The 115,343-nt window shown below is 34.3% G+C and carries 132 protein-coding genes, 4 tRNA genes and 1 pseudogene (2 of these 137 cut by a window edge); 63 read left to right on the top strand and 74 right to left on the bottom strand.

Features of this window, described 5'->3' with window-relative positions; genetic code table 11:
* On the bottom strand, window positions 1-1,102 hold the 5' portion of the coding sequence (locus BHU68_RS16030; protein WP_069472291.1) for a serine/threonine-protein kinase. 272 nt of this gene lie to the left of the window's left edge; only the first 1,102 of its 1,374 coding nucleotides appear in the window; it begins with the start codon at window positions 1,100-1,102; the stop codon falls past the left edge of the window.
* A gap of 122 nt (window positions 1,103-1,224) precedes the next feature.
* Here BHU68_RS16030 and BHU68_RS16025 point away from each other — a divergent pair, with 122 nt between their 5' ends.
* The 8 genes from BHU68_RS16025 (at window position 1,225) to BHU68_RS15990 (ending at window position 9,162) form a co-directional block, all read left to right on the top strand.
* Complete coding sequence (locus BHU68_RS16025) at window positions 1,225-1,545, top strand: PAAR domain-containing protein (RefSeq protein ID WP_069472290.1); 321 nt, start codon at window positions 1,225-1,227, stop codon at window positions 1,543-1,545.
* Window positions 1,542-2,471, top strand: a complete 930-nt coding sequence (locus BHU68_RS16020; RefSeq protein WP_069472289.1) for a class I SAM-dependent methyltransferase — start codon at window positions 1,542-1,544, stop codon at window positions 2,469-2,471. The genes BHU68_RS16025 and BHU68_RS16020 overlap by 4 nt, the downstream gene beginning before the upstream one ends.
* 8 nt (window positions 2,472-2,479) lie before the next feature.
* Window positions 2,480-3,241: a hypothetical protein gene (locus BHU68_RS16015; RefSeq protein WP_069472288.1), complete on the top strand. Its 762-nt coding sequence runs from the start codon at window positions 2,480-2,482 to the stop codon at window positions 3,239-3,241.
* 11 nt (window positions 3,242-3,252) lie between these two features.
* Entirely contained in the window at window positions 3,253-4,134 is an 882-nt protein-coding gene (locus tag BHU68_RS16010; RefSeq protein ID WP_069472287.1) for a DUF2169 family type VI secretion system accessory protein, read from the top strand.
* Entirely contained in the window at window positions 4,134-4,502 is a 369-nt protein-coding gene (locus tag BHU68_RS16005; RefSeq protein ID WP_069472286.1) for a hypothetical protein, read from the top strand. The genes BHU68_RS16010 and BHU68_RS16005 overlap by 1 nt, the downstream gene beginning before the upstream one ends.
* Window positions 4,489-5,622, top strand: coding sequence for a hypothetical protein (locus BHU68_RS16000; RefSeq protein WP_069472285.1), 1,134 nt, complete (start codon window positions 4,489-4,491; stop codon window positions 5,620-5,622). Before BHU68_RS16005 ends, BHU68_RS16000 begins: the two co-directional genes overlap by 14 nt.
* Window positions 5,623-5,649: 27 nt before the next feature.
* Entirely contained in the window at window positions 5,650-6,681 is a 1,032-nt protein-coding gene (locus tag BHU68_RS15995; RefSeq protein ID WP_069472284.1) for a hypothetical protein, read from the top strand.
* 1,041 nt (window positions 6,682-7,722) lie between these two features.
* Window positions 7,723-9,162, top strand: coding sequence for a serine/threonine-protein kinase (locus tag BHU68_RS15990; RefSeq protein ID WP_069472283.1), 1,440 nt, complete (start codon window positions 7,723-7,725; stop codon window positions 9,160-9,162).
* Window positions 9,163-9,194: 32 nt separating this feature from the next.
* On the opposite strand, the gene BHU68_RS15985 is transcribed toward BHU68_RS15990, so the two are convergent.
* From BHU68_RS15985 to BHU68_RS15955, 7 genes are all read right to left on the bottom strand, one after another.
* Window positions 9,195-9,785: an OmpA family protein gene (locus BHU68_RS15985; protein WP_069472282.1), complete on the bottom strand. Its 591-nt coding sequence runs from the start codon at window positions 9,783-9,785 to the stop codon at window positions 9,195-9,197.
* Entirely contained in the window at window positions 9,786-10,337 is a 552-nt protein-coding gene (locus tag BHU68_RS15980) for an OmpA family protein (RefSeq protein ID WP_069472281.1), read from the bottom strand. It abuts the gene before it with no gap.
* A gap of 157 nt (window positions 10,338-10,494) precedes the next feature.
* Window positions 10,495-13,074: a glycoside hydrolase family 9 protein gene (locus BHU68_RS15975; protein WP_141698922.1), complete on the bottom strand. Its 2,580-nt coding sequence runs from the start codon at window positions 13,072-13,074 to the stop codon at window positions 10,495-10,497.
* Window positions 13,075-13,422: 348 nt separating this feature from the next.
* Complete coding sequence (locus BHU68_RS15970) at window positions 13,423-14,535, bottom strand: NAD(P)H-binding protein (protein WP_069472279.1); 1,113 nt, start codon at window positions 14,533-14,535, stop codon at window positions 13,423-13,425.
* A 192-nt stretch (window positions 14,536-14,727) separates the two neighbouring features.
* Window positions 14,728-14,907: a hypothetical protein gene (locus tag BHU68_RS15965; RefSeq protein ID WP_069472278.1), complete on the bottom strand. Its 180-nt coding sequence runs from the start codon at window positions 14,905-14,907 to the stop codon at window positions 14,728-14,730.
* A gap of 265 nt (window positions 14,908-15,172) precedes the next feature.
* Window positions 15,173-17,122, bottom strand: coding sequence for a DNA sulfur modification protein DndD (dndD, locus tag BHU68_RS15960; RefSeq protein WP_069472277.1), 1,950 nt, complete (start codon window positions 17,120-17,122; stop codon window positions 15,173-15,175).
* On the bottom strand, window positions 17,119-17,868 hold the full coding sequence (locus tag BHU68_RS15955; RefSeq protein ID WP_069472276.1) for a ribonuclease T2 family protein: 750 nt from the start codon (window positions 17,866-17,868) through the stop codon (window positions 17,119-17,121). The genes dndD and BHU68_RS15955 overlap by 4 nt, the downstream gene beginning before the upstream one ends.
* 105 nt (window positions 17,869-17,973) lie before the next feature.
* Here BHU68_RS15955 and BHU68_RS15950 point away from each other — a divergent pair, with 105 nt between their 5' ends.
* On the top strand, window positions 17,974-18,639 hold the full coding sequence (locus tag BHU68_RS15950) for an OmpA family protein (protein WP_171899668.1): 666 nt from the start codon (window positions 17,974-17,976) through the stop codon (window positions 18,637-18,639).
* A gap of 45 nt (window positions 18,640-18,684) precedes the next feature.
* Here BHU68_RS15950 and rplQ read toward each other — a convergent pair whose 3' ends face one another.
* The 33 genes from rplQ to BHU68_RS15790 all read right to left on the bottom strand — a co-directional run bounded on the left by rplQ (window position 18,685) and on the right by BHU68_RS15790 (window position 35,288).
* Window positions 18,685-19,071, bottom strand: coding sequence for a 50S ribosomal protein L17 (gene rplQ, locus BHU68_RS15945; protein WP_069472274.1), 387 nt, complete (start codon window positions 19,069-19,071; stop codon window positions 18,685-18,687).
* A 21-nt stretch (window positions 19,072-19,092) separates the two neighbouring features.
* Complete coding sequence (locus BHU68_RS15940) at window positions 19,093-20,082, bottom strand: DNA-directed RNA polymerase subunit alpha (RefSeq protein ID WP_069472273.1); 990 nt, start codon at window positions 20,080-20,082, stop codon at window positions 19,093-19,095.
* A 13-nt stretch (window positions 20,083-20,095) separates the two neighbouring features.
* Window positions 20,096-20,716 carry a 30S ribosomal protein S4 gene (rpsD, locus tag BHU68_RS15935; RefSeq protein ID WP_069472272.1) on the bottom strand — a complete coding sequence of 207 codons (621 nt, stop codon included), beginning with the start codon at window positions 20,714-20,716 and terminating at the stop codon, window positions 20,096-20,098.
* 2 nt (window positions 20,717-20,718) lie between these two features.
* Complete coding sequence (rpsK, locus tag BHU68_RS15930; protein WP_069472271.1) at window positions 20,719-21,108, bottom strand: 30S ribosomal protein S11; 390 nt, start codon at window positions 21,106-21,108, stop codon at window positions 20,719-20,721.
* A 29-nt stretch (window positions 21,109-21,137) separates the two neighbouring features.
* Window positions 21,138-21,494 (bottom strand): 30S ribosomal protein S13, encoded by a 357-nt coding sequence (rpsM, locus tag BHU68_RS15925; RefSeq protein ID WP_069472270.1) that lies wholly within the window; start codon window positions 21,492-21,494, stop codon window positions 21,138-21,140.
* A 36-nt stretch (window positions 21,495-21,530) separates the two neighbouring features.
* Window positions 21,531-21,644 carry a 50S ribosomal protein L36 gene (rpmJ, locus tag BHU68_RS16680; protein WP_083234128.1) on the bottom strand — a complete coding sequence of 38 codons (114 nt, stop codon included), beginning with the start codon at window positions 21,642-21,644 and terminating at the stop codon, window positions 21,531-21,533.
* Window positions 21,645-21,699: 55 nt separating this feature from the next.
* Window positions 21,700-23,028, bottom strand: a complete 1,329-nt coding sequence (gene secY, locus BHU68_RS15920; RefSeq protein ID WP_445082187.1) for a preprotein translocase subunit SecY — start codon at window positions 23,026-23,028, stop codon at window positions 21,700-21,702.
* A gap of 32 nt (window positions 23,029-23,060) precedes the next feature.
* Window positions 23,061-23,495, bottom strand: a complete 435-nt coding sequence (rplO, locus tag BHU68_RS15915) for a 50S ribosomal protein L15 (protein ID WP_069472268.1) — start codon at window positions 23,493-23,495, stop codon at window positions 23,061-23,063.
* Between the two features lie 2 nt (window positions 23,496-23,497).
* A complete protein-coding gene (gene rpmD, locus BHU68_RS15910; protein ID WP_171899518.1) occupies window positions 23,498-23,680 on the bottom strand; it encodes a 50S ribosomal protein L30 in 183 nt (60 codons plus the stop codon).
* Window positions 23,677-24,180, bottom strand: coding sequence for a 30S ribosomal protein S5 (gene rpsE / locus BHU68_RS15905; RefSeq protein ID WP_069472266.1), 504 nt, complete (start codon window positions 24,178-24,180; stop codon window positions 23,677-23,679). The genes rpmD and rpsE overlap by 4 nt, the downstream gene beginning before the upstream one ends.
* 1 nt (window position 24,181) lies before the next feature.
* A complete protein-coding gene (gene rplR / locus BHU68_RS15900; protein WP_069472265.1) occupies window positions 24,182-24,535 on the bottom strand; it encodes a 50S ribosomal protein L18 in 354 nt (117 codons plus the stop codon).
* Window positions 24,532-25,065, bottom strand: coding sequence for a 50S ribosomal protein L6 (rplF, locus tag BHU68_RS15895; protein ID WP_069472264.1), 534 nt, complete (start codon window positions 25,063-25,065; stop codon window positions 24,532-24,534). Before rplF ends, rplR begins: the two co-directional genes overlap by 4 nt.
* 18 nt (window positions 25,066-25,083) lie before the next feature.
* On the bottom strand, window positions 25,084-25,476 hold the full coding sequence (rpsH, locus tag BHU68_RS15890; RefSeq protein ID WP_069472263.1) for a 30S ribosomal protein S8: 393 nt from the start codon (window positions 25,474-25,476) through the stop codon (window positions 25,084-25,086).
* A gap of 12 nt (window positions 25,477-25,488) precedes the next feature.
* The gene (rpsN, locus tag BHU68_RS15885; RefSeq protein WP_069472262.1) at window positions 25,489-25,794 is read right to left on the bottom strand and encodes a 30S ribosomal protein S14; all 306 of its coding nucleotides are present in this window, start codon (window positions 25,792-25,794) and stop codon (window positions 25,489-25,491) included.
* 11 nt (window positions 25,795-25,805) lie between these two features.
* Entirely contained in the window at window positions 25,806-26,345 is a 540-nt protein-coding gene (gene rplE, locus BHU68_RS15880; RefSeq protein ID WP_069472261.1) for a 50S ribosomal protein L5, read from the bottom strand.
* 7 nt (window positions 26,346-26,352) lie between these two features.
* On the bottom strand, window positions 26,353-26,670 hold the full coding sequence (rplX, locus tag BHU68_RS15875; protein WP_069472260.1) for a 50S ribosomal protein L24: 318 nt from the start codon (window positions 26,668-26,670) through the stop codon (window positions 26,353-26,355).
* A 14-nt stretch (window positions 26,671-26,684) separates the two neighbouring features.
* Window positions 26,685-27,053: a 50S ribosomal protein L14 gene (rplN, locus tag BHU68_RS15870; protein ID WP_069472259.1), complete on the bottom strand. Its 369-nt coding sequence runs from the start codon at window positions 27,051-27,053 to the stop codon at window positions 26,685-26,687.
* A 21-nt stretch (window positions 27,054-27,074) separates the two neighbouring features.
* Window positions 27,075-27,338, bottom strand: coding sequence for a 30S ribosomal protein S17 (gene rpsQ / locus BHU68_RS15865; RefSeq protein WP_069472258.1), 264 nt, complete (start codon window positions 27,336-27,338; stop codon window positions 27,075-27,077).
* Window positions 27,335-27,535 carry a 50S ribosomal protein L29 gene (rpmC, locus tag BHU68_RS15860; protein WP_069472257.1) on the bottom strand — a complete coding sequence of 67 codons (201 nt, stop codon included), beginning with the start codon at window positions 27,533-27,535 and terminating at the stop codon, window positions 27,335-27,337. Before rpmC ends, rpsQ begins: the two co-directional genes overlap by 4 nt.
* The gene (rplP, locus tag BHU68_RS15855) at window positions 27,535-27,948 is read right to left on the bottom strand and encodes a 50S ribosomal protein L16 (protein WP_069472256.1); all 414 of its coding nucleotides are present in this window, start codon (window positions 27,946-27,948) and stop codon (window positions 27,535-27,537) included. The genes rpmC and rplP overlap by 1 nt, the downstream gene beginning before the upstream one ends.
* A 6-nt stretch (window positions 27,949-27,954) precedes the next feature.
* Window positions 27,955-28,593 carry a 30S ribosomal protein S3 gene (gene rpsC / locus BHU68_RS15850; protein ID WP_069472255.1) on the bottom strand — a complete coding sequence of 213 codons (639 nt, stop codon included), beginning with the start codon at window positions 28,591-28,593 and terminating at the stop codon, window positions 27,955-27,957.
* A gap of 10 nt (window positions 28,594-28,603) precedes the next feature.
* Window positions 28,604-28,936, bottom strand: a complete 333-nt coding sequence (gene rplV, locus BHU68_RS15845) for a 50S ribosomal protein L22 (protein ID WP_069472254.1) — start codon at window positions 28,934-28,936, stop codon at window positions 28,604-28,606.
* 19 nt (window positions 28,937-28,955) lie between these two features.
* A complete protein-coding gene (gene rpsS / locus BHU68_RS15840; protein ID WP_069472253.1) occupies window positions 28,956-29,231 on the bottom strand; it encodes a 30S ribosomal protein S19 in 276 nt (91 codons plus the stop codon).
* 15 nt (window positions 29,232-29,246) lie between these two features.
* A complete protein-coding gene (rplB, locus tag BHU68_RS15835) occupies window positions 29,247-30,077 on the bottom strand; it encodes a 50S ribosomal protein L2 (RefSeq protein ID WP_069472252.1) in 831 nt (276 codons plus the stop codon).
* Between the two features lie 17 nt (window positions 30,078-30,094).
* Complete coding sequence (rplW, locus tag BHU68_RS15830; RefSeq protein ID WP_069472251.1) at window positions 30,095-30,391, bottom strand: 50S ribosomal protein L23; 297 nt, start codon at window positions 30,389-30,391, stop codon at window positions 30,095-30,097.
* Window positions 30,388-30,996, bottom strand: a complete 609-nt coding sequence (rplD, locus tag BHU68_RS15825; RefSeq protein ID WP_069472250.1) for a 50S ribosomal protein L4 — start codon at window positions 30,994-30,996, stop codon at window positions 30,388-30,390. Before rplD ends, rplW begins: the two co-directional genes overlap by 4 nt.
* The gene (rplC, locus tag BHU68_RS15820) at window positions 30,996-31,637 is read right to left on the bottom strand and encodes a 50S ribosomal protein L3 (RefSeq protein ID WP_069472249.1); all 642 of its coding nucleotides are present in this window, start codon (window positions 31,635-31,637) and stop codon (window positions 30,996-30,998) included. The genes rplD and rplC overlap by 1 nt, the downstream gene beginning before the upstream one ends.
* A 12-nt stretch (window positions 31,638-31,649) precedes the next feature.
* On the bottom strand, window positions 31,650-31,961 hold the full coding sequence (gene rpsJ, locus BHU68_RS15815) for a 30S ribosomal protein S10 (protein ID WP_069472248.1): 312 nt from the start codon (window positions 31,959-31,961) through the stop codon (window positions 31,650-31,652).
* 4 nt (window positions 31,962-31,965) lie between these two features.
* Complete coding sequence (fusA, locus tag BHU68_RS15810) at window positions 31,966-34,065, bottom strand: elongation factor G (protein WP_069472247.1); 2,100 nt, start codon at window positions 34,063-34,065, stop codon at window positions 31,966-31,968.
* A gap of 29 nt (window positions 34,066-34,094) precedes the next feature.
* Window positions 34,095-34,565, bottom strand: coding sequence for a 30S ribosomal protein S7 (rpsG, locus tag BHU68_RS15805; RefSeq protein ID WP_069472246.1), 471 nt, complete (start codon window positions 34,563-34,565; stop codon window positions 34,095-34,097).
* A 23-nt stretch (window positions 34,566-34,588) separates the two neighbouring features.
* Window positions 34,589-34,963 carry a 30S ribosomal protein S12 gene (gene rpsL / locus BHU68_RS15800; RefSeq protein ID WP_069472245.1) on the bottom strand — a complete coding sequence of 125 codons (375 nt, stop codon included), beginning with the start codon at window positions 34,961-34,963 and terminating at the stop codon, window positions 34,589-34,591.
* A gap of 146 nt (window positions 34,964-35,109) precedes the next feature.
* Window positions 35,110-35,186: transfer RNA gene (locus BHU68_RS15795), tRNA-Arg, on the bottom strand.
* An 11-nt stretch (window positions 35,187-35,197) separates the two neighbouring features.
* Window positions 35,198-35,288 (bottom strand) — tRNA-Ser (locus BHU68_RS15790).
* A gap of 102 nt (window positions 35,289-35,390) precedes the next feature.
* On the opposite strand from BHU68_RS15790, the gene leuC reads away from it, so the two are divergent.
* Both leuC and hemH read left to right on the top strand, forming a co-directional pair.
* The gene (leuC, locus tag BHU68_RS15785) at window positions 35,391-36,749 is read left to right on the top strand and encodes a 3-isopropylmalate dehydratase large subunit (RefSeq protein ID WP_069472244.1); all 1,359 of its coding nucleotides are present in this window, start codon (window positions 35,391-35,393) and stop codon (window positions 36,747-36,749) included.
* Window positions 36,743-37,678, top strand: coding sequence for a ferrochelatase (hemH, locus tag BHU68_RS15780; protein WP_069472243.1), 936 nt, complete (start codon window positions 36,743-36,745; stop codon window positions 37,676-37,678). Before leuC ends, hemH begins: the two co-directional genes overlap by 7 nt.
* 45 nt (window positions 37,679-37,723) lie before the next feature.
* On the opposite strand, the gene BHU68_RS15775 is transcribed toward hemH, so the two are convergent.
* The 4 genes from BHU68_RS15775 to BHU68_RS15760 all read right to left on the bottom strand — a co-directional run bounded on the left by BHU68_RS15775 (window position 37,724) and on the right by BHU68_RS15760 (window position 42,530).
* Entirely contained in the window at window positions 37,724-38,890 is a 1,167-nt protein-coding gene (locus BHU68_RS15775; protein ID WP_069472242.1) for a porin, read from the bottom strand.
* Window positions 38,891-39,077: 187 nt separating this feature from the next.
* On the bottom strand, window positions 39,078-39,596 hold the full coding sequence (locus BHU68_RS15770) for a YdbL family protein (protein WP_069472241.1): 519 nt from the start codon (window positions 39,594-39,596) through the stop codon (window positions 39,078-39,080).
* Window positions 39,597-39,615: 19 nt separating this feature from the next.
* The gene (locus tag BHU68_RS15765; RefSeq protein ID WP_069472240.1) at window positions 39,616-41,451 is read right to left on the bottom strand and encodes a hypothetical protein; all 1,836 of its coding nucleotides are present in this window, start codon (window positions 41,449-41,451) and stop codon (window positions 39,616-39,618) included.
* A 71-nt stretch (window positions 41,452-41,522) separates the two neighbouring features.
* Window positions 41,523-42,530: an NAD-dependent epimerase gene (locus BHU68_RS15760; RefSeq protein ID WP_069472239.1), complete on the bottom strand. Its 1,008-nt coding sequence runs from the start codon at window positions 42,528-42,530 to the stop codon at window positions 41,523-41,525.
* Between the two features lie 74 nt (window positions 42,531-42,604).
* Here BHU68_RS15760 and BHU68_RS15755 point away from each other — a divergent pair, with 74 nt between their 5' ends.
* The 9 genes from BHU68_RS15755 to BHU68_RS15720 all read left to right on the top strand — a co-directional run bounded on the left by BHU68_RS15755 (window position 42,605) and on the right by BHU68_RS15720 (window position 50,701).
* Window positions 42,605-43,249, top strand: a complete 645-nt coding sequence (locus tag BHU68_RS15755) for a tetratricopeptide repeat protein (protein WP_069472238.1) — start codon at window positions 42,605-42,607, stop codon at window positions 43,247-43,249.
* Entirely contained in the window at window positions 43,236-44,414 is a 1,179-nt protein-coding gene (locus BHU68_RS15750) for a BatD family protein (protein WP_069472237.1), read from the top strand. The genes BHU68_RS15755 and BHU68_RS15750 overlap by 14 nt, the downstream gene beginning before the upstream one ends.
* Before the next feature lie 9 nt (window positions 44,415-44,423).
* Window positions 44,424-45,389 (top strand): AAA family ATPase, encoded by a 966-nt coding sequence (locus tag BHU68_RS15745; protein WP_069472236.1) that lies wholly within the window; start codon window positions 44,424-44,426, stop codon window positions 45,387-45,389.
* Window positions 45,383-45,856, top strand: a complete 474-nt coding sequence (locus BHU68_RS15740; RefSeq protein ID WP_069472235.1) for a hypothetical protein — start codon at window positions 45,383-45,385, stop codon at window positions 45,854-45,856. Before BHU68_RS15745 ends, BHU68_RS15740 begins: the two co-directional genes overlap by 7 nt.
* A gap of 97 nt (window positions 45,857-45,953) precedes the next feature.
* Window positions 45,954-46,226 carry a hypothetical protein gene (locus BHU68_RS17975; protein ID WP_253181164.1) on the top strand — a complete coding sequence of 91 codons (273 nt, stop codon included), beginning with the start codon at window positions 45,954-45,956 and terminating at the stop codon, window positions 46,224-46,226.
* Window positions 46,172-47,497, top strand: coding sequence for an MBOAT family O-acyltransferase (locus tag BHU68_RS15735; protein ID WP_320409042.1), 1,326 nt, complete (start codon window positions 46,172-46,174; stop codon window positions 47,495-47,497). Before BHU68_RS17975 ends, BHU68_RS15735 begins: the two co-directional genes overlap by 55 nt.
* Before the next feature lie 11 nt (window positions 47,498-47,508).
* Complete coding sequence (locus tag BHU68_RS15730; protein WP_069472234.1) at window positions 47,509-48,627, top strand: hypothetical protein; 1,119 nt, start codon at window positions 47,509-47,511, stop codon at window positions 48,625-48,627.
* Between the two features lie 337 nt (window positions 48,628-48,964).
* Entirely contained in the window at window positions 48,965-50,101 is a 1,137-nt protein-coding gene (locus BHU68_RS15725) for an AAA family ATPase (RefSeq protein ID WP_069472233.1), read from the top strand.
* 6 nt (window positions 50,102-50,107) lie between these two features.
* The gene (locus BHU68_RS15720; RefSeq protein ID WP_069473000.1) at window positions 50,108-50,701 is read left to right on the top strand and encodes a hypothetical protein; all 594 of its coding nucleotides are present in this window, start codon (window positions 50,108-50,110) and stop codon (window positions 50,699-50,701) included.
* Window positions 50,702-50,740: 39 nt separating this feature from the next.
* Here the strand turns inward: BHU68_RS15720 and BHU68_RS15715 are convergent, their stop codons facing one another.
* Together BHU68_RS15715 and BHU68_RS15710 are read right to left on the bottom strand one after the other, a co-directional pair.
* Window positions 50,741-51,097: a polysaccharide deacetylase family protein gene (locus tag BHU68_RS15715; RefSeq protein WP_069472231.1), complete on the bottom strand. Its 357-nt coding sequence runs from the start codon at window positions 51,095-51,097 to the stop codon at window positions 50,741-50,743.
* Between the two features lie 69 nt (window positions 51,098-51,166).
* Window positions 51,167-51,418 (bottom strand): hypothetical protein, encoded by a 252-nt coding sequence (locus BHU68_RS15710; protein ID WP_141698826.1) that lies wholly within the window; start codon window positions 51,416-51,418, stop codon window positions 51,167-51,169.
* A 362-nt stretch (window positions 51,419-51,780) separates the two neighbouring features.
* On the opposite strand from BHU68_RS15710, the gene murJ reads away from it, so the two are divergent.
* From murJ to BHU68_RS15685, 5 genes are all read left to right on the top strand, one after another.
* On the top strand, window positions 51,781-53,313 hold the full coding sequence (murJ, locus tag BHU68_RS15705) for a murein biosynthesis integral membrane protein MurJ (protein WP_069472229.1): 1,533 nt from the start codon (window positions 51,781-51,783) through the stop codon (window positions 53,311-53,313).
* Entirely contained in the window at window positions 53,310-54,539 is a 1,230-nt protein-coding gene (gene clpX, locus BHU68_RS15700; protein ID WP_069472228.1) for an ATP-dependent Clp protease ATP-binding subunit ClpX, read from the top strand. The genes murJ and clpX overlap by 4 nt, the downstream gene beginning before the upstream one ends.
* Window positions 54,540-54,592: 53 nt before the next feature.
* Complete coding sequence (gene sat / locus BHU68_RS15695) at window positions 54,593-55,777, top strand: sulfate adenylyltransferase (RefSeq protein ID WP_069472227.1); 1,185 nt, start codon at window positions 54,593-54,595, stop codon at window positions 55,775-55,777.
* Between the two features lie 70 nt (window positions 55,778-55,847).
* Window positions 55,848-56,123 carry a UPF0175 family protein gene (locus BHU68_RS15690; protein ID WP_069472226.1) on the top strand — a complete coding sequence of 92 codons (276 nt, stop codon included), beginning with the start codon at window positions 55,848-55,850 and terminating at the stop codon, window positions 56,121-56,123.
* A gap of 72 nt (window positions 56,124-56,195) precedes the next feature.
* Window positions 56,196-56,432, top strand: coding sequence for a DUF3368 domain-containing protein (locus BHU68_RS15685; protein ID WP_069472225.1), 237 nt, complete (start codon window positions 56,196-56,198; stop codon window positions 56,430-56,432).
* A gap of 41 nt (window positions 56,433-56,473) precedes the next feature.
* On the opposite strand, the gene BHU68_RS15680 is transcribed toward BHU68_RS15685, so the two are convergent.
* The 3 genes from BHU68_RS15680 to BHU68_RS15670 all read right to left on the bottom strand — a co-directional run bounded on the left by BHU68_RS15680 (window position 56,474) and on the right by BHU68_RS15670 (window position 60,275).
* Window positions 56,474-56,809 carry a hypothetical protein gene (locus tag BHU68_RS15680; protein ID WP_069472224.1) on the bottom strand — a complete coding sequence of 112 codons (336 nt, stop codon included), beginning with the start codon at window positions 56,807-56,809 and terminating at the stop codon, window positions 56,474-56,476.
* Window positions 56,810-57,162: 353 nt separating this feature from the next.
* Window positions 57,163-57,996, bottom strand: coding sequence for an outer membrane lipoprotein-sorting protein (locus BHU68_RS15675; protein ID WP_069472223.1), 834 nt, complete (start codon window positions 57,994-57,996; stop codon window positions 57,163-57,165).
* A complete protein-coding gene (locus BHU68_RS15670) occupies window positions 57,993-60,275 on the bottom strand; it encodes an efflux RND transporter permease subunit (RefSeq protein WP_069472222.1) in 2,283 nt (760 codons plus the stop codon). Before BHU68_RS15670 ends, BHU68_RS15675 begins: the two co-directional genes overlap by 4 nt.
* 104 nt (window positions 60,276-60,379) lie before the next feature.
* Here BHU68_RS15670 and BHU68_RS15665 point away from each other — a divergent pair, with 104 nt between their 5' ends.
* The 4 genes from BHU68_RS15665 to BHU68_RS15650 are packed head-to-tail and all read left to right on the top strand — an operon-like array spanning window position 60,380 to window position 63,917.
* Complete coding sequence (locus BHU68_RS15665; RefSeq protein ID WP_069472221.1) at window positions 60,380-61,564, top strand: ATP-binding response regulator; 1,185 nt, start codon at window positions 60,380-60,382, stop codon at window positions 61,562-61,564.
* On the top strand, window positions 61,545-62,168 hold the full coding sequence (locus BHU68_RS15660) for an epoxyqueuosine reductase QueH (RefSeq protein WP_069472220.1): 624 nt from the start codon (window positions 61,545-61,547) through the stop codon (window positions 62,166-62,168). Before BHU68_RS15665 ends, BHU68_RS15660 begins: the two co-directional genes overlap by 20 nt.
* Window positions 62,161-62,400, top strand: a complete 240-nt coding sequence (locus BHU68_RS15655) for an accessory factor UbiK family protein (protein WP_069472219.1) — start codon at window positions 62,161-62,163, stop codon at window positions 62,398-62,400. The genes BHU68_RS15660 and BHU68_RS15655 overlap by 8 nt, the downstream gene beginning before the upstream one ends.
* Window positions 62,400-63,917 carry a YifB family Mg chelatase-like AAA ATPase gene (locus tag BHU68_RS15650; protein WP_069472218.1) on the top strand — a complete coding sequence of 506 codons (1,518 nt, stop codon included), beginning with the start codon at window positions 62,400-62,402 and terminating at the stop codon, window positions 63,915-63,917. Before BHU68_RS15655 ends, BHU68_RS15650 begins: the two co-directional genes overlap by 1 nt.
* A gap of 385 nt (window positions 63,918-64,302) precedes the next feature.
* Here the strand turns inward: BHU68_RS15650 and BHU68_RS15645 are convergent, their stop codons facing one another.
* Window positions 64,303-65,427 (bottom strand): fatty acid desaturase family protein, encoded by a 1,125-nt coding sequence (locus BHU68_RS15645; protein WP_069472217.1) that lies wholly within the window; start codon window positions 65,425-65,427, stop codon window positions 64,303-64,305.
* Between the two features lie 73 nt (window positions 65,428-65,500).
* On the opposite strand from BHU68_RS15645, the gene BHU68_RS15640 reads away from it, so the two are divergent.
* Window positions 65,501-66,046 carry a Tll0287-like domain-containing protein gene (locus BHU68_RS15640; RefSeq protein WP_069472216.1) on the top strand — a complete coding sequence of 182 codons (546 nt, stop codon included), beginning with the start codon at window positions 65,501-65,503 and terminating at the stop codon, window positions 66,044-66,046.
* Here BHU68_RS15640 and map read toward each other — a convergent pair whose 3' ends face one another.
* On the bottom strand, window positions 66,047-66,817 hold the full coding sequence (gene map, locus BHU68_RS15635) for a type I methionyl aminopeptidase (RefSeq protein WP_069472215.1): 771 nt from the start codon (window positions 66,815-66,817) through the stop codon (window positions 66,047-66,049).
* A gap of 96 nt (window positions 66,818-66,913) precedes the next feature.
* On the opposite strand from map, the gene rpsB reads away from it, so the two are divergent.
* The 15 genes from rpsB to BHU68_RS15560 all read left to right on the top strand — a co-directional run bounded on the left by rpsB (window position 66,914) and on the right by BHU68_RS15560 (window position 81,291).
* Window positions 66,914-67,663 carry a 30S ribosomal protein S2 gene (gene rpsB, locus BHU68_RS15630; protein WP_069472214.1) on the top strand — a complete coding sequence of 250 codons (750 nt, stop codon included), beginning with the start codon at window positions 66,914-66,916 and terminating at the stop codon, window positions 67,661-67,663.
* Between the two features lie 12 nt (window positions 67,664-67,675).
* Window positions 67,676-68,527, top strand: coding sequence for a translation elongation factor Ts (tsf, locus tag BHU68_RS15625; RefSeq protein WP_069472213.1), 852 nt, complete (start codon window positions 67,676-67,678; stop codon window positions 68,525-68,527).
* A gap of 63 nt (window positions 68,528-68,590) precedes the next feature.
* Window positions 68,591-69,316 carry a UMP kinase gene (gene pyrH / locus BHU68_RS15620; RefSeq protein ID WP_069472212.1) on the top strand — a complete coding sequence of 242 codons (726 nt, stop codon included), beginning with the start codon at window positions 68,591-68,593 and terminating at the stop codon, window positions 69,314-69,316.
* Between the two features lies 1 nt (window position 69,317).
* A complete protein-coding gene (frr, locus tag BHU68_RS15615; RefSeq protein WP_069472319.1) occupies window positions 69,318-69,863 on the top strand; it encodes a ribosome recycling factor in 546 nt (181 codons plus the stop codon).
* A gap of 57 nt (window positions 69,864-69,920) precedes the next feature.
* Window positions 69,921-70,649 carry a polyprenyl diphosphate synthase gene (gene uppS, locus BHU68_RS15610; protein ID WP_069472211.1) on the top strand — a complete coding sequence of 243 codons (729 nt, stop codon included), beginning with the start codon at window positions 69,921-69,923 and terminating at the stop codon, window positions 70,647-70,649.
* The gene (locus tag BHU68_RS15605) at window positions 70,642-71,433 is read left to right on the top strand and encodes a phosphatidate cytidylyltransferase (RefSeq protein WP_069472210.1); all 792 of its coding nucleotides are present in this window, start codon (window positions 70,642-70,644) and stop codon (window positions 71,431-71,433) included. The genes uppS and BHU68_RS15605 overlap by 8 nt, the downstream gene beginning before the upstream one ends.
* Entirely contained in the window at window positions 71,430-72,593 is a 1,164-nt protein-coding gene (ispC, locus tag BHU68_RS15600; RefSeq protein WP_069472209.1) for a 1-deoxy-D-xylulose-5-phosphate reductoisomerase, read from the top strand. Before BHU68_RS15605 ends, ispC begins: the two co-directional genes overlap by 4 nt.
* A gap of 2 nt (window positions 72,594-72,595) precedes the next feature.
* A complete protein-coding gene (gene rseP, locus BHU68_RS15595; RefSeq protein ID WP_069472208.1) occupies window positions 72,596-73,924 on the top strand; it encodes an RIP metalloprotease RseP in 1,329 nt (442 codons plus the stop codon).
* Window positions 73,921-76,206, top strand: coding sequence for an outer membrane protein assembly factor BamA (bamA, locus tag BHU68_RS15590; protein WP_069472207.1), 2,286 nt, complete (start codon window positions 73,921-73,923; stop codon window positions 76,204-76,206). The genes rseP and bamA overlap by 4 nt, the downstream gene beginning before the upstream one ends.
* A 6-nt stretch (window positions 76,207-76,212) precedes the next feature.
* Window positions 76,213-76,716: an OmpH family outer membrane protein gene (locus tag BHU68_RS15585; RefSeq protein ID WP_069472206.1), complete on the top strand. Its 504-nt coding sequence runs from the start codon at window positions 76,213-76,215 to the stop codon at window positions 76,714-76,716.
* A complete protein-coding gene (gene lpxD / locus BHU68_RS15580) occupies window positions 76,713-77,663 on the top strand; it encodes a UDP-3-O-(3-hydroxymyristoyl)glucosamine N-acyltransferase (protein ID WP_069472205.1) in 951 nt (316 codons plus the stop codon). Before BHU68_RS15585 ends, lpxD begins: the two co-directional genes overlap by 4 nt.
* On the top strand, window positions 77,660-78,109 hold the full coding sequence (fabZ, locus tag BHU68_RS15575) for a 3-hydroxyacyl-ACP dehydratase FabZ (RefSeq protein WP_069472204.1): 450 nt from the start codon (window positions 77,660-77,662) through the stop codon (window positions 78,107-78,109). The genes lpxD and fabZ overlap by 4 nt, the downstream gene beginning before the upstream one ends.
* The gene (gene lpxA, locus BHU68_RS15570; RefSeq protein ID WP_069472203.1) at window positions 78,106-78,879 is read left to right on the top strand and encodes an acyl-ACP--UDP-N-acetylglucosamine O-acyltransferase; all 774 of its coding nucleotides are present in this window, start codon (window positions 78,106-78,108) and stop codon (window positions 78,877-78,879) included. Before fabZ ends, lpxA begins: the two co-directional genes overlap by 4 nt.
* Before the next feature lie 4 nt (window positions 78,880-78,883).
* Entirely contained in the window at window positions 78,884-80,008 is a 1,125-nt protein-coding gene (lpxB, locus tag BHU68_RS15565) for a lipid-A-disaccharide synthase (protein ID WP_069472202.1), read from the top strand.
* Window positions 80,005-81,291, top strand: coding sequence for a hypothetical protein (locus tag BHU68_RS15560; protein WP_069472201.1), 1,287 nt, complete (start codon window positions 80,005-80,007; stop codon window positions 81,289-81,291). The genes lpxB and BHU68_RS15560 overlap by 4 nt, the downstream gene beginning before the upstream one ends.
* Here BHU68_RS15560 and murA read toward each other — a convergent pair.
* The 4 genes from murA to pdxA form a co-directional block, all read right to left on the bottom strand.
* Window positions 81,278-82,540 (bottom strand): UDP-N-acetylglucosamine 1-carboxyvinyltransferase, encoded by a 1,263-nt coding sequence (murA, locus tag BHU68_RS15555; RefSeq protein WP_069472200.1) that lies wholly within the window; start codon window positions 82,538-82,540, stop codon window positions 81,278-81,280. The two genes, BHU68_RS15560 and murA, sit on opposite strands and share 14 nt — an antisense overlap.
* A 74-nt stretch (window positions 82,541-82,614) precedes the next feature.
* Window positions 82,615-82,688: transfer RNA gene (locus BHU68_RS15550), tRNA-Pro, on the bottom strand.
* A gap of 54 nt (window positions 82,689-82,742) precedes the next feature.
* Window positions 82,743-82,819: transfer RNA gene (locus BHU68_RS15545), tRNA-Asn, on the bottom strand.
* A 78-nt stretch (window positions 82,820-82,897) separates the two neighbouring features.
* Window positions 82,898-83,806, bottom strand: a complete 909-nt coding sequence (pdxA, locus tag BHU68_RS15540; protein WP_069472199.1) for a 4-hydroxythreonine-4-phosphate dehydrogenase PdxA — start codon at window positions 83,804-83,806, stop codon at window positions 82,898-82,900.
* Window positions 83,807-83,899: 93 nt separating this feature from the next.
* Here pdxA and msrA point away from each other — a divergent pair.
* Window positions 83,900-84,358: pseudogene (gene msrA / locus BHU68_RS18145) on the top strand (peptide-methionine (S)-S-oxide reductase MsrA); the annotation flags it as partial.
* The gene (msrB, locus tag BHU68_RS18140; RefSeq protein WP_445082186.1) at window positions 84,359-84,847 is read left to right on the top strand and encodes a peptide-methionine (R)-S-oxide reductase MsrB; all 489 of its coding nucleotides are present in this window, start codon (window positions 84,359-84,361) and stop codon (window positions 84,845-84,847) included.
* A gap of 2 nt (window positions 84,848-84,849) precedes the next feature.
* Here the strand turns inward: msrB and ispB are convergent, their stop codons facing one another.
* Window positions 84,850-85,818 (bottom strand): octaprenyl diphosphate synthase, encoded by a 969-nt coding sequence (gene ispB, locus BHU68_RS15530; protein WP_069472197.1) that lies wholly within the window; start codon window positions 85,816-85,818, stop codon window positions 84,850-84,852.
* Between the two features lie 426 nt (window positions 85,819-86,244).
* Here ispB and BHU68_RS15520 point away from each other — a divergent pair, with 426 nt between their 5' ends.
* Window positions 86,245-86,880 carry a lectin-like protein gene (locus tag BHU68_RS15520; RefSeq protein WP_083234079.1) on the top strand — a complete coding sequence of 212 codons (636 nt, stop codon included), beginning with the start codon at window positions 86,245-86,247 and terminating at the stop codon, window positions 86,878-86,880.
* A 280-nt stretch (window positions 86,881-87,160) separates the two neighbouring features.
* Here the strand turns inward: BHU68_RS15520 and BHU68_RS15515 are convergent, their stop codons facing one another.
* Window positions 87,161-88,282 (bottom strand): DUF4115 domain-containing protein, encoded by a 1,122-nt coding sequence (locus BHU68_RS15515; RefSeq protein WP_069472194.1) that lies wholly within the window; start codon window positions 88,280-88,282, stop codon window positions 87,161-87,163.
* A 21-nt stretch (window positions 88,283-88,303) separates the two neighbouring features.
* On the opposite strand from BHU68_RS15515, the gene aceE reads away from it, so the two are divergent.
* From aceE to BHU68_RS15500, 3 genes are all read left to right on the top strand, one after another.
* Window positions 88,304-90,952, top strand: coding sequence for a pyruvate dehydrogenase (acetyl-transferring), homodimeric type (gene aceE, locus BHU68_RS15510; protein ID WP_069472193.1), 2,649 nt, complete (start codon window positions 88,304-88,306; stop codon window positions 90,950-90,952).
* Window positions 90,953-90,963: 11 nt separating this feature from the next.
* The gene (locus tag BHU68_RS15505; protein WP_069472192.1) at window positions 90,964-92,160 is read left to right on the top strand and encodes a dihydrolipoyllysine-residue acetyltransferase; all 1,197 of its coding nucleotides are present in this window, start codon (window positions 90,964-90,966) and stop codon (window positions 92,158-92,160) included.
* Window positions 92,161-92,437: 277 nt separating this feature from the next.
* The gene (locus tag BHU68_RS15500) at window positions 92,438-92,650 is read left to right on the top strand and encodes a hypothetical protein (protein WP_069472191.1); all 213 of its coding nucleotides are present in this window, start codon (window positions 92,438-92,440) and stop codon (window positions 92,648-92,650) included.
* Window positions 92,651-92,739: 89 nt separating this feature from the next.
* On the opposite strand, the gene BHU68_RS15495 is transcribed toward BHU68_RS15500, so the two are convergent.
* The 6 genes from BHU68_RS15495 to thiD all read right to left on the bottom strand — a co-directional run bounded on the left by BHU68_RS15495 (window position 92,740) and on the right by thiD (window position 97,823).
* On the bottom strand, window positions 92,740-93,999 hold the full coding sequence (locus BHU68_RS15495) for an OmpP1/FadL family transporter (RefSeq protein ID WP_253180907.1): 1,260 nt from the start codon (window positions 93,997-93,999) through the stop codon (window positions 92,740-92,742).
* Window positions 94,000-94,116: 117 nt separating this feature from the next.
* Window positions 94,117-94,557, bottom strand: coding sequence for a hypothetical protein (locus BHU68_RS15490; RefSeq protein ID WP_069472189.1), 441 nt, complete (start codon window positions 94,555-94,557; stop codon window positions 94,117-94,119).
* Between the two features lie 125 nt (window positions 94,558-94,682).
* The gene (locus tag BHU68_RS15485; protein ID WP_069472188.1) at window positions 94,683-95,162 is read right to left on the bottom strand and encodes a Panacea domain-containing protein; all 480 of its coding nucleotides are present in this window, start codon (window positions 95,160-95,162) and stop codon (window positions 94,683-94,685) included.
* Between the two features lie 30 nt (window positions 95,163-95,192).
* Window positions 95,193-96,473: a glutamate-1-semialdehyde 2,1-aminomutase gene (gene hemL, locus BHU68_RS15480; protein WP_069472187.1), complete on the bottom strand. Its 1,281-nt coding sequence runs from the start codon at window positions 96,471-96,473 to the stop codon at window positions 95,193-95,195.
* Entirely contained in the window at window positions 96,470-97,069 is a 600-nt protein-coding gene (gene thiE / locus BHU68_RS15475) for a thiamine phosphate synthase (protein ID WP_069472186.1), read from the bottom strand. The genes hemL and thiE overlap by 4 nt, the downstream gene beginning before the upstream one ends.
* On the bottom strand, window positions 97,032-97,823 hold the full coding sequence (gene thiD / locus BHU68_RS15470; protein WP_069472185.1) for a bifunctional hydroxymethylpyrimidine kinase/phosphomethylpyrimidine kinase: 792 nt from the start codon (window positions 97,821-97,823) through the stop codon (window positions 97,032-97,034). Before thiD ends, thiE begins: the two co-directional genes overlap by 38 nt.
* A 43-nt stretch (window positions 97,824-97,866) precedes the next feature.
* Between thiD and BHU68_RS15465 the strand changes: the two genes are divergently transcribed.
* The gene (locus BHU68_RS15465; protein WP_069472184.1) at window positions 97,867-98,274 is read left to right on the top strand and encodes a hypothetical protein; all 408 of its coding nucleotides are present in this window, start codon (window positions 97,867-97,869) and stop codon (window positions 98,272-98,274) included.
* Window positions 98,275-98,301: 27 nt separating this feature from the next.
* Here BHU68_RS15465 and BHU68_RS15460 read toward each other — a convergent pair whose 3' ends face one another.
* Genes BHU68_RS15460 through mlaD form a run of 5 tightly spaced genes read right to left on the bottom strand, consistent with a single transcriptional unit; the run spans window position 98,302 to window position 101,348 of the window.
* Complete coding sequence (locus BHU68_RS15460; RefSeq protein ID WP_069472183.1) at window positions 98,302-99,063, bottom strand: ABC transporter permease; 762 nt, start codon at window positions 99,061-99,063, stop codon at window positions 98,302-98,304.
* Window positions 99,060-99,974 (bottom strand): ABC transporter ATP-binding protein, encoded by a 915-nt coding sequence (locus BHU68_RS15455; RefSeq protein ID WP_069472182.1) that lies wholly within the window; start codon window positions 99,972-99,974, stop codon window positions 99,060-99,062. Before BHU68_RS15455 ends, BHU68_RS15460 begins: the two co-directional genes overlap by 4 nt.
* Complete coding sequence (locus tag BHU68_RS15450) at window positions 99,958-100,254, bottom strand: STAS domain-containing protein (protein ID WP_069472181.1); 297 nt, start codon at window positions 100,252-100,254, stop codon at window positions 99,958-99,960. Before BHU68_RS15450 ends, BHU68_RS15455 begins: the two co-directional genes overlap by 17 nt.
* Complete coding sequence (locus BHU68_RS15445; protein WP_069472180.1) at window positions 100,254-100,835, bottom strand: MlaC/ttg2D family ABC transporter substrate-binding protein; 582 nt, start codon at window positions 100,833-100,835, stop codon at window positions 100,254-100,256. The genes BHU68_RS15450 and BHU68_RS15445 overlap by 1 nt, the downstream gene beginning before the upstream one ends.
* 24 nt (window positions 100,836-100,859) lie before the next feature.
* The gene (gene mlaD, locus BHU68_RS15440) at window positions 100,860-101,348 is read right to left on the bottom strand and encodes an outer membrane lipid asymmetry maintenance protein MlaD (RefSeq protein ID WP_069472179.1); all 489 of its coding nucleotides are present in this window, start codon (window positions 101,346-101,348) and stop codon (window positions 100,860-100,862) included.
* A gap of 91 nt (window positions 101,349-101,439) precedes the next feature.
* Here mlaD and dksA point away from each other — a divergent pair, with 91 nt between their 5' ends.
* Genes dksA through nifA form a run of 4 tightly spaced genes read left to right on the top strand, consistent with a single transcriptional unit; the run spans window position 101,440 to window position 104,641 of the window.
* Complete coding sequence (dksA, locus tag BHU68_RS15435; protein ID WP_069472178.1) at window positions 101,440-101,862, top strand: RNA polymerase-binding protein DksA; 423 nt, start codon at window positions 101,440-101,442, stop codon at window positions 101,860-101,862.
* Window positions 101,862-102,344, top strand: coding sequence for a dihydrofolate reductase (locus BHU68_RS15430; RefSeq protein ID WP_216092555.1), 483 nt, complete (start codon window positions 101,862-101,864; stop codon window positions 102,342-102,344). The genes dksA and BHU68_RS15430 overlap by 1 nt, the downstream gene beginning before the upstream one ends.
* Window positions 102,341-103,132: a hypothetical protein gene (locus BHU68_RS15425; RefSeq protein ID WP_069472176.1), complete on the top strand. Its 792-nt coding sequence runs from the start codon at window positions 102,341-102,343 to the stop codon at window positions 103,130-103,132. Before BHU68_RS15430 ends, BHU68_RS15425 begins: the two co-directional genes overlap by 4 nt.
* Window positions 103,133-104,641: a nif-specific transcriptional activator NifA gene (gene nifA / locus BHU68_RS15420; RefSeq protein ID WP_069472175.1), complete on the top strand. Its 1,509-nt coding sequence runs from the start codon at window positions 103,133-103,135 to the stop codon at window positions 104,639-104,641. It begins immediately after the preceding gene.
* A 7-nt stretch (window positions 104,642-104,648) separates the two neighbouring features.
* Here the strand turns inward: nifA and BHU68_RS15415 are convergent, their stop codons facing one another.
* From BHU68_RS15415 to can, 3 genes are all read right to left on the bottom strand, one after another.
* Window positions 104,649-107,408: a hypothetical protein gene (locus BHU68_RS15415; RefSeq protein WP_069472174.1), complete on the bottom strand. Its 2,760-nt coding sequence runs from the start codon at window positions 107,406-107,408 to the stop codon at window positions 104,649-104,651.
* A gap of 63 nt (window positions 107,409-107,471) precedes the next feature.
* The gene (locus tag BHU68_RS15410; RefSeq protein WP_083234080.1) at window positions 107,472-108,581 is read right to left on the bottom strand and encodes a tetratricopeptide repeat protein; all 1,110 of its coding nucleotides are present in this window, start codon (window positions 108,579-108,581) and stop codon (window positions 107,472-107,474) included.
* Between the two features lie 60 nt (window positions 108,582-108,641).
* Complete coding sequence (can, locus tag BHU68_RS15405; protein ID WP_069472172.1) at window positions 108,642-109,286, bottom strand: carbonate dehydratase; 645 nt, start codon at window positions 109,284-109,286, stop codon at window positions 108,642-108,644.
* 50 nt (window positions 109,287-109,336) lie between these two features.
* Here can and BHU68_RS15400 point away from each other — a divergent pair, with 50 nt between their 5' ends.
* Both BHU68_RS15400 and BHU68_RS15395 read left to right on the top strand, forming a co-directional pair.
* The gene (locus BHU68_RS15400; RefSeq protein ID WP_069472171.1) at window positions 109,337-109,585 is read left to right on the top strand and encodes a hypothetical protein; all 249 of its coding nucleotides are present in this window, start codon (window positions 109,337-109,339) and stop codon (window positions 109,583-109,585) included.
* A 15-nt stretch (window positions 109,586-109,600) separates the two neighbouring features.
* A complete protein-coding gene (locus BHU68_RS15395) occupies window positions 109,601-109,882 on the top strand; it encodes a hypothetical protein (protein WP_069472170.1) in 282 nt (93 codons plus the stop codon).
* Window positions 109,883-109,884: 2 nt separating this feature from the next.
* On the opposite strand, the gene BHU68_RS15390 is transcribed toward BHU68_RS15395, so the two are convergent.
* Both BHU68_RS15390 and nadC read right to left on the bottom strand, forming a co-directional pair.
* Window positions 109,885-110,304 carry a DUF29 domain-containing protein gene (locus BHU68_RS15390; RefSeq protein ID WP_069472169.1) on the bottom strand — a complete coding sequence of 140 codons (420 nt, stop codon included), beginning with the start codon at window positions 110,302-110,304 and terminating at the stop codon, window positions 109,885-109,887.
* The gene (nadC, locus tag BHU68_RS15385) at window positions 110,301-111,107 is read right to left on the bottom strand and encodes a carboxylating nicotinate-nucleotide diphosphorylase (protein ID WP_253180908.1); all 807 of its coding nucleotides are present in this window, start codon (window positions 111,105-111,107) and stop codon (window positions 110,301-110,303) included. Before nadC ends, BHU68_RS15390 begins: the two co-directional genes overlap by 4 nt.
* 121 nt (window positions 111,108-111,228) lie before the next feature.
* Here nadC and BHU68_RS15380 point away from each other — a divergent pair, with 121 nt between their 5' ends.
* From BHU68_RS15380 to BHU68_RS15360, 5 genes are all read left to right on the top strand, one after another.
* On the top strand, window positions 111,229-111,960 hold the full coding sequence (locus BHU68_RS15380) for a DUF1538 domain-containing protein (RefSeq protein WP_069472167.1): 732 nt from the start codon (window positions 111,229-111,231) through the stop codon (window positions 111,958-111,960).
* Window positions 111,957-112,724: a DUF1538 domain-containing protein gene (locus BHU68_RS15375; protein WP_069472166.1), complete on the top strand. Its 768-nt coding sequence runs from the start codon at window positions 111,957-111,959 to the stop codon at window positions 112,722-112,724. The genes BHU68_RS15380 and BHU68_RS15375 overlap by 4 nt, the downstream gene beginning before the upstream one ends.
* Before the next feature lie 85 nt (window positions 112,725-112,809).
* Window positions 112,810-114,267: a lipopolysaccharide biosynthesis protein gene (locus BHU68_RS15370; RefSeq protein WP_069472165.1), complete on the top strand. Its 1,458-nt coding sequence runs from the start codon at window positions 112,810-112,812 to the stop codon at window positions 114,265-114,267.
* A 5-nt stretch (window positions 114,268-114,272) separates the two neighbouring features.
* Window positions 114,273-115,337, top strand: a complete 1,065-nt coding sequence (locus BHU68_RS15365; RefSeq protein ID WP_069472164.1) for a GNAT family N-acetyltransferase — start codon at window positions 114,273-114,275, stop codon at window positions 115,335-115,337.
* Window positions 115,334-115,343: the 5' portion of a glycosyltransferase family 4 protein gene (locus BHU68_RS15360; protein WP_069472163.1), read on the top strand. It continues 1,148 nt past the right edge of the window; the window shows 10 of its 1,158 coding nt (coding positions 1-10); its start codon is at window positions 115,334-115,336; its stop codon lies beyond the right edge, outside the window. Before BHU68_RS15365 ends, BHU68_RS15360 begins: the two co-directional genes overlap by 4 nt.

The raw sequence follows: 115,343 nt of genomic DNA, 5'->3' as shown, positions 1-115,343 counted from the left end.
AGCGCGTTATTTTTGCTTTATTTGCAGGTTTTATTGGTTCTATTTTGGATATTTTTTCTGGTTTTGCTACTACAGCTTGGGAGATTTTTAATGGTTTTGGATCATTAGAAGAAGCTTCTATATGATTCATATCCATTTCTCCAAAGATAGAAAGTAGTATCAAAATTATACTTGCAATAACAGTATATTTCTTAGAAGACTTCTTTTTTGCTGGAAACAGTTCCAGCAAAAATTTATCCGCAGTTGGTGTTCTATCTTGCCTTTTAAAGGCTAAAGCATGTAACACTGCTTTGTTTTTATTTAATTTTTTAATTGGTTTGGCAAGCATTTGTTTTGCTTCAGCTTTGAGAGCTGTTTCTTTATTAAAAGGATGTTTTCCTGATAATAATTCATAAGTTACACAAGCTAAAGCATAAATATCATCACTTGGTGCTGGATCGAAATCCAAAAACATTTCACGACTTGCATAAGCTTTTGTATATGCACTTAAATTGCCGGGATCATATAGAGTTTTCTCGCGTTCTGATTTATTGATTAGCCGTGCAATTCCAAAGTCAATTATTTTAATGGTTTTTTGTTTTGGATCATAAATGATATTATCTGGCTTAAAGTCTAAATGGGCAATTCCCTCTTTATGAATGTATGAAAGTGCATTGCCTAGATTTTGAATAATCGGTTTTGCATCTTCAAGCGGAATTCCATGCTGATTAGCTTTAATAAACTGTTTTAATGAAATGCCATCAAGGTATTCCATTACCATAAAAATGGTATTGCCCATACGATTTAACTCATAAGCACGAACAATATTAGGATGATTTAGCTTTTGATAACGAGCCAATTCACGTACTAATGCTTTAAGCGCGTCTGGATGTTGTTTGAAATTTCTACTTAAAAACTTGATTGCCACATAAGGATTACGTGATTCACCTTGTTCCTGAATTAAGCTAATGGCTTTCCATACCACACCCATACTACCTTTACCAATAGGTTCTATCAAGCGATAATTATCTTTTATAAGCATACCGGCTTTGATATTATTAATTGGTCGTTTAGGCTGATATGTTTTTATTAAAGTAGTGTCTGTGTGATTTACTTGGTCCATAAATTATTATTTCCTCATGAATAATACTATACATGATAATTCAATTGTTATGCAATTGTCAATATGAAATTAAATCTATTGTCTGGTAGAATTATGTTAATTTTTAAAAGAGGAAAAAAAATATGCCACCACAAGGTCGTTTAGGCGATAAATCATTCGCCCCGGCAGATGGACATGGTTGCCCAGCTTGTCCACATCCTGTTATTGGACCCGCTGTTCAAGGTTCGCCTAATGTGTTAGTTAATTATCGCCCTGCTGTGCGTGTGGGTGATAAGGGTATTCATTTTGCTTGTTGCGGTTCTAATACATGGACTGCGGCTAAGGGTAGTGGTACTGTGTTGATTAATAATAAACCCGCGCATCGTATGGGTGATAAGGATCAACACTGCGGCGGAAGCGGCAATTTGATTGAAGGTAGTCCTGATGTGATTGTAGGCGGATGAATCCACAAGTTCTTGATAGTTTTACACTTATATGCCCTGCATGTCGTAATGCCTTGCGGATAGCTAATTGTATTAAAGAAGATTCTGGTTATTTTATTGAGGGTTTCTTAGATTGTACTGCTTGTCATAGCCGCTATCCTGTTATTGCTGGTGTTCCAGTTATTCTCAAGGATATGGCTGCATGGTGGCGTTCTATTGGTTCTGATATTAGCGCAAACTTATCATGTGAGATTTTGGAATATTTTGCAGAATGTGATTCTTTGTTAAGTACTTATCTGCAATCTCATTATGATGGTTCTGCTGCTTATTGGAATTCTTTGAAAGAATGTTTGGATACTCGGTTGAATTTTTCCTTAGATATGGGTTGTGCCACTGGTGCTTATACTTTTGAATTGGCTAGTCACAGTAAATTGGCTGTGGGTATGGATTTAAATTTTAGCTTGGTTTCCGCAGCGGCTCGAATTCAACGTGAACAAAGTATCCGCTTTTTACGTAAACGCAGTTGTCGTCATGCTCAAGTCACAGAATATGATTTCGATTTACCAACAAATGTTTTTTTTATTGTAGCTGATGTTTTAGAACCTCCATTTTCAGCAGGTATTTTTGATTTTGTTAGTGGCTTAAATCTGCTTGATAATGTCCGCTTTCCGCTGATTATGATAGGGCAAATGGATGCTTTATTGAAAACTACTGGTTTGATGTTGCTTACCTCGCCGTTTGCATGGAGTAGTGAATTATCTGAACCTGTTGAATGGTTGGAAAATGAGGAAGTTTTAAAATCCGTTATTGTTGGAGAATCTTTTCCGCAAATGGAACTTGATTATCGGATAATTCGCGAAATTGAACACTTAGAATGGGTGCTGCCTCAAGATGATCGGCTAAAAAGCGTCTATTCTGTTTACCTTTTACTTGCACAAAAAGGATAATATGTATTATGCCTGCACCACAGAATGCAATGCTAATTCAATTAGCAAAAGTTAATTTTGCCTCAAACGCCATTAATCTGCCAACAAATTGGCGCGATTTGGGCAAGCAATATCCAGATGCTTTTTCGTCTAGCGAAAGAATGTCGTCGCCTAATCCGCCAATGACTTTATTTCGAGAAGCTACCTTAAATAAATATCATGTAGATACTGCTAATCAAATTGGTAGAATGTTTGAAAACTATATTGAGGGTATTTGTAAGGCAATATCGAATGGTATTGGTAATTGGATGACAACTGCTTCTATTGTTGGCGTAGTTACTGGTAGCCCAGTAGGAATGGTTGTACCGGGAAATGTTATTGGTCCACCTTTAATGCCTTTAATTTTTAAGGATGCACCTACAAATACTCCACAAGAAGTTAAATATTCAAAGGCTATTTCTACTGCTTTAGGCACTGCTTGGCAAGCTTGGCATATGGGAATTACTGGAACATTGGCTTTTCCTAGTCTGCCATATGTTCCTTGTCCTAATGTTCCTATGCCATTGATTGCTTTACCTTCTACAGGTGAAGTTATGCTTTCTCCTATGTCTTTAAGGGCTTCAATGAATGCTAATTTAGGAGACCCATCGGCTTTGCACGCTGATCCTTTATTTGATGCCATATCTAAATCATTTTCTACTGTATTTCAGACATTTAAGGCAAGTACTATTGTTGTGAATGTCCTTGGTACCGCAGCAGTTGCCAATGGCGCCCCGGGTTGCATTAAATAGAGACTTATATTATGGAAATAATTAATCACACCCCTTTTGTTGTAGAAGCCTTACCATTTAACAACATCATGTTACTTATAGTCAAGGGAACCTTTGAAATGTTACAAGGACAAAAGGCAGCGGCTGAACAAATTCCCATTGCCTTTGCTGATGAATTTAATGATGGTGGCAGTATCAAATTTGAGTCTGATATTGTACCTTTTAAGCCCAGAGCAGATATTGTTTTGAATGGTAAAGCATATGCTCCACATGGAAAACAAGTCAAAAGACTAAAAACCTCATTAACAGTGGGTAAAGTATCCAAGACACTGATTGTTACTGGTGATCGGTATTGGCAAACTAGAGCTGGATTTGTAACAGCCTCAGAACCAGAACCATTTAGCGAAATGGAAATTGTGTATGAACGAGGATATATAGACTCAAAAAAATCAATTAAAGATTGCCCCTTACCAAATATAGAAGATCCCAATTTTCTGATTCAAAGCTGGAAAGACAAAGCAAAACCTGCTGGATATGGATTTATTAGCAAAAGCTCAGCAAGCAGAGTAAAATATTTAGGTACTTATGATGAAAAATGGCAAAAGGAAATTGCTCCAAATCCACCTAATGATTTTAAAATGGACTTTTATAATGCAGCACCAGAAGAATTGCAAATGCAGGGCTATCTTAAAGGTAATGAAAATGTAGAATTAGTGAACCTGATGCCAGAAGGAGTAGTTAATTTTAAATTACCCACTTATAAGCTAAATATACAATTGGAAAAAGAACAAGTAACTACAATGAATTTAGATACTCTGTGCCTATTGCCCGATGAAAAGAGGTTTTATCTGGTTTGGCGCGGTAATATTCCAATTGATATACAAAGGATTATTGTTTCGGGAGTAGTATTATAATGCAAATTCGCCAAGAGCAGATGGATACATTTTCACAAGCAGAATTAACAAAATTTGAAGCGCGAATTGCGGATTTTTTGTATAGTGAATTTCCTGATGCTCCAGAAGTACCACGAGAACAATTAATACCAGCGATTCATGAACAAGTAACTAAAGCGCGTTCTTATGGTTTAGAGACAGAACGCCAAATAGCCAATTATGTAACAACAGCTTGGCTATTAGGGCAACAATTTGACACTGAATTTCCTGCTGCTCAAGAAATGCTAAAATCATCAGAATATATGCCTGATGATAAATCAGAATGGATGGCTCAGTGGACTGAAGAAATGTTTGCTGCTTTAGAAGGAGATAAAAATGTCTTGGGGTGACGCTTTTAAAGCGGCTTGGAATAAAGCGACTGATGTTGCTTGTGATGCCGCTGGTGCTTTAGCTACAGGTGCTAAAAAAGCTACTGGTTGGGTAAAAGAAAAAGCCTCAGATGTTGCCGATTGGAGTAAGCAAAAATACACTGAAATAAAAGATAAAGCGACAAAAACGGCAAACTGGGTTAAGAAAAAAACTGATGAGGTAAAAGAATGGACTAAGAAAAAAGCCTCACAAGCGGAAACTTGGGTTAAGGATAAAGCCATAAAATTCAGTAAAATGGCAAATAAAGCATACCAAAATGTTAAGAAAAAATTTGGAGACATAGTTGCGGGGGCAACTAAAATTATATGTAAAACAGCAAATGCCATAGACAATGCCATACAAAAAGGTCTTGATAGAGCCGCCAAGGAAAGGGCTAAGCAAAAGCCTAAAGGAGACTTGTTAAGTCAAGCTTTTGATGTAGTTAAACCCTCAATCAAATATGAATGGAGTAAGCCCTACCCACAGAAGAAAGGATGGGGAAGCTATAAAGACGCTGATGACAAACCAGAATCAGGTGTAAAAGTAGGAGGAACCACTGAATGGGCAAAGCATGAAGACCGTTTGCTGTATTATGGGGATGAAAGCAATAATCTTCAGATAGGATCTTACAGTTCAGAATTAAAAAGTGGTGCTGCCTATGATCCCAAAAAGCAGGAATTTACCGCAGATGTTATTGACATGAGTGCTCATGTTACTATAACAAGTTGGCAAACAAAAAATATAAAGGTGGATGTTGGTTCACTGGAAGGAAAAGGAAAGATTGGCATAACATGGGGACCTGACAAAAAGGAAGCGATTGCTGAAGCTAATCTCTCAGCAGATTTAATTAAAGGTAAAGCTTCTGGTACCTTGAATATCACTCCAAAAAGTATCTGGGATAATACGGTTGGACGTTTACCTTGGTTTGGAAAAGCACCAAAATGGCTTGATCATGGTATCAGTATAGGGGCAGAAGGAGAAGCGGGCATTGGTATTGGTATTGGCGGGAAAATTGGGGTTAAAGATAGTAAATTTGTATTAGGAGGAAAACTTGGGTTTGGACCGAAGTTAAGCTTCAGTTTGGGAATTGGATTTAAATAATTTTTATACTAACGGAGAAATTCAAACATGGTCAATACAAAACTGCCTCTTGGGGAAAATATTAGTGACGAAAAAATCAAGCTAGACTACAACATGGTACAAGATGTACCATTTGAGAATGAAAGTATATCTTATCGTGTCCTTGTGCCAAAAAACTGGAACCCCATGACCATTCACTTAAAGTCACGTCCAGTTATTAATGCCGAAAAAATGACCGGAATAGGTATGTTTGTTGGCCCTCAGATGCAAAATACAAAACCTTTTATTTTGCTTCAAGTAATGGAACTACATCAAGAAATGGCAGCAGCTGATGTTTTAAGAGGCTATGTGTTAGCGAATGACTATAAATTAAAAACCATCCAAGAAGATTCTCCAAAACGTGTTGATAGCCTTGTTGAATTTGAAATAGAAGGTGCTACATTTTTTGGGAGAGCTATGATGGGAATTACCGGAAATCGTGTTGGATTTCTTTTAGCAGCTGGGCCATATTCGGATTATGATGGCTTGAAAGATACATTTGCTTTAGCTTCTGCTTCCTTTAATATGACTAAAGCACCTCAAGGCGATATAGAACCGTGGCGAGAATGTAAAATTGGAACTGATTGGCTTAGCTTTAGTTATCCTATTTCTTGGAATTTCAGCCGCCCTTCTTCATTTGAACCCAACAGTCGTGCTGGTGTAGAACTTTACCATACAGATATTGATGAAAATATCATAGGAATAATTCGTATTAAAGTTGTTTTAAAAGCAAATATCATCAATATAGAAACAGAATTGATAAAATTTATGGATGAACTTGAAGAAATGGGTGTTGAATTCGGTGAAATTATGGCTCGCGATAATTTATCTGTAAATGGACGCTTTATTGAGGGACATCAAGTAGTATATCAAGCTCTTGATAAAAATACCGGATTAGTAAGAGAAGTTTGGTGTACGCTATTGGAAGATGATGAATATTTGTCATTTTTTGCGCTTCTCACTACAAGAAGAGAAGATGCTTTTTCTATTTGGGCAGTTAATAAAAGAGCATGGCAAATAATTATGAATACATTAGAATAATATGTATGAATGCATTAGCACGTAGGGTGTATGATGCTTTGCTTATACACAAGCTAGCTTGACTTTCTCAACAAAATCCGTTTATTCCGTAAATCCGTTGTACTTAATAACTAATGTTACACACTGTAGGTTGGGTTGACGATAGGATACGCAGTCACGTAGCAAAGCGGAGTAAGCCCAACAAATTCACAATTTGTACCTAGTACTTAGTCAACTTTCAAGTGGCGGGTTTTAGACCTGACAGGTTTTAAAAACCTGTCAGGTCTTTGGGCTTGTGACCAGCGGTTTAGCTTATTGACAGCAGACTTAATCCTGTAAGGATCTTGAATTTATTCCTAGGCTGTGTTTGAGAATGTTAAAATGTTTTTTTACATCATATTGCGGTCATACCAGTTTTGTTAGTACAACGAATTAAGAAATAAACGAAACGATACAAATTAGTTTATTTCTTAATTCGTTGTACTATAGACCAGCATGTAGGGTGTATCCTGCGATAGGTTTCGAGTGCCAAATTACACCAAAACCGAATAAGTGTATGACACTTTGCTTGACTTTCTCAACAAAATCCGTTTATTCCGTAAATCCGTTGTATTTAATAACTCATGTTACACACCTACAGAATTTTAAAGCCCTGAAGGGGCGATATATTATAGCCTAGGGCAACGCCCTAGGTGAGGATATTAATTTATGTTAGCCCTGAAGGGGCGAAATATTATAGCCTAGGGCAACGCCCTAGGAACGGATATTATTTGATGTTAGCCCTGAAGGGGTGTTTTAAAACATCAATCTATTTCGCCCCTTCAGGGCTAAAAAATTAAATTCCGTACCTAGGGCGTTGCCCTAGGCTATATTATTTCGCCCCTTCAGGGCTAAAAAATTAAATTCCGTACCTAGGGCGTTGCCCTAGGCTATATTATTTCGCCCCTTCAGGGCTAAAAAAATTAAATTCCGTACCTAGGGCGTTGCCCTAGGCTATATTATTTCGCCCCTTCAGGGCTTAAATTATTATCGTCAAGAATTTTTGGATATATATAAATAACTATGGCTGAGTATAAAACTAGAGTTGCCAGCACTTCAAGGCGCGATCAACAATCAAATAATTCAATCAATAAATCTTGGTCTCATCCTTCTCAATGGGATAGTGGTGAGGAATTTGTCTTAGAACCCGGGGTTATTATTCGAGAAAATTATCGTTTAACAGAAAAGCTTGGTGAAGGTGGCATGGGCGTGGTTTGGAAAGCGGTTGATTTGATTCAAGAAGCTGGTGATTCGCGTAATCCTTATGTTGCTATTAAGTTTTTAAGTCGAGATTTTAAGGATCATCCTGATGCGCTTAAAGCATTGGTTCGTGAGTTTAGTCGCTATAAAAAATTAACTCATACTAATATACTTAAAGCTTATGGCTTAGATCGCATTGGCGATAGGTTTTTTATGGTAATGGAATTTTTAGAAGGAATTCCATTAAATAAATTTATCAGAAATAATCCTAATGGTATTAGCCTAAGTGAAGCTGAATATATCATTAATGATATGGCTAAAGCATTAGAACACGCTCATCAAAATGGTGTTGCGCATTTGGACTTTAAGCCTGCTAATGTGCTTTATGATGATGAATTGAATATTGCCAAAGTCATTGATTTTGGGATTGCGCGACGAATAGAAGAAATTGATGAAGATGACACGACTCGATTTGATCCCGGAAGTTTAGGAGCATTAACAGATTCTTATGCTAGTTCTGAAATGTTCTTAGGTTTAAAACCTGATCCTCGTGATGATATTTATGGTTTCGCTTGTGTAACTTATGAATTACTTTCAGGAAAACATCCCTATCAAAGAAAAAAAGCTAATCAAGCTGAAAATGAGAAGCTTTCTCCTCAACCGATTAAGAGTTTAAATAGTCAACAAAATAAGGCTCTATTACATGCTTTGGCTTTTAATAGAAATGATAGAACACCAACAGCAGCTCAATTTTTAGATGAGTTTTTTTCAAGGAAAAAGAAGAAAGTGGGTTTCGTAGGAAAAAGTATTATTATTTTTCTAGTGCTTGTGGTAGCAAGTATTTCTGCACTAACATTCTTTAAGAAACCTCAAAATACAGAGATAGAAACAGAAATCATTAAAGAACAAGTTCAACAACCAAAGGAGCCTCAACCTGTAGTAGTAGTAGAAGAACCTCCAGCTTTAGCATGTGAACAATTTTCAACTAAGATACTCTTAAGAGATGCCCATAAATACATGCAAGAATATAGTATAATCTATCCAGTTGGAGATAATGCTCTGGAAAAATATCAACAAGTTTTGGAGCTTTGCCCTACTAATCAAGAAGCGAAGAATGGATTAACTAATATTGCTGAATCTTATAAAAATAAAGCAAAGAGCAGTTTGATAATAGGACATATTAAACGATGTCAAAAACATATAGACAACGCATTACGCGCTGCACCCAATGATCCAGATTTAATAGATTTTTGTAAAAAATAATAAAACCGCATAAACGCGGTTTTATTATTTATCTATCTTTTAAACTTACCAACATTTCTAACTTGTACACGTCGATGTTTAGGGTGCCAAGAAGGATAAGCTTCTAATAACTTCTCTTCTCCATAGCCTATAGCTTTGAGACGTGATCTACTAATCTTGTGCTTCCAAATCAAATAATTTGTAACTCTTTGAGCACGTTTTCTGGATAGCCTTTTATTAGCAGCCCAAGAACCCGAAGCATCAGTATGACCCTCAATTTCAAAATCACAATCAAGTAATTGATCTGTGGAAAGAACTTGAGCCAAAAGATCAGCATATTGACGACCTTGCCTTGTTAACCAAGACGAACCGCGTTTAAACTGAATGAGTATTCCCACACTTTTTGCTTTGAAATTAGGCGTACTACAAATTGAACTAGGTTTTGGATCACGCACTGATTGTACAGGCTTAGTAGGAATCTTAGATATAGGCGGTGTAGGCTCAGAGTGCATAGGTTGGGGTGGCATTAAATCCCTAAGCAAATCTGCCTTGCTAGGCATTCCATCATACATTTTTACATCATCAGCAAAACTATTAAATGTATAACATAATGCCAAAAACAGGATAGATTGATAAATCTTCATTTAAAACTTTCCTACATTTCTGATTTGCACACGTCGATTTATAGGATTGGTAGAATACTTTTTGCCATTTAACAATCTATATTCTCCATAGCCCTTAGCTTTGAGACGCGCTGGATTAATACTATGTGCATTAATTAAATAAGATACAACAGTATTGGCACGTTGCTTGGAAAGCCGTGTATTATGATAGGCACGACCAGAGCTATCTGTATGACCCTCAATTTCAAAATCGCAAGCTAATAACTGATCAGCGGCAAGAACATCACCCAAAAGATCAGCAAATTCACGAGCTTTAGGTGTCAAGTTAAATTGATTGACTTTAAATCTAATAGTTATTCCAACGATTTTGTCTTGGAAATTAGGCATATTGCATGGTGAAGGAGATATTGAACGAGTTCTACCAAAACTTCTGGTCATAACCGGTTGGTATGGCATTAAATCTCTAAGTAATTGCGCCTTAGTCGGCACTTGGTCATAAATAATGACATTATCTCCAGCAAAACTATTGAATGTGTAACATAATGTTAAAATTCCTATGGATTTATATTTCATAGCTCAATTCCTCTTATCTTATATTAAAAGTATGCTTATTATACTAAAATAAAAATTGTTTGTAAAGAATATTTTGGACTAGTGTTTGCATAAATACCAATATAAATTTATGAATTATGATAAATAATCATAAAAGATGGAATAACAGTTGCATCTATTATGATAAATAAGGTTGAATTATAGTTTGCAAAGAGCTTAAAGCAATATCGCGATAACTGCCATTATCGCTTATCGCCCAAGCCTGTAGCAAAGTAAAAGTTTTATCAAACTCAGTTTCGATACTAGTTTGTTCCTGAGAATGCGCAAGAAATTCGTCTGCCTCTTGTAAAATATGCTCAGAAATAGCAACTTGTATTTGAAAATTAACATTCTCCCAATTGCTTTGATAATAAGCCCAAATGGCGCGTTTATAAAATTGAGTCTGCGGAACAACATTCTGATTCCATTGCTGCTCAAAATATTGCTGATAAGATTTATCACCAGTTACACGATACAATTCAGCGGCTGCCCATAACTTTATATCCTCACCCTCTGACTGACTCTGTAACCAAGCCTGTTCAGCGCGATTTAAATAATCAGCGGCTAAATTCACATCATACATAGCTGATAAGCGTGTAGCATTAGCAAATAAAGCTGCTGCCACAGCCTTATTATACTCTTCACTTTGCTCAAAAGTTTCCAATTGCTTCTGTAACCAAAATAAGTCATCCTGATTACTAGCCAAATTTAACGGCTTAATATCATAAGCCGTGAAAGAATACGACAACACCGATGATGTTGTAAGTTTTGTAAACTCATGAGTATTTTTTACAGAAGAACTAGAAACAGGAGCTAAAGATTTGAATTTATTAAATGATTGCGGTTGAAGAATAGATTTACGACTTTCTCCTATAAACTTTAATAAAGCTTCATACTTAGGAGTAGTAACTTGATCCATATATTCCAATGTACCCCAGCTACCCCATTTACTAGAACTACGACAATTAGTATAATGAACAAATAAATTACCACCTTTTGCTTTCCACATATTCAAATATTCTGTATATAATTTTCCCATACGTGGATCACGATTAGCATTTATAAATAATTCAGTTATAGCTTCATTATTAATAACATTTTGTACACCAACTAAATGCTGCCCTCCTTCATAAGCTATCAGATCTAAACCCATTTTCTTTGTAACATTAGCTGTATCTTCTATATGATTCGCAGAATCTTGTAATGCGCCACCAGATGTTTCATGGTTTAAAATCCCACCATATTGTAATTCTTGAAATAATTTATTTAAACCACCATCAGCCTCTTTAGTCCATGCTGTAACTTCTTGTTCATGTTGAGGAAGTCCAAGGTAATAACCAAAGTAAGGTGCAATTGCAACAGCATTGATACCATGACGATAACATGGAGCTTCTTGTTTCCATAATGGACAATTTAAAATTTCTGTAATACTCCATTCATTACTTGCTTGGGTTGCCATTACACATATTACTCGTTCTGAATTTTCCGCCCAAACTTTTTTCCAAATATCACAAATTTGCGCAGTGCGTTTACCAAACCAATTCAAACGTTTGGTATAAGAATCTACATCAGGATATGCTTGATCCCATTCCTTTGAAGCTTGTTCTTCTACCCAAGAAGCTTGCTCAAACATTGAATTCCAAACTTCATTAGAATATTCAACATAAACTTTCAAATTAGGAGATAAATTAGTTTTAACTAAGCTCGCAAAATTCTGTATATATTCATCATCTACCTGATGTGGCATATTAAACCAAGGATCAGAATTATTTAAGTTGGATAATTTTACCATAACTTCTAAAGGTGCCGATTCATCATCTCCACTCCAACGTGCATCAGCTATTGTAGTTCGTTGTTGCCATTTTTCTTCAGTAGAACCATTAGTATTCATCCAATTCATAAATCTTAACACTTTAAAGTGTTTAATTTGTTCCAAAAAATTTGGATAAAATACTTGATTTTGATGATACATAGATTCATGATTCGGCAAAATAACGCGAATGTTACGAATATAATTTCCATTTTTATTAGGATCAGTTGCAGTTATTTTAATATAAATACCATCATCATTAGGAGTAACATTAATTACATCACGACCGGGACGAGAAGCTTTATCATTTTTCTGAGCGGAAAAATCATATTCAATTGTACCCTCACCATCATACAATACAATATATTGTCCGGCTGGATAATGCCCATCAAGACTACTGAATAATAAAGTACCAACAAACCAATAAGTTGGTTTATCAGTTGGAGCTGGTAAAGAACGTACCCAACCATGTTGATCTAAATCTAATTGATCAGCTTCCTCAGTATTCCAAGATTTTTCAGAAGAACAATCAGCTTGTTCGCCCTCCACGCATTGAGTAATCCATGGTCTGGAAGTTTTAAAAGCGTCAATAAAACTTAATTCTGAAGACCAATCATTAATGTTATTGAGATTAGTACCAACGGCTGACTGGATATTATTAACATGCTTAATATCACGAGTTTGAAGAAATGTTTTGCTAGTAGAAGATTGTTTCTGATCTACTAACTCATTTGATAAGGGTTTCGAGAAAAATTGATTATTATGAAGTTTATTTTCAAATTTATTTTCTTGGCTCATAGTTGCCACAGGATTATCATTCTCTTCCTGTTTGTCAACATTCAATACCATTATGCAAGAAGAAATGGTAATTAAAAAGCCTAGTAAATAGATAAAAGGTATGTGGAACATAATATGATTTACCTATATTAGTTAAGTAATTAATTAGTCCGCAATCATTCATAAATTGTTCCAATTATTTTACTATGCAAAATAGTATTTTAAAAAACAATAATATATATTATATCACTATATAGTTATTATTAAGAATGATAACTATATAGTGATGTTAAAATGACATAGTTGTCAAAATATTGGCAGTTTTTTTTAATATTTTGAATATGCTAAAATATTATTTTTTATAAACAAATTATATTTTATATTGCATAATAGTCATTTAAAAATATAATATATGTAATATAAGCTAATAATATATTTTATATAAAATACATTATGATTGTTAATATGCAATTCGTATTCCTATTTATCTTTCAACACTAACATAATAAGTGTCGCAACAATTAACAACAAATAGATTGGACTAAAAAATTCTAGCCATAATACTGGCATTATCCACATCATTATTTCTGTATAAGTTATTATCAATAACAAATGTAAGGCTACTACTATCCATGCTAAAGCAATACTTATTCTTAATAATGGCTGCAAGAAAATTAAGCGGGCGTGCCAAATATCGGCACTGGTGACAGGTGTTTGTTGTAAACTTTCTTCTATGCTCTTAGGTTTTATACCGGTTACTTCGCTTATTGGAGTTGGATTACCGCAATTACCGGCTAGCAGCATTTTTAAATTATCAGTAGTAAGTGGACCAAAATTTAAACGATCATTCAGAGCGGCAGAAAATTTCATTAATATTATGGGAATAAAGAAAGCCAATGTTGGCTTCATTTGTAACCATTTTCTTAGTAAGGCAAATAAGTTGAGTAAACTTATTGGTTTCGCGCCTACTAATTCAAAACTCTTAGCCTCAGTAGGCCAATTTTTTAATAATTCTAATAGGTTAGCTTTTAAGTGATCAATGTGAATTGGCTGTAATTGTTGATCTCCTTTGCCTATGATTGGCATAATTGGTAGGCTTGCCATTGCAGAAAACAATGTTGTACTATCACCACCGCGCCCAATTACCATAGATGGATAAAAGATGACGCTATTTAGTTTCAAACTTTTTAATGCATCATCAGCGGCACGTTTAGTAATATGATAAGGAGTTTCGGCATTGTCATCAGCACCTAATGCTGAGATTTGTAAGATTTTATTAATACCAACTTGTTTTGCCGCTGTGAATAAAGCCACTGGAGCTTTTGTATGTATATTCTCAAAACTTTGAGAGCGGGTTTCAACAATAATTCCAACAGCATTAATAACAAGATCAATATTTTTTAAACGTGGAACCCAAACATCAGGAGAATGATCCTTAGTGAAATCACATGCTAAACACTCAATTTCAGGAAAACGCGCTTGCCATTTTTTAGTATCTCGAACACAAGCAACTACTTTATGCCCATCACTAACTAAGGCTGATAATAAATTTTGACCAACAAAACCACTGGCACCGGTTAATAATATATTCATAATCGTATTAATTTATATTATAAAGTGCCTAGTTTAAAGTAAAATCTATGATCAATCAACTAATCATGAACTTTTTTATCAATCAGGAGTTCAAAGCAAAGCTTTGATTTTACAAAGCTGCGCTTTGAACTCCAAACTTCCTACAATTTATAGTACAACGGATTTACGGAATAAACGAAAATAAACGAATTATTATTCTAAAATAATAGAAATCCGTTTATTCCGTAAATCCGTTGTACTAAATCCAAAACAAAAAACAACTACAGGGATTGCATGTAAGCAGCTATTATAATTTGCCTTAGTCGCAAAAGTAACCGGATAAATCCCCATAGCAAATTTATCAACTGATACTTCATGCTTCTTATCTCCCATATTAAACTTCCCAGCAGGAATCTACAGGATTTGATTCTGGCAATACAAATTTATTAACTTGCCATGTTGATAATGTCTCACAACCCAATTGTTGGTTTAATTTAAATAATTTGTTTGTCCACGTAATTCGCTGTACTTAATACTATTATACTTAACTACAAATTATCAAGTGCATCTAAACACTTATAAAAGCCAATTAAAAACTGGGAAGCAGTCGGAAAACGAGAATTAGTTGAAGAACAAGGAAAGACTATTGAAGTTATTTTCAAAACAAATAATCAGTCTTAAAAACAGAAGATTGTAATTCCTCATCATAACAAATATGATAAGTGCGCCCAATAGCAGGTTTTAATTCTTTATAATATTTCTTATTAATCTCTTCATCAGTAGATAACAAAATAACTTGATGACTCGCTTGAGGAAAATAATTTTCAACTAAATTCTGACGATGTTGACCATCTAAGCGGCTTAAAGGCGTATCAATAATAGCTGGCAATGGTCTGCCAGACGCTCTACTTAAACCCCATAAAATAGAAACAGCTAACAACTGCCTTTCACCAGCAGATAAATTCTCAGTAGCTAAAGATTCCTTATTGCCTGTATAAAGTTTAAAGCTATAATCCATAGGATTAATTTCTATACCGCTAATAAAATTCTCTTTTCTAATTAAATTTTGAAAACTATCTAAAATTAAACTTTCTAATTTATTAATATGTTTTTTTAACATAGCAATACGAAATTTTTCTAAAGTCTCACGTACTGTTTCAGAATGCTTTAATATTCGGCGTTTAGTTTCATTTATAAATTGTTCCCGTGCATTATCTTCATAAGTTTTATTTAAAACATTTTTTTTACGTACAATATCATTTTGAAGACGTTCTGATTCTTGTATTAATTGTTCTAATTTAAACTCTTTTTGCTCAATCTCTGCTTTTATATTCTTTAATTTTTCATTAATACCATCTAAACTAGAAGGATCAGGAATACTATCTAATTTCCGTTCATAAGCTTCTATTTGATCAGTTAATATTTGAGCTTGTTTAATTAATTTTTTTGTTGATTTTTTAATATCTCCTAAACTCTCTAAACGCACTAATGCCGAACTATTAAGATTCAAATAACATTCTGTTTTTAACTTTTCCTCACGCTCAGTTTTATCTTTTGTTATAAATGTTTTCAATACAGATAAAGCAGAACCAGCAACTTGTTGTTGTTTTAACAATTTCAATATTGCATTATCACGCTTAATAAGAGTTTGATTTAACATACCAATATGTTCAACTTCTTGTTCTAAAGATACCTGCTCATCAACTTGATTTAACAAATCAGATACCAACAACAACGGAGTATCACCAGTGGCAATCTCACGTAACTCTTTATTCTTTTCCAATAATTGTTGTTTACGATTTATTAAATCATTTTCAATTAACTGTCTTTGCTCAAATAATTCCCCACCTTCACGACGATATTCTTTTTTGAATTTATCTTGTGTAATTTTTAAATCTTTTAAACTTAATTTAATTTCAGTTTTTTCTTGTTTAATATTTTTATTTTCAATTGTCAACTGTTTAAGTTCTTTTTCTAAGCCCATAATTTCATCAATCGTTTGCTGTGATTGAAGTTGAGCTTTACGTTTACGTTCGATAGTTAATAAATCAGTATCTAAACGATCAACTAAATCCAAACCCAACAAGGCTTGAATACCAATCCTAAGCAACAGTGCCGCTTTATCTTGATTAGCAAAAGCCTCAATTTTTTCCCCATCGAAAAAAAACAAACTAGCAATTTGCGCCGGTATAAATTCCTCAACATATTCATACCAACGCTCAGTAATCACAGGATCTAAAACTCCATCGCGTTGAACTTCAACACTTTCCTTAATATTCTTACCATTCAAGCTCCATGAACGACGAATACGAATCGCTTCTTCTTTACCTTCTCTAAAATGTCTAAATTGTAACTCCAAATTAGCTCCATCTACAGGATCCACATTACGATTAATCATTTTCGCCAAATAATCTAAATAATTAACCGTAGTCTTTGCAAACTTACCATAAAGTACCAATTGCAAAGCCTCTAACAAAGTCGTTTTACCACTACCATTCAAACCACCAAATAAAATAATAACTTTTTTCGATGAAGCTGGTAGCAAATTAACAATATGACGACCCTTATAAATACCAACATTTTCTAATACAAATTCTTCAAAAATCATAAAGCATCAATCTTAAAACGAGATGGACAATTACCACGCATAGTTTTAAACCTTCGTGTTGGTAACACATCTTTGAAATTATCAATCTTAGATAAATCCTTTTGTAACCGTATTCTAATTTCAGTTAACAATTTTTTACCTCTAACTCTTTTACATTTTAAGCCCAAATAAGCGCGACTACCTTTACCAAATTCTTGATCAAACGCCCTCAATAATTTAGAACGTCGAATATAATTACCAGCATTATTAGCAACTAATTTATTAAAACTAGTTTTTGAAAACAAATCCACCAAACGATTAGATACTTCATAATACTTATTCTCTGACAAACCAGAACAACTACCATGTTTATACCACTCATGACGTTGTAAACATGACATAGTACCCGGCATAAATTTATTTAAATCCGTTCTGACACTGTTAGATAAATTCAAAGATGGCATCTTACACCAACGTCTTTTTTTATCCTTCCATTTGATAGACTTAGACACATTACAATAACCATAACGATGACCATTACGTCCCTTCTTATTTGGCCAAAGTCCATGTAAAACAAAGTTATAGGCACTAAAATCACTTTTCTTTTGAGAACGACAGGCTGGTTTACCACGCCGATATTCACAAAAAGCCGATTGCCAACTAAGAGCTAAAACATAATAATCAAAAGAACCTGCCTTACTATAGGCTTGTGAATACGAACTTGTACTCAATAATACTATAAACATAAACTTAACTAAATATTTCATATTAAAATTACTCATAATGAAGAAAAGACTTGACAGAAATAAAAAAATTATTTCTAATACTAATGCGATATTATATATGTTTTTTAAAACTTGTAGGATAAAATGATGAAAAAATTTGTAGGAACGACAATATTAATCACAAGCCTGAGTTATTTAACTGCTTGCGGTACTAGTAATGCCATAAAAGGAACTGGAATTGGCGCAGTAGCTGGCGCTGCAATTGGAGCTGCAATTGGAGATAAACCCGGACGTGAAAAAGAAGGCGCAATTATTGGCAGCGTCATAGGTGCAGGAATCGGAGGGTTTATTGGTAATCGGATAGATAAACAAGCTCAGGAACTAAATACAATACCCGGTGTTAGTCAGGTAAAAGTGGAAAAAGAAGAAGGCAATGAAAAAATTGACTTTCAAATGAAAGTACTTTTTGATTTTGATGATGCTAGTATAAAACCTTCTGAACATACTAAATTAGATAAATTCGCTGATGTACTATCTAAATATCCTGAAAATATAGTTCTTATTGAAGGTCATACTGATGATAGGGGTGAAGATGACTATAATCAGACACTATCTGAACAACGGGCTGAATCTATTAAAAATTACCTCAATGCAAAAAATCCATCAATTAAATTGAGTTCAGTTGGTTATGGTGAAAGTAAACCAATTGTTCCTAATGATACAGAAGATGGTAGAGCATTAAATCGTCGCGTTGTAATTAAAATTACAATTGATCAACAACGTGCCGCCGAATTATATCAAAATTCACAATAAATGATAAAACCTTGAAATCAATTGATTTCAAGGTTTCACAAGTTTTTAAACTTCGGTTTCTTCTTCTTCTATTATTGGTCTATCCACTAATTCAACAATAGCCATTGGTGCTTTATCACCCGTTCTAAAGCCACATTTAAGAATTCTTAAATATCCACCCGGACGTTCCTTATAACGTGGACCCAATTCATTAAATAATTTTGTGACAATTTCTCTATCTCTTAATCTAGCAAAAGCTAAACGACGTTTAGAAACGCTATCTTCTTTAGATAAAGTAATTAAAGGTTCTACTACTCTACGTAGTTCTTTAGCTTTAGGTAAAGTTGTTTTAATTATTTCGTGGCGAAAAAGTGACACAGCCATATTTTTAAACATTGCTTTTCTATGACTACTGGTCCTATTTAAGTGCCGACCTTTCTTTCTATGGCGCATAATTTTCCTTTATTCGTTTCATTAAGAATCTTTTGAATTATCCTCCAATCCGGGAGGAGGCCAACTTTCTAAACGTGCCCCTAAAGAAAGTCCCCGTGAGGCTAATACATCCTTAATTTCTGTTAAAGATTTCTTACCAAGGTTTGGTGTCTTTAATAATTCTGTTTCTGATTTTTGAATCAAATCACCAATATATAAAATTCTTTCTGCTTTCAAACAATTAGCAGAACGTACTGTTAATTCTAACTCATCAACAGGTCGTAATAAAATTGGATCAATTTCATTCTTTTCTGTTGTGGTATTTTCTGCCTCAACATCACCTTTTAAATCAACAATAACAGACAATTGATCTTGTAAAATACCAGCCGCTGTTTTTACAGCAGTTTCTGGATCAATTGTCATGTTAGTTTCTATGTCAATAATTAGCTTATCAAGATCAGTACGTTGTTTAACTCGTGCCCTTTCAACTTGGTAAGATACGCGCAAAATTGGACTAAAAGAAGCGTCTAACTTTAAAGTACCGATAGGAGTTTCATTATCATCATCTTGAATTCTTTGACTAGCGGGCTGATAACCGCGCCCCATCATTATTTTCAAATTCATATTGAAATCAATGGCTTTTGTCAAATTAGCAATAACATGATCAGGATTTGCTACTTCTACATTACTATCTACAATAATATCAGAACCACATACTGGACCCGGTCCTTGTTTAGTTAGTCGCAAATTTACCTCTTCACAACCTTCCATGCGAATGGCTAAACCCTTCAAATTTAATAATATATCAATGACATCTTCTTGTACACCCTCAATTGGGGTATATTCATGTAATACACCATCAATTACAACTTCTACTACCGCAGCTCCCGGCATAGAAGATAATAATACTCGTCTTAAAGCATTACCTAATGTATAGCCAAAACCACGATCCAAAGGCTCTAATGTAATTAATGCTGTTGTTTCATTGATATGTTGAACATCAACTATACGTGGTTTTAATAATTCCATCATGATAGGCTTGCCCCTATTTGGAATACAATTCCACTACCAGTTGTTCATTGATATCACTTGGTAATTCACCACGTTCTGGTGTAGATTTAAATATCCCTTGCATTTTATCGACATCAACATCAACCCATTCAGGGAAACCATATTCCTTAGCACTATTTAATGCTGCTTGAATACGCAATTGTTTACGACTTTTTTCACGGATAGATATAACATCGCCCGCTTTCACTTGGTAAGAAGCAATATTTACTACACTATCATTTACTAAAATAGCTTTATGACTTACTAATTGTCTAGTTTCAGCACGAGTCACACCAAATCCCATGCGATATACAATATTGTCTAAACGACATTCTAGTAATGTCAATAAATTTTCGCCTGTTGAACCTTTTAAGCTACTTGCTTTCACATAATAATTATGAAATTGCTTTTCTAAAACACCATAAAGTCGGCGTATTTTTTGTTTTTCACGTAATTGCAATGCATAGTCAGACATACGAGGACGCTTATCACCATGCTGTCCCGGTAATTTCTCTAACTTGCATTTAGAATCTAAACTGCGTGTACGACTTTTTAAAAATAGATCCACACCCTCACGGCGGCTTAATTTACATTTAGGACCAAGATATCTTGCCATATTTAAACTCTACGTCTTTTAGGAGGACGACAACCATTATGCGGAATTGGTGTCACATCTGTAATACTAATAATCTTAAATCCATTAGCATTTAAAGACCGAACGGCTGATTCTCGTCCTGGACCCGGTCCTTTTATTCTGACATCCAAATTTTTAACACCAAATTCTTTAACTATATTACCAACCTTTTCAGCCGCTATTTGAGCAGCAAAAGGTGTACTTTTACGTGAACCACGAAAACCACTACCACCAGCAGTCGCCCAACCTAAAGCGTTGCCCTGACGATCTGTGATGGTAATGATGGTATTATTAAAAGAAGCATGTACATGGGCAATGCCATCAGTTACATTCTTTTTTACTTTCTTACGTGAACGCTGTGCTGCCTTCGCCATATTTTTAATTATAAATTATTAATTTAAAGTTATTTCTTAATAGCTCTACGAGGACCTTTACGAGTCCGAGCATTAGTACTGGTACGTTGACCATGTACAGGTAAACCACGTCTATGTCTCATACCACGATAACAGCCTAAGTCCATTAAACGCTTAATATTCATTGAAACTTCACGACGTAAATCACCTTCAACATTATATTTGGCAACTTCAGCACGTAAATTCTCTAATTCTTCATCTTTTAAATCTTTTACTTTAAGCTTATGTGGAATACCTAGGGTATCACAAATATTTTGTGCTGTAGTATTACCAATACCATAAATTGAGGTCAATGCAATGACTGTATGTTTATGTACTGGGATATTTATACCAGCAATACGGGCCATAAATTACTCTCTTTTAATTATTAATGATTTCTATTATTAACCTTGTCGCTGCTTATGTCGTTTTTCTTTACAAATAACTCTGACTGAGCCATTACGACGAATAACCTTACAATTTCTACAAATCTTTTTTACTGAAGCTCTGACTTTCATATTTAACTAAATTTTAATTATCGGTTATCTGATGATTGATAACCGATGAATAGTATTAACGCAATAGTGGATTCCGACTATCACCACCACCTAAATTAGTATTTTTCATCAAACTTTCATATTGATGTGACATTAAATGCGCTTGTACTTGCGACATAAAGTCCATTGTCACCACAACAATAATTAACAATGAAGTACCACCAAAATAAAATGGAACATTCCATTTTAATGTTAAAAATTCTGGTAACAAACAAATTGCTGTTATATAAATAGCAGCCGCTAATGTTAAATGCGACATTACTGTATCAATATATGCTGCTGTTTGTTTCCCGGGTCTGACACCGGGGATAAAAGCACCTGATTTTTTTAAATTATCTGCTATTTCTTTTGGATTAAATATTAAAGCTGTATAAAAAAAACAGAAAAATATAATCGCAACTGCATATGCAAACACATATAATGGTTGTCCCGGTGACAAGGTTTGAGATAAATCTTTTAACCATGTCATACCTTCAGCACTACCTAACCAACCACCTAAAGTAGCTGGAAATAAAATAATACTAGAAGCAAAAATAGGTGGAATCACACCAGCCATATTTAACTTTAATGGTAAATGACTGCTTTGTCCAGCATACATTTTATTACCAATCTGACGTTTGGCATAATTTACTGTTAAACGACGCTGACCACGTTCTACAAATACCACAAAAGCTATTACAAATAAAATTATCGCAAATAATAACAATAATGTTAATACATGTAATTGACCAGTACGTGCCAATTCTAAGGTACCACCTACTGCTGAAGGTAAACCTGCCACAATACCAGCGAAAATAATGATGGAAATACCATTGCCAATTCCACGTTCAGTAACTTGTTCACCTAACCACATTAAAAATAATGTACCGGTTACCAAAGTCATGACAGCTGTTACTTTAAAAGCCATACCTGATTCAATGACAACATTTTGACTTTCTAAAGCAATAGCCACACCTGTAGCTTGGAAAAGTGCTAATACTAATGTTCCATAACGAGTATATTGAGTAATTTTACGTCGCCCTGCATCTCCTTCTTTTTTCAATTGCTCTAACTTTGGTGATACCACAGTCAACAATTGCATAATAATAGATGCAGAAATATAAGGCATAATTCCTATCGCAAAGACAGAAAAACGCTCTAAAGCACCACCTGAAAACATGTTAAACATGTCTAAGATCGTACCGCGTTGCGATTCAAACATATTCGCTAATGCTACCGGATCAATTCCGGGAACAGGAATAAAAGTACCTATGCGAAAAACAATTATTGCACCTAGCACAAACAACAAACGTTGTTTTAGCTCGGTTAAACGACCCAATTTTCCTAATTCACTCGCTGTATTAATAGCCACTTAAGTCCTCTTTTTAAAATTGAAAATCAATCTTCAATCGTTCCACCAGCAGCCTCTATTGCAGAGCGTGCGCCTTTTGTGACCGCTAATCCTTTAATGGTTATAGCTTTTGTTAATTTCCCTGAAACAATTACTTTAGCGCGTTTACTAGTTTGTGGAATAATATTGGCGGCTTTTAAATTCACTAAAGTTACTACATCCTCTTTTACTGCTTCAAGTTCATGTAAACACACTTGAGCAGTAAATTTGGCTTTTAATGAAACAAAACCAACTTTTGGCAAACGCCTTTGTAATGGCATTTGTCCGCCTTCAAAACCGACTTTATGATAACCACCAGAACGTGAGCGTTGACCTTTATGACCACGTCCACAGGTTTTTCCAAAACCACAGCCAATACCACGTCCAACACGTTTTGCTACTGTTTTAGTACCGGGTGCTGGTTTTAACGTATTCAGATACATGATTAAACTTTTTCCACTTTCAACAAATAGACCACTTTTTGGATCATACCACGTATAGCTGGAGTATCTTCTACTTCAACAGTATGGTGCATTCTTCTTAATCCTAAGCCTGCTACACATGCCTTATGATCTGGTTTGCGTCTATTCACACTGCCTACTTGCGTTACTCTTAGCATCTTTTTCATAATTCTTCAATACTTTTACCACGTTTAGCAGCTATAGACTCAGGACTAGCCATATTCTTTAAGCCATTAAACATCGCAAGTACAACATTTTTATGATTGGAACTACCAATAGTTTTTGCTAATACATCACGTACACCTAAAACATCAAAAACTGCACGCATTGCACCACCAGCAATGATTCCTGTACCTTCAGAAGCTGGTTGCATATAAACCTTAGCCGCCCCATGTTCAGCTACAATAGGATATTGTAACGTTGTTCCTTTTAAAGGAACATTAAGCATATTCTTACGCGCACTATCCATTGCTTTTTGAATTGCTATTGGCACTTCACGAGCTTTACCATAACCAAAGCCAACTTTTCCTTTGCCATCTCCAACAACTGTTAAAGCAGTAAAGCTAAAGATACGTCCACCTTTTACCACTTTAGCAACACGATTGACAGAAACTAATTTTTCTAATAAATCATCACTTTTATTACGTGAATTATCGTAATTTGCCATATTAAAAATTTAATCCTTGTTTACGTGCAGCATCTGCTAATGCTTTGATACGACCATGATATTGAAATCCAGAACGATCAAAAGCTACTTTAGTAATATTCAGTGATTTAGCACGTTGACCAATCATAGAGCCAATTAAAGTAGCTGCTTCTACATTACCACCATTATTATGATCTTTTTTAAATTCTTTATCTAAGCTAGATGCACTAGCTAGAACTTCAGAACCATTTGGTGCAATTAGTTGTGCATAAATATGACGTGGAGTCTTATTTATACATAAACGTGTTTCACCTAATCTTTTAATAGTAGCTCTAGTACGTTTGCTACGACGTAAACGACTTATTTTTTTAATCATTTTTTCTTAGCTTCTTTTCTTACTATGACTTCATCAGCATATTTCACACCTTTGCCCTTATAAGGTTCTGGTGGACGAAAAGCACGAATATTAGCAGCAATTTGTCCAACTTGTTGCTTACTAATACCTTTTACAACGAGTTCTGTTTGGCTTGGTGCTTCAATAGTAATACCTTCAGGTATATTAAAATTGATTGGATGAGAAAAACCTAAATTCAGATTTAATACTTTTCCCTGTATTTGAGCGCGATAACCCACACCAACTAATTTTAATTTTTTTTCAAAACCTGCTGTGACTCCCAGCACCATATTATTGACTAATGCTCGTATTGTGCCTGCTAAAGCTTTTGCTGTTTTTACATTATTACGAGCTGCAAATGTCAATACATTATCTACTTGCTTAATTTCAACTTCTTTAGGTAATTGCTGCTCTAAACTGCCTTTTTTACCTTTTACTATAATTACTTGTTCGTCAAGCTTAACTTCAAGACCATTAGGAATTTCAACTGGACTATTAGCAATTCTGGACATTATTTTATATACCTTATCTTAAGAGACCGTACATATAATTTCACCACCATGACCTGCATGACGCGCATTACGATCTGTCATAAGTCCTTTAGAAGTAGAAATAATTGCAATACCTAAACCAGCTAATACTTTAGGTAAATCATCTTTATTTTTGTAAATACGTAAACCCGGTGTACTAACACGTTGAATATTACTTATTACAGGTTTATCTTCATAATACTTTAAGATAATTGTTAAAATAGCTTTTAAATCATTAGAAACACTATAATCTATTATGTAACCTTCTTCTTTTAAAATTTTAGCAATTTCTATTTTGATTTTTGCATTTGGTATTGCTACTTCTTTTTTTGTCACCGCTTGAGCATTACGAATGCGCGTAAGCATATCGGCAATAGGGTCTGACATACTCATAAATCTATATCCTTACCAACTTGATTTTACCAATCCGGGAATAAACCCTTGCATAGCCGATTCACGCAACTTATTTCTACCTAAACCAAATTTTCTATAAAAGCCATGCGGACGACCAGTGATTCTACAACGATTACGAATACGAGATGGACTAGAATCTCTAGGCAAAGATTGAAACTTTTTTCTTGCCTTTTCATATTCTTCGTCACTAGTATTAACATCCGCTAATATTTTTTTTAATTCAGCACGTTTTTCAGCATATTTTTTTACTAATCGTATGCGTTTAGCTTCTCGATTAATCATGCACATTTTTGCCATTGATTAAAACCTCATTTCTTTAATGGAAAACTAAATGCAGTTAATAATGCACGAGCTTCTTCATTTGTCGGTGCGCTAGTACAAATTGTTATATCCATACCCCTAAGAACATCAATTTTATCATAATCAATTTCAGGGAAAATAATTTGTTCCTTAATACCTAAACTATAGTTACCACGGCCATCAAAAGACTTTGTATTAAAACCACGAAAGTCTCTAATACGCGGAATAGCTATATTAATGAGTCTATCAAGAAACTCATACATACGATCACTACGTAAATTTACCTTACAACCAATCGGCCAATCTTCACGAATTTTAAAATTAGCAATAGATTTACGTGCTTTAGTAACTACAGGTTTTTGACCCGCAATAGCTGTCATATCTGCTACAGCTCGTTCAATTATTTTCTTATCGCCAACTGCTTCACCTAAACCCATGTTTAAGACAATTTGTACAATCTTTGGCACTTGCATAATGCTTTTATAGCCAAATTGTTCCTTTAATTCTGAAACAATTGTCTCACGGTAATATGTTTGTAACCTTGCCATTTATATCTTAATCCGCTATTACTTCGCCATTTGACTTAAAGTAACGCACCTTAGTGCCATCTTCAAGAAATTTAAAACCGACTTTGTCAGCCTTATCGGTAGTTGAGTTAATAAGCGCTACATTGGAAATGTGTATCGGCATTTCTTTATCAAGAATACCACCTTGGGTACCCTTCATAGGATTGCCTTTAGTATGACGCTTAACTAAATTAATATTTTCTACTAAAACGCGATCATTACGACTAAATTGAACTACTTTACCGCGCTTACCTTTGTCTTTGCCCGTGATGATTATAACATCATCACCTTTTCTAATTCTACGCATATTAATATTTAAATCTAAAGAACTTCTGGGGCTAAAGATATAATTCTCATAAAACGCTCACCCCTTAATTCACGGGTTACTGGTCCAAAAATACGAGTACCAATGGGTTGTAACTGAGCATTTAATAATACCGCAGCATTACCATCAAAACGAATTAAGGAACCATCAGAACGTCTAACACCTTTTCTGGTTCTAACTACTACGGCGTTATAAACTTCACCTTTTTTTACTTTACTACGTGGCATAGCATCAGAGATACTGACTTTAATTATATCACCAATCCCTGCATAACGACGATGCGATCCACCTAATACTTTGATACATTTAATCCGACGTGCCCCACTATTATCGGCAGCGTCTAACATTGATTGCATTTGTATCATATTTTTTAAACTCCATCTATTTTAAGCAACAGACCCTGTTACAATTTTATGCAAACGCCAAGATTTTGTTTTAGATAAAGGGCGGCATTGTAAAATTTCTACTAGATCGCCTTCCTTACATAATTGCTCTTCATCATGGGCATGTAATTTAGTTGAACGTTTTATATATTTACCATACATACTATGCTTTACTTTTCGTTCAATTAATACAGTAATAGTTTTTTCCATTTTATTACTGACTACACGTCCAGTAAGGGTCCGTATTACTTTTGCTTGATCAGTCATGCAAGGCTACCCTTCTTTTTTTCATTTAATATCGTTTTTACTCTAGCAATATTACGTCGGACGCTTCTTAATTGGGTATGCCTATTTAATTGCTCATTAGCTTTTTGCATACGTAAATTAAATTGCTCTTTCAATAAATCAAGCAGTTCTTTGTTTAAGTCATCACTGCTTTTTTCTCTAAGCTCTTTAGCTGTCATCACATCACCGTCCGACTTACAAAAGTAGTTGATACCGATAATTTTGCTGATGCTAAACGAAATGCTTCACGAGCAATATCTTCAGAAACACCTTCAATTTCATAAAGCATACTACCGGGCTGTACCAAAGCTACCCAATATTCAACACTACCTTTACCTTTACCCATACGGACTTCTAGTGGTTTTTTGCTAATTGGTTTATCTGGGAATAACCGAATCCATAATTTACCACCACGTTTTACATGACGAGTAATAGTACGTCGTGCTGCTTCAATTTGACGTGAAGTAATACGTCCGCGTCCAGTTGCTTTTAACCCAAATTCACCAAAACTAACTTTATTACCACGTTGAGCAAGTCCTCGATTCCGACCTTTTTGCTGTTTTCTAAATTTGGTACGTTTCGGTTGTAACATAATTAACTATTCCTGTTTACCAAGAATTTCACCTTTAAATATCCATACTTTAACACCTATAATGCCATAGGTTGTCTTTGCTTCTGCAACACCATAATCAATATCAGCACGTAAAGTATGTAAAGGTACCCGTCCTTCGCGATACCATTCAGTACGCGCAATTTCAGCACCATTTAAACGACCGCCAACATTAATACGAATGCCTTGAGCACCTAAACGCATGGCGTTACCAACGGCTCTTTTCATAGCACGTCTAAACATTATGCGTCGCTCTAATTGTTGAGCAACATTAACTGCTACTAAATAGGCATCAATTTCAGGTTTACGAATTTCTTCTACACTGATATGTACTGGAATACCCATAAGTTTTGAAACTTGGGTCCGTAACTTATCAATATCTTCACCTTTTTTACCAATCACAATACCCGGGCGAGCAGTATGAATAATAATTTTAGCATTACGTGCTGGTCGTTCAATACGAACTTCACTTACAGAGGCTCGTGCTAATTTCTTTTTGATGAAAGTGCGTACTTGTAAATCTGTATTAAGATAATCAGCATAATCCTTGCTATCAGCATACCATTTAGATGACCAATCTTTAACTATACCTAAACGGATACCAATAGGATGTACTTTTTGTCCCATAATTTTTCTCTTAAGCGTCAGAAACTGTCACTAAAATGTGACTAGTACGTTTTAAAATTCGACTACCCCGTCCTTTAGCACGGGCACGCATACGTTTCATAGTTGGTCCTTCATCAACACAGACACTAGAAACACGCAATTCATCAATATCTGCACCTTCATTATTTTCTGCATTTGCAATCGCAGTATCTAATGTTTTTTTCAATAATACTGCTGCGCGTTTATTACTAAATTTTAAAATATTTAGTGCTCGTTCAACCGGTAATCCGCGAATTTGGTCAGCAACTAACCGACACTTTTGCGGAGAAATACGCACATATTTATGTTTACTTAATACTTCCATATCAATTATTAATTATAATTTAGCGTTTAGATTTTTTATCCGCTTGATGGCCTTTAAAGGTTCGCGTTACTGCAAATTCACCTAATTTATGTCCAACCATATTTTCACTGATAAACACAGGAACATGTAGACGACCATTATGAATAGCGATTGTTAATCCAACCATTTCGGGGAGTACCATTGAACGACGCGACCATGTTTTTATGGGGCGTTTGTTTTTAGTTGCAATAGCTTTCTCCACTTTTTTCAATAAGTGAAGATCAATAAAAGGCCCTTTTTTAATGGAACGTGGCATATTATTTTTTAATCCTTATCGTGAAGACGATCTACGTCTAACAATCATCTTATTAGTACGTTTATTAGTACGAGTTTTTGCACCCTTAGTTGGAAAGCCCCAAGGAGTTACAGGGTGACGACCACCAGAAGTACGTCCTTCACCACCACCATGAGGGTGATCAACCGGGTTCATAGCAACACCACGTACAGTAGGTCTAATACCTCTCCATCTGGAAGCACCAGCTTTACCTAAAGAAATTAGATTATGTTCAGAATTTCCAACTTCACCAATTGTAGCACGACAATCACTTAGAACTTTACGAGTTTCACCAGAACGTAAACGTAATGTTACATATTGACCTTCACGAGCTACTAATTGAGCGTATGTGCCAGCACTTCTAGCTAATTGTGCACCTTTACTAGGTTTTAATTCAATACAATGTACTGTACTACCCATTTGAATATGACGTAAGGGCATACAATTACCAGCTTTTATTGGTACATGAGTACCAGAAATAATTGTATCACCAACATTCAAACCTTTTGGATATATAATATATTTACGTTCACCATCAGCATATAACATTAACGCAATATGAGCACTACGGTTAGGATCATATTCAATATGTTCCACCTTAGCTTCAATTCCATCTTTATTACGTTTAAAATCTATAATTCTATAATGCTGCTTATGTCCACCACCATGATGACGAACAGTGATACGTCCATTATTATTACGTCCACCTGTCTTGGACTTCTTTTCTAACAGAGCTTTATGAGGCTTACCTTTATGTAATAAAGCATTATTTTGCTTTACTACAAAACGTCTGCCTGCTGATGTAGGTTTAGCTTTTACAAGTGCCATAATATTATTTTATCCTTTTAATCACTAACCCTAAAGTTAATATCAAAACCTTCTTGTAAACCTACATAGGCTTTTTTCCAATTAGAACGTTTACCATTAATTTTGCCAAAGACTTTTTTCTTGCCTTTAACACAACTAATTTGTACTTTATTAACTTTAACTTTAAATAATAATTCAACAGCTTGCTTTACTTCATCTTTATTTGCACTTGGTAATACTTTAAATACAAACTGTCTATTACGATCTGCTACCCTTAGAGCTTTTTCAGAAACATGTGGTGCAATTAATACTTGCATTAACCTAGCTTGATTCATGATGCCAATCTTTCCTCTAATTGCTTTAAGGCTGGCACAGTAATTATAATTTTTTCTGAACCCACTAAACTCACGGGATTAACACCTTTTGCATCATTTAAATTTACTTGATGTAGGTTACGTGCCGCTAAAGCAAGATTATCTTCTATATTTTCTGTAATAATTAATAAATTCTTAACATCAAAAGGCTTTAATTTTTCAAGCAGTTTCTTAGTTTTAGGTGTATCAACTGAAAAATTTTCAACAACTATTAAACGAGTCGAACGCGCCAATTCAGATAATATTGAACATAATGCGCTACGATACATTTTTTTATTTAATTTTTGTGCATAATTTTGAGGCTTAGCAGCAAAAGTAACACCACCACTACGCCATAAAGGACTTTTAACAGTACCAGCACGTGCGCGTCCAGTTCCTTTTTGTCGCCAAGGTTTTGCGCCTGTGCCTTGTACATCAGATCTACTTTTCTGGGCGCGTGTACCAGAACGAGCTGCTGCTAAATAAGCAGTGACTGATTGATGAACTAAAGTCTCATTAAATTTCACATCAAACACTGCATCAGACACATTAATAACCCCTGCGTCACTGTGTAGGCTCAATTCCATTATTTCACCTTCTTAACTGCTGGGCGTACAATAACATCTTCACCCGGTGCGCCGGGAACAGCACCCTTAATTAAAATTAAATTTTTCTCAGAATCAACACGCACAACTTCAAGATTCTGGATTGTGCGACGTACATTACCCATATGCCCAGCCATCTTCTTACCTTTAAAAACACGTCCCGGTGTTTGGTTTTGACCAATAGAACCGGCGGCACGATGTGCTAAAGAATTACCGTGAGTTGCATCTTGCATACTAAAGTTATGACGTTTGATTACCCCAGCAAAGCCTTTACCTTTACTAGTACCAGTCACATCTACAAACTGCCCATCGTTGAAAATATCAACTTTAATTTCACTACCCAACTGAAGATCTAAATCTTCATTCTCAATACGAAATTCCCAGAAACCACGTCCAGCTTCAACACCAGCCTTTTTAAATTGTCCACTTGCCGGTTTATTTACACGCTTAGCACGACGACTTCCACAAGTTACTTGAACAGCTTCATAACCATCAGTTTCTTTGGTTTTCAATTGAGTCACACGATTAGGCTGCGCTTCGATAACGGTCACTGGAATAGATAACCCGTCTTCTGTAAATATGCGAGTCATACCACATTTACGACCGATAACTCCAAGAGCCATTTTATAACCTCTTTAATTTAATTTAATTTGTACGTTCACACCTGCTGCTAGATCTAATTTCATTAAAGAATCAACTGTTTTATCAGTTGGATCAATTATATCTAATAAGCGTTTATGAGTGCGAATTTCATATTGATCTCTAGCATCCTTATTAACATGCGGAGAAATCAAAACCGTAAACTTTTCTTTCTTGATAGGCAAAGGTATGGGACCACGAATTTGTGCCCCAGTACGTTTTGCTGTTTCTACAATTTCACGCGCTGATTGATCAATTAACTTATGATCAAAAGCTTTTAAACGTATGCGAATTCTTTGATTTGCCATAATATTACTGATTCTTTTTAATTACTTCATCTGCAATATTTGCAGGAGCTTCGCCATATTTTTCAAACTGCATAGTGTAACTAGCGCGTCCTTGTGAAATAGAACGTACATCAGTTGCATAACCAAACATTTCAGCAAGTGGTACTTCGGCAGTAATTACTTTACCAGTTGGAATATCATCCATACCTTGTAAAATACCGCGACGACGATTAAGATCACCCATAATGTCACCCATATAATCTTCAGGCGTAACAACTTCAACCTTCATTATTGGTTCCATTAAAACTGGCTTAGCTCGCTTAGCACCTTCTTTGAAACATTGTGAACCAGCAATTTTAAAAGCCATTTCACTAGAATCAACTTCATGATATGAACCATCAAAAAGGGTAACTTTGACATCAACTACCGGATAACCAGCAATGACACCATTTTTCATTTGTGCCTGTATGCCTTTATCAACTGCTGGAATATATTCTTTAGGAACTACACCACCAACAATTTCATTGACAAATTCATAACCAGTACCCAAGGTTTGTGGTTCAATTTTTAACCAAACATGACCATATTGACCACGACCACCTGATTGACGTACAAATTTACCTTCTTGTTCAATAGTTGCTTTAATGGTTTCGCGATAGGCAACTTGTGGTGATCCAATATTGGCTTCGACATTAAACTCACGACGCATACGATCAACAATAATATCAAGGTGTAATTCACCCATACCAGATATGATTGTTTGCCCAGATTCTTCATCTGTACGTACTCTGAATGAAGGATCTTCAGCCGCTAGTTTAGATAAAGCGATGCCCATTTTTTCTTGGTCAGCTTTAGTTTTTGGCTCTACTGCAATGGATATTACTGGCTCAGGAAATTCCATTTTTTCTAAGGTAATAACATTATTTTTATCACATAATGTTTCGCCAGTGGTTACGTCTTTTAATCCAACTGCTGCTGCAATATCACCAGCTCTAACTTCCCTAATTTCGTCACGTGAATTGGCGTGCATTTGTAGAATACGCCCAATCCGTTCACGTTTACCTTTTAATGGGTTATAAACTGTATCACCTGAATTTAAAACACCAGAATAAACGCGGAAAAATGTTAGATTACCAACAAAAGGATCAGTAGCTATTTTAAATGCTAAAGCTGCAAAAGGTTCGTCATCACTAGATTTTCTGCTGGATTCGGTTTCATCTTTATCATCTAAAACGCCACGTATGCTAGCAACATCAGTAGGTGCAGGCATAAAGTCAATTACTGCATCCAACATTGCTTGAACGCCTTTATTCTTAAAGGCTGAACCACATATGGTAGGAACAACTTCATTTGCAATAGTACGTTGGCGAATACCTTGACGAATTTCATCTTGAGATAATTCTCCATCTTCAAGATATTTTTCCATCAACTCTTCAGTAGCTTCTGCTGCGGTTTCGACTAACTTTTCGCGCCATTCATCACAAAGATCTTGCATCTCGCTTGAGATTTCACGTTCCTCGAATTTAACACCTAAGTTAGCTTCTTCCCAATAAATGGCTTTCATCTTAACTAGATCGACAAGCCCTTCAAAATTCTCTTCAGCACCAATAGGTATTTGCAATACAACAGGATTAGCTGCTAAACGGTCTTTTAGTTGTCCAACTACTCGTAAAAAATCTGCACCAGCTCTGTCCATTTTATTGACAAAAGCTATACGTGGTACTCCATACTTATTTGCTTGTCGCCAAACTGTTTCTGATTGAGGTTCTACTCCACCGACTGCACAAAAAACTGCACATGCTCCATCTAATACACGTAGTGAGCGTTCTACTTCAATAGTAAAATCAACGTGTCCGGGAGTATCAATAATATTAATTCGATGCTCTGGAAACTGTCCAGCCATACCTTTCCAAAAACAGGTAGTAGCGGCAGATGTAATAGTAATACCACGTTCCTGTTCTTGTTCCATCCAATCCATGGTAGCAGCACCATCATGGACTTCGCCTATTTTATGCGAAACACCTGTGTAATAAAGAACACGTTCAGTGGTTGTGGTTTTGCCCGCATCAATATGGGCCATGATACCAAGATTACGGTAGCGATCAATGGGTGTCTTACGTGCCATATCTAGTTATAATTTAAAGTTTTTATTTGTTACCAGCGGAAATGTGAAAATGCTCTATTTGCTTCCGCCATTCTATGTACATCTTCACGTTTTTTGATAGCGCTGCCTTTGCTTTCAGAAGCATCAAAGATTTCACCTGCTAAACGAAGTGCCATTGTTTTTTCGCTACGTTTACGTGCTGAATCTACTATCCAACGCATTGCTAATGTAGTACGTCGAATTGGACGAACTTCTATAGGTACTTGATAAGTAGAACCACCAACTCGTCTTGATTTTACTTCTACTACTGGGCGTACATTATCTAATGCTTTATTAAAAACTTCTAAGGCTTCAGCATTTGCTTTATCAGCAATTTTATCTAAAGCACCATATACCATACGCTCTGCAACCGCTTTTTTACCGCTGATCATTAATATATTGATAAATTTTGCTAATGTTTCATCTTTATATTTAGGATCTGGTAAAATAACACGTTTAGCGACAACTCTTCTTCTTGGCATATTATAATTTCCAGTATTTTAGGTTAAGACTTAGGTCTTTTAGTTCCATATTTAGAACGACCTTGTCGTCTAGCATTAACTCCAGATGTGTCTAAGGAGCCACGAACTGTGTGATACCGTACACCGGGTAAATCTTTTACACGACCACCGCGAATTAATACGACTGAATGTTCTTGTAAGTTATGCCCTTCACCACCAATATATGTGGTTACTTCCATACTATTGGTCAGTCTTACACGTGCTACTTTACGCATAGCTGAGTTTGGTTTCTTTGGTGTAGTTGTATAAACACGAGTACATACACCACGTTTTTGTGGACATCCATCCAATGCTGGTGTAGTACTTTTGCTTTTTTGAAGCTTGCGTGGTTTACGCACCAACTGGTTGATTGTTGCCATAGTTACTCCAAATAATTCGGGAGATCATTATTTAATTAGTGTAATATATAGATATAAACAAAGATAAGCCGGCATCAATACAGATACCAGCTTTCTTTCATAAAAAAAGCGGGATTCCAAAATTGAAATCCTGCTTATTTGGGATATGGCGCGCCCGGAGAGATTCGAACTCCCGACCGCCTGGTTCGTAGCCAGGTACTCTATCCAGCTGAGCTACGGGCGCGTAATTTTTTGTGGCGGAGAGAGAGGGATTCGAACCCTCGATAGGGGATTAGCCTATACTCCCTTAGCAGGGGAGCGCCTTCAGCCACTCGGCCATCTCTCCACGTGTCTTAGGAATGAGTCTGACTTTTAATAAAACGAATTATACACCTTTTAAATTAAAAATACAATTTTATTTTTTTATAATATATATATAATATAGATTATGTCTGCAAAAACTTTATATGATAAATTGTGGGAATCGCATTTAGTACGTATTGATGATAATGGTACGGCTTTACTTTATATTGATAGCCATTTAATTCATGAGGTAACATCTCCTCAAGCTTTTGAGGGATTACGATTGGCTAATCGTAAGCCTTGGCGAGTTGCTGCGAATTTTGCGGTTCCTGATCATAATGTACCAACAACGGCTCGTGATGGTGGAGTCGAAAGTATAGTTGATCCTATATCACGTTTACAAGTTGAAACTTTAGGCAAAAATTGTTTAGATTATGGTATTACTGAATTGAATATGAATGATCCTCGTCAGGGTATTGTGCATGTTATTGGACCAGAACAAGGTAAAACTTTGCCGGGTATGACGCTTGTGTGTGGTGATTCCCATACTTCAACACATGGTGCTTTTGGAGCTTTGGCGTTTGGAATTGGTACTTCTGAAGTAGAACATGTGTTAGCAACTCAGTGTTTGTTGCAGAAAAAGTCTAAAAATATGCTTATTAGTGTTAATGGGCAAGTTGATAACAATGTTAGTGCTAAGGATATTATTCTTTATATTATTGGTGAAATTGGCACTGCTGGTGGTACTGGTTATGCTATTGAGTTTGGTGGTACGGCTATTGAGGTTTTGTCTATGGAGGGTCGTATGACGGTATGTAATATGGCTATTGAGGCTGGTGCTAGAGCTGGTATGATTGCAGTTGATGATACAACTATTGAATATGTGAATAAATATTCAGATATGGCTAAATCATATTGGCGTAGTTTACATAGTGATGCTGGGGCTAAATTTGATAAGGTGATAAATATTGATGCTAGTCTGATTAAACCTCAAGTTACATGGGGTACTTCTCCAGAAATGGTGGTTGCTGTTGATGCTAAAGTTCCTGATGCTGATGATGAGGGTATGCGTCGCGCTTTGGATTATATGGATCTTAAAAGTGGTATGGCAATTACTGATATTAAGCTTGATAAAATTTTTATTGGTTCTTGTACCAATTCTCGTATTGAAGATTTACGTGCAGCGGCACAGGTGGTTAAGGGTAAAAAGTTGGCAACTAATATTAAGCAGGCTTTGGTGGTACCGGGTTCTGGTTTAATTAAGCTTCAAGCTGAACAAGAGGGTTTAGATAAAGTGTTTATTGATGCTGGTTTTGAGTGGCGTTCTCCGGGTTGTTCTATGTGTTTAGCTATGAATGCTGATCGTTTAGAACCCGGTGAGCGTTGTGCTTCTACTTCTAATCGTAATTTTGAAGGGCGACAGGGAAAAGCTGGTAGAACTCATTTAGTTAGTCCAACAATGGCTGCCGCTGCTGGTATAGCAGGACATTTTGTAACATGCTAACTGGTATATTGTTAGTTAATTTAGGAACGCCTGATGCACCAACGGCTAAGGCTTTACGTCGTTATTTAGCTGAGTTTTTGTGGGATATAAGAGTAACTGAATTACCGCGTGTTTTTTGGTGGTTTGCCTTGCATGGAGTTATTTTACGCATTCGTCCAGCTCGTTCAGCGCGTTTATATGAAAAAGTTTGGACCGAAAATGGTTCTCCCTTATTAAGTATAAGTAAAGTGCAAGCGCAAGCTCTACAAAAAAAACTAGGTGAAGAATTTAAGGTTGTTTTAGCTATGCGTTATGGAAACCCTTCTATTGCTAGTGGTTTAGAAAAGTTGCGTAATGTAGAACGTATTATAGTATTACCTTTATATCCACAATATTCAGGTACTACTGCTGGTTCCAGCTTTGATGCGGTAGCTGATGTTTTGAAAACTTGGCGTGTAGTGCCAGATTTGAGGTTTATTGCAGATTATCATGATAATTCTGCTTATATAAATGCTTTAATAGCACAAATTAAAAGTTATTGGAATCAACATGGAATTCCTGATAAATTATTATTTTCATTTCATGGTATTCCTCAACGGTTTGTAAATGCTGGTGATCCTTATGCAGATCAATGCCATAAAACTGCTAAGTTAGTTGCATTAGGTTTAGATATAGAAAATTGGAATGTGGTGTTTCAGTCACGGTTTGGGCGTGAAAAATGGTTAGAACCTTATGCTGACCATAAGCTAATAACTTTGGCTAAAGATGGAATTAAGCGAGTTGATGTGGTTTGTCCGGGATTTTCAGCAGATTGTTTGGAAACTTTGGATGAGATTAATCGAGAAAATCGTGAGATTTTTTTAGAGGCTGGTGGTGAGGAATTTCATTATATTCCGGCTTTAAATTATAATGATGAACATATTGAAGCTTTGGTAAAAATTCTTAAATAATATAGACCTGACAGGTTTTAAAAACCTGTCAGGTCTTTTAAAGACTTAGAATACGTGTCTAATACCTAAAGTTGCAACATTTTCGTCACGGAAGTTATTATCACTATCTGTTTGACGATAACCTGCATAAACCATAGTACGTTTTCCGAAGTGATATTTACCACCAACAGCCCAACTTAAAGCATCTTCATCAAGAAAGTTACCATTAGCATCTGTCATTCTAGCATTATCATCAATATCTGACATATAACCAGATACCCAACCAGCTACACTGATGTTATTCATTTTAACTTCAAGAGAACCAAGAATGTAGCTACCACCATCTGGATTTTCATCAAATGCACCAATTTCAGCATCTTCATATTGAAGACCAAGTGTTACCATTGGTCCTAATTGATAACTACCACCTAATTTCCAGTTGATTTTTCCTTCATCTTCATTTGTTGCGATTACATTTTTAACATCATCTAACTGGGTATAAGCACCAGATAACCACATTGCAAAATTAGGAGCGGCATATTTGATTTCAACAAGTCCAGCACCATCTAAGTTTGATGAATCATCAACAAAACCTTGTAAGGTAGTAGAAAATCCAGCAAAATTTACACCTACTTCAAGTGCGCCTTGTACGAATCCTTCATTGGTTAAGCCTTGACCATTAGTGGCACTATCTGATGTTACTATAGTACGAGTTGCATCTACAGTCATTCTATGATCACCACTCATACCACCACCGGTACCACGAGTTTGTAATGATGTCCATGCCCAAGGATCAACCATTTCAAATGATGCTTTATAAGCACCAACTAAAGTACCATAACGAACATGAAAAGAAGAAGCTCTTAAACCAACCCATGCTTCTTCACCAATAAAGCTTGATCCAAAATTACCTGAAGTATTAAAAGCACCTGTATAACGTGCTTCAGCGTGTAATCCACTACCTAATTTTTCATCAAAATCAAACATGATATGGTTAGGACCCTCATTCAAAATAGATCCTAAAGAGTCATGAGTGAAATTTTGACGATCATTAGCTGCAAAACTTGTAGCTGGACTGGTAGTTCTATTAATTGTTACACCATTTTGACCATCAGCACCTTCATAACTAATTGCTTCGGCTTGTATGATGCCTGATACTTTAATATCTGCATAGCTTGTCATAGGTGCTACTAATCCAGCAGCACAAGCTAATGTTAGTATTTGTTTATTCATAAAATATATCTCCGTTACTAGATTATTTTGTATTTCTTGGATATGTTTACCAAGTTTTTAAGAATGTTCTATATCTTAAAAAAGATAGATAAATTTACCTTAACTCAACTGACATAAAAATGCAAGACTTTGTAAAGAAAAAACTAATATCCTTTACATATCATTGTTGTATTTTTATCACATATAATTATTTGCGTTGCCATGTTCCTTGATTATCTTGGTATCTCCATCCTTGTGATGCCCGTTGAATCCAACGTGATGCAAATATAGTGCGAATATTTTCTACCCATTCAGGATGACCATTTATTAATGCAATTTCAGCATATAGTTGCAGACGATCTTTATTTTCTGCTTTTACTAGTTGATTAACATGATTACGTTTTTTTAGAGCTACTTTCATAGGGCTACGCAACATAATAAAGGCATTATTTGTGATACCAATTGCACCATTATTATAATATTTCTTTAATTTTTTATGTCGTGCAGTCATTTTTCTTTGTAATGCAGTAGAGGTGGGGCTTGATATTTCTAAATTAATATCATTATAATTATTAGATGAGTTTGTTGTTTTATCATTCCAAACTTTGTTAATAATTTGATCAGCGGCTTGTTCAGCAGCCGCTGCTGGAAAATATACATTAATAGTTACGCAAGATATTAATAATCCTAATGATAATAATGATATATATCTAATATAAAAGATCATAAATTGTCCTTATTAGGTTTTAATGTAATGAGGTATTGCTGATAGATTTAATACGATTCAATAATTGATTCCAGTCAACTGATTTATTATAACCAATGACATCAAGACGTGGTAATCGCCCGCCTTGAACAATGTAATAACCTTTTTTTGTTGCACCAACACCACTCATGTGACAAATACCTTTTCTTAAACGGCAACCCCATCCTAAACGTTTATAGTAAAAATTTTCAAAAACTTTTAAGATGCTATTTGAAAATATATTTACTGCTAGATTGCCGCTTAAGTTAGATAAATTTTGAATTGCTTTTTGGCTAATTCGATGTCGAATAGCATCATCTAATGGGTTTGCGAAATGTGCATCAAATGATACAGGTTGCCAATCAATTAAATGTAGTTTACGTACATAACCTGATAATTGTCCTTGAATTTCGCCAAATTCAGTTATATTTGTTAAGGTTTTAAGGTTTAATTTATTAATTTTAATATTAGCTTTTAATTCTGGTATATTATTAAGGAGATTGTTAATGCTTAGATGATGCGCAATAATTTCACCATCAAAGATGCGCATTTTTAATCTGCCACCAATATTTATTGCTTGATTGCGGTAATTCAGCCAAGGAATTTTACCAGAGATATTGCCGTTTAATTTTGGAATATCTAAAGCTGTGCTGATTTTTGATAATGAAATAGGTTTTATTTCTCCACGTAATTGCCCATTCATATTTTCCATGCCAATATTGTTAAGATGAAATTGTTGAATTTTTATGGCTCCATCAAAAATAGGTTGATAAAAAGGGGCTAATAATTTGATTTTATTTTTGATTAAACTGGCACGTAATTGACTTCTGCCAAGTTTTATTGATGATGCAATGTATGCGTTTGACCAATGTAGATGACTTGCATATCCTTGTGAATTACTATGCCATTGCAGTTTTCCATGTAATTTATTTATACCAAAGCGTTTTTTTTGATCTTCTACATTGATGTTATATAATTTTATAAGCGCGTGGCGTTTATTTGATTGCCAGTTTAGTTGTGCTTTGATCATTCCTTGAAGTTTTAATTGGTTAAAAATACTATCTTCTTCTAACATTGCTTGAATATAATTGTCATATAACTTTTTGATGTAAGTTGGTTTCAGTTTTATTGATAATCTTTCTATTGCAAATTTATCTTCTAGTTTGAAATAGGCATTAGTTTGTAAATCTAATATATTTTTTTGAGTAAGGTGAAGATTATGGATGTTTAATTTTTTTGGCTGCAAACTTAAATCTATTGCCATATTCAGCGGTTGTTTATTTATATTCAGATATATTGGATCTATGTATATTTCACCTTTATTTAATCTAATTAAACCTTGTATTTTAACTTTGTTGCCTTGTTGTAATTTAGTATTTAAGTTGATTGTTAAATTGCTACGCCCTGCCATAGTGAAGTCTGATGGTAAGTCAATGAATTTCTTTATGATGTTTAATAATTGGGTTAATTCAATATTATGAATATTCAATTTGGTTTGCCAATTATTATTTATTGATTTTACTTGTATATTGATTTTTCCATCTGCTATAGCTAGTTGTTCTATATTAAATTTTAGTTGTTGCGTTTTTAGATGGTAACTAAATGATAATTTAATTATGGGTTTGTCTATTAAGTCGGAGCTTATGTGTAAGTATCCATTGGAGCAATTTATTAGTTGGGTTGTGTATTGCAGATTTTTACATTCTAATTTTATATTTTTAAAATCTTGTTGTGAAACATTTAGTTCCGCGATTTTAAATTTTAAATGTAAATTTTCAAAGGCAAATAGAGATGTGTTGAGATAGAAATAAAATAAGAATAGCAACAAGAGTTTCATTTGGTTTACTCTGATCAAAGCTGTCTAAATCCATCATTATAACAGATGAATTTAGACATAAATATCATTTTTTAGCCATAATATTTTTTATACCATTCTACAAAATTTCCTATTCCTTCTTCTACTGAGGTTTGTGGTTTAAATCCAACATCTGTTTCTAAATCTGATACATCTGCGTAAGTTGCTGGCACGTCTCCGGGTTGCATTGGTAATAGATTTTTTTTGGCTGTTTTGCCTAATGCTTTTTCTAGGGTTTCAATGTAGTGCATTAGTTCAACTGGGTTGTTGTTACCTATGTTGTATAGTTTGTAGGGGGCTATACTGCTACTAGGATCAGGGGTATCACCTGACCAATTAGGATTTGATTCTGGTGTTTTGTCTAATACTCTAATTACGCCTTCTACAATGTCATCAATATAGGTAAAGTCGCGTCGCATTAATCCTCGGTTATAAACATCAATTGGGGTGCCTTCAATTATGCCTTTTGTGAATTTAAACAATGCCATATCTGGTCTGCCCCACGGTCCATATACGGTAAAAAAGCGTAGTCCTGTTGTGGGAATTTGGTAGAGGTGGGAATATGTGTGTGCCATTAATTCATTGGCTTTTTTGCTGGCTGCATAAAGTGAGATTGGGTGATCTACATTGTTATGCACTGAAAATGGCATGGTGGTATTTAGTCCATATACTGAACTGGATGAGGCATAGACTAGGTGTTTTATATTATTATGACGGCTGCCTTCTAGGATGTTGGTAAATCCAACTATGTTGCTGTCTATATAGGATAGAGGATTTTCTATTGAGTAACGTACACCAGCTTGTGCGGCTAAATTAACTACTTTGTCGATTTTTTTATTTTTAAATAAGTCGGCAACTCCGGTTCTATCTTCTAAGTTCAGTTGTACAAATTCAAAATTATCGTGACTTTCTATTTGGGCTAAACGCGCTTTTTTGAGATTCACATCATAATAGTCGTTGAGGTTGTCAAGCCCAATTACTTGATCTCCTTTTGCTAATAGACGTTTAGATAGTGTTGATCCAATAAATCCTGCGGCACCTGTAACTAAAATTGTTGTCATACTTATATTTACCATTTCAATATTATAAATTCGTATTATAATTGATTCATTATTTACGCCAGCTTATATTTTTTATGAATTATATTGTATTAGTATTATTAATAGCTTATCAGCAAGTTATTTATGCCTTTGATTGGGATGATTTATGGTTACGTAAGGATCAGCAAAGGGCTGAGGTTTTATCGAAAGCTGTTAGTTTTTATAAAGATAAGAAATATCAGGATGCTATTGAGATATGGGAACCGCTGGATAGTGCAATGGGGTATTATAATAAAGCTAATGCTTTGGTACATTTATCTCGGTTTAAGGAGGCTATTGTTAGTTATAAGAAGGTTTTAGCACTTGATCCTAATTATCCTGATGTTAAAGCGAATTTAGCTATTGCTGAAAAGTTGTTGCAACAGTTTGTTAATAAAAAACCAACTTTGACTGAAAAGCCAAAAAAACCAAATAAGGATAAGGGTGCTGGAGCGAATGAGAAGAATCCTCCAAAAAATAGTAAGAAAAGTGCGGCTAATAAATCGCCAAAAGGTGAAGCTATAGCGGCAAAAAATGCTCCTATTATTGGGCAACAACGAGATAGTAAGAGTAAAAAACAATTACAATCAGAGAATAAGAAAAAAACTGTACAGGATCAAGAACAATTTTTACAATCCATTGATGATAATCCAAAGGAGTTATGGCGTAAGAAAATTCGTTCAGAATATGAAAATATATAAGTTATTTTTAAGTTTGTTGTGTTTGAGTCAGTCGTTATTTGCTGAACCAGCGGCTGAGATTTTTTTGAAAACTAGTGTTACTCCTGAGAGTAATTATGTGCAAGCTCAATTTATTTATAGTTTGCGTTTATATTATCGGGTGCCTATTGATTCTGGTCAATTTTCTAAATTGGAAATTGAGAATGCTCATGTTGAGTTATTAGGTAAGGATTCTACATTTAAAACTCAGTATGAGGGTTTGGAATATGAGGTGCGTGAGCGGCGTTATGCTATTTTTGCTGATGGTTCATTTACTATTCCGGCTATGGAATTTAATGGTATGTTAAGCACTGCTGATAGTGAGTGTGATTCTTTGTTTGAGTATTGTATTGGTGAAGAGGTGAGTTTTAATTCTGAGCCGCTGGAGTTTGATGTTAAAGCAAAGGCATATGATGATAAGTTATGGTGGTTGCCAGCTGAGGATGTTAGTTTGGAAGAGCAATGGGTTTTGAAGCAACCTTTTTTTCAAGTTGGTGAGCCGGTTATTCGTAGGTTAAAGTTGAAATCAAAAGCTTTGGTATCTGAGTTTTTGCCAAAATTATCGGTGCCTAATGTTGTTGATATTAGTAGTTATTCAGAACCACCTAAGCGAAAAAATAAAGTTGATAAGGATGGGGTTATTGGCAGATTGGAGCAGGAAGTAGTGTTAGTTGCTAATAGTGCTGGTTATTATAAGTTGCCTGCAATTGAGTTGGTTTGGTGGGATACGATAAATAATAAGCAGCGCGTTGTTAGTTTGCCTGCTCATAATATTTATGTTCGTTCAGCGAATGAGGGTTTATGGTGGTTATGGTTTTGGCAAATTTTAAGTGCTGTGTTGGGTTTGTTGTTTTTGATTAGTTTTATTGGATGGTGGCGCAAAAAAGATAGTAAAACTTTAAAACAAGCTTGTAAGGATAATAATCCTCATGAGGCACAAAAAGCTTTATTAAGGCTTAATGTTGTTCAAGATGAAAAAGTGCAGAAAGAGTTGGAGCAGTTATATCGTGTGCTTTATGCTAAGGAAAATGCTGAATGGAATGGAGATCATTTTTGGCAAATTGTTAAGAATAATTTGTCTGTTTCTGAGCATAAATTGGATAAAAAGATGGAAGTTTTGCCGGAACTTTATTCTAATAATATGTGAGGTTATGGTGTGAATCAAGCAAATATTCAATATTTAAAAATATCTAATTTCAAAAGTATTGAGATGCTGGAATTAAGGAATATTAAAGATTTTTCTGTGTTTGCTGGTGCCAATGGCAGTGGAAAAAGTAATTTTTTTGATGCGCTGGATTTTGTTAGTCGTTTTATGCGTCATGGTATAATAGATGCGCTTCGCTGGTATGGGGGATTTGATAATATTCGTTCTATTCAAGCAAATGAAGATTATGCGCGGCTATTTGAGTTTGAAATTGAGTGGCAAGATGAAGAAGAGGTTCAGTATAAATATCAATTAATAATAAATTCCTTAGATTCTGATCCAGAAATTAACGAAAAATTTCTTATTAATAAAGAAACGATCAAACTGAATCCTTTTCCGGTTGAGTATTCTGGTTTATCTTCGATACCAAGATTGCCATTCAGTGCATTACTAAGAAATATACGTATCTATCGTATAGAACCTTTTTCCGCATCTTTTCCTGAACAATCCGATCAAGACTCATCAGTATTAAAACCTAATGGTCATAATTTAGCTAGTGTCTTACGGCGTTTGGAACAAGATGATAATTTACGGGAAACTATTTTAGAATGGATGGAAATCATAGTTCCGGGCATTAAACAAATTAAAACTGAGCAACAACGCTTAGGAATTGGTACGGCTATTTTATTTCAAGAACAAGGTACCAAATTTCCAGCTCATATGATGTCAGATGGCACTATTTATGCGCTTAGTCTGTTAGTTGCGGTTTTGGATACTCCTAAATATGGTTTGACTTTAATTGAAGAACCAGAACGTGGTTTGCACCCTCAAGCTATTTTTGAATTAATTAATTTGATCCGTGAACAAGCATCTCATTCTAGCCCTATTTGGGTAAGTACTCATAGTGAATCAGTGGTGCGTAGTTTACAGCTTGATGAAATGTGGTTAGTTGAGCTTGGGGGAGGATTTCCGTGGTAAAAGTAGGTTTTGTGGTTGAAGGTATTTCAGATAAGAAGTTAATAGAAAGTGCCATTTTTAAAGATTGGGCGAAACAGGAATGTGGTTTAGAAATTCTTGATGAAGTTGTGGATGCGGGTGGCAATAGAAATATGTGTAGCCACAAAATCGAAATTTATATTGATTTAGTTGTTATTGCTCGTAAAGCAATGGAATCTTGGTTTTTAGCTGATACTGAAGCAATGAGAAAGTGGTTAGGAGATGAAAATTTTCAATTAGCAAATCCAGAAGAAACTGATGAAATGCCTTGGGATTACATTAAAAAGTTAGGCAAAAATTCTCCAAAACAACGCGGACCGGGCAGTAAGATAGCATTTGCCCGCAAATTTATCCGTGATTATGGTTTTGATGTTTGTCGAGCGGCTAAACATCCTAATTGTCCAAGTTCTAAGTATTTTATAATGAAATTGTATGAATTAGGGAAATAAGACTAACAATTCTCTTGATTTTATTTTGATGGCCATTATATATGGCCATATCCGTTTGTGATCAGCAGGCGGTAGTTCTTAAATAATGAGGAAATTTATGTTATTCAATTCTTATGAGTTCATTTTTTTATTTTTACCAATAACACTTTTAGTGTTTTTTAGTATCGGTGGTAGGGGGCATCATAGAATCGCAATCGCTTGGTTGGTTGGAGCTTCTCTGTTTTTTTATGGTTGGTGGAATCCAGCTTATCTTGGTTTAATTTTAGCATCCATTTTATTTAATTATGCAACCGGGGTTGCTTTGCTTAGCCAGCCATCCACTTCGCTTCGCTTCGCTTCGCTTCGCTTCGCTTCGCTTCGCGCGGAATAATACTCCTTTTTGGTATTTGTGTCAACCTTTTTTTATTAGGCTATTTTAAATATGCAAATTTCTTCGTTGATAACCTCAATAGTTTAAGTGGTAGTACTTTTCATCTCGAAACCATTATCCTTCCTTTAGCAATTTCTTTCTTTACATTTCAACAAATTACTTATCTAGTTGATGCCTATAAAGGCGAAACTCGCGAGTATAATTTTCTTCATTATTGTCTTTTTGTTACCTTTTTTCCGCAACTTATAGCTGGTCCAATTGTGCATCATCGTGAAATGTTGCCACAGTTCGCTAAGAGTACAATTTATAAGTTAAATTATGATCATTTGGCTGTTGGGTTGACTATCTTTTTTCTTGGTTTATTTAAGAAGGTTTTTTTAGCTGATGGAGTTGCGGTTTATGCAACACCTGTATTTGATGCCGCTGAACAGGGTTTGACTTTGAGTTTTTTTGAGGCATGGGCTGGTGCATTAGCTTATAGTTTGCAATTGTATTTTGATTTTTCTGGTTATTCTGATATGGCAATTGGAATTGCTAGAATGTTTGGTGTTCGTTTGCCGCTGAATTTCAATTCTCCTTATAAAGCTATCAATATTATTGATTTTTGGCGATGCTGGCATATGACACTTTCTCGTTTTCTTCGTGATTATGTTTATATTCCTTTGGGTGGTAATCGTAAAGGTAAGTGGCGGCGTTATGTGAATTTGATGATAACTATGTTATTGGGTGGTTTATGGCATGGTGCTGGTTGGACATTTGTAGCGTGGGGAGCTTTGCATGGTTTTTATTTGATGATTAATCATGGATGGCGAACTTTACGTCGCGCTTTGGGGCATGATTTAAGTTGTTCTAGTTGGTGGGGCAGAGGATTGTCGCTGCTTATTACTTTTATGGCTGTTGTAGTAGCTTGGGTATTTTTTCGAGCTGAAAGTTTTGGTGGCGCGATGATGGTTTTAGAAGGTATGAGTGGGGTTAATGGTTTTTCTTTGCCGTTAGCATGGTTACAAAAAGCTGGATCATTAGCTGTTTTGGAAAATCTTGGGATAGGTTTTGAAATTATGGTGACAGGTTTTAATAAATTCTGGGTTATTAATATTTTCTTTACTTTATTAATAGTTTGGTTTATGCCAAATACTCAACAATTTATGTATGGAAAAATAAGATGGCAATGGCAAGCTTCACCAGCATGGGCTGTTAGTATGGCTTTAGTTGCAACAGTTGCAGTGCTTAGTTTAACTCGTGTTAGTGAATTTTTGTATTTTCAATTTTAAAGGATCCGACTATGAAAAACTATATAAAAATATTGGTTATTTTAAGCATTATTTTTGTAATAACTGTGATTAGTTTCAATTGGTTGATTAATCCTTATGGGATATTTAATAGCCCTGAAATTGAAGGTATAAATAAAAACAAGCCTGAATTTTCTAGCCACTTACGTCTTGCTAAGGCAATGGCTGTTTATGAACAAAAGCCTGAAGCTGTGATTTTAGGAACTTCTCGTAGTGAATTTGGTTTTGATCCTAATCATCCCGGATGGCAGGTTAAATCTGTGTATAATATTGGTCCAAGTAGTGGTAACATGTATGAAATATTACGTTATTTTCAACATGCTCATTCAATAAAACTTCAAAAGCAAGTCATACTTGGTGTTGATTTTCGTATGTTTAATATATTTGAACCAAATGAAGTTGATTTTAAAGAATCTAATTTTAACCAAAACCAATTATTAACTCTAGCTTCCATTGATACATTTTTTTCCAGTATAAAAACTGTATTTAAACAACATATAGAAGAAGAATATTTACATAACGGGCAACGACATTGGACTTTTCATGCAAATAATATCCGTAAACAAGGTGGACATCTACAAGCTTTTCGTTCAGTAGAAGAAAGTTATATGAACAAAGTATGGAATCCATATCAATTCACTAATCGAAAACAATCAACCCTAAACTATTTCCGTAGTTTGCTCGACATAGCTTATCGTGACAATGTAGATTTAAGAATTTTAATTTCTCCATCTCATGCTCGTCTTTGGGAGGCTCTTGATTCTGTGGGTTTATGGAAAAAATTTGAACAATGGAAACGCGAAATGGTACGAATCAATGAACAACAAGCCAAGAAACATGGAAAAACACCATTTCCACTTTGGGATTTTAGTGGTTATAACAGTTTTACTACTGAAAAAGTTCCACCTTTAAACGACAAAAAAACCCAAATGAAATGGTACTGGGAATCATCTCACTACAAAAAAGAACTAGGTGATTATGTACTAGATCGTGTTTTTGAATACAAACATCCAGATAGAATAATACCAGATGATTTTGGGAAATTGCTTCAGTCTAAAAATATTGAACAACAACTTGCAAAAATTCGCGTAGAACAACAAAATTATCGGTAGTAGCAAACCTGACAGGTTTAATACACTAAAAGTTCTCCATCAGCATTGAGGCGTAAAAGACTCCGCTAATAATCTCACCACTAGTATTGATACCAACTACTGTGCCTATAAATCTTAAACTTGGAATTAACATCATAATAAATAACTGTATATTAATTTAATTAAATTTTGAAATTGTAAAACCATACACAGAATTAAACGCGGTAAAAATAATTCTGTACAGTAATAAGCTTAAAATGCAACTAATAATAGCAATTATTAGACGCTGTTTTAATTTAGAAGTGGTATATTTCATTGCTTAACTTTATAAAGTTCTTTGTGATAGAAGAAAACAACTATGCTGACTTATTTTGAAATTGAAAATTTTCGTTCATTTGAATCTGGTGAAGACTCTGAGTTTGATCTCTGTGGTGAAAAAAGAAATTTTCCTCCTACAAATGTAGCTATTATTTTTGGAAATAACGCCTCTGGCAAAACTAATTTAATTGATGCGATTGAGTTTTTTCGGGATATTTTCAGTTTATATCAAGGCGGTTCAGTTCCTCATCATTTGTTTTTTGCCCATCATAGCAATAAGGATAAACATATCCGTATAAAATGTGAAATTATCATTGATGGTAATAGTTTTTGGTATGAGAATATACTGCAAATAAAAGAAGATATTCTTGAATCGCTTAATGAATCTTTAACGGTAATACCTTATAAAACTCACTCTGAAAAGCAATTATTTCAATATGAAAGTTCTTCTCAAGAAGCTTTACATTTATCAAGTTATTTAGTCAAAGCCAAATCACCTAAAGCAAAAACTCAACTCTATATAACACAATTTTTAAAATATATAAAAAATATCAATATTGTTTCCAGACATTTTGAAAGCTATCTGAACCAAGTGGCTAACCACCTAATGCAAGATGCGGATTTAAAACAATCTTTACTCCGGATGATCAGTAATTTTGATTTACATATTTCTAATATTGATGAACAGCGGCATGATTTTTTAGAAGGACAAGTGCTTATGCAGTTTCATCATCAAGATTTAGGCAAAATGTTGCCTCCTGAATGTGAATCTCATGGTACCTTGGGGCTTTATGTATTACTGTATTTTATTTTGCTGACATTGAGAGATAATAGATTATTGTTAGTAGATGAAATTGAAACTGCCATTCACCCCGATATTGTGGAAGTAATTATTCGTATCATCAAAAAAAATCGGCTACAAAAAAAACATTCTTATCCTCAATTTATTTTTACCACTCATCAAACTGAATTGATGAATTTAGTAGGCAGTAAACGTGCCATTTTTCTGGCTGAAAAAAATCAGCGAGGAGCAACAAAAATCAGCAGTGCTGAAGACTTTGTCAATCTTCGTGGTGTTAGAGATGCTTATAAACAGTATAAATTAGGTCGTCTAGGTGCTGTACCTTTTTTAAGTGAAGAATTAGAAGAATTGGCTATTCAATTACGCAAGGAATAATAGGGAATGGCAAGAAAGAAAAGAAAGTCAAAACAGCTTCAGTCACAAAGATATTTTATGATTTATGTCTCAGGTGCTTATGAAGAAGTTTATATGAAGTGGCTACATTCTCTATTGCATGAACAATGTCAGGTCAATTTGTTTGTACGCTGTTATGAGGGTGGGGAAGATTTTGGAGGCGGATTTGACATGCTGGAGAAAGATTTAAAGTCACAACGTGTAACCAAAAACTTAGAACGAGCAGAAGCAATTTTAATTCAAGGAGATATGGATGTTAAAACTATAGTCAAGCGATTTTCTGAATTTGAACATAAAGCCAAGACATACCGACGCACGGTTTATTTAGTACCGAGTATTCGTGCTTTTGAATCTTGGCTTAAAGCGCATTTTACTTCAATAAAGAATCAAAATGAGATAGTAAGTAAAAATGATATTGATCAATGGATTCGTGGTTATAGTCAATCGGTTGATAATGCACAACAATATTTTAAAAATCAGAGTGATTTCAAACAAATTATGAAAGCGGCGCATCCAAACACCGGAAATCAGTCGTTTCGTAAGTTTCTTGAAAAATTGGGTGTGTTAGATTGTTTTAATTGATGAGCTTTTAATTTAGAAGTGGTATATTTCATTGCTTGATTATTTCTCGCGTTTACGCAATAAAAATTCACTATAGCCTTCAACAATTAAATCGTCTAATTGACCAACTTTAATAAAACCCATTTTTTGATAGAACTGTTGTGATGGAGCTATTGTTAGTAATTCTAAACATGCTCCGCGTAGCCAAGGATAACGTACACATACTACTCCAACCAGTTGTTGATCTCCTGCATAAAAGGTGGCTTTGATGTGATGTTTTCTTAAATAATTGACAATAGCGGCATCATAACCTGTTCTTTCCTTTGTGCGTTCACATAAATCAAAGGTTAGTGCTATGATTTTTTTTATTTTTATCAGGAATAACGTGGCGAATGGAATTATGTAATTTAGGATCAAGTTTAGAAAGTGAATTATGTGGTGTACGTATTAATGGTTGACCTCGAAATGGATTTTTTATTGGACGTTTTACCTTTTTATCTCGTGGACTACATTTAAATATGGAATATTTTGCCATTTTAGATATTCATCTTTAGATGAATATTTTTTTTCTGAAGCATAAGAGTTTTTTAATGATGTTTTTTGACGAGAGGGGTAGTTTTGCTTTGATGTGTGCATTATTCCAATTCCAATTGAATCATAATTTTGTTTACTTGTATGAAAAGCAATATTTTTTTCTTCTCTTTCACGACTAAGCCGTTTTTGTTCTTCTATTTTCATGATAAATTCTTTCTTTTCTTTCCCTTTCTTCACTACTGAGTTGTAAATAAAAAGGCTCATCAGAGCAATGAGGATAAGCATATCCATATATAATTTATAGCTTTAAATATCTGCACAATGTTAAGGTAATACCAACTACTGTGCCTATAAATCTTAAACTTGGAATTAACATCATAATAAATAACTGTATATTAATTTAATTAAATTTTGAAATTGTAAAACCATACACAGAATTAAACGCGGTAAAAATAATTCTGTACAGTAATAAGCTTAAAATGCAACTAATAATAGCAATTATTAGACGCTGTTTTAATTTAGAAGTGGTATATTTCATTGCTTAACTGTATAACAATTGTTAATTTATGAGTAAAAAACTATTTAAATCTACTGCTGTTGTTGGTGGATTCACTTTAATTTCTCGCGTTTTAGGCTTTGTTCGTGATGTGGTTATTGCACATACCTTTGGAGCTGGTGCCGCTACTGATGCTTTTTTTGTTGCTTTTAAAATTCCAAATTTTTTGCGCCGCTTATTTGCTGAAGGAGCATTTTCACAAGCTTTTACGCCAATATTAAGTGAGTATAAAACTAAGCGTAATCATCAGGAAATAAAAACATTAGTTAATAACGTCGCTGGACATTTAGGTGGCATTTTATTAATGGTAACTATTGTTAGTATGCTTGCCGCGCCGCTGTTAGTCTTTATTTTTGCTCCCGGATTTTATAATGATCCAGCTAAATTTAACTTGACAGTTTCTATGTTGCAAATAACTTTCCCTTATTTATTTTTTATTGCTTTAACAGCTTTTGCCGGCGCGATATTGAATACTTATGGGAAATTTGCGGTGCCTGCTTTAACACCTGTGTTGTTGAATCTGTGTTTTATTGTTGGAGCATTGTCGTTTGCATCTTACTTTCAGCCACCAATTATGGTGTTAGTTTGGGCGGTATTTATTGCAGGTATAGTGCAGTTAGGCTTTCAATTACCATTTTTAGCGCGTCTAAATTTGTTACCTAAGCCGCGTTTTAAAAAAGATGCAGGTGTAAAAAGAGTCTATAAATTAATGATTCCTGCCTTATTTGGTGTGTCAGTATCACAAATTAATTTATTAGTTGACACTTTAATGGCATCTTTTTTAATAAGTGGCAGTGTTTCGTGGTTATATTATTCTGATCGTTTGATGGAATTTCCAATTGGAATTTTTGGAATTGCTTTGGCAACGGTGATGTTGCCTGATTTATCTAAATCAGTAGCACGTGGTGATATGTCTAAGTATAATAATACTTTAGATTGGGCTTTACGTTGGGTGTTTTTAATTGGTGTTCCATCTATGTTAGGTTTAATGTTGTTAGCGTCACCAATGCTAACTACTTTATTTTATAGTGGTCAATTTACTGAAAATGATGTAATTATGACGGCTCGTAGTTTAATGACTTATTCTGTGGGTTTATTAGGCTTTGTATTAATAAAAGTCTTAGCTTCTGGATTTTTTGCGCGTCAAGATACTCGTACACCAGTAAAAATTGCTGTAATTGCTATGGCAGTCAATATGATATTAAATTTGGCATTAATTGTTCCTTTAGCACATGCTGGTTTAGCCTTAGCTACTTCAATAGCGGCATTGCTAAATGCTGCTCTCTTATACCGAGGTTTAAGAAAACAAGAAGTTTATACTCCACAAACCGGTTGGCTGGCTTTGTTTATACGTATTAGCTTAGCTGGTATAGCGATGATAGCTATTTTATGGTGGGGTAGCGGTAGTTTATCTAGTTGGATAGATATGACTATATTAGAGCGTGTATTACAGTTATTTATTTTGATAATTGCAGGAATGTTAGTCTATATAGTGACTTTATTTGCTGTAGGATTTAGATTACAACATGTGAAATTAATATGAGTTCTCAATCTCTTCGTTGTTCTTTTTGTAGTGTTGAATCGTCAGATGATGTTCCTCTTATAGCTGGTGCTAATGGCTATATTTGTGAATCTTGTGTACATCTGGCTAATGATGTTATTGCTAATTGGATGCGTCAACGTTCATTTAATGAATTAAAAGATGATCTTTCTACTCCTGTTGAAATTAAAGCTAAATTAGATGATTATGTAATTGGTCAAGAATTAGCTAAAGAAACTCTTAGTGTTGCTGTTTATAATCATTATAAACGTTTAATTCATATTCGTAATATTAATGATGTAGAAATTAGTAAGTCTAATGTATTAATGCTTGGCTCATCTGGCACTGGAAAAACTTTGTTAGCTAAAACTTTAGCGGCTATTGTTGGGGTGCCATTTGTGATAGTTGATGCTACTAGTTTAACTCAAGCTGGTTATATTGGTGATGATGTTGAAACTATTTTGGTACGTTTGTTAGATGTCGCTGATGGTGATATTAAGCAAGCTGAGTGCGGTATTATTTATATTGATGAAATAGATAAACTCGCGCGTGTAATAGATAATGGCAACCGAGATGCTTCTGGTGAAGGTGTACAACAAGCTTTATTAAAGATAGTTGAAGGCAATACGATTAAAATTCCTGATGTAAAGAAAGAAAATGAAACTATTACAATAAATACTAATAATATTTTATTTATTGCTGGTGGTGCTTTTTCTGGAATTGAAGATTGTATAGCGGCTAAAACTAATATTGGATTTAATGCTGAGTTAAAAACTGAAAAAAAGATTTCTGCTGATCAAATACAACCAGATTATTTATCTAAGTTTGGTTTAATCCCTGAATTTATAGGGCGTTTTCCAATCACTACTGTTTTAGATTCATTAGATGAGGCGGCACTAGTTAGAATTTTAACTGAGCCACGTAATGCGTTAGTACGTCAATATCAAAAATTATTTGCTTATGAAGATGTTGAATTAGAATATACGCCAGAGGCATTGAAGGCGATTGCAGCTAAAGCATTAACATATGGAACAGGAGCGCGATCTTTACGCAGCATACAAGAACAGTTATTACGCCATTGTATGTTTGAATTACCCTCCAAACGTGAGAATGTTATACGTTGTATTGTTGATGAAGATGCTGTAAATGGTGTTGGAGAGGTTAAATTAATAGAATCACACTTATCAATAATAGCAGCATCAAAAAATCAAATGGGTAAAAAAAATTAAGCAAACTATAATAGTGCTAGTTAATTAACTAGCACTTTATATAGGAGAAGCTAATGATACAGCCACATGGCTCAAATAATTTAAATCCATTGTTTATTTATGATGAAAACAAACATGAGGAATTGCAAAAAGAGGCAACAAACTTACCTTCTTTATTAGTCAGCTCTGCCGCAGCCGCTAATGCTGTAATGTTAGGTGGTGGTTATTTTAATCCTTTAACTGGATATATGAATATTGCTGATGGGATTAGTGTTGCTGAGAAAATGCACACAACTAGTGGGCTTTTTTGGCCAACACCTGTATTTAATCTAGCTAGCGATATTGCTGATATTAAAGATGCTAAACGTATTGCTTTACGTGATCCTAATGTAGAAGGTAATCCAGTATTAGCAATTCAAGATGTAGAAGCTATTGAAGAATTAACTGATGAGCAAATAAATTTAATTGCTGAAAAAGTTTATGGTACTTTGGATAAAGATCATATTGGTGTTGGAACCTTTATGTCACAAGGAAAGTATGTTATTTCTGGTCCGATTCAAGTTCTAAGTTTTAGCTATTTCCAACAAGAATTTCCTGATACTTTCCGTACAGCAGTAGAAATTAGAAATGAAATTGCTGAGCGTGGTTGGAATAAAGTTGTTGCTTTCCAAACACGTAATCCTATGCATCGCGCTCATGAAGAATTATGCCGTATGGCTCATGAAACATTGAAGACAGATGGAATTCTGATTCATATGTTATTGGGTAAATTAAAGAAAGGTGATATTCCAGCTCCGATACGTGATGCTTCGATTCGTAAAATGGTAGAAGTATATTTCCCAGCAAACACTGTAATGATTACTGGTTATGGTTTTGATATGTTATATGCTGGACCACGTGAAGCGGTATTACACGCGGTTTTCCGTCAAAATTGTGGCTGTACACATTTCATTGTTGGGCGTGATCATGCTGGTGTAGGTGATTACTATGGTGCATTTGATGCGCAAACAATTTTTGATGAGGTGCCAGAAGGTGCGCTTCAAATTGAAATTTTCCGTGCTGATCATACGGCTTATTCTAAGAAGTTGAATAAAGTAGTAATGATGCGCGATGTACCAGATCATACTAAAGAAGATTTTATTTTATTATCAGGTACTAAGGTAAGAAAAATGTTATCTGAAGGTAAAGATTTACCTCCAGAATTTTCTCGCCCTGAAGTTGCTAAAATTTTGATGGGATATTATCAAAGTTTGAATTAAGTTTGAAAAAACCTGACAGGTTTTTAAAACCTGTCAGGTTTGTAATATTGTAATTTAAAGGTATTTTATAATGTCAGAGCAATTGATAAATATATCTTTTTCTGTGAACAAAGGAATTTTAAGTTCCTTGAAAGAAACTAAGGATGAATTCATAACTGATATTCTATTTTTATCAGCTCTACTCTTTTATAGAAAGAGGAAATTATCTCTTGGAAAAGCCGCAAAATTAGCTGGTTATAGTAAAATAGATTTTATTAAAAAATTACAAGAAGAAAAGGAATATATATTTGACTACTCAGATAAAGAAATTGATGATATATTTAATGATGTAAAAAATATAAAGTGAAAACTGTATCAAATACTACGCCTATAATATCCCTAAGTTCCATAGGTACAATAAATTATTATTTCTCAAGCAGTGTATGAAGAAATTAAAGCTGATAATACAATTATAGATGAAAATCTGGGCTACTCTATTGCAAAAAAATATAGCCTAAATGTAATCAGGACATTATCAATTCTATTGAAAGCTAAAGAAAATAATATAATTACTGAAGTAAAACCACTTATTGATGAGATGATTTTAAAAGGAAGATGGTATTCAAAGCATGTTTACTATTCATTTCTAAAAAAGGCTAATGAAATTGAAACATAAAACAAAAACCTGTCAGGTTTATTTATTTACAACTATCAGTCTCAGTCATATCCTTCAATTCCACTTCCAAGTTTAGCAATCGTAGTAACTTCAAAGCAAGGAATCTCAACTGATCTAGTTTTAGGATGATAGAAAGAATCTAAATCACTTTTGACCCAAGCAATTACTGTGAAACTACCATCCATTCTCAAGCTAGGTTTATCACCAATCAGTATATAATCATTTGAGCCATCAAAACTATAAGCACTTCCATTATTCCCAAACCGATCCTCAATCAGCGTCGCGCCATTAACAGTTCCATCATTCAGATCAGCCAAAACATTGCCGCTTAATGCAGCAGATAATACCATAGCATTTACAAGTGTAAATTTTTTCAAGAAAGTTTCTCCTTTAATAGTTAAATTGTGTGGGCCATTAGGATAAATATAATCGCCATAATATGAGTACAGCGAATTACGTGGATAAACGAATTATCTATCTAACTTGTTTACATTCGTTTATCCACGTAATTCGCTGTACTTAATTGTCAGAATCAGGATTTACAGGATTAAATCTTTATAATTCATGGCAATTATTCTGTAAATTCTGATTCTGACAATTGGTATTAATATAAATAGATATGACTAATGATGGAGAAGTGCAGATTAAGGAAATGCAGTATGAGAGTGGCACTGTAACAGCTTAGGATTAAAACCAGACAGGTTTTAATTAAAAACCTGTCTGCTTTATCTTACCGCAACCGCTTCAAAGTAGATTTATCAAAATTTCGCTTAGTAAATCTTCTATTAAATCTATAAAATTTATATTTTAACAATGTGCTTTTACCAGTTTGATGGTTTTGCATAAACATTGCGCCCGGGCGCCAGAAATTTTTACCATTCACTAAATATGATTTATATTTTTTAAATGTTAAAGTTTTAAGACGAGAATTTTTGCGATCATAATAAACTACTTTCTGAGGATTGAAATGTCTTTTATCCATCCATGTAATCATACGTTTATAGCCAGAATATCTATAAGCAGGATAACGCACGATCACATAACAATCCTTGCCATTATAACGCTGACTTCGCAAATATCTATAGCGGTATTTATCTAATTCCTGCGAAGCAATATCTTCATAGGAAAATTCACTACCCATAAATGGTCCAGATTTATTTCTTGAGCTAATACGTTTAACTCTTCTTAATGCTGGAAGATACATCCATTGATGATCTGGTTTTAGTGAATGAGACCATGTTAATACCGCGGTACCCTTCACATCTCTAGGGCGATCAAATATAGATAAACCTTTATCACCATCACCGGGAACTTCCATTGATCTAACACGCAGATAACGAGTGCTTGTTCGCCCATGACGATTTTTTAAAATCATCTTCATTTTCGCTTCAGAATCTTTCCAACCGTTATCACGGTAATCTGCCATTCGCGCAATCGCAAATCCCTTTGCTTGAGCAGTTTTTGCAGTTGCTATTGCTTGAGCAAGTCGTTGTTGTTCTAAAACACTTGCTGATCCTATTAAGGGTAGTAAAGTTAAAATATGTAATATAAACAGTCGTTTCATTGTTTCTCCAATTTCATTAATAGTGTTGGTAAAAATAAGAAATCTGCCGCTAATGCTAATGCAATTGTTACAGCAGTCATCATACCCATGCTTTCATTCATGTAAAAATGTGATTGAGATAAAACTAAAAATCCTGCTATTAATACTATAGAAGTAATCCATAATGCTAAACCAACGCTGCGAAAAGCATAACGTACCGCTTCTGTAGAATCCAATCCTTTTTCACGACGAGCGCGTAAGTATTTAGTTAAATAATGAATTGTATCGTCAACCACAATACCAATTGTTAGCCCTGCAACTACTGATAAACCTAAGCCAATTTGTCCTACAAAAAAACCCCAGACACCAAAAGCCATTGCAGTTGGAACTAAATTTGGTATTAAGCTAATCAAGCCATATTTAACAGAACGTAAAGCAATAATAAGGATTAAGGATATTAATATCAATGCTATTACAGCACCTAATAACATATTTTTAATATTGCGAGAACCAATATTAGCAAACATCATTGCACTACTAGCACCATATACCTGCATGGATTCTGGTGCATTGTCTTTTAACCATTTTTGAGCGCGTTCATCTACAGCTAACATTTGATTAGTAGATATATTTTGAAGAGTAACAGCAAAACGAGTCGCAGACTTATCTATATTGATTTGATTATTAATATCTAAGCCGTATGGTAAAGACATTTCATATAATAATAAATATTGTGCTGCTAAGTTACGTTGTTCTGGAAGACGATAATAACTTGGATCATCGCCGTGCATATTTTTATTTAGACGCTTAAAAGTATCAGTAATGCTATTTACATGTACCACTTCAGGTTGTTGACGATACCACTGAGCAAATTCCTCAACCTTAGCTAAAAAGGCAGGGTTACTAATACCACCTGATTCACCTGATTCTAAAGAATAATGTATATCATAAATACCGGTTAAATTTTCAGTGACAAAATCAGTTGCACGGCGAAACTCAAAAGTTTCATCAAAATATTTCACAAATTCATCATTTAATTCATTACGAGGAATAAAAGATATTAATAATATTATTGTTCCAGCCATAGTCCACATTAATGGCTTGCGCCTTTTGACTACAAATTCACCTAAACGATCCATAGCATGAACAGTATTTGTGGTTTCTGGTTTGGGTTTAAATGGTAAAATTGCTATCAGTGCTGGTAACACTGTAACAGATAAAATGAAGGCAATAATAACACCCATCGCTACAATATTACCTAAATCATGAAAAGGTGGTACATCACTAAAATTCATGCTTAAAAAGCCAATAGCGGTAGTTACACTAGTCAAGAAAATAGGCAGTATATTTATACGTAAACTCTCAATAATAGCGGCATATTTTTCTAAGCCATTGACTCGCATCTCATGTCGTAATGTCACTAAAAAATGAATACTATCAGCTACGGCTAAAGTCATAATCATTGTGGGTGCAGCAGCAGATGGTCCACTTAGTGCTATTCCAAGTAATCCTGCTATACCCATAGCTCCAAGGATAGAACATGAAATAACTATAATAGTACTAAAAGTTGCAGACAAACTGCCTAATAATAACCATATCATTAAGATGATCACCAAATACATCATTGGAATTAAACTAGTCATATCTTTTTTAACCGCTTCTGGAAATGAGTTATTCATCATTGTCATTCCGGTTAAATAAATCTCAATATTAGGATATTTAGCACGCAGTTTATCTGCTAAATTACGAACAAATGTTGCAATTTCAGGGATTTCCTTATCTGGATTTTTACCTAATAATTGAATAGTAACATTAACCGCTGTGACATGAGCTTTAGGTGAAATTAATTTATGAATTAACATCGGCTCTTTCAGAGCAATCGCTTTAGCTTTTGTTAGATCTGCTTCAGATAGGGTTTTAGCTTCCATTATTAAATCTTCAACAATCAGATCATCTTCTTCAGCGCGTGTATATTGAAAATTAGTAATAGAATCTACACGAATTGAAAATGGAATTTGCCATGCTTCATTAGTCAGCCATTCCACCGCTTCTAAAGTTTCATTGCTAAATACTTGCCCACTTTTAGGAGCCAATACCAACATCACGTTATCATTTTGAGTATAAGTTTTTTCTAACTCATCAAAAGCTAAAAGTTGAGGATTATTATCGCTAAAAAATACTCGATAATCAGTATCAAATCGTAGTGGAAAGCCAAGAGTAGTTAGCCCTACCAATACTAAACAAGCAAATATAACTAAATATCGCCATTTGATCATTAATTGACCATAGCGTTCAATCATTTTATGGAATCCTTATAAAAAATAAAGATTCCATTATATATCATAATGTAGTTATAATGATAGATTAATCAGAATTTCTTCCTTGTCTATAATCTATAATTTTTATGACAAATAAAGCAACTGTACTGATCATTGATGATAGTTTAGTTAATTTAATCTTTTTGCAGGGTGTTTTAAAAAAACATTCATTTAATGTGCTTTCAGCTAATAATGGTAAACGTGGCTTAGAGTTAGCTCAAGAATCTCCACCTGATATTATTTTATTAGATATTATTATGCCCGGTTGGGATGGTTATGAAACTTGTAAGCGTTTTAAACAAAATAATAATTTATCTAGTATTCCAATTTTATTCTTGTCGGCACTAGGTGAGTTAGAAAGTAAGGTAAAAGCTTTGCAAGTTGGCGGTGTTGATTATGTTGGTAAACCTTTTCAAGAACCAGAATTATTAGCACGGATAGAAACGCATCTTGAATTGGCACATTTACGTAAAAATTTAGAATGCGAAGCTGCCAATCAAACCAAAAAAATTAAATTGTTATTTGATGCTTTACAATTATCTTATGAAAGAGCACAACAAACTTCTATTTTAAAAACTGAATTTCTACGGAAAATCAGTCATGAATTTTTAACTCCAATGAATATTGTTGTTGGAATGAGTGAAATTTTAATAGAAGATACTGAGTTGACAACAGAGCAACAACATTATACAAAAACAATAATTAAAGCTAGTAAACAATTAAACGGTATTCTCACTAACATGTTAAATTTTGCTCAACAGTTTAAAAGTGAAATTAAACAAGTTATCACTGAATTTCAAACGCATGAAATTATAGATCCTCTATTAAATGAATTTTCTAGTGTTGCTAAATCCAAATCTTTACAAATATATACTAAGGTAGATGAATCATTGTTAGATATGCGGCTTCTAGGTAATAAGCAAGGAATTCATAATATATTAAATAAATTTTTAGATAATGCTATTAAATTTACTGACAAAGGTAAAATTTTAATACATGTAAAGTTTGAGAGACAATTGGTGCTATTTGAAGTTAGTGATACAGGAATGGGTATCCCAACAGAAAAAAAAGCTAATTTATTTGAAGTTTTTTCTCAGCTTGATAATTCATCAACACGCCTGCATGAGGGTATGGGTATGGGTTTAGCAGTGGCTAAAATGTTGACTGAAAATATGGGCGGAGAAATAGGAGTGAAAAGTGTGTTGTGTGAAGGTAGTTGTTTTTGGATTAAAATTCCATTAGAGTTAAAACATGTTAAAACCACCAAATGATGAAAATAAAGTTTTATTACATTCTTGTTGCGCTCCTTGTTCAGGCGAATTGATGGAGGCTATGTTAGAGTCTGGTATTGATTATAGTATTTTTTTCTATAATCCTAATATTCATCCTGAGAAGGAATATGAAATACGCAAACAAGAAAATATACGCTTTGCTGAACAGCATAATATAGAATTTATTGATGCTGATTATGATAAAGATAATTGGTTTATACGCACCAAAGGGATGGAATTAGATCCTGAACGAGGGCGACGCTGTACAACTTGTTTTGATATGCGTTTTGAGCGTACCGCTTTATATGCTTATGAGAATGATTTTAAAGTATTTACCAGTTCTTTAGGAATTTCGCGTTGGAAAAATATGACACAAATTAATGATTGTGGTATTCGCGCAGCGGCAGATTATCCAGATTTAAGTTATTGGACATATAATTGGCGTAAAAAAGGCGGTTCACAACGGATGATCGAGATTTCTAAACGTGAAAATTTTTATCAACAAGAATATTGTGGCTGTGTTTATTCTTTACGTGATACCAATAAATGGCGCAAACAAAATGGGCGCGAAACTATTAAGATAGGAGTTAAATATTATGAATAATATCCCAAATCCAGAAGATTTATTTAAACAAGTAACTCAAGCATTACCAACTGGTTTGTTTGAATTACATAAGGATTTAGAAAAAAATTTACGAGTCGGTTTAGATTCTGGGCTGCGTAAAATTAATGTTGTAACAAGAGAAGAATTTGATATACAAACTGCGGTATTAGAAAGAACTCGTGCCCGTTTAGAAAAACTTGAACAACAAGTTGCTGCTTTAGAATCAAAATAGTGTCTTCTTTAGCTATTGTTCATAGTCGCGCTCAAGTTGGCATTCAGGCACAACCTGTAACTATTGAAGTTCATTTAACTAATGGTTTGCCGAAATTATTAATTGTTGGTTTGCCTGAAACTGCGGTTAGAGAAAGCCAAGAACGTGTTCGCAGTGCTTTGTTGAATGCTGAATTTGAATTTCCTTTACAGCGTATTACTATTAATCTGGCTCCAGCAGATTTACCTAAAGAGGGTGGGCGATTTGATCTTGCCATCGCTTTAGGTATTTTGGCAGCGTCTCGACAAATTAATGCTGATAAATTATCAGAATATGAATTTGTTGGAGAATTAGCTTTGAATGGTGATTTACGACCAGTGCGCGGAATTTTACCAATGGCTTTAGAAGCTCGTAACGCACAGCGGCAAGTAGTAGTACCTTCTCAAAATGCTGCGGAAGCTAATTTAGTCAGCGGAGTTTCAATTTTACCGGTACAAAATTTACTTGAAATTTGTGCCCATTTACAAGATCATACTAAGATTCAGCCTTATACAGAACAAATACCTGATGCAATAAATGCAAATCATATAGCTGATTTAGGTGAAGTTCGTGGTCAACATCATGCCAAACGCGCTTTAGAGGTAGCGGCTGCCGGTGGACATAATTTATTAATGTTAGGACCACCGGGAACTGGTAAAACTATGTTAGCTAGTAGGTTGCCTAGCATTTTACCTCCGATGACTGAGGCAGAGGCATTAGAGGCTGCTACTATTGTTTCAATTACTCGTAATGGCTTTGATGCAAGCCGCTGGGGAATTAGACCTTTTCGCACTCCACATCATACTGCGTCTGGAGTTGCTTTAGTTGGTGGAGGTAGTCATCCACGCCCGGGTGAAATATCATTAGCGCATAATGGTGTATTGTTTTTAGACGAATTACCAGAATTTAATAAGCGAGTTTTAGAGGTTTTACGGGAACCGATGGAATCAGGACATATTACAATCTCTCGTGCGGCTCAACAAGCTGAATTTCCAGCTAATTTTCAATTAATAGCGGCAATGAATCCATGTCCTTGTGGTTATTTGGGAGATCCAAATGGACGTTGTCAATGTAGCCCAGAAAAAGTGCGCCGCTATCGAAGTAGAATTTCGGGTCCAATGTTAGATAGAATTGATTTACATATTGAAGTACCGAATTTACCTCGCTCAGAATTACGTCAAGATACGATCAGAGAATCAAGTGCAGAAGTACGCGCTCGTGTAATAGCGGCAAGAGAACGCCAAGTAAAACGTAGCAATAAAGCTAATAGTTTATTATCTAATCAAGAAATTGATAAAATTTGTAGATTAAATCCAACAGATGAAAGATTATTAGATACAGCGATTGAAAGACTAGGATTATCAGCGCGTGCATGGTATAGAATTTTAAAAGTTGCACGAACTATTGCAGATATAGCTGATAGTGACGACATACAAACTTCACATTTGACAGAGGCTATTACTTATCGAAGCTTGGAGAGGAAGAGGGTTGTTTATTAACTAGTTAAAATAATAGCATAATTAACTACTTAGTTATAAGTTTTAAGACAGTTACAAAAATGACATCTCCTCTTGATCTGAGTGTGACCTTAATCTGATGTCAAATAAACATATTGTTACATGCTCAGACACCGCCTAGGAATAAATTCCAAGGCTCATAGCTAAAGTTACGAAAAATGTTACTTTTCGTGATTTCATTGATATGCCACATCTAATTTTAAAAACTTAGGTGTAGCGCAATGATCATTTATTTAATACATTGAATATAGCTAAAACACCATGAACAAACGAACTTTTGAAACTTGTGGTCCACCGTTCAAAACCCTTTTCTATTGAGACTGAAGAAGTTATTGATGATAAACAACCTCAATATTTGGGCTAGTTTCTAAGCCTTCTTAATGAGCAATAAACTAGTTTTTCCTACCATTAAATCTAAAGTCATCAATAAGCGTTTAAATACATTCTCTTGCCGGTATGGTAAATTATGTTTTGCACAAATATCTTTTACATATGGTTGCATTTTTTGATATTGGCTCAGCGGTAAGTACGGAAATAAATGGTGTTCTATTTGATAGTTTAACCAACCGTGGAAGTAATCAATTATATTTGTTCCCGTATTATAATTAACAGTGCCGATAATTTGGCGTAAATAAAATTCGCCTTTACTCTCTGCTGGTTCATCAAACTGATAAATATCAGCCGCAGAATGATTAGGGATGATAACTAAAAATGAGTGAAAATTAGCGAATATTTCAGCCAAAATAGAAGTGTATAACACATTCAAACTAGCTTCTACACCCAAGGGTAAAAACAACAAAGGGATAAAAATAAAGCGGAATATAAAATAAGGTAAATAAAACTTAAACCATAAATTATAACCATCCTTGGCAAACGGATTCCAAGCATCGGCACGAATAAAAGTATCATGTTCTGCTTGTCCTTGTTTGCGGAGTTCAGCATTACCCAATATTTTCAAAGTATTGGGCGCATAATAAGCAATTTTCCAGATAGCAGCAAAAACAATAACTATGACATAACGTAACCACATCGGCAATTTAGAAGTGCGTAACCATTCCATATTGTGTTCAATGTTATCTGGATCATCTCTTTCGCCCAAATGGTAATGGTGCATCTTATTATGTTCCACTTCCCATGCTTTAGGATCAATCCAATCTAACCAATCAATAATGCGCCGCCAGCCTTTGGCAAAACTTTTGCTAGTATAGCGTTTGGGTATGTTAGGCACTTTATCATATGCTTTATGCAAAATTGGATGAGTCACATTCGCCCAGCGACCAACATTGGCGATACTTATAAGCAATGCCGATATAGGATTAAAGGGCAATAACCACGCGGTGGCATAACCTAACAAGGCACAAAGCCTGCCCCACAATTCCATTTTTTTCAGATGTTTAAAGTCTTCTTCGGTAGGCTTACCAATCGTAGCGCGTATATTGTCAATATCCTTAGCCAACTGTTTTTTATCAACATGTGTATAGTCAATTGTCATTAAATTGTATTTAATCCTTGAAATTTAACATAAAACAACCCAATAAAGGGGTTTTATTATAGAGTGAAAATTTATGAAATATTTTTTAATCAGCCTTATTCTTTTAACTCCATTATCTTGTTCAAAAACAGATAATCAAGCAGCAGAAAAGAAGCAACAATATCGAAAAGCGATAAAAGAACTACATCATGGCTTAAAATCAGAACTAGTTAAAGGTATGCAATCAGGTGGTCCAACCGCCGCTTTAGCTGTTTGTAATACCAAAGCACCAATTATTGCAGCAGAAATTTCAAAAAAATTAAATCTTGAAATCTCTCGCACTAGTCTCAAGCCGCGCAATCCAAATAACGCCCCTGACGAATGGGAAACCAAAGTACTTCAACAATTTGAACAACGCCTTGCCAAAGGTGAAGATCCTAAAACTATCGAATTCATTGAACAGGTAAAAGATCAATGGCGTTATATGAAGGCGATTCCTACTGCTCCAGTCTGTTTAACTTGTCATGGTGCAAATATTAACCCTGAAATAGCCGCTAAAATTAAATCATTATATCCTGAAGATAAAGCAACAGGCTTTAAAATTGGAGATTTACGTGGTGCATTTAGCATAAAAGAATAATTATTGTTTTTCATAAGGGGCTAAAGTCATAACTTCAGCCCCTTTTTCTGTCACTAAAATAGTATGTTCCCATTGTGCAGACAACTTATGATCTTTAGTCACAACCGTCCATTTATCAGGTAATAATTTAACATGTCGTTTACCTAGATTAATCATAGGCTCAATAGTAAAAGTCATGCCCGGCTGTAAAATTACATCATCTTCCTTAGCACTATAATAATGTAAAACTTGAGGTTTTTCATGAAATGCACGACCAATTCCATGACCACAATATTCATGTACTATTGAACATTTTTTAGATTTCGCATGATTTTCAATCGCACGCCCTATCTCTTTTAAAGAAATTCCTGCTTTTACTTGCTTAATACCAATCCATAAGCATTCATAACTAATATCTATAATTCGTTTAGCGCGAACATTCGGTTTACCTACCATAAACATTCTACTACTATCACCATGATAACCATCCTTAATAACAGTAACATCAATATTTATAATATCTCCATCCTTTAATTTTTTATTACTAGGAATACCATGACAAACTTGATAGTTTACAGAAGTACAAATAGATTTTGGAAAACCCTTATAATTTAAAGGTGCAGGAATCGCTTGTTGCACATTAACAATGTAATTATGGCATATACGATCTAATTCATCAGTTGTAACTCCAACTTTCACATAATCTGTGATCATATCCAATACTTCAGAAGTTAAACGCCCAGCTACCCGCATTTTTTCAATTTCATCAGGTGTTTTTATAAAAATAGTCATTATTAATCTCTTGTTGTAAAAAAGCTTTTATGGTACAATAATTCACGCCTTTTTTATTAAGGCAAAAAAATATTTTTGGAGTTATATATAACAATCATGTCAGACATATCAATGCGTAAAATGCTGGAAGCAGGGGTACATTTTGGTCACCAGACTCGTTACTGGAACCCAGAAATGGCTCCGTATATTTTTGGAGAGCGTAATAAAATTCATATTATTAACCTCGAACATAGTCTGCCCATGTATAATGATGCAGCAAATTTTTTAGGAAAGTTAGCCGCTAGAAAAGCACAAATATTATTTGTTGGAACTAAACGTTCCGCACAAGAACCTCTTAAAGAAGCTGCAATACGTTGTGGTATGCCATATGTCAACCATCGTTGGTTAGGTGGTATGCTCACTAATTATAAGACTGTTAAAGCATCTATCAAGCGTCTTAAAGAATTAGAAACCATAAAAGAAGATGGCACATTACAACGTTTAACCAAAAAAGAAGCCCTTTCACTTAATCGTGAACTTGAAAAATTAGAGCGTAGTTTAGGCGGCATTAAAGACATGAATGGTCTGCCTGACGCTTTATTTATTATTGATGTTGGCTATGAAAAAATTGCGGTTAAAGAAGCGGCTAAATTAGGTATTCCCATAGTAGCAGTAGTAGATACTAATAATCGCCCAACAAATGTTGATTATATTATCCCCGGTAATGATGATGCTATTCGCGCAATCACATTATATGTTAATGGTATTGCAGATTCAGTGATTGATGCTCGTCAATCTACTTTAGAAGCATTAACAGATGAAGATGACTTTGTCGAAGTTGAAGAAGCTAAAGAAACTACTAAATAAGGGGATAATACAATGAAAATTACAGCAGCATTAGTTAAAGAGCTGCGTGAGCGTACCGGCGCTGGCATGATGGAATGTAAAAAAGCATTAACTGACAATGCTGGTGATGTTGAAGCTGCAATTGAAGCTATGCGTAAATCTGGTCAAGCCAAAGCTGCTAAAAAGGCTGGACGTATCGCTGCTGAAGGTTTAGTTATCATAAAACAAAATGATAAAAATGCCGCAATGGTAGAAGTTAATTGTGAAACCGATTTTGTTACCAAAGCTGATGACTTTAAAGCATTTTGTGAAGATGTAGCAAATACAGTATTACGCAATACCCCTTCTAACTTAGAAGCACTACAAAGCAGCGTTGAAGAAGCACGTAAAAACTTGATCGCAAAAATTGGTGAAAATATCAATGTGAGACGCTTTGCTTTAATGGAAGCAAACACAGATCAATTAGGTGTTTATTTGCATGGAAGCAGAATTGGTGTACTAGTTGAGATCGAGGGGGCAGAACAAGCATTAATAAAAGATGTTGCTATGCATATTGCCGCTAGTCGTCCATTATGTATTTCTGAAGATCAAGTACCTGCTGATATACTTGCAAAAGAAAAGGACATATTTACCGCTCAAGCTGCAAACAGCGGTAAGCCTGCAAACATCATTGAAAAAATGGTCGTAGGGCGTATTAAAAAGTTTTTAGGCGAAGTTACCTTATTAGGTCAAGGATTTATTAAAGAACCTGATAAAACCATTGCTGATTTGCTTAAACCTTCAAATGCCACTATTAAGCATTTTGAACGCTTTGAAGTTGGTGAAGGTATTGAAAAGAAAACAGATAATTTTGCTGATGAAGTAATGCAGCAAGTACAACAATAGGCAAATAAACCTGACAGGTTTTAAAAACCTGTCAGGTTTCCCATTAATAGTATTTAATTATATATGTCTAATATTTCCTTAACTTATCCTCGTGTATTATTAAAGCTTAGTGGTGAAGCATTGATGGGAAATACCAATTTTGGTATTGATCCAGATACTTTATCTCATACAGTTACTAATTTATCCGAAATTGTAAAATTAGGCGTGCAATTAGGAATTGTAATTGGTGGAGGTAATATTTTTCGCGGCGTTGGTTTAACAGCGAATGGTATTAATAGAGTTACTGCTGATTCTATGGGTATGTTAGCAACAGTAATGAATGGCTTAGCCTTACAAGATGCCTTAAAAAAAGTCAATATTACAGCCCATGTAATGTCTGCTATTCAAATGTCAAACATCTGTGAACATTATTCACAACGCAATGCTATTAAACATTTAGAAAATGGACATTTAGTCATTTTTGTAGCAGGTACAGGTAATCCATTTTTTACTACTGATACCGCTGCGAGTTTAAGAGCAATCGAAATTGGGGCTAATTTAATGATTAAAGCCACTAAAGTAGATGGTGTTTATAGTGCCGATCCAATGACTGATCCTACAGCTACACGTTTTTCAAAACTCACTTATAATAAAGTTATAGAACAAAGATTAGGGGTGATGGATACTACCGCCGTAGTCTTATGTCAAGATAACAACATGCCATTACAAGTACTTAATATGAACAAAGATGGTGCCTTAGTTCGTGCAATTAAAGGTTTAGATGAAGGAACATTAATTAATAATGAATGAAATGATTGACATCATACAAAAAGATGCTAGTTCTCGTATGGAAAAAAGCGTAGCCGCTTTAAAAAACGAGTTACTGAAAATTAGAACTGGGCGTGCCAATACCAGTTTACTTGATCATGTTCTTGTACCTTATTATGGTAGTGATGTACCTGTAAACCAAGTCGCAAATATCAATGTATTAGATCCACGCACACTTGGAGTTACAGCTTTTGAAAAAGGTATGGTTTCTATAGTAGAAAAAGCTATTAGAGATTCAGATTTAGGGCTAAATCCTACTAATGTCGGAGATTTAGTACGTGTACCTTTGCCACCAATGACAGAAGAAAGACGACGTGACTTAATTAAAATCGTGCGTAATGAAACTGAAACTACACGAGTTGCAATTCGTAACATACGTCGTGACGCGAATAAGGATTTCAAAGATGCGGAGCTTTCAAAAGATGAAACACATGATGGTGAAGAGTTAATTCAAAAGTTAACCAACACATTTGTTGGGCAAGTAGATCAAATCTTAAAAGATAAAGAAGCTGAATTAATGGAGTTTTAAATATCAGCATAAGTTTTGCATTAGGATTTTTTTAAATCCAATTATTTATAATCTTTTATGATATTATCCAAACAACCACGCCACATTGCCATTATCATGGATGGTAATGGTCGTTGGGCAAAAAGAAAATTACTACCACGTTATGCAGGACATCAAGCTGGTCTTGGAACTGTACGTAGAATAATTAAGTATTCTATGAAGCAGGGGGTGGAAGTATTAACCCTGTTTGCTTTTAGTAGCGAAAATTGGAAGCGTCCTCCACAAGAAGTAAATTTACTCATGAAGTTATTCATGACAGCCCTACAACGGGAAGTAAAAAAACTCCATAAAAATAATATTAGATTACGTCTGATTGGTAATCGTGAAGCCTTTTCTGAGAAGTTACAAGGATTGATTGCTGATGCCGAAGAATTGACAAAAGATAATACTAAATTTACACTAGTTATTGCAGCTAACTATGGTGGACGTTGGGATATTGCCGATACAGCAAAACGTTTAGCTTTAAAAGTACAACAAGGTTCATTAAAAATTGAAGATATTGATGAAAACCTTTTTAATTCTCAAATCAATTTGAACGATTTACCAGAACCAGATTTATTTATCCGTACTGGCGGAGAACAAAGAATTAGTAATTTTTTATTATGGCAATTAGCTTATACAGAAATGTATTTTACTAATACCTTATGGCCAGATTTTAATGAAGAAAATTTTATGGAAGCATTAAAATCATTTGGATCTCGTGAACGTCGTTTTGGACGTATTAGTGAACAACTCAAAAATGCTTAAACAACGTATATTTACAGCTATAGTCTTAATTCCAATAATATTATGGGTATTAACTTTATCTTCGCAAACTTTAGCGTCGGTAATGGCTATATTTGTTATAATTGGGGCATGGGAATGGGCTGGTTTATCTAATTTAATACGCAGTATTTATAGCTTAGTATTTGCTTTAACTCTATTAATAATTTATTATTTTTTAGATGAGATTAATATAAATTATATTTTATATATTGCATCTTTATGGTGGTTAATAGCATTATATTGGATCTTAGCTTATCAACAAAATCATAATCATATACCAACATCACCTATTGTTAAAGCCTTATTAGGGTTTATTATATTAATACCAGCTTGGATAGCTTTATTAAGTCTTCATAATCAACAGTGGTTAATTTTCTTATTAGTTTTAATTTGGTCTGCTGATATAGGAGCTTATTTTACTGGTAAAAAATGGGGACAAAAAAAATTAGCTGATAAAATAAGCCCCGGAAAAAGTTGGGAAGGTGTTGCAGGCGCGTTATTCATAAGCTTATTAGTTGCACTAAGTTATGCAATCTTTAATTCGATGCCATTAATGACATTGCTAGGTTTTATGCTATTATGTTTCATTACAGTAATTGCTTCAATTGTAGGCGATTTATTAGAAAGTTTATTTAAACGTCAGGCGGGTATGAAAGATAGTAGTCAAATATTACCCGGTCATGGTGGGGTGTTAGATCGTATTGATAGTTTGACATCAGCGGCACCGATTTTTGTTTTAGGATTAATAATAGGAAATCTACTTTGACTGGTATAACTATATTGGGAGCGACTGGTAGCATTGGTCTTAATACTCTTAATGTTATCAAACAACATCCACAAAAGTTTGAAGTAATTGCGCTAACAGCAAATAAACAAGTATCTCGTTTAGAACAATTATGTTTAGAATGGTCTCCTCGCTATGCAGTGATGGCAGATGCAGATGCTGCTGAACAACTAGAACAACGTTTAAAGCAGCAAAATTCTCCAGTTAAAGTTTTAAGTGGTACCGATGCACTAAGTTTTGTCAGTAGTTTAGACGAAGTTAGTGTCATTATGGCAGCTATAGTTGGTAGTGCAGGTTTATTGCCTGCTTTAGCAGCCGCTAAGACAGGAAAACGAATTTTATTGGCAAATAAAGAAGCATTAGTAATGTCAGGGCAATTATTTATGGATGCCGTGCGTGAAAATGGTGCCGAATTATTACCAATTGATAGTGAACATAACGCGATTTTCCAATGTATGCCCGCAGTTAAAATGCAGGGTGTTACTCGTATCTTATTAACTGCATCAGGTGGACCTTTTCGCACTACACCTATTGAACAATTAGATACAGTTACACCTGAACAAGCTGTTGCTCATCCTAATTGGAACATGGGTAGTAAAATATCAGTAGATTCAGCTACTATGATGAATAAAGGCTTAGAAGTCATAGAAGCCTGCTGGTTATTTACCGCTAAGCCTGAACAAATTGAAGTAGTCATACATCCTCAAAGTATAATTCACTCACTAGTTGAATATGTTGATGGATCAGTACTAGCACAACTAGGCAATCCTGATATGCGTACCCCAATAGCTCATGGTTTAGCATGGCCTGAACGTATGAGTTCAGGAGTTGCTAGTTTAAATTTATTTGATATTGCTCGTTTAGATTTTGAAGCTGTTGATTTTCAGAAATTCCCTTGTTTACAATTAGCCTATGATGCTATGTTAGCAGGTGGCACTAGTAGCACCATTTTAAATGCTGCTAACGAAATTGCAGTACAAGCATTTTTAGAAGGTACTTTAGCTTTTACTAAAATTCCTAAGATCATTGAAAATACTTTATCTCAAATAACTGGGCGTATCGCAACATCATTAGAGATTATTCTCGAAGATGATAAACAAGCGCGTCATTTAGCTACACAAATTGTAAATCAAAATATATAGAAATGTTAATTATACAAGCATTACTCGCTTTTATTGTAGTTATCGGTATTTTAGTAACCGTACATGAATTTGGTCATTATTGGGTTGCACGACGCTTAGGTGTAAAAATATTAAAATTCTCAATAGGTTTTGGCCGACCACTATGGTCACGCCGCTTTGGGAAAGATAATACGGAATTTGCAATTGCAGCAATTCCATTAGGCGGCTATGTAAAAATGCTCGACGAACGTGAAGGTGAAGTCGCCGCTGAAGAATTGCATCGCGCTTTTAATCAACAATCTTTAAAAGTACGTAGCGCAATAGTATTCGCAGGTCCATTATTTAACTTCTTATTTGCAATTTTTGCTTATACCATGATGTATATGGTTGGAGTTTCAGGCATGAAAGCAATAGTTGGTGAAGTTACTCCTGAAAGTTTAGCCGAACAAGCAGGATTTATTTCCGGCTACCAAATTGTTGCTGTAAATGAACAATCTGCTACTCGCTGGGATAGCGTTATGGAAACCTCATTAAAAGAATTACTTGATAACAAACAAGAACTTGTATATTCAATACAAGACCAAAACAATCGTCATTATGATTTACGTATATCAGTTGATAATATTAGTATTGATGATATTGCCCAAGGACAATTTTTTGAAAAGATCGGTTTTCAACCATATCGTCCGCCTTGGCCAGCGATTATTGGTGAAATAATGCCAAATAGTGCTGCTGAAAAAGCAGGTTTGCAATATGGCGATAAAATCATTAGTATGGATAATCAGCCTGTTAAAGATTGGCACAGTTGGGCCAAATATATCACCGAGAATCCTGATAAGAATCTATCCACAATAATTGAACGCAATCAACAACAACTAGAGTTAATTTTAAAACCTGATAATATTAATGGTAAAGGACGAATGGGGGTTTATGCACCTTACTATGTAACCGAAAGTTATAGCTTATGGCCAGCATTTATTCATGGCATAAATAAAACATGGGACATGAGTGTCTTAACCTTAAATCTAATGGCTAAAATGTTGACACTACAAGTATCATATGAACATATTAGTGGACCAATAAGCATTGCTCAATATGCTGGACAATCTGCTCAATTAGGTTTCAATGTCTTTCTATCTTTTTTAGCTATTGTCAGTATCAGTTTAGGTGTAATTAATTTATTACCAATACCTCTACTTGATGGAGGTCATTTATTTTTATACTTCATAGAATTAATTAAAGGTAGCCCTGTTACAGAAACCACTGAGATGTTATTACAACAAATTGGTTTAGTACTATTACTAAGCTTAATGGGATTAGCAATATTTAATGATTTGCAAAGAATTTTATGATATATAAACCTTTAATTTTTTTGAGTCTGCTATTCTTAAGTAATATTAGTTTGGCATTTGATGCTTTTATTGTAAAAGATATTCAGATCAAAGGATTAACGCGGATTTCAAAACAAACGGTATTTAATTATCTAACTATAAAACCCGGAAGTAGATTTTCTCCTAATCAAGCTAGTAGTGTGATTTCTACTTTATTTAAAGCTGGTTTATTTAAAGATATACGTTTAGAAAGAAACAATAATATCCTAATTGTGCGAGTTAAAGAACGTCCAGCTATTGCAAAAATTACCTTTACAGGTAATAAGGATCTTGAGACTGAAGATTTATTAAAAAGTTTAAAAGCTGCAAATTTTGTAGAAGGCAGACTATTTAATCGTTCACTATTAGATAAAATTAAATTAGACTTGAAACGTCAATATTTTAATACAGGTAAATATGCTATACGTTTAAAGTCAACAGTTACACCAGTGGCTCGTAATAGAGTTGCAATTAAAATTGACATATCAGAAGGTGTGGTAGCACGTATCAATCAAATTAATTTTGTTGGTAATAAAGTTATTAGTGATGATGACTTGCTTTATGAAATGAAATTAAGTACAGGTGGTTGGTTCTCTTTCTTTACCCAAGATAATCAATATTCATCACTAAAATTAAGAGCAGATTTAGAAAAAATACGCTCTTATTATTTAGATAATGGATACCTTAAATTTAATGTTGATTCAACCCAAGTATCTATTACACCAAATAAAAAAGATATTTATATTACCGTTAATCTCACCGAAGGTGAAAAATATACTGTATCTAAAATCAAATTAGTTGGTAATTTAATTGTAGATAAACAAGAATTACTTAATAAAATTACGATTAAATCAGGAGATATATTTTCTCGCAAGCAAATCACTAAAAGCCAAGAAAAAATGATAGAACGTATTGGTGATGAAGGTTATGCTTTTGCTGATATTAATGCAGTGCCAGAAATTGACTCGAAAAATAAAACTGTAGCTTTAAATTTCTATGTTGATCCCGGTAAAAGAGCCTATGTTCGACGAATTAATTTTAAAGGCAACCTGAAAACTCGTGATGAAGTATTACGTCGTGAAATGCGTCAAATGGAAGGTGGTTTTTTAAGTCAGAAAAAAATTAAACGTTCAAAAACTCGTTTAGAACGCTTAGCCTTTTTTGAAACAGTGGAAGTTAAAACACCGCGTGTACCTAATAGTAATGATCAAGTTGACGTTAATTTTAATGTTGTAGAAAGACCATCCGGCAATTTAATGGCAGGTGTTGGTTATTCACAAATACAAGGTATAATCTTTAATGCTAGTATATTACAAGATAACTTTTTAGGTTCTGGTAAACGTGTTGGAGTGACTTTTAATAATAGTCGTGTCAACACACAGTATCGTTTAAGTTATTTTAACCCTTATACAACTATAGATGGTGTAAGTCGTGGTTTTGATGTATTTTACCGTACTATGGATGCGGAATTTGCAAATTTAAGCCGTTATGCTTCAGATGCTTATGGTACTAGACTCAATTATGGTTTTCCTATTAGTGAATATAATTATGTTAGTATGGGAGCTGAAATTGATAATACCACTATTAAAACTACTAATTTTAGTGCTGATGAAGTATTTAAATTTTTAGAACGTAATGGTAATAATTTTACTTCTTATCGTTTAACAGCTAATTGGAGACATGATACTCGTAATAGAGGATTATTTCCTGATAAAGGCATGTTACAATCTCTGAATGCAGAAGTTGCATTACCAGTTAGTGATCTAAGTTTTTATAAACTGACTTATCGTCATCAATGGTTGTATCCATTGATAAAAGATTATATTCTGGTATTAAAAGGGCAAGTTGCATATGGTGAAACCTATGGTGATTCCACAGAATATCCATTTTTTGAAAATTTTACCGCTGGTGGCCCACGTACTGTACGTGGTTTTCGTGGCAATACTTTAGGACCTTTAGATTCTCAAGGTTTACCTTTCGGTGGTAATTTAAGGGTAGTGAGTAATGCTGAAGTTATTTTACCTATACCATTTACTAAAAAACTACGTAACTTTAGGCTCTCTGCCTTTGTGGATGTAGGTAATGTTTATGGTGTTCAAGAAGATTTTGATGTTGATCAACTGCGTTATTCCACTGGTTTATCTGCAATCTGGTTGTCTCCATTAGGAGTGTTAAGTTTTAGTTTGGCTAAACCATTGAATAAAAAACCGGGTGATCAAGTTGAAATATTTCAATTCACAATTGGTACAACCTTTAATTGGTAATTATTTATGAAAAAAAATTATATATTTATATGTTTACTTAGTAGTATTTTATTTTCTCATCAAGCAAACGCAGTACTTAAAGTAGGTTTTGTCAATGCAATAAAAGTCATGGAAAAGGCTCCTCAAGTTGAAAAAGCTAATCGTCGTTTAGAAAGAGAATTTGCACCTAGACAAAAACAATTGGTAAAAAGTGGTAAAAGTATTAAAAGTATGGAATCACGTGTAAAAAGAGGTGGTTCTACTATGAGTCAAATACAAGTTAGTAGGCTTAAACGTCGGATTAGAAATAAGAAACGTGAATTTCGTCGTCAACAAGAAGAATTTAGAGAAGATTATAATATTCGTCGTAATGCAGAATTAGAAAAAATTCAAAAAATTATTACTAAAGTAATTCAACAATTAGCCAAAAGAGAAAGATATGATTTTATTCTCAGTGATGGAGTTGTTTGGGCAAGTAAACGTGTTGATATCACAAATAAAGTTTTAAGAAAATTGCGTAGGCACAGATGATTCCTCTGATAGAGTTGGCAAATAAAATTGGAGCAAAATTAGAAAATGCTGCTTTAGAAAATTTGCCAATTACAGGAATTGCACCATTAAATAGTGCAAATCAAGATACAATTAGTTTTTTTTCTAATCGTCGCTATCGTGACGATTTAATAAATTCTAAAGCTGCTGCTATTATTTTGAAAGATTCAGATAAAACCTTTTGCAAACAAGCAATGTTAGTGATGGATAACCCTTATTTGGGTTATGCTAGGGCAGCACAATTATTTCATCCACTGCTTCACACGCCGGGCATACATAAAATGGCTTCAGTTGAAGCAGATGCTAAAATAGGCAAAAATGTTTTTATTGGTGCTGGTTGTGTTGTAGAAAGCGACGTTGAAATAGGTGATAATTGCCAATTGATAGCTAATGTAACTTTATGTGCAGGAACTCGTTTAGGAAAAGGTGTAATTATTCATCCCGGAGCAATAATTGGTTCAGATGGTTTTGGTAATGCTAATGATGATGGTAAATGGGTAAAAGTACCACAATTAGGCGGTGTTTTAATAGCTGATGATGTAGAAATTGGCGCAAATACTACCATAGATAAAGGTTCTTTAGATGATACTATCATTGGCAGGGGCGTTAAACTGGACAATCAAATTCAAATTGGACATAATGTTCAAATTGGAGAACATACAGCAATAGCCGGTTGTGTTGGAATTGCTGGCAGTACTAATATTGGTAGCTATTGTATGATCGCTGGAGGAGTAGGTATATCTGGACATCTGGATTTAGTAGATTATGTACATGTAACAGCTGGTTCTATTGTGCTACAATCAATAACCAAAGCCGGTGTTTATTCATCAGGTACTCCTTTAGAAACCAATAGACAATGGCATAGAAATTATCATAGATTCAAATCTATAGATCAAATGGCAAAACGTTTAAAGAAATTAGAATTATGAATAGTATGGATATCCATCAGGTGCTTAAACACCTTCATCATCGTTATCCGTTTTTATTAATTGATCGAGTACTGGATTATACAGTAGGTGAATCATTGACTGCGATAAAAAATGTCACCTATAATGAGCCATTTTTTCAAGGTCATTTTCCTTTAAGACCAATAATGCCCGGTGTATTATTAATTGAAGCAATGGCTCAAGCAACAGGTATATTATCGTTTAAGACGGCTGAGGCTGAACCTGAAGATAATTCTTTGTATTATTTAGTAGGAGTAGATAAAGCTCGTTTTAAACAACCAGTAGAACCCGGTGATCAATTATTAATTGAAGTGAAGTTAATACGCCGAACTCGTGGAATTTGGAAATATTCTGCCACTACTAAAGTTGATGATAAAGTAGTTGCTAGTGCAGAACTTATGTGTATGAAAAGAGAGATTGAATCTTGATTGATACACGCGCTGTAATTGATCCTAAAGCTGAATTAGCTGATGATGTTTCTGTTGGTGCTTATTCAATTATCGGAGCTGACGTACAAATAGAATCCGGTACTTGGATAGCTCCACATGTGGTTTTAAAAGGTCCTATGAAAATAGGACAAAATAATAAAATTTATCAATTTGCCTCTTTAGGTGAAAATCCTCAAGATAAAAAATATAATGGCGAGCCAAATACCCATGTAGAAATTGGTGATAACAATGAAATCCGTGAATATTGCACCATAAATCGAGGCACTATACAGGGTGGTGGAATAACCCGCATTGGTGATAATAATTGGATTATGGCATATTCCCATATTGCTCATGATTGTATTATACATAATAATACCATTTTTGCTAATGGTGCCTCATTAGCAGGGCATGTAGAAATTGAAGATGGTGTTATTTTAGGTGGTTTTACTTTAATACATCAATTTTGCATTATGGGAAATAATAGTTTTGCAGCACCTACTTCATTGATTTTTAAAGATGTTCTGCCATATATAATGGTATGTGGAAATCGTGCTAAAGCTAATGGTTTAAATAAAGAAGGTTTAAAACGTCAAGGTTTCAGTAGTGATACTATTCATGCTTTGCACCAAGCTTATAAAATTATATATAAACAAAATATGATGAAAAATGAAGCAATTGCAGCACTTGAAGATTTAAGTCAACAATATCCTGAAGTGCGAAAAATGCAACAAGGTTTGCAAAATTCTAAACGAGGTATTGTGCGTTAAATCAATGCGTATTGCTATAGTTGCTGGTGAATTATCAGGAGATTTATTAGGATCTGGGCTGATTTATGCACTAAAAGCTAAATATCCCAATGCTGTAATTGAAGGCATAGGTGGTCCAAAAATGTTAGCAGCAGGTTTTCATAGCCACTTTCCATTAGAAACCTTATCAGTAATGGGTTTAGTGGAAGTATTAAAACACTATTTTGAGATCAAAAAATGTCATGATAGTTTAGCTGAGTATTTTTTAAAACAACCACCAGATGTCTTTATTGGCATTGATGCACCTGATTTTAACATTAGTTTAGAATATAAACTGAAACAAGCAGGTATTCCAACAGTACATTATGTTAGCCCTTCTGTTTGGGCGTGGCGAGAGTATCGTTTAGCTAAAATTGCTCGTGCTTGTGATTTAATGTTGACACTATTTCCTTTTGAAGCTGATTATTATCATCAACATAATATTCCAGTTTGTTTTGTCGGACATCCTTTAGCCGATGCAATTCCTTTACATACAGATCAACAAGCTGCTAGAAAAAAGCTAGGTTTAAATACCAAGGGCAAATTAATTGCATTATTACCGGGTAGTAGATTTAATGAGGTTACTCAATTAACTAATACTTTTTTAAAAACAGCCAATGACTTATTAAAACAACAAGCTGATTTAGCTTTTATAGTACCATTAGCCAATCCCAAAATAAAACAATACTTTATTGAACAAATACCTAATGAATTACCAATTCATTTATTAGATGGGCAATCATATGAAGCAATGGCAGCGGCTGATGTTATCTTAATGGCATCTGGTACAGCCACCTTAGAAGCAATGTTATTAAAACGTCCAATGGTGGTAGCTTATCGTATGGCAAATATTACTTATTGGCTGGCTAAATTGCTTGTACATATTCCTTATATTTCTTTACCTAATCTGCTAGCAAAAAAACTATTAGTGCCTGAATTTATTCAAAATAAAGTTATTACAGAAAATTTAGCTCCAGAAATCTTGGAATGGTTAAACAATTCCAATAAAGTGCAAATATTGCAAAATAATTTTACTAAATTACATCATAATTTGAAACAATCTGCTAATCAAAAAGCGGCACAAGCTATATTATCATTAATATCTAAATGAACCCTTTTCTGCAACAATTAATAGATGATCTAAAAGATTTTTCTTCTGACTTATTATTACCCGGTTTACATGGAACACAACAAGTATCTACTGGTATGACTACAGTAGCAAGTACTACTGCTTTATTAAAATCTATTGACTTTTTAACCGGCTTAATACCTAAGTTACTTTGTGAGTTAGAAACTACTGATGCTACTCGTAAAGTCACTTTACATTATACTGCCTCACCGAAATATGCTACATTTTCCCGACGTAGTTGTGATTATCAATTAGATAATAAACACAGATTATTGCCAGCACATTGGCTTAGTGTGTTACCAACTACAGAAATTGATAGTCGCCCATTACGCTGGTTAGTACATTTATTAGATTTACAATATAAGGCTTTACAACAAGTACAAACTAGAACTATTAAATATATAGATGACTCCTTATTAACTCAGCAAGGAGAATCAAATTATGCAGAAAATGATCGAGCAACTTTATTAAATATGCGTTCAGGTTTAGATGAAGCACAAGCCAAACTAGAACAAGCTCGTATAAGCTTACAACGTAAAGTTAAATTTAAATTAATTGCTTCATTATCTCTGCCTAATCCCTATCCTCGTTCACCAGCTTGGTCTAATTTAAGACGTTTTGCACAACAACTAATACAACCAAAAGAATATTTACCTAGTTTTTTGCATAATCTATTAAATGGAACAGTAGAAATTGCCGATACACCTTATTTATATCAACGTTGGTGTGGAATGAAATTATTATCAGCATTTGAATCCTTAAATTGGGTTATATACGATGATCCAATTGGCGCATTATTTTTAGGAGGAGAAGTACGACTTTATAAAGATAATGTAGAAGTAAGTATTTGGATAGAACCAAGATTTTCAAAAAACAGCATACATCCTAGTGGTTTTATGTGTAAAAAAGTACATGAAACTCATCCAGATTATATGATAGTAACTCCGGGACCTAGCGGAATAGATGCTTTTATATTAGATCCTACTACAACTGCTAATCCAGAAATTCGTCAAGCGAAGGGTAAATATTTAGATACAATAGAAGCAATAGGAATGTCAACAGTAGCGGGGATTCCTGTGGTACATAGCCCACTTAGAGCATGGTCATCAGCACCATTACATACTCCTCATTGTGAAGTTGAAGACTCTGAAGGTCGTACTGGCACTATTCCAATGCACCCTTTAAATTGGCTATCCCAGCCATTACTTGACTGGGTTAAAGATATTAATAATTATGCTCTCGCATGGAAGATTAGGACTTATTAACCCTACGGATTTGTGCCCCTAATTGAGTTAATTTTTCTTCAATGCGTTCATATCCTCGATCAATATGGTAAATACGATCTACTAAAGTCTCACCATCAGCAACTAAAGCTGCTAACACTAAACCCGCTGAAGCACGTAAATCTGTAGCCATAACAGGTGCTGCTTTTAACTGATCAATTCCATTAACAATAGCAGTATTACCTTCTAAACGAATATCAGCTCCCATACGTTGTAATTCTAATACGTGCATAAAACGATTTTCAAAGATATTTTCTGTCAACATGCTAACTCCTTGAGCTATAGAATTCATTGCAGTAAATTGGGCTTGCATATCAGTTGGAAACGCTGGATGAGGAGCAGTATTTATATCAACAGCTTTAAGTGTGCGCCCTTGCATATCTAATTCTATCCAATCATCACCAGATGTAATACTGGCACCAGCTTCACGTAATTTAGCTAAAACCGCTTCTAATAAACTAGCATCAGTATTTTTTAATTTAACTCGTCCACCTGTCATAGCGGCTCCAACTAAAAAAGTACCTGTTTCAATACGATCAGGTAAGACACTATATTTACTACCAGATAATCGTTCTACACCTTCAATTTTTATGGTATCGGTACCAGCAGCTTCAATTTTGGCACCCATACTAATTAAATAATTAGCTAAATCAACGATCTCAGGTTCACGCGCTGCATTTTCAATAATAGTTACACCTTCGGCTAGAGTCGCAGCCATCATTATATTTTCGGTGCCTGTGACAGTCACAGTATCCATATATAAAGTCGTACCACGTAAGCGTTTAGCTTCTGCTATAATATAACCAGCTTCAACCTTAATCTCAGCACCCATTGCAGCTAAAGCTTGAATATGTAAATTAACAGGACGCGCCCCAATTGCACAACCACCGGGTAATGAAACATGCGCCTTGCCAAAACGCGCTAATAATGGACCCAAAACTAAAATTGAAGCACGCATAGTTTTCACCATTTCATATGGTGCAGTAAAAGTATGGATTTTAGTACTATCAGCTTCAATATTTAATTTATCATCCATGACAAATTCAATACCCAAACGCCCTAGCAACCTCATCATAGTGATAATATCTTGTAAATGAGGAACATTGCTAATATATGAAGGAGTTTCAGCTAATAAAGTTGCGGCTAATATAGGTAAAGCAGCATTTTTAGCACCAGAAATATTTACTTCGCCATTAAGAGTATTGCCGCCAGTAATTAATAATTTATCCATTGTTTTGATGATTCCATAAATTAGAGAAACATGGATTATAACTGGCTGAGAATTTTACGCAAGAAGGAATAATTTCGGAACGGCGAGATTTGAACTCGCGACCCCTACCACCCCATGATAGTGCGCTACCAGACTGCGCCACGCTCCGAGAAGTGAAATTTTTTTTATTGGGATGATTTGATTAAATAAGGGATGGGAAATTTGGCTCCCCGGGTCGGACTCGAACCGACGACACCGTGATTAACAGTCACGTGCTACTACCAACTGAGCTACCAGGGAAAATTGAGAATCCTCTCTCAAAAGTCAGAGGCTATCATACAGATAAATTAATTAGATTGCAACAAAACATTTTTATAACTAAATTAATTTAGTTGCTATTTCTACAGCATAACGCAAACTATTACTAGAAGCCTTGCCTGTAGCAGCTAAGTTTAAAGCAGTACCATGATCGACTGAAGTTCTTATTATTGGTAATCCAAGCGTGACATTTACTGCCTCACCAAAACCTTGAGATTTTAATACTGGTAAACCTTGATCATGATACATGGTTAGAACTACATCTATTCCAAACAATGATTTAGCAGTAAAGGCTGTATCAGCAGACACTGGACCAGTTAAATTGATTCCTTCTGCCCGTAATTTCTTTAATACAGGTGTAATTGTAATAATTTCTTCATTACCTAAATACCCATCTTCACCAGCGTGGGGATTTAAACCACAAACTAAAATATGTGGATTTTTTAAATCATGATTTAATATCCGTATTACATTTTCTAATCGCGTTGCTGTAATTGCAGAACTAACTTGTGATAATGGCAAATGTGTAGTAACAAGTGCCACTCTTAATTTTGGCGTGGCTAACATCATCACAACTTGTTCAACATTTGATAAATCTGCTAAAAATTCTGTATGACCAGTAAAACTTATACCTGCCTTATTAATAATTCCTTTATGTACAGGGCCAGTAACTAAAGCATCACACTGTTTATTTAAACATGCTTTAGTTGCTTGTGTTAGAGTTTCTAGCACATAATTTGCATTGGCAGAATTTAACTTTCCGGGTGTTACTGCTTGTGATAACGGTATTGGCACCACATTATCTAAGTTAATAGATAAGCCTAATTGTTCAGCGCGTTGTTGTAACAAATCAGGATCGGCAAATACTGTAAAATTAGCAGCTATATTTTGTTCTTCTAATAACTTTAATGTAATATCTGGTCCAATACCCGCAGGTTCACCGGGGGTTATTGCAATATTTGGTAACATAAGGAGTCTCAATTGAAATCAATTATAAATATCTTAATATTAGTTGTTATAACTGGATGTACTCAAGAAAATAATGTGCAACGGAGCATAACAATGGAAAATTTAAAACAAGCAACTTTTGCTGGTGGTTGTTTTTGGTGTGTAGAAGCAGATTTTGAAAAACTTGATGGGGTAGCCCAAGTCATTTCTGGTTATGCAGGTGGTAATACTGTGAATCCAACTTATCAAGAAGTTGCTTCTGGTAAAGGTGGACACTTGGAAGTAGTGCAAGTTCATTATGATCCTAATATTATTAGTTATGAAACTTTATTAGAAACTTTTTGGCGAAAAATTGACCCTACTGATAATGGTGGACAATTTGTAGATCGGGGTCCACAATATCGCCCAGCTATTTTTTATCATGATGATATACAGAAATTAATAGCTGAAAAATCACGTGCTAGTTTAGCATCATCTGGAGCTTTTAAAAAGCCGATTGAAACAGAAATCATAAAATTAACTAAGTTTTATCCTGCTGAAGAATACCATCAAGATTATTATAAAAAGAATCCAATTCGATATAAATATTATCGTTATAACTCTGGACGTGATAAGTTTTTAAAACAAACATGGGGTTTATCGGATCAAGTTTTAAGATCGCGATTAACCGAGTTACAATATAAGGTAACACAAAAAGATGGCACAGAAAAACCGTTTGATAATGAATATTGGGATAATAAAAAACAGGGTATTTATGTAGATATTGTTAGCGGCGAACCGCTATTTTCCTCTTTAGATAAATATGAATCTGGAACCGGTTGGCCTAGTTTTACTAAACCAATCAATACTAATCAAATTGTTGAACGTAAAGATTTTAAACTATTTGCGCAACGTATTGAAGTACGCAGTAAAGATGCTGATTCTCATTTAGGTCATGTATTTCCAGATGGTCCAGCACCTACTGGACAGCGTTATTGCATAAATTCAGCTTCCTTGAAATTTATTGAAAAAGATCAATTAGTTGAAAATGGTTATGAACAATATGTAAACTTATTTAAATAAATTTAATAACTACGATTTATAGAAAATTCGGCTAAGGCATATAAAGCATCAGTATAAGGCGAAGATGGTAATGTTGTTAAAGCAGCAATTGCCATATCTGCTTCTTCACGAGCTACCTTTCTGGTATAATCAATCGCCTTAGTAGAATTTATAATTGATATAACTTCATTTATACTGTCTTTTTTACCATTCTTTATGGCATCGCGTAAAACTTCTTGTTGCTCTGCTGTTGCATGTTTAAGTGCATAAATCACTGGTAAAGTTGGTTTACCTTCTGCTAAATCATCACCAATATTTTTACCAATTTCTTCAGTATTAGAACTATAATCTAAAACATCATCAATTAATTGAAATGCGGTACCTAAGTGCATACCATATTTCGCTATTGCTTGTTCATTGTTAGCCGATTGTTCACTGATTACGGCTCCTAATTGCGCTCCAGCTTCAAATAATTTGGCAGTTTTTGAACGTATTACACGTAAATAATCAGTTTCAGTGGTATTGGGTTCATAACAATTTAATAATTGCAATACTTCCCCTTCAGCAATAATATTAGTTGCAGTTGACAAAATTTCCATTACACGCATATTTTTTAGTTCAGCCATTAACTGAAATGAACGCGAATACAGAAAATCTCCAACTAAAACACTAGCTTCATTACCCCAGATACTATTAGCAGTTTGTTGCCCACGTCGTAATTCCGAGGCATCTACAACATCATCATGTAATAAAGTTGCTGTATGAATAAATTCAATAATAGCCGCTAATTTAATATGATCGTTGCCTTGGTAGTTAAAAGCAGAAGCACTTAATAATACTAACATCGGGCGTAAACGTTTACCGCCACTATTAACAATATAATGCCCTACACTATTAACTAATTCAACCTCAGAATGTAAGCGTTTATGAATCATTGCATTAACAGCTTGCATATCATGATTCATTAAATTTTGGATAGCAAGAATATCCATCATTTTTATATAATCTAAATCCTGTTAGCTATGCTAAATTATATGATTATATCTTAATTGTTGTATTTATTCATTGATATTTAATGTTGAATATATGGCTATTTGCCCCTGAAAGGGGCTGACATACTAGCCTAGGGCAACGCCTTAGGTGTGTTGTTTAGAATGTTAGCCCCTTTCAGGGGCGGATACATAATACTTTCTTCTACACTGAACCTAGGGCGTTGCCCTAGGCTGGTATGTAATCGATTAAGATTTAATCCTGTAAATTCTGATTCAGACACACCAATTATAAATAATACTAATCTAACAATCAAAACAAAAAAGATCAAAACCCCCTGACCTTTTTCTCCACTTATCATTCTATATAGTACAAAAGCACAAATTCGTGTTTTTTTTATTATCCATATTTTTGAAAAGTAAAATCTAATGAAATTTAGGCTTATAAATGCTATGGTCTTATCTGCTGGATTAAGCGGCAATGTTTTGGCTGATTCAAAAATAATTATCAATCCAGATAATGGTCATTCTTATCAACGGATTGATACAAAAATGACGTGGCAGAATGCCAAAACTCATTGTGAAAATTTAGATGGATATCTTGCCACTATGACTTCGAAAGAAGAAAATAAATTTATATATACTAACTTGGTTAGCCCAGTTTCTGGTTCTAGTTGGCTTGGCGGAACTGATGAATCAACAGAAGGTAAGTGGGAATGGATCACAGGAGAAGAATGGAACTTTAGCAATTGGAATAGTGGGCAACCAGATAATCATTATAATGGTACAGAAGACTATCTTCACTTTCATGGTAAAATAGCTTGGAATGATGTACGTAATTCATCATTATATCGTCTCATTTGTGAATGGAATGCCACAACACTTGAAACCAACATATCCCCCAAAGACAGTGGCACAATAACCAAATCTCCAGACAAAACCTCATATTCTCCTAACGAAGAAGTAAGCTTAACAGCAAAACCAGCAACAGGTTATAAATTCAAACAATGGCAAGGTGACGCTAGCGGCACTGAGGCTTCAATTAGTTTATATTCCTTGTTTTAAAGTTGCTACAATTGCTGATATAGGCGATGGAATTGAAGGAAAAGCTATATATTACAAATACGTAACTCTGAAACAATGGAATCAAGCCTATCCAATATTTCATATTAAAGATATGACTAAAGCTGATAGTTGTGATTAACTTATGTTACGCACATATGTTTCTAACATTGATATATTCTGTAGGTTGGGCAGACGAAAGGAAGCCCAACATTATTCCGCGATTCGTTGGGCTTCCTGTCGTCTGCCCAACCTACAATATGTAACATAAGTTAGCAATTAATCACTCATCACCAATAATAAATACATTCTTTTTCCCTTCCCGCGTAGGATAAGCACTCACCTGATTAATATCACAATCATATTCAACATAAACCCCATTAACATTACCAACATTCATATTAAATGGTGGTTTGCCCTCTAATGCTAATATTTCACCGGGCTTTCTAATTCCTTCATATAGTTTTTTATTATTATCATCAGTAATTCTAATCCATGAACGTTTCTTAAAATGCACACACAGTGTTTGTGATACTATCGGTGGTTTTACCACTGTTATTTTGACTGGCTTTTTTGGTGGTATAATAATAGCAGGAATTTTAACTGGTTCAGGTACAACAACTGGTTTAGGAATATTATGATTTGTTATAGAAAATTGCCATAATATTATACCCATAAAAACTACTACTATACTAGTAATAATAATAGTTCCTAAAATAATTAATACATTATTATTTTGCAGTTCATGTTTTGCAGCTATAGTTTCATTTTGTTTGTCATTTATAAAGCTTATTAATTCTTTTTCATGTTTACCATAATTTTTTAATGTTTCTCTTAAATTCGTTAAGGTTTGTTCCTTTATGATTAATTCATGTTTCAGCCCGGCAACTTCTTGTTGGTATTTATCGACTCTGTTTTCTTGATCTTTAGTTAAAACCTCAATACTTGCAAGTGCATTTTTTTCATTATCAAGACGCTGTTTTAAAATATTTTCTTGTTTAGTTTTAGCAACAACTTGTTCTTGTAAAATTTCTATTTCTTGATCGCGTTCTTGTAGAAGTTTTTCTGTTTTTTCTATAAGTTTTTTTAATTCAACATCCTGTGATGGCTTTGTTGCTGTTGGATTACGACGAATTGGTTTTGTTGTTGGTTCAGGTTTTTGCAATGCGTTTATTGCTTCTTGCTGTTTTGCATCCAAGTTCAATATTTGCTGATATATTTCAATTTGTTCATTCTTATTATCAGTTTGTTTTGCTAAGCTTAATAACATATCTACTAATAATTTTCTAGCATTGATATTATTAGGGTTTGCAGCAATTTCTTCTCGCAAAGATGCAATAGCTTTATTTACAACAACTGTTTTATTTTTACTATAAAAATATTTTATATTATTTAATATGTCCATATTTACTATATAGGAGTTTTAATGATATCTGACATAGATCCTTTAGAAACACAAGAATGGCTAGAAGCCTTAGAAGACGTATTAGCGACAGATGGTGCTGATCGCGCCCATTATCTTTTAGACCAATTAATTGACAAAGCACGTCGCAGTGGTGCATATATACCACATAGTGCTAATACCGCTTATCTTAATACTATACCTAAAGATCAACAGCAAGCTAGCCCCGGCGATTATGATTTGGAATGGAAAATTCGTTCATTAGTACGCTGGAATGCAATGGCTATGGTAGTCAAAGCCAACCGTATTAGTACCGAATTGGGTGGGCATATTGCCAGTTTTGCCTCAGCGGCTACATTATATGATGTAGGCTTAAATCATTTTTTTCATGCGAAATCAGAAAAAAATGGTGGTGATTTAGTTTATTTTCAAGGACATTCAGCTCCCGGTTTTTATGCACGCGCTTTTTTAGAAGGCAGAATTACTGAAGAGCAAATGACCAATTTCCGCCAAGAAGTTGGGGGTAATGGCTTATCATCTTATCCACATCCTTGGTTAATGCCTGATTTTTGGCAATTCCCTACAGTTTCTATGGGACTAGGTCCTATTATGGGAATCTATCAAGCTCGCTTCATGAAATATTTACATGATCGTGGTATTGCCAATACAGAAGGACGAAAAGTATGGGTATTTTGTGGTGATGGTGAAATGGATGAACCAGAATCTTTGGGTGCAATTTCACTAGCGGCGCGTGAAAAACTTGACAATCTAATTTTTGTGGTAAATTGTAATTTACAACGTCTTGATGGTCCAGTTCGCGGTAATTCTAGTATTATCCAAGAATTAGAAGGTGATTTCAGAGGTGCTGGCTGGAATGTCATTAAACTCATTTGGGGTTCTAAATGGGATCCATTATTAGAAAAAGACACCAAAGGTTTATTAAAAAAACGCATGGAAGAATGCGTTGATGGCGAATATCAAAGCTATAAAGCCAAAGGCGGCGCTTATACTCGCGAACATTTCTTTGGTAAATATCCTGAATTAAAAGAAATGGTTAAAGATTTAACCGATGATGAAATTTGGCGTTTAAATCGTGGTGGGCATGATCCACATAAAGTTTATGCCGCTTATGCTTCTGCTGTAAAACATAAGGATCAACCTACAGTCATTTTAGCCAAAACTGTAAAAGGTTATGGCATGGGAGCAGCAGGTGAAGGGCAAAATGCTACTCATCAGCAAAAGAAAATGAATGAAGAATCCATGCGAGCTTTTCGTGATCGCTTTCATATTCCAGTTTCAGATGAACAAGTAGCTCAAGCCTCATTTTATAAGCCACCCGCTGATAGCCCAGAAATGCAATATCTGCATAAACAGCGAGCAGCTTTAGGTGGTTATTTACCTAAACGCACACCAAATACAATACCTTTAAAAGTACCTGACTTGAGTATTTTTAATGCCATGCTAAAAAGCAGTGGTGAGCGTGAAATGTCAACTACTATGGCTTTGGTTCGTATGTTGACAGCACTTATCCGCGATAAAGAAATTGGTAAAAACATTGTCCCAATTATTCCTGATGAAGCACGAACCTTTGGTATTGAAGGCATGTTTCGACAAATAGGAATTTATTCTTCACAAGGGCAATTATATGATCCCCAAGATTCTGATCAATTAATGTATTATCGAGAAGATAAAAAAGGTCAAATTCTTGAAGAAGGTATTTGTGAAGCCGGTGGAATGTCATCATGGATAGCAGCCGCTACTTCTTATGCTAACCACGATGTTAAGATGGTGCCATTTTATATTTATTATTCCATGTTTGGTTTCCAACGTATTGGTGATTTAGCATGGGCTGCTGGCGATATGCAAGCACGCGGATTCTTAATTGGTGCAACTGCTGGGCGTACTACCTTAGCAGGAGAAGGCTTACAGCATCAAGATGGACACGGCATGATGTTAGCAGCCAATATTCCTAACTGTGTTGCTTATGATCCTACTTTTGCTTATGAAATGGCAGTGATTATTCATGATGGCTTACGCCGCATGTATCAACAGCAAGAAAATATTTTCTACTACGTCACTGCGATGAATGAAAACTACACTCATCCAGCAATGCCAGAAGGTGTAGAAACAGATATACTCAAAGGCATGTACTTATTTAAACAACAAACTAGCGATGCTCCAAAAGTTCAACTCTTAGGTAGTGGCACAATTTTACGTGAAGTAATAGCTGCTGCCACATTATTATCTGAAGATTTTGGAATATCATCTGATATTTGGAGTGTCACTAGTTTTACTGAATTAGCACGTGAAGGTACAGATGTGGAACGCTGGAATATGTTACATCCAGAAGATAGCCCTCGTAGTTGCCATGTTAATGACTGTTTAAAAGATACAAAGGGTCCAATTATAGCGGCTACTGACTATGTCAGAACCTATCCAAATCAAATTCGTTTTTGTATTAATCGCCCTTACTATGTATTAGGCACAGATGGCTTTGGACGTAGTGATACACGTAAAAATTTACGTCATTTCTTTGAAGTGAATCGTTATTATATAACTCTGATGGCACTGAAAGCTTTAGCAGATGCAGGAACAATAGCTACAACCAAAGTCTCTGAAGCTATTACAAAATATAACTTAGATATAAATAAACCTAACCCAATTACAGTTTAAAAGGAAACGCAATGTCAATTCAAGAGATTAAAATTCCTGATATTGGTGATTTCAAGGATGTACCAGTCTTAGAAATCCTAATCAGCAATGGTGATAGTGTTGAAATCGAACAATCTATAATGACTTTAGAAAGTGACAAAGCAACACTAGACATACCATCACCAAGTGCAGGCATAGTTAAAGAGCTGAAAATCAAAGAAGGAGACATAGTCTCTGAAGGCGTAGTCTTTATGACTATGGAAATTACAGCAGTAGATTCAGCACCAACAATAGTTGAAGAAGCACCTAAAGAACCAGAACCAGAACCAGAACAAGTAATTGAAAAAACAGAAGAAACAGAAGACTATTCAGCGGGTCCAGCGGTTAGAAAACTAGCGCGAGACTTAGAAATTGATTTAACTCAAATCAAAGGAACAGGGCGTAATGGCAGAATTTTAAAAGAAGACATAAAACAAGCCATAAAGACACCATCAAATTCTCCAACAATTCCAGAAATTGATTTTAATCAATTTGGAGAAACAGAAATTACTCCATTGAGTAGAATCAAAAAAATATCAGGAACGAGTTTACAACGTAGCTGGCTAAATATACCCCATGTAACTCAATTTGACGAAGCAGACATTACAGAACTAGAAAAATTCCGTAAAGAACTAGCCCCAGAAGCTCAAAAGCGCGAACTAAAAGTTACACTGCTATCCCTATTAATGAAAGCTACAGTAGTAGCATTAAAACAATATCCAGACTTTAATGCCTCACTGGATACCAAACAAGAAAACCTAATACTGAAAAAATACTACCACATAGGAGTAGCAGTAGAAACACCGAATGGCTTAGTAGTACCAGTAATCAAAGACGTAGATAAAAAAGGCATATTTGAATTAGCGGCTAACTTAACAGAACTAAGTAAAAAAGCACGCGACGGCAAATTATCACCCACCGACATGCAAGGAGCATCATTTACAATCAGTAGCCTAGGCGGCATAGGAGGCACAGCATTTACACCAATAGTAAATGCACCCGAAGTTGCAATACTAGGCGTATCACGTTCCAAAATGCAACCAATCTACCAAGATGGCGAATTTGTACCGCGCCTAATGTTACCATTATCATTATCATATGATCATAGAGTAATAGACGGAGCCGCTGGAGCAAGATTCACCCGTCATTTAAGCTTCTTACTGTCAGATGTTCGACATTTATTGTTTTAAACCATAAAAAACCTGACAGGTTTCACAATATGAATAATGTAGGGTGGGTAGAGCGATAGCGATACGCAGTCAGCGAAGCTAAACCCACCAGAATTCAATTTTCTAAGTTTGGTGGGTTTCGCTATCGCTCTACCCACCCTACCAATTCAATGTAATTAAGTTAAGAACTGGAGTTCTTTGTACTAGCTTTTTACAAAGCATCGCTTTGAACTCCAGAGTGAAAATTAGCTTAACTTAATGACAGTGATCCGACCAACTGTGTAACATGAGTTAAGTAATGTACGGAGAACTACTAAAAAGATTTGAAAATATTGAAAACTTAGCTGGTAAAGCATGGCAACACAGTTTAAACCTAGACTTAATAGAACAAACAAAGATAAAAGACTGTTCTATGCACTGCTTTCATTACCAGCAAATGTTTGAAATGCTATTCAAACATTTACTACAAACAAAAACACATAGTAATAATAATAGAATACACGAACTTTAGAACCAATAAATCAAAATATAGAATGGCATTACAAGTGATAACGGTTTGCGCAGAAGAATATAGATATAACTTTTTGAAGAAGTTACCACTTAAAACTTCATACCAATTCCAAAAACCAGTTCATATTGAGACATTTCCAAATAACCACTTTGTGGTCCAGTATTTGGATTACTACCATCTAATTCTTCATTAGGCATATAACTAAATGCGAGATTTAATTCCATTGAATCTGAAATCGGGGTAGTAAATCCAAAAGAATAATGGCTTCTTACTACAGCAGGAGCAAGAGTATTAAATAAACCTTGTGTACCAGTAAATGCTTCGTCTGCATGACTATAACCAGCACGAAGTGTTAATTTTGGACTATATTCCCATTGTACTCCAAATTTATAAATGTTCACATCTTCCCATCCAAATCCTAGCCCATCATCAGTACCCAATAAAGTTTGTCTGGGCATGAAAATTACATCAGAAGCATTAGACATAGACTTAACACCACTATATTGAATACGTTGATAATCAAAGGCTAATGTTACCGCTGGTATAACTTTATAAGCTAAACCCAAATTAAAAGTTGCAGGAATATCAAAATTACCTTCTTCAGCAAAAAGTCCCTTATAATCATCAAATTCACTCATTAACAATTTAGTTTGATAAGACGCTCCTAAGCTCAGAGTATCCGTAATTTTTCCTAACCAACCAATACGAACACCACCACCATAAGATAAATCATGTCCATTATTTGTTACATTACTAGGATGGCGTGAAAACATAGTAAAAGGTTGCAAACCTTGAGCTTCAAAAGCCTGAATAGCTAAAATTGGAGTAATACCAACAGAATGTTGTGCATTGATTTTTCTGGAATAAGTAACTCCTATAAACATTTGCATTAAATCAATACCAGTAGGTGAAGAAGCCATGCTTGAAGGCATCATAGGATTACCAAAATTTCTAAATACCGCACTATCATATTCAGTATTCATTCCACCATTACCATAAACAGCAACACCAATAGAACTTTGATCATCTAGCATATAATTATAGCCAAAATGAGGAATTACAAATAAATCATTAGTACTATCATAAGTACCCGCTGGAATTGAAGCTGGACCATTAGGTGGTCCAATTGGCGAAGCATCATTATTAGCTGTAAAACCTCGTGAAGGCGCAAATAAAGCAAAACCATAATCCATACGATTTCCAGAATGAACCAAGGAAGCTGGATTAATTGCAGCACACATTGTACCTACAGTCATTGCGGTACAGGCACCCGCCATAGATTTGGATTTAGCACCATAACCATGTGAAAAATAACCATTAGTGGCATAAAGATTGGATGATAATAACATTATTATCAATGTGAATTGTATTTTATACGTTTTCATATTTATGATAGTCTTTTTATAAAAAAACTATCATAACTTTTTACTAAAAAAAAATCATCCCCCTCTACAACACATAAGATATTAATTATATTCTAAATTACTAACTATCTCATTCTTATACTTCTGCTCTAAAACCGGGCTAATTTTAATAGCTGCGATAACCTGCTCTTGCGACTCAGTACTAATAAAACCTTTAACTCGTCGCATATCAGTTTCCATTTGAGTGACAATATCATTTAAAGAAAAATTCCTACAAACTTCACGACAATCCACATAAGAATCATGTGTTAAAAATAAGTTGTGATTAGCCTTTAATCGAGCCTGACACTGATTTAAATAAGCTCTACCCCTTACATATGGATGTATTCTGGAATTAACCATAAAAAGTAAAGGTTGTGGCTCAATTTTGACAATTAAAAAATATTTATTTTTTGGAGGTGTGGTAAATTGACAATATAAACGAATAATTTGCCACGGCAAGATATGTTCTCGAATGATTCTGTCTCGTTGTCTGTTTTTCATAAGAAACCCCTAAAAAAAGCCACGAATTATAATACTCATGGCTTATATAATATACTCCTAATTAATTACAATAAATTTGTAGATCCATTGTAATTATGGGGCGACAAACTGCAAATTGTCAACAGTTACAAGGAGTAGCAGGGTTCACATAGATAATCAAGTAAAGACTCAGCATCTGAAAAAGTGGCAATAATTTGTTCAATTTTTATATAGTCATTTTCATCAACCGTTTGCCAAGATAAATCCTTACTTAATTCTTGAATTGATAATTGACTAGCCTGTTTTAAACATTCTAAATCAGATTCACTGAAATAATCGAGCTGAGCAGCACGTAAAAGATGAATTAGAAATTCATCTTGAACTCTAAAATTTTGTTTAGTAGAATCACTTTTTAACAGATCATACATGCCACTCGGAATTGGACCATCTTTCATCGCGATATAATTATCACCACAAATAAAACGTCCATATTTTTCTAAATGTTGTTTATCAGCAAAATACATGATTTTGCAAATACGATCAAAACTTGGTTGCTCAACAGAAGCTGCAATATACAAAATGGCTTCTATTGCTTTTTTAATATTAAATACAAAAGGATGTGTCATAATTGTCTGCCTTTTTTCAGGTTTTTACAATTATAAACTTGCTAATACTTGCTTAGCAGCATTTAAAGTGATGTCAATATCTTCTTGGCTATGAGCTGAAGAAATAAAACCCGCCTCAAACGCAGAAGGAGCTAAATAAATGCCCTGCTCTAACATACCATGAAAGAACTTCTTAAAACGTTCAACATCACAACTATTGACTTGATCAAAATTACTAACAGTCTCTGCACTAGTAAAAAATAAACCAAACATACCACCTATAGATACACCAGTCATTGGAATCTGTGCCTGTTTAGCAATTTCTAACATACTATTAACAAAGTTTTTGGTTTTACTACTTAAATCATCATAAAAATTAGCTTCAGAAATAACTTCTAAACTTGCTAAACCAGCAGTCATTGCAATAGGATTACCTGATAAAGTACCAGCTTGATATACAGCACCTAATGGAGCTATATGTTCCATAATATCGCGCTTACCTCCAAAGGCTCCAACAGGCATTCCAGCACCAATAACTTTACCTAAAGTAGTCAAATCAGGTTTAATATTATAATAAGCTTGCGCTCCACCTAGTGCGACACGAAAACCCGTCATCACTTCATCGAAAATTAATACACTGCCATATTTATCACAAACCTCTCTTAAACCTTCTAAGAAACCGGGTACAGGTAAAATACAATTCATATTACCTGCGACTGGTTCGACGATAATTGCAGCAATCTGTTCACCTATTTCTGCAAAAACTTGTTGAACTTGATCTATATCATTATAATTTAAACTAATTGTTTGTTCAGCCAAAGCCGCTGGAATACCCGGGCTATTTGCCAAACCCAAAGTCAATACACCAGAACCAGCTTTGACTAATAAGGAATCAACATGTCCATGATAACAACCAGTAAACTTCACTATTTTATCGCGCCCAGTATAGCCACGTGCCAATCGTATTGCAGTCATGGTTGCCTCAGTACCCGAATTAACCATACGTACCATTTCTATAGAAGGCACGATTTCACAAACCTTATCTGCAAGTTGCGTTTCAATAACTGTAGGGGCACCAAAACTTAAACCATTACCAATGGCATCTTGTACAGCTTTTAACACTTTCGGATGAGAATGACCAGCAATCATTGGTCCCCAAGAACCAACATAATCAATATATGCTTTATTTTCAGTATCATACAAATAAGAACCTTTTGCGCGTTGAATAAAAACAGGAGTTCCACCAACTCCTTTAAAAGCGCGAACAGGTGAATTTACACCACCGGGAATATGTTTTTGAGCTGCGAGAAAATTTTGATGGGATGTTGTCATAGATTATAAGCTTGAGCGGCAGCCAAGACATCTATTTGTCCAAATAAACCATGTATTACAGCCAGATAATCTGCACCAGCCGACATAACTAGATTAGCATTATCAGGTGTAATACCTCCAATAGCAACGATTGGACAAGATAGTTGTTGACGTGCCTCCGATAATAATTTTAAGCTACATGAATTAGCTTCTGGTTTAGTGCGAGATTGAAAAAAACGGCCAAATGCCACATAATCTGCACCGGAATTAACTGCTCCTTTTGCTAAGGAGAGTTGGTTATAACAAGATACTCCAATAATAGCTTTATTGCCAAGTTTAGCGCGAGCCATCGAAATATCTGTATCATTTTTACCTAAATGGACACCATTAGCACCAATTTGTTGCGCAAGTGCAACATCATCATTAATTAATAAAGGGATTTTATATTGTTGACAGAGCTTTAGTAATGCTTGTGCTTGTTGAAAACGCCGTTGTTGATCGTGACTTTTATCACGATATTGAATAATTTTTGCTCCACCAATTATTACTTTTTCGACGGTTTCTAAAAAAAATTCTTCTTTAATCAGACTGTTGTCTGTTATTGCGTAAAGTTGCATGAATTAAACGATTAGGTAAAGCCTGCCCTTTGCCGGGATGAAAACCCTTGTCTAAACTATGCCAAGTGTAGGCTTGTGCTTTATATACAGCCTCTAGCATATCACTTCCTTGTGCCAAAAATCCAGCTAAACTTGATGCAAAAGTACAGCCAGAACCATGATAAGAATATGCTAAGCGTCGCCATTGCCATGACTGTGGCTTCTCATCCTTACTATATAAAGTATTAATCACAGTATCAGTATCCTCATGAGTACCAGTAATACAAACCGATTGGCATCCATAATCAAGTAACTGTGCCGCTGCCAGATTTAAACAATCCATATTTGTTAAACGACGCGCCTCAATACTATTTGGAGTAATAACAGTAGTTAAAGCTAATAGATTCTTATAAACTGGATTTGCCACCAAAGATTTACCACCGCCAGCGGCTAAAACTGGATCAAAAACCACAGTCATTTGAGGATATTTCAGCAAAACTTGTTCTACTGCTTCAATAATTTCAACACTAGGCAATAAACCTATTTTACAAACACCAATTGACATATCACTTAATACCGCCTCAGCCTGCGCTATAACTTGATCACCAGACAAGTGAAAATTATCAATGACATTGCATGTATCTTGCACTGTAACACAAGTTACAACAGGAGCAGCATGACAGCCAATGCTAGCAAGTGCTTGAATATCAGCAGATAAACCAGCACCACCAGAAGGATCATTACCAGCAAATACTAAAACTATAGGGATTTGCATTATAATTTTTTGTTATACTCAGGGTTTTTTTAAAGGATACTAAATGAAATTATCTATTATATCGTATATACCACTATTTTTAGTAATGTTAATTGTGTATTACATTATGACTTTAGCTGGTGTGGATTTTAATGCAGCAGATAAATTATTTGAAATAAGTTTACCCTCTGGAGCAGAATGGGCATTAACATCTAGCAATTTATTTATACTCTTTTGTGTAATAGTATTATTTATTGAAATCATTAAATCAACACGAACAGGAGCAGGAGCAATTGCTGAAAATAGTCTATCAATACTAGTGTTTGTTGTATGTTTAATGCTTTTCATGCTTTATAAACCAGCAGGAACTTCGATTTTTCTAATTATGACTTTAATGTCATTACTAGATTCAATTGCTGGATTTACTATTACAGTAATAGCATCACGACGTGATTTAAATCTGAATGGCTAATTAGCCAAACCTGACAAGCTGTCAGGTTTAATTGCGAATTTTATAGCCAATATGTAATAACCACAAACAAATCAGACTAACAACCACAAAAAACACACTAACAATCATCAAACTAATGCTAACATCAACTTCAGATATGCCAAAAAATCCATAACGAAAACCATCTATCATATAAAAAAACGGATTATAATAAGATAACTGTTCCCAAAATTCTGGCAAATTCTCAATTCGATAAAATACACCGCTCAAAAATGTAAGAGGTAAAATAGCAAAATTTTGAAATGCAGAAATATGATCCCACTTATCAGCCCATACTGACGCTATCACACCTAAAGCACCCAAAACACCACTACCTAAAATTGCAAATATTAACAATATAGAAAAACTATAAATAGGCAATGTAACAAACAATAATGCCGCTACCCAAACACCTAAACCAACCAACAAACCTCTAACTACAGACGCTCCAACAAAAGCTAAATAAAATTCACCGCTTGATAATGGTGGCAATAACATAAAAACTATACTACCAGTCATTTTAGATTGAAACAAACTAGAAGAACTATTAGAAAAAGCGTTTTGAATAACGCTCATCATGATTAAACCCGGCACTAAAAACGCGATATAACTTATTCCCGGATAGACTTGAACATGCTCTTCTAATACAGAACCAAATACCAATAAATACAATAAGACAGTAATAACAGGCGTTAAAATAGTCTGTACTCCAACTTTTACAAAACGCCAAACCTCCTTACCAAATAAAGTATATAAACCGTACCAATTCATGCTTTTTCTTTACCGGTTAAACTTATAAATACATCTTCTAAGCTAGCTTCTTTAATATGTAAATCAGAGAAACGAATATTAACAGCGAGTAAACTTTCTAATATAGATCCAATTTCATCCTGAGCTTTATCTAAACGCAATACTAATTGATTATCAATAAAAGATTCAACTTTGGATTTTATCAGGTGGGGTAAATGACTAATGTCACTATTATTAAGATTAAGACATAAAAATCTATCAGAAGCACGCGCTAACAAAGCCGTTTTAGTATCAAGTGCTACCAATTTCCCATTATCAATAATAGCCAACTTATCACATAAAGCCTCAGCCTCTTCAAGATAATGAGTAGTTAAAACAATAGTATGACCATTTTGATGTAACTGCTTAATGAATTTCCACAAAACTTGGCGTAACTCAACATCAACACCAGCAGTAGGCTCATCCAATACCACCACATCTGGTTTATGCACCAAAGCCTGAGCGATTAACACCCTACGCTTCATACCCCCAGATAATTCATGTAAATTAGTATTAGCCTTATCAGTTAGATTTAAGATATCCAACAATTCCTCAATCCAAGCAGATGACTTACAACCGAAATAACCAGCCTGCAAACGCAACATTTCACTAACAGTAAAAAAAGGATCAACCACCAATTCCTGTGGAACCACACCTAAAGACTGTCGCGCTTGTCGCCAATTATGCCGCACATCATAACCCATGATACTTACTGAACCACTGCTGGCACGAACTAAACCAGCCATGATATTGATTAAAGTAGATTTTCCAGCACCATTTGGTCCAAGTAAGCCAAAAAAACTACCCTTGGGGATCTCAAAATCTAACCCCGAAACAGCATGTAAATTACCAAATTGCTTATGTAATTGTGAAATATTAACGGCTGCTAGCATTAGAATTAAACATTTCTTCTACTCCACTGACTGCCGCAATACTCAACAATTGACTAGGGATATTATGAAAATTGATTAAATTATCAAATTTAAGCCATTCTATTAACAAAGCCAAACCAGCACTATCTGTATGAGTAATTTTTGATAAATCTATAATTTTAGGCGGAGTATCCTTAACAGCTTGATTAAATTCCAGTAATAACTGATCAACTGTACTGAAACTTAATTTACCAGATACCCACCATTTTTTATCTTCATTATCAACTCGAATTTGGCTCATTAACGTCCTCTATTTTTACGATTAATTTTCCTAATTAAACCATTCATACCCATACGTCTAATATCACGACCAAATTCTGTACGATAATTTGTTACCAAACTTACACCTTCAACAATAACATTATAAACTTTCCATTTACCTCTGCGTTTATACATCACATAATCAATATTCACTGGCGCAGAATTATTCCTTCTATAAACCTTACTATGTACAGTAGTTCTTCTAGAACTTCTTCTAGTAGAAGAATATTTAATGTTTTTAACCATACCAGCTGCTTCAGATAAAGCATTAGAATATGTTCGTATTAACAAATTACGAAATGCTTTAGTAAAACGTTTTCTTTCAGCTCTTTTTGCTCGTCTCCAATTTTTACCTAAAACCAATCTTGACATTTTACGAAAATTAAAAACACCTCTTACTATATTTTTAACAGCAACAGGATTTTTAAGTAAATATGGATTATTTAATACCCTCTCAGTAGTTCTCTTTATTACAGTTTCCGCACTAGCAGCAGCCCATACAGATTGACCACTTACCATCAACACACATATTAACGCCATACCGGCAAATATTTTTCTCATAATAATTATTAATTCCTAAATTAGTTAGTTAGTTTGCTTCTTTGTACCATTCTCAGCACTATTATATAAAAATTTACCAATCAATTGTTCTAAAATTACAGCTGACTGAGTTAAACCTGATTCTATTTGAGTATTTTTAGTTAAATATTCCTCCTCAGCACCAGCTTCTAAGCCAATATACTGTTCACCTAACAAACCTGCTGTCAGAATACTAGCAGAAGTATCAGTAGGAATTGTATTATATTGACTCTCAATTTGCATGGTAACAACCGCCTCATAGTTTTTATTATCAAAACGAATGTTGCTAACTCTACCTATACGTACACCACCCATTTTGACAGATGATTTAACTTTTAATCCACCGATATTATCAAAACTAGCAATAATAGAATAACCATCCTCTATAAACAAATCACCCAAATGACTTACCTTCATGGATAACATAAATAAAGCGGCAAAACCTAAAACGACTAAAATACCGACCCAAATTTCTACAGTTTTTTTAATTTGCATATTAATTTTCTTAATGTTGATAATTTCAATTAATTATAATTTAATTATGATATATGATGCCATATTTAATTATTAATTAAAGGATATAACTATGCCTAATACAAATATTTCTACACCAAATTTTATTCCTTATCAATTAAATGGTGAAGAGGAATACATGTCTAATTCACAATTGGAACATTTTAAAGTTTTTTTATTAAAATGGAAACAAAATCTAATTGCTGAAATGGAACGCACAGTACATCATATGCAAGATGATGTATCGACTTTTCCCGATCCTACTGATCGCGCCTCGCAAGAAACAGAATATTCAATAGAATTAAGAACGCGAGATAGAGAACGTAAATTGATCAAAAAAATTGATCAAACACTCATATTAATAGATAATAAAGATTATGGATATTGTAGTAATTGCGGAATAGAAATTGGCTTATGTCGTTTAGAAGCTAGACCAACTGCAACAATGTGTATTGATTGCAAAACTCAAGACGAACTACGAGAAAAATATAAATAATGCTAAATTTATGTGTAGCAACCGATGAAAATGGTTTAATAGGTAACAACAATGCCTTACCTTGGCATTTACCTGCCGATTTAAAACATTTTCGTAAAATTACAATGGGTAAACCCATAATTATGGGGCGTAAAACATATGAATCAATTGGTCATGCCTTGCCCGGGCGTTTAAATATCGTATTAACTAATAATATAAATTTCAGCCTTGATAATTGTACTGTTATGCACACTATTAAAGAAATATTGTCATTTAGTAAAGACTATGATGAATCTGTGGTAATAGGCGGTGCAAAATTATATGAATCTTTTTTACCACAAATACAACGAATGTATATAACCAGAATACATGCAGAATTTATAGGAGATACTTATTTTCCTAATTATGACTCAACTGAATGGCGAGAAATTCAAAAACAAACTTATTTAGCAGATCAGAAAAATTCCTATAACTATAGTTTTTCTATATTAGAACGTATATGAAAATTAAAATATTATTTTTATTAGTTTTTTCACCAATGGTATTTGCAGTACCACCATATTTAGGTGTTAGTGTCGCAGAAAATTTAGCTTTTAATAGATATTCTTGTTTATCAGCAGCAAAAAAAGTACTTTATAATGAAGGATTTAAAGATATAGAAACATATGCCCGCATAGCCACAGTATTTGCCGCTTATCGAAATACTAATCCATATCATTACAAAGCAGTAGTGAAATGCTTAGTAAGTTCAGGTGTAATTATAGTCACAACAGCAGCACAAGTTTCAAGAAATGCTAGACAAAAAGCTGAAAGAATAAGATATAAAATTCTACAACAACGAGGTATTACACGCAAAAAACCTAAAGTACCAAAAAAACCTAAAGTACAAGAATGTAAAATCATAAAAAAAGCCTCACCAAAAAAAGCCTCACCAAAAAAAGCCTCACCAAAAAAAGAACTTAAAAAACTAAAACTTTTTAGTCTTTCTAAGCCTAAAAATAAAACAACTACTAATTTTCAGGATAAACATCACAAAAATTTTACAATAGGTGAAACATTCACTGTATTATGTCGTGGTGCCTGTTTACAACAAGCAGAACGATCATTAAGAAACAGCGGTTTTTACAATGATTATGATTTTGATGATGATGGAGTTTTTGGAAGAAATAATTATAATTATTATGCTTCAATTCAGTGCATCATTAATGAAAGTAGAGTGATTTTCAAAGTTAGTGGTCAAAAATCTAAAACCAGAGATAAATTACTAGAAACATTATATAAAAAATTTTAAATGTCAACAAATGTTCGTACAGCTTTAATTGAAGCAGAATTAGAAGCCTTATTTAGAGTTGGTCAAGTATTAAGCCGCTCTTTTAATTTAAAAGAAACTCTACAAAATGTCTTACATGTATTACATGACTATACAGGTATGCACTATGGTATGGTTGCTTTAAGTGATGATTATGGAGCTTTATCCATTTGTGCTGTATATTCTGGTAATAAACACGCACCTAATACAGTACAATACAAACCCGGAGAAGGTGTAATTGGTTTAATACTAGAAACTGCTAAACCATTTATTCTGGAACGTCTTGCTGATGAACCTCGTTTTTTAGGGCGTTTAGGGCTTTATGATCCTAATTTACCTTTTATTGGTATGCCTATAATTATAGGAAAAGAAAAACCTTTAGGAGTTTTTACTGCCCAACCAAATATTAACAACGACGGTTTATTAGAAGAACGTGTACGTTTCATGAAAATGGTAACTCAATTAGTTGCACAAATGGTACGATTAGCTAATCAAATTCAACGTGAGCGGCGCGACTTAACTGATCAACGTGATCATTTACGTCGAGTAGTCAGCAATAATTATGGATTAAAAAACATTATTGGTCATTCTACAGCTATGAAACGTGTATTTGAATTAGTACGACAAGTAGCTAAATGGGATACCACAGTATTAATTCGTGGCGAATCTGGAACCGGTAAAGAATTGATAGCTCATGCAATACATTACAACTCCCCCCGTCATAACAATGACTTTATCAAACTTAATTGCGCCTCACTACCTGAAAACTTATTAGAATCAGAATTATTTGGACATGAAAAAGGAGCCTTTACCGGAGCTACTCAACAATATAAAGGGCGATTTGAACGAGCTAATAAAGGAACATTATTTTTAGATGAAATTGGTGATATTTCTCCAAAGTTCCAAGCCAAATTATTACGAGTATTACAAGAAGGCGAATTAGAAAGAGTTGGCGGTAATCGCACTATAAAAGTAGATGTACGTTTTATTACAGCCACTCATGTAGATTTAGAAACACAAGTAAAAGCAGGAAAATTTCGCGAAGACTTATACTATCGCTTAAATGTCATACCAATTACATTACCACCATTACGAGAACGCATTGAAGACATTCCAGAATTATCGAAATTTTTAATCAAAAAACTTGCTAAAAAACAAAATCGTAAATTAAACATTACAGAAAATGCAATTCGTATTTTAATGCGTCATAATTGGTCAGGTAATGTACGAGAATTGGAAAATTGTTTAGAACGCGCTGCAATTATGTCAGAAGATAATTGCATTGATACTGAAATAAAAAAATCATTCAAGAATGAAAATATTCAGGAAACTAACTTTAATGATATAACATTAGAAGAACCAGAACGTGTAATTGCAGCCTTGCAACAAGCCGGATGGGTACAAGCGAAAGCTGCAAGACTATTAAATATGACACCACGTCAAATTGCTTATCGTATTAAAATTTATAATATAAAATTACAAAATTTTTAATAAATGGTTATTTAGCAACTACACTAGCTGTATGCGTACCAAATTGATCAAACTTCATTTGAACGCATTCACCCGGATTATTATTAACACTATCAGCACCGATAAAGTTAAATTGTTGAGGATCTCCAACTGCTACGCAAACAGTACCTTCTCCCTCAAAAGTATAATCTAAAGTAGTACCGTTACCAGTTACAGAAATTAATTTAGCACGCATTGGTAGATATTCTATATGAGTTACTACATCTTGTGTGCTACCTAATTCAATGCTATAACTACGACCATCATTTACCAGAAACACCTTATCCTGATTATAAGCATACCAATTTACTACATTTTTAATGACTTGCCCTTCTGCCAATCCTACTTCTAAAGCAAATTTACCAACATTATGACTATCTACTTTAGCAGTAATAACAGCATTTTCTCTATTTATCGAAAGCTTAACATCTTTGAAAGTTTCAATACGCTGAGCTAAATCTGCTGAAGTTGTAAATTCAGTAAAATCATTAAAAGCCATAGCAAGAGTACTATCAAACATTTCAACAGTATATCCAGAGCCAGTGACTGGATCAGCACTAACAGTTGGACCATAATCATGCCAAGGCCAATGAAGAATAGGTAAATTAGCATGACGTGTTAAAGCAGCATACTCATTTTGCCAATGCAAAATTGCTTCATCAGCAGTTAATGGTACAGGAACAGGAGGATTACCAACAGGTACACCAAATTCAATCAAAGTAAAATCAAAACTCATATTAGGACTAAGATAAACTTTCTTAGACTCAGGACTTAAATAACCAAATGCACTAGGATAACCAGCACCACGACCTGAATAACCACCTGATAAATAATCCAAATATTGACCTATCTCCTTAGCTGTTTTTTCACTTTCTGGAGCACCCGGTACAGCAGCACCTCGTATTTTTTGACCTCGCCAAGTATTATCAGACATATTAGTGACAATTTCATTCATAGATTGATTGAATTCAAATTCAATTTCACTGGGAGCCAATACATCAGTAAAATGTGGATGTGTCCAAGAATGTGTACCTATTTCATTACCAATTTCAACATATTGCTTATACAATGGCGCAGAAACATTCCAATCTGTATATAATCCTCGTGTTGGTCGATTACCAATATCTAAAAAATAAGAACCAACAAAATTATAATCAGTTTTCCATTTTTTTAATAAATCTAAAAGAGGTACATGAATATTAGGAATTTGATCATGTTCCATTGCTTGATCCATATCATTACGAGCCACAAACAAACTCTTATAACGTCCCATTTTTAACCCAACAGAAGTTTGATCACCATAAATAATCCATTGCAAAGCCTGCCAAACTAAATTATCATCACCCAAATATTCAATAGTAGCAAAATGCACATTACGTCCACCAGTTTCACTAGCCATAACAGCTTTATAAGTAGCAGCTTTGCTACCAGTCACAGTTTGAGATGCAAGCACATTTACAGTTTGACCCTTTACAGGTTCAAAATAATTATACCAATGATCCTTATAATTAAATATTAGCTCCTGTTCCTTATAAGCTTTCATCATAGGATGTTTAATATCATCAGCATAAACCTTAATACTAGCAACAGGACCCTCGCCATCTACTCTGCCAACCCCAAGCAGACGCTTCATATTACGATATGAATCACCTTCAACACTACTACCATCATCATAATTAGTTAATAAATCACCAGCAGTAATAATACCTATATTATAGTTATAAACCGCTTTATATAAAACATCAGTAATTTTTGCTAAATCAGCCTTTTTGACATTAGAAAAATAAGGAAAAATCAAAGCATCATAATTAACCAACTTGTTTAAATCAGTTAAATCAGACTCAGATAACAAATCAAATGGAATACCAGCCATCATAGCCTGATGCTGAAGTGACATAAATAATTGAGAATAAGCTTTCAGATTATAAAAATTATTTAAAGTACTATTACTAAAAACAATACCAACACGTTTACTAAAATCAGTTCTTACAGGTAACACTTCGGCTACATTAACAATAGTAAATTGTCCACCACTAGGATAATTACCCGGAAAGAAAACCACATCATCATTAATATCAATCAACATACCGACTTGTTCAATCGCAGAAGCTGAAGGCATAGAAGCTATTGGTATAACAAATTCAATAATGCTACGATCTGCATTATATGCGTGAGTTAAAGAACCTTTCCATTCAAACTTATTATTATACAGATGAGGTTGATTCTTATTCTCAGCATTATTAGGATCATCAGTAACATTAACAAAATATTCTGCACCACCATATTGATCCCAAACTTGTTTACCAGTTTTAGCATCCTTATCAACATTCAACCAAAAAGTAGTATTATCACCAATAGCAACTTTACTTGCTGTCAAAGCAATAACATAACTAGGTTCAGGAGTATTCACATACTTACCATAAAGTATATCATCTGAAGCCAAATATGGAGGGCGATCCAAAGGCAAATTAATACGCTCATTAGCCTTCCAATCACTTAAATCACCATCTATTGTGATAGTGTCATATTTATTAATAGTTGCAGCGCGAAACGACACTGGTTTTGAAGGAGTATCAAAAGGCAAATGAAAAAAATCTTCTAATTCGTTACATTTTTCAGCGAAGTCAGTTTTTGCACAGGGTGTTATATTTCCATCAATATTAATTTGATAAGCAGGATAAGCAGTTATACTAATCATGTATAACAAACCTCCTAAGTACCATCTTCCTTTAAATTTATTTATCAACATTATTAATGACTCCTAAGTATGAATTATATTAAAAGAATATGGCAAAAAAAATACCATAAACAATTATTTCGTTGGATTTATAATCCATACTTCAATTCTATCTTTTCTAACACGAGGATTCTTAGCTCTTAAATAACTAAAATTTCTTAATCTAATTTTACGATAATCATCCTTCATATAATGTTGAATATCTTGCTGTAATTGTCGTGCCGCTTTTCTCTCACCATAATAACGAATATCCCATCTTTCTGTGCTAGAATTTTTAATTCTAACATTTTTCACAGCATCAACTTTATAAACCTTACCTCTTAAATAAGACGCTATATTTTTAACAAAAGTTCTATCTTGCTGACGAACATAAAACATAGAAATTCTGGATGAAGGCGCGACTTTATGAGAAGATGGTAAAGGTGGAATATTAATATTTAATAATGGTTTAGCAATAAAAGTGGTTTTTGGTGCTACTTTTTTTACTATAGGAGTTTTTTTATATTCCTGATATTTGATCCAAGCTTGTTGAGCTTTTAACACACCTTGTGCAGCTGATTTCTTATACCATTCAATAGCCTTACTATTATTCTGGGCGACACCTTTACCTTGAGTATAAGCAAGCCCAACATAATACTGAGCCTCAGCATGATTCTGTTCAGCCGCTTTACGATACCAATTAAAAGCTTGAATATAATTTTTATTAATACCATCTCCATAATAATAAACAACACCCAAATTATATTGCGCTACCTTATAACCTTTTTCCGCAGCCTTTCCATACCATTTTATAGCTTCTATTTTATCTACAGAAAATCCTAAACCCTTCATATATAAATCAGCTAAATTATTTTGAGCGCGAACATCACCTTGCTCTGCTGCCTTACGATACCATTTAGCCGCTTTCAAATAATCTTCTCGCACTCGATAAATAACACCTAAATTATGTTGTGCAACAGCATAACCTTTTGCAGCAACTTTACGATACCATTTTATTGCTTTATCAATATTTTTAGTTACACCTTTACCAGTATAATAAGCATTAGCTAATTCAAATTGAGCCGCTACCTCATCATGTTTAATAGCGGCATTTTTATACAATTGAAATTTAAAATTTTCTGCACTAAATGCAGACTCATATAACAACATGAATAGTGTTATATAAAATAAGACATGATGTTTCATAAAATAAGACCCTAATTAAAATAATATATATATTCTATATGGAAATACTAACATAATAGATTATTTTAAATCAAATAATTCATCAGCCTGTTCTAAACTATTTATAGTGACACCCAAATCATGTAATTTACCATCCTTTAATCCATAAATCCAACCATGCACAGTCAAACTACGCTCATCCTTCCAAGCATTCTTCACAGCTTGTATTTGACAAACATTATAAACTTGCTCAATAACATTCAATTCACACAACTTATCTACTCGTTCCTCAGCATCTAACTGGTCTAATTTTTGTTTATGACGCTTATAGCATTTATTAATTGGAGATAACCAATTATCAATTATATCTGAATTACCTCCTTCCAAAGCTGCCTTTATACCCCCACAACCATAATGACCAGTTACAATAATATGTTTAACCCTTAATACATCAATGGAATATTTTAGAACTGTTAAACAATTCATATCACTAGAATGAACCATATTAGCGATATTACGATGTACAAATAACTCCCCCGGTTTCAAACCTACAATATCATTCGCTGGAACACGACTATCAGAACAACCTATCCATAAATATTCAGGAGACTGTAAACGCGACAAACCCAGAAAAAAATCAGGATCCTTAGCTGTAATTTGATTTTTCCAAGCGTTATTATTAGCAAATAACTGACTTAAATAATTGTTTTTATTCTGATTTAACATGGAATATCCTTTGCTTATATCATATATAAATAATTTGAGGAACTAAAAAAATGAAATACTTTTATCTTTCTGAATACCCAAATATGCCAATAGCTGATATGGATAACTTACTAGATAATTATGAATATCTAGGAAAAGAAATAAATAAAAAAAATATTAGATTTATAGGTAAAATAGATGGCATTTTACACCGATTGGAACTTGAGGCATTTGATATTATAAATAATAAAGGCAAAAAAACAATATTTTTTCCAGAAATAACAAAATTAAAACAAACAGAATCTATAACATATATTTAAAATAGGAGAAATTATATGGAATATATATATCTATCTGGCTTTCCAAAACATCCAATAGCAGATGTTGACAATTTATTAAAAGCTTATGAACATCTTGGAGAAGAAATGTATGCTCAAGCACTTACATTCATTGGCAGAATTAATGGATTTCTACATCGGCTTCAACTAAAACCATATAAAATTATAGAAAATGATATTGAAAAAACCGTGTATGCACCTCAGCTCACACGGTTAAATTTAGGCGAAGCTGTAGAAATTGCTACACCTAATCAAGGGAGTTTATTATTAGCTGGATAAGCTTAAAGATTATAATCTTTTTTAAACACATCTTCTAATGATAATTCACTGATATTAGGTTTAATGCCAGTTTCTTTTTTTGCAAGACGAATAGCCTGATTAAAACACTTAATCCAGATACGATCAACTTCAGGCTTTAAATGTGGCTCATCTTCAAGAAGCCCTTCAATTTCAATTCTTGCATTTTCAATTGTTAATAACCAACTGCGTGATCGATATTGTGGTTGAATTAGCCATTTAATAACGTGCATCATCAATCTAATTAACTGGCTTTTTAAAGCCCTTTTATCTGAACGTGACAAAGCTTCTATCAACTCCTCAATACCAATTTCTGACTCCTGAATATGCCCTTGTTGTAATTCACTTTGAATTGCAACCGCAGCTTTATACTGTGATGTCAATGTTAATTCTTTCCAATTCATGATAAAAAACGCATAGATAAATCAATAGCCTTAACATCTTTAGTTATTGCTCCAACAGAAATAAAATCAACACCTGTATTAGCAATAGCCCTTATAGTTTCTAAGTTCACTCCACCAGAAGCCTCTAATTTAGCCTTACCTTGCGTAATAGCAACAGCCTCTTCTAATTGAACCAAACTAAAATTATCTAATAAAACAATATCAGCACCAGCTCGCAAAGCATCTTTAAGCTCATCCAAAGTTTCTACTTCAACCTCTATGCTTAAATTTGCTACTAATTGTCGAGCAGCCGTAACAGCCTTCTCAATTGAACCAGCCGCAAAAATATGATTCTCCTTAATCAAAAAAGCATCATACAAACCCATACGATGATTTTTAGCACCACCACAAACCACCGCATACTTCTGCGCCTTACGCAAACCCGGTATAGTTTTACGAGTATCTAAAACTACAGCATTTCTAGCCGCTTTAACATACTCATGTGCCTGAGTAGCAGTGCCAGAAAGTAACTGTATAAAATTCAAAGCAGTACGTTCACCAGTTAATAAATCGCGTGCTGATCCTTCTAAATCACATAATTTTTGATTAGACTTAATCTCATCACCATCTTTAACATACCAAATAATTTCTATGTTACTATTAAGCTGCTTAAAAACCTCATTAAACCACGCAATACCACATAAAATTGCAGTCTCACGACTAACAACCTGCGCTTTAGCTAAACTATCTACCCCTATTAATTGAGCAGTTAAATCACCACTTCCAACATCCTCAGCCAAGGCATTTTTTACAAAATTACTCATAGCCATATGATCCCTTACCAATAAATTGATTGAAAAATCGCGTTAGCAAACCTAATATAATGATACCTTGTTGTGAAAATTTACTCATAATATATTTTAAATTAAAAAAAGAATTTTACCTGTGAAACAATTACTTGCCTTTTGGTACTCACTACTTAACAGTGCACGCGATTTAACCCCAATCGTGGTAGTCATTGCTTTTTTCCAACTCATTGTTTTACAACAACCGATACCAGACTTAAATAACCTATTAATAGGCTTACTTTTAGTAGTAATCGGTTTAAGTTTATTTGTCTATGGATTAGAAATGGCATTATTTCCTTTAGGAGAAAATATGGCTTACGCCTTTGCTCGTAAAGGCAATATATGGTGGTTATTAGCATTTGCCTTTTGTTTAGGTTTTGGCACCACAATCGCCGAACCAGCATTAATAGCAGTAGCAGACGAAGCTGCTAAAGTTGCCGCTAATGGCGGTATTATAGCTCAAAGCAAAACCGCAATGCAAAATTATGCCGACGGTTTAAGACTAACAGTAGCATTATCAGTAGGATTAGCCATAATTGTGGGTGTTTTACGTATAATTAAAGGCTGGGCTATTCATTACTTAATAATTACAGGCTACCTTGGAGTAGTAATTATGACAGCCTTTGCACCACCGTGGATTATTGGCATAGCCTATGACTCAGGAGGAGTAACCACCTCAACCATTACAGTACCTCTGGTAACAGCACTTGGAGTTGGCTTAGCTTCAAGTATTAACGGGCGTAACCCAATGATAGACGGGTTTGGCTTAATAGCTTTTGCCTCACTGACACCAATGATATTCGTCATGATATATGGCATTTTAATATGAACTTTTTATACAATATTTTAAATACAACATTAGATGTACTTCCAATTATAACAATAATTTTTGGTTTCCAATATTTAGTAATACGCCGCGCCATTCCAAAATTAAAAACAGTAATAATAGGACTAATTTACGTAATCATAGGATTAGCTCTATTTATCCAAGGACTAAAACAAGCCTTATTTCCATTAGGAGAATTAATGGCACAACAATTAACCGATCCAGCATTTATATACCAAGGCGTAGAAAACATAAATAAAACTATACACTGGGCAGATTACAAATGGGTTTACCTATTTGCCGCAGCAATTGGTTTTGCCACCACAATTGCAGAACCATCACTACTAGCAGTAGCCATAAAAGCCAATGACGTATCAGGAGGCACAATAACCATATGGGGATTACGTATAGCAGTAGCAATTGGAGTATCTATTGGAATAGCATTAGGAACCTTTCGCATAGTAACAGGAACACCATTAGAATATTACATAATAACAGCTTATATATTTGTAATAATACAAACATTCTATGCACCTCGTCAAATAATACCATTAGCCTACGACTCAGGAGGAGTAACAACATCAACAGTAACAGTGCCACTAGTAGCAGCACTAGGATTAGGCTTAGCAGCAACAATACCCGGGCGCAGCCCATTAATAGATGGATTTGGCTTAATTGCCTTTGCCAGCGTATTCCCAATAATAACAGTTATGGCATATGCCCAATTAAGCCAACTTCTATTTAAATATAATTTACATAAAAAGTAAAAACTTATGGATAGATATTGTTTAAACATAAAGGTATAATCCTTGCCTAATATCACCCTATTACTAATTTAATAAAAATAATAGAGTGAAAAATCTAAAACAAAGTGTCATTAAAGGAATCGCTTGGCGTTCAACAGTAGATATTAGCAACCTAATACTACAAATAGTTTTTACTGCAATCCTAGCCAGACTACTAACACCAGCAGACTTTGGGATAGTAGTCATGGCATTACTCTTTATCCGATTTATCAAAATGATGACTCAAATTGGATTTGGAACCGCCATCATTCAAAGTCAAGACATAACTCAAGCCCAAATCTCAGCAATCTTCCTAATACAAATCAGCATAGCCTGCTTCATTTCAGTATTTTGTTACCTATCTGCACCACTAGCTGCAAACTTTTTCAACCAACCAAAACTAACTGAATTAATTCATCTTTTAACATGGGTAGTACTAATAAATAGTTTTGCTTTTCCCCAAATAATTTTACAAAAAAATATGCAATTTGCTGGCACTTCTATACTTGAAATAATTGCCATGATTATAAGCAATACAATCGGAATTATCATGGCATTCAAAGGATATGGAATATGGTCACTAGTTTTCAGACAAATGACTCAAGCCATAATATTTTCCACTGGAATTTGGATAATAGCAAAATGGATACCAATAAAACCCCAATTCACCGGAATTAAAAAGATATTTAACTTTGGGCTTAACATGTATGGTTCAAATATATTTTACTACTTCTCCCAAAACCTAGCAGCAATTATTATCGGAAAATTTATTGGAGCAGAAACACTAGGAGCTTTCAATATTGCATATAATCTAGCAATAGTACCAGCACAAAAAGTTCAATCCATTCTTACCACTGTACTAACCCCAGCATTTTCGACTGTACAAGCTAAACTTGACCAATTAAGAAAGAATTTCTTCATAAGCCTATTTAGCCTTGGAATAGTATTTATCCCACTTATGATTGGCTTATCCGCAGTAGCAGAAAACTTTGTTTTAGTTGTATATGGAGAAAAATGGCAATCAGCAGGAATGTTTTTAACATTATTAGCAATTGTCGGTTTATTCAAAGGAATAGAACACCTCTTACGCTCAGTTATACTCGCTAAAGGAGGTGCTGCAACCATATTTCACATTACCATAATTGAGACAACTGCAAGCCTACTATTGTTATCTTTAGGTTCCTATTTTTTTGAAGTGATAGGACTTATTATTGCATACATAACAGTATCCTTAATTTCTTTTACCTTAACAACTATAGCAGCTCAAAATACTATAAAAGATAATACTCTATTATTTAGAACAACTACTAGAACCTTCTTTGCTGCTGGCATTATGTTTGCGGTAATAACATTAGGATATTATACATTAATAGAATCACATAGTATCACAACACTCTGCACACAAATTATTTTAGGTGGAAGTATATATATAGTATTTAGAATAAAATTACTAACTAAGGAAGAACAATCCCTAATAAATAAGATGCCCTTAGCACCTATTTTATTATTAACTCATAAAAAATAAACATTATGATGACAGTTGAACCAATATTTTTCTCAACACTACCTGATAAGGTTTCCTCCATTTGGAATTCCTTATTAGAACAATCACCATCTCCAAAATTTCAATATGATTTTCAATATATGTTAGCTTGGAGTAAATACCAACGTGAAGACTGGAAACCGTTTCTACTATTAGTTAAAGAAAATAACAGTGTCAAAGGTATCATTCCATTAATGTATAGAGATGAAAAGCGAAGAGGAATTCTACCTTACCGACGCATAAAATTTCTAGGTTATACTTTTACCGACTTTTCAACAATACTAGCAGCAGAAAAAGATCTAGCCACAGTAACAACAGCCGCTTTAAAATGGCTATTTTCAGGAAAGTTGAGATGGGAATTATTAATACTTGATGACTTAATTGAAGGCAATCCTGTTATAAACACACTTCAGACTTGGCTTAACAAAAATATAAAAACATATAACGAGCATAAAGGTAAATATTATTACATCAATCTTGAGAGAGATTGGCAAGATATTTGGTTAGAAACAAGTAAAAAATTTGTGCGTAGAAGCCTCAGTCTTGCCAAAAATAGAATCAATAAAGCAGGAACATGGGAAGTTGTAATAAACCCTAATTGGCAGCCAGAAAAAATTATTAGCACAGCATCAACAATGCACATAAAACGCCAAAATGATTTCAATCGCGATAGCATTTATAATAAACAAAACTTTAACAAATTCCTAAAAAGCATTATTGAACATAACCAAGGTAGATTTCGTTCATATTGGTTAAAATATGAAGAAACCTATATAGCCTATTACCTTCACTTTGAACAAGATAATGTTTCATACTGTTGGAATAGTGCTTTTCATCCAGACTATGCCAATTTCTACCCATCTAGGCTACTTCTTTTTCATGTTTTACAAGATTGTTACAACAGAAAACTAAAAGAATTTAATTTTATGCGTGGAGAAACAGACTATAAATTAAAATGGACAAAACAATTTAGAGGCAATTATAGATTTACGATAAAGAATCATAATCATTTCTACGGAAAAATGATCTCATCTTTAGAAAAAATACTATGAAAACAA

It is taken from the genome of Candidatus Marithrix sp. Canyon 246 (assembly GCF_001723685.1).
Taxonomy (GTDB): Bacteria; Pseudomonadota; Gammaproteobacteria; order Beggiatoales; family Beggiatoaceae; genus Marithrix.
The sequence above is the reverse complement of the archived record's forward strand: the minus strand, read 5'-3'. Positions and strand labels throughout refer to the sequence as shown.

Coding starts and splice junctions, on each gene's coding strand:
- tsf (WP_069472213.1), top strand. CDS start 67,676: ATGAAAATTACAGCAGCATTAGTTAAAGAGCTGCGTGAGCGTACCGGC.
- rplB (WP_069472252.1), bottom strand. CDS start 30,077: ATGGCACTTGTAAAAGCTAAACCTACATCAGCAGGCAGACGTTTTGTA.
- rplF (WP_069472264.1), bottom strand. CDS start 25,065: ATGTCCAGAATTGCTAATAGTCCAGTTGAAATTCCTAATGGTCTTGAA.
- BHU68_RS15965 (WP_069472278.1), bottom strand. CDS start 14,907: ATGGGAGATAAGAAGCATGAAGTATCAGTTGATAAATTTGCTATGGGG.
- BHU68_RS15975 (WP_141698922.1), bottom strand. CDS start 13,074: ATGTTCCACATACCTTTTATCTATTTACTAGGCTTTTTAATTACCATT.
- leuC (WP_069472244.1), top strand. CDS start 35,391: ATGTCTGCAAAAACTTTATATGATAAATTGTGGGAATCGCATTTAGTA.
- rpmC (WP_069472257.1), bottom strand. CDS start 27,535: ATGACAGCTAAAGAGCTTAGAGAAAAAAGCAGTGATGACTTAAACAAA.
- map (WP_069472215.1), bottom strand. CDS start 66,817: ATGACTATTTTTATAAAAACACCTGATGAAATTGAAAAAATGCGGGTA.
- BHU68_RS15970 (WP_069472279.1), bottom strand. CDS start 14,535: ATGAATATATTATTAACCGGTGCCAGTGGTTTTGTTGGTCAAAATTTA.
- BHU68_RS15415 (WP_069472174.1), bottom strand. CDS start 107,408: ATGTTGATAAATAAATTTAAAGGAAGATGGTACTTAGGAGGTTTGTTA.
- BHU68_RS15775 (WP_069472242.1), bottom strand. CDS start 38,890: ATGAATAAACAAATACTAACATTAGCTTGTGCTGCTGGATTAGTAGCA.
- nifA (WP_069472175.1), top strand. CDS start 103,133: ATGTCAACAAATGTTCGTACAGCTTTAATTGAAGCAGAATTAGAAGCC.
- can (WP_069472172.1), bottom strand. CDS start 109,286: ATGTTAAATCAGAATAAAAACAATTATTTAAGTCAGTTATTTGCTAAT.
- BHU68_RS16025 (WP_069472290.1), top strand. CDS start 1,225: ATGCCACCACAAGGTCGTTTAGGCGATAAATCATTCGCCCCGGCAGAT.
- dndD (WP_069472277.1), bottom strand. CDS start 17,122: ATGATTTTTGAAGAATTTGTATTAGAAAATGTTGGTATTTATAAGGGT.
- BHU68_RS17975 (WP_253181164.1), top strand. CDS start 45,954: ATGTTATTCAATTCTTATGAGTTCATTTTTTTATTTTTACCAATAACA.
- BHU68_RS15720 (WP_069473000.1), top strand. CDS start 50,108: ATGGCAAGAAAGAAAAGAAAGTCAAAACAGCTTCAGTCACAAAGATAT.
- rpsH (WP_069472263.1), bottom strand. CDS start 25,476: ATGAGTATGTCAGACCCTATTGCCGATATGCTTACGCGCATTCGTAAT.
- BHU68_RS15760 (WP_069472239.1), bottom strand. CDS start 42,530: ATGACAACAATTTTAGTTACAGGTGCCGCAGGATTTATTGGATCAACA.
- rpsL (WP_069472245.1), bottom strand. CDS start 34,963: ATGGCAACAATCAACCAGTTGGTGCGTAAACCACGCAAGCTTCAAAAA.
- rpsS (WP_069472253.1), bottom strand. CDS start 29,231: ATGCCACGTTCCATTAAAAAAGGGCCTTTTATTGATCTTCACTTATTG.
- rpsQ (WP_069472258.1), bottom strand. CDS start 27,338: ATGACTGATCAAGCAAAAGTAATACGGACCCTTACTGGACGTGTAGTC.
- nadC (WP_253180908.1), bottom strand. CDS start 111,107: ATGAGTAATTTTGTAAAAAATGCCTTGGCTGAGGATGTTGGAAGTGGT.
- BHU68_RS15750 (WP_069472237.1), top strand. CDS start 43,236: ATGAAAATATATAAGTTATTTTTAAGTTTGTTGTGTTTGAGTCAGTCG.
- rpsJ (WP_069472248.1), bottom strand. CDS start 31,961: ATGGCAAATCAAAGAATTCGCATACGTTTAAAAGCTTTTGATCATAAG.
- rpsC (WP_069472255.1), bottom strand. CDS start 28,593: ATGGGACAAAAAGTACATCCTATTGGTATCCGTTTAGGTATAGTTAAA.
- BHU68_RS15725 (WP_069472233.1), top strand. CDS start 48,965: ATGCTGACTTATTTTGAAATTGAAAATTTTCGTTCATTTGAATCTGGT.
- BHU68_RS15675 (WP_069472223.1), bottom strand. CDS start 57,996: ATGAAACGACTGTTTATATTACATATTTTAACTTTACTACCCTTAATA.
- rpsG (WP_069472246.1), bottom strand. CDS start 34,565: ATGCCAAGAAGAAGAGTTGTCGCTAAACGTGTTATTTTACCAGATCCT.
- rplV (WP_069472254.1), bottom strand. CDS start 28,936: ATGGAAGTATTAAGTAAACATAAATATGTGCGTATTTCTCCGCAAAAG.
- BHU68_RS15460 (WP_069472183.1), bottom strand. CDS start 99,063: ATGAATTGGTACGGTTTATATACTTTATTTGGTAAGGAGGTTTGGCGT.
- aceE (WP_069472193.1), top strand. CDS start 88,304: ATGATATCTGACATAGATCCTTTAGAAACACAAGAATGGCTAGAAGCC.
- rpsB (WP_069472214.1), top strand. CDS start 66,914: ATGTCAGACATATCAATGCGTAAAATGCTGGAAGCAGGGGTACATTTT.
- bamA (WP_069472207.1), top strand. CDS start 73,921: ATGATATATAAACCTTTAATTTTTTTGAGTCTGCTATTCTTAAGTAAT.
- BHU68_RS15365 (WP_069472164.1), top strand. CDS start 114,273: ATGATGACAGTTGAACCAATATTTTTCTCAACACTACCTGATAAGGTT.
- BHU68_RS15645 (WP_069472217.1), bottom strand. CDS start 65,427: ATGACAATTGACTATACACATGTTGATAAAAAACAGTTGGCTAAGGAT.
- BHU68_RS15485 (WP_069472188.1), bottom strand. CDS start 95,162: ATGACACATCCTTTTGTATTTAATATTAAAAAAGCAATAGAAGCCATT.
- rplP (WP_069472256.1), bottom strand. CDS start 27,948: ATGTTACAACCGAAACGTACCAAATTTAGAAAACAGCAAAAAGGTCGG.
- fabZ (WP_069472204.1), top strand. CDS start 77,660: ATGAATAGTATGGATATCCATCAGGTGCTTAAACACCTTCATCATCGT.
- BHU68_RS15490 (WP_069472189.1), bottom strand. CDS start 94,557: ATGAAAAACAGACAACGAGACAGAATCATTCGAGAACATATCTTGCCG.
- BHU68_RS15955 (WP_069472276.1), bottom strand. CDS start 17,868: ATGAAATATTTAGTTAAGTTTATGTTTATAGTATTATTGAGTACAAGT.
- BHU68_RS15425 (WP_069472176.1), top strand. CDS start 102,341: ATGAAAATTAAAATATTATTTTTATTAGTTTTTTCACCAATGGTATTT.
- BHU68_RS15585 (WP_069472206.1), top strand. CDS start 76,213: ATGAAAAAAAATTATATATTTATATGTTTACTTAGTAGTATTTTATTT.
- murA (WP_069472200.1), bottom strand. CDS start 82,540: ATGGATAAATTATTAATTACTGGCGGCAATACTCTTAATGGCGAAGTA.
- BHU68_RS16005 (WP_069472286.1), top strand. CDS start 4,134: ATGCAAATTCGCCAAGAGCAGATGGATACATTTTCACAAGCAGAATTA.
- BHU68_RS15465 (WP_069472184.1), top strand. CDS start 97,867: ATGAAATTATCTATTATATCGTATATACCACTATTTTTAGTAATGTTA.
- rpsM (WP_069472270.1), bottom strand. CDS start 21,494: ATGGCCCGTATTGCTGGTATAAATATCCCAGTACATAAACATACAGTC.
- hemH (WP_069472243.1), top strand. CDS start 36,743: ATGCTAACTGGTATATTGTTAGTTAATTTAGGAACGCCTGATGCACCA.
- BHU68_RS15410 (WP_083234080.1), bottom strand. CDS start 108,581: ATGAAACATCATGTCTTATTTTATATAACACTATTCATGTTGTTATAT.
- rpsK (WP_069472271.1), bottom strand. CDS start 21,108: ATGGCGAAGGCAGCACAGCGTTCACGTAAGAAAGTAAAAAAGAATGTA.
- rplD (WP_069472250.1), bottom strand. CDS start 30,996: ATGGAATTGAGCCTACACAGTGACGCAGGGGTTATTAATGTGTCTGAT.
- murJ (WP_069472229.1), top strand. CDS start 51,781: ATGAGTAAAAAACTATTTAAATCTACTGCTGTTGTTGGTGGATTCACT.
- rplQ (WP_069472274.1), bottom strand. CDS start 19,071: ATGCGCCATAGAAAGAAAGGTCGGCACTTAAATAGGACCAGTAGTCAT.
- rpsD (WP_069472272.1), bottom strand. CDS start 20,716: ATGGCAAGATATCTTGGTCCTAAATGTAAATTAAGCCGCCGTGAGGGT.
- BHU68_RS15765 (WP_069472240.1), bottom strand. CDS start 41,451: ATGAAACTCTTGTTGCTATTCTTATTTTATTTCTATCTCAACACATCT.
- hemL (WP_069472187.1), bottom strand. CDS start 96,473: ATGACAACATCCCATCAAAATTTTCTCGCAGCTCAAAAACATATTCCC.
- rplW (WP_069472251.1), bottom strand. CDS start 30,391: ATGAATCAAGCTAGGTTAATGCAAGTATTAATTGCACCACATGTTTCT.
- BHU68_RS15985 (WP_069472282.1), bottom strand. CDS start 9,785: ATGAAGATTTATCAATCTATCCTGTTTTTGGCATTATGTTATACATTT.
- BHU68_RS15755 (WP_069472238.1), top strand. CDS start 42,605: ATGAATTATATTGTATTAGTATTATTAATAGCTTATCAGCAAGTTATT.
- BHU68_RS15505 (WP_069472192.1), top strand. CDS start 90,964: ATGTCAATTCAAGAGATTAAAATTCCTGATATTGGTGATTTCAAGGAT.
- uppS (WP_069472211.1), top strand. CDS start 69,921: ATGATATTATCCAAACAACCACGCCACATTGCCATTATCATGGATGGT.
- rseP (WP_069472208.1), top strand. CDS start 72,596: ATGTTAATTATACAAGCATTACTCGCTTTTATTGTAGTTATCGGTATT.
- rplO (WP_069472268.1), bottom strand. CDS start 23,495: ATGTATCTGAATACGTTAAAACCAGCACCCGGTACTAAAACAGTAGCA.
- mlaD (WP_069472179.1), bottom strand. CDS start 101,348: ATGCAAATTAAAAAAACTGTAGAAATTTGGGTCGGTATTTTAGTCGTT.
- BHU68_RS15430 (WP_216092555.1), top strand. CDS start 101,862: ATGCTAAATTTATGTGTAGCAACCGATGAAAATGGTTTAATAGGTAAC.
- BHU68_RS15495 (WP_253180907.1), bottom strand. CDS start 93,999: ATGTTATTATCATCCAATCTTTATGCCACTAATGGTTATTTTTCACAT.
- fusA (WP_069472247.1), bottom strand. CDS start 34,065: ATGGCACGTAAGACACCCATTGATCGCTACCGTAATCTTGGTATCATG.
- rplR (WP_069472265.1), bottom strand. CDS start 24,535: ATGATTAAAAAAATAAGTCGTTTACGTCGTAGCAAACGTACTAGAGCT.
- BHU68_RS15655 (WP_069472219.1), top strand. CDS start 62,161: ATGAATAATATCCCAAATCCAGAAGATTTATTTAAACAAGTAACTCAA.
- BHU68_RS15375 (WP_069472166.1), top strand. CDS start 111,957: ATGAACTTTTTATACAATATTTTAAATACAACATTAGATGTACTTCCA.
- rpsE (WP_069472266.1), bottom strand. CDS start 24,180: ATGGCAAATTACGATAATTCACGTAATAAAAGTGATGATTTATTAGAA.
- rplN (WP_069472259.1), bottom strand. CDS start 27,053: ATGATACAAATGCAATCAATGTTAGACGCTGCCGATAATAGTGGGGCA.
- BHU68_RS15390 (WP_069472169.1), bottom strand. CDS start 110,304: ATGAATTGGAAAGAATTAACATTGACATCACAGTATAAAGCTGCGGTT.
- lpxD (WP_069472205.1), top strand. CDS start 76,713: ATGATTCCTCTGATAGAGTTGGCAAATAAAATTGGAGCAAAATTAGAA.
- lpxB (WP_069472202.1), top strand. CDS start 78,884: ATGCGTATTGCTATAGTTGCTGGTGAATTATCAGGAGATTTATTAGGA.
- rplC (WP_069472249.1), bottom strand. CDS start 31,637: ATGGCTCTTGGAGTTATCGGTCGTAAATGTGGTATGACTCGCATATTT.
- BHU68_RS15995 (WP_069472284.1), top strand. CDS start 5,650: ATGGTCAATACAAAACTGCCTCTTGGGGAAAATATTAGTGACGAAAAA.
- rpmD (WP_171899518.1), bottom strand. CDS start 23,680: ATGAAAAAGATGCTAAGAGTAACGCAAGTAGGCAGTGTGAATAGACGC.
- BHU68_RS15990 (WP_069472283.1), top strand. CDS start 7,723: ATGGCTGAGTATAAAACTAGAGTTGCCAGCACTTCAAGGCGCGATCAA.
- rpsN (WP_069472262.1), bottom strand. CDS start 25,794: ATGGCAAAAATGTGCATGATTAATCGAGAAGCTAAACGCATACGATTA.
- BHU68_RS15690 (WP_069472226.1), top strand. CDS start 55,848: ATGTCAGAGCAATTGATAAATATATCTTTTTCTGTGAACAAAGGAATT.
- BHU68_RS15520 (WP_083234079.1), top strand. CDS start 86,245: ATGAAATTTAGGCTTATAAATGCTATGGTCTTATCTGCTGGATTAAGC.
- BHU68_RS16000 (WP_069472285.1), top strand. CDS start 4,489: ATGTCTTGGGGTGACGCTTTTAAAGCGGCTTGGAATAAAGCGACTGAT.
- thiD (WP_069472185.1), bottom strand. CDS start 97,823: ATGCAAATCCCTATAGTTTTAGTATTTGCTGGTAATGATCCTTCTGGT.
- pdxA (WP_069472199.1), bottom strand. CDS start 83,806: ATGTTACCAAATATTGCAATAACCCCCGGTGAACCTGCGGGTATTGGA.
- BHU68_RS15730 (WP_069472234.1), top strand. CDS start 47,509: ATGAAAAACTATATAAAAATATTGGTTATTTTAAGCATTATTTTTGTA.
- BHU68_RS15665 (WP_069472221.1), top strand. CDS start 60,380: ATGACAAATAAAGCAACTGTACTGATCATTGATGATAGTTTAGTTAAT.
- pyrH (WP_069472212.1), top strand. CDS start 68,591: ATGTCTAATATTTCCTTAACTTATCCTCGTGTATTATTAAAGCTTAGT.
- BHU68_RS15670 (WP_069472222.1), bottom strand. CDS start 60,275: ATGATTGAACGCTATGGTCAATTAATGATCAAATGGCGATATTTAGTT.
- BHU68_RS16015 (WP_069472288.1), top strand. CDS start 2,480: ATGCCTGCACCACAGAATGCAATGCTAATTCAATTAGCAAAAGTTAAT.
- BHU68_RS15400 (WP_069472171.1), top strand. CDS start 109,337: ATGAAATACTTTTATCTTTCTGAATACCCAAATATGCCAATAGCTGAT.
- BHU68_RS15940 (WP_069472273.1), bottom strand. CDS start 20,082: ATGATGGAATTATTAAAACCACGTATAGTTGATGTTCAACATATCAAT.
- rplE (WP_069472261.1), bottom strand. CDS start 26,345: ATGGCAAGGTTACAAACATATTACCGTGAGACAATTGTTTCAGAATTA.
- BHU68_RS15445 (WP_069472180.1), bottom strand. CDS start 100,835: ATGAGAAAAATATTTGCCGGTATGGCGTTAATATGTGTGTTGATGGTA.
- sat (WP_069472227.1), top strand. CDS start 54,593: ATGATACAGCCACATGGCTCAAATAATTTAAATCCATTGTTTATTTAT.
- dksA (WP_069472178.1), top strand. CDS start 101,440: ATGCCTAATACAAATATTTCTACACCAAATTTTATTCCTTATCAATTA.
- BHU68_RS15770 (WP_069472241.1), bottom strand. CDS start 39,596: ATGATCTTTTATATTAGATATATATCATTATTATCATTAGGATTATTA.
- BHU68_RS15395 (WP_069472170.1), top strand. CDS start 109,601: ATGGAATATATATATCTATCTGGCTTTCCAAAACATCCAATAGCAGAT.
- BHU68_RS15980 (WP_069472281.1), bottom strand. CDS start 10,337: ATGAAATATAAATCCATAGGAATTTTAACATTATGTTACACATTCAAT.
- BHU68_RS15660 (WP_069472220.1), top strand. CDS start 61,545: ATGTTAAAACCACCAAATGATGAAAATAAAGTTTTATTACATTCTTGT.
- frr (WP_069472319.1), top strand. CDS start 69,318: ATGATTGACATCATACAAAAAGATGCTAGTTCTCGTATGGAAAAAAGC.
- BHU68_RS16010 (WP_069472287.1), top strand. CDS start 3,253: ATGGAAATAATTAATCACACCCCTTTTGTTGTAGAAGCCTTACCATTT.
- rplX (WP_069472260.1), bottom strand. CDS start 26,670: ATGCGTAGAATTAGAAAAGGTGATGATGTTATAATCATCACGGGCAAA.
- clpX (WP_069472228.1), top strand. CDS start 53,310: ATGAGTTCTCAATCTCTTCGTTGTTCTTTTTGTAGTGTTGAATCGTCA.
- rpmJ (WP_083234128.1), bottom strand. CDS start 21,644: ATGAAAGTCAGAGCTTCAGTAAAAAAGATTTGTAGAAATTGTAAGGTT.
- BHU68_RS15640 (WP_069472216.1), top strand. CDS start 65,501: ATGAAATATTTTTTAATCAGCCTTATTCTTTTAACTCCATTATCTTGT.
- BHU68_RS15500 (WP_069472191.1), top strand. CDS start 92,438: ATGTACGGAGAACTACTAAAAAGATTTGAAAATATTGAAAACTTAGCT.
- BHU68_RS15560 (WP_069472201.1), top strand. CDS start 80,005: ATGAACCCTTTTCTGCAACAATTAATAGATGATCTAAAAGATTTTTCT.
- BHU68_RS15950 (WP_171899668.1), top strand. CDS start 17,974: ATGAAAAAATTTGTAGGAACGACAATATTAATCACAAGCCTGAGTTAT.
- BHU68_RS16020 (WP_069472289.1), top strand. CDS start 1,542: ATGAATCCACAAGTTCTTGATAGTTTTACACTTATATGCCCTGCATGT.
- thiE (WP_069472186.1), bottom strand. CDS start 97,069: ATGCAACTTTACGCAATAACAGACAACAGTCTGATTAAAGAAGAATTT.
- BHU68_RS15605 (WP_069472210.1), top strand. CDS start 70,642: ATGCTTAAACAACGTATATTTACAGCTATAGTCTTAATTCCAATAATA.
- BHU68_RS15710 (WP_141698826.1), bottom strand. CDS start 51,418: ATGAAAATAGAAGAACAAAAACGGCTTAGTCGTGAAAGAGAAGAAAAA.
- ispB (WP_069472197.1), bottom strand. CDS start 85,818: ATGGATATTCTTGCTATCCAAAATTTAATGAATCATGATATGCAAGCT.
- BHU68_RS15515 (WP_069472194.1), bottom strand. CDS start 88,282: ATGGACATATTAAATAATATAAAATATTTTTATAGTAAAAATAAAACA.
- BHU68_RS15450 (WP_069472181.1), bottom strand. CDS start 100,254: ATGAGCCAAATTCGAGTTGATAATGAAGATAAAAAATGGTGGGTATCT.
- BHU68_RS15455 (WP_069472182.1), bottom strand. CDS start 99,974: ATGCTAGCAGCCGTTAATATTTCACAATTACATAAGCAATTTGGTAAT.